This is a genomic window from Micromonospora sp. NPDC049523 (genome assembly GCF_040676775.1).
In the GTDB taxonomy this organism is placed as follows: domain Bacteria; phylum Actinomycetota; class Actinomycetes; order Mycobacteriales; family Micromonosporaceae; genus Micromonospora_G.
This window is the reverse complement of sequence record NZ_JBFAPP010000015.1, coordinates 54807-168947: the sequence shown is the minus strand read 5'-3', so window position 1 is coordinate 168947 and position 114141 is coordinate 54807. Positions and strand designations below refer to the sequence as shown.

The following is a 114141-nucleotide window of genomic DNA, read 5'->3' as shown; positions in this document are numbered from 1 at the left end:
TGGGCAGGCCCGGCCGGCGGGCGGTGAGCTGGTCCGGTTGGTCGACGAGCACGCCCGGCAGGCCCGTCGGGCGCTCGACCGGGTGCCCGACGGGCCCGCCCGGGAGCTGCTGCACCGGCTGGCCGAGGGGTCGGTGGTCCGGCACGGGTGGTACTCCGGGATGATCGGGGAAGACGCCGAGGGGGAGGCGCCTTGAGAGCGGCGAATGCGACAAACAGGGCGAATGGCCAAGTCGGCCGGGTCCGAGGTGAGATATCCGTACCGGATCTGGCACAATGGGTCGCTGGTATCCGGCACGCGTTCGGCGCCCTCTAACCCGGGCGTGTTGCCAGTCCACCGAGTTGTCTCCGGCCCAAACCCCACTGTGCCGGTTGGCGCTCACCCGCCCACCGCCCTTCCGGGCTGGTGAGAATCGCAACAGGAGCGAACAGACTGTGGCCGTAAAGATCCGGCTCCTGCGGATGGGTAAGATCCGCAACCCGCAATACCGCATCGTCGTCGCCGACTCGCGTACCAAGCGGGACGGTCGCGCCATCGAGTTCGTCGGCATCTACCAGCCGAAGGAACACCCGTCGATCATCCAGGTCAAGTCGGAGCGGGTCCAGTACTGGCTGTCCGTCGGCGCGCAGCCGAGCGAGGCTGTCCAGCGTCTGCTGGAGAAGACCGGCGACTGGCAGCAGTTCAAGGGCCTGCCGGCGCCGCCGCCGCTGCTGGTGAAGGACGCGCCGGCCGACCGTCTCGCGATCTACGAGGCCGAGTCGAAGGCCGCGGCCGGGGTTGCCGACGCGCCGGCCGCCAAGCCGGCCAAGAAGGCTGCCAAGGCGGCTGCGCCGACCGAGGCTGCGGACGAGGAGCCGGCGAAGACCGAGGAGCAGACTGGTGCCGCCTCCGGCGAGCAGGCCTGACGTGGCTATCCGGCCAGCACTGGAGCACCTGGTCAAGGGCATTGTCGACCACCCGGACGACGTTCGCGTCCGGCTGGTCGACTCGCGCCGGGGCAAGCGGCTTGAGGTACGGGTGCACCCCGAGGACCTCGGCACGGTGATCGGCCGGTCCGGGCGTACCGCCAAGGCGCTGCGCCAGGTGATCGGCTCGATCGGTGGCCGTGGGGTCCGGGTCGACATCGTCGACTCGTACTGATGCTCCTGATCGTTGGCCGGATCGGGCGGCCGCACGGTGTCCACGGTGAGGTCACCGTGGAGGTGCGGACCGACGAACCCGAGGCACGGTTCGCTGTCGGGTCGGTGTTTCGCGCCGACCCGACGGCACCTGCCAACGCACCCGTCCCCGCCGGCCCGGCACCGGTCACCGACCGGGGCGAGCCGGTACGGGTGCCGGAGTCGCTGACCATCGAGACGGTCCGCTGGCACCAGGGCCGCCCGCTGGTCCTCTTCGAGGGCTTCTACGACCGGGACCTCGCCGAGGTGCTGCGCGGCACCCTGCTCTGGGTGGACAGCGCCGACGTGCCGCCGCCGAGCGACCCGGACGAGTTCAACGACCACCAGTTGGTCGGCCTCGCCGCGGTCAGCCCGTCCGGCGAACCGCTCGGCGAGGTGACCCGGATCGACCACGCGCCCGCCTCCGACCTGCTGGTGTTGCGCCGACCCGAGGGCGGGGTCGCGCTGGTCCCGTTCGTCAAGGCGATCGTGCCCGAGGTGGACCTGGCCGCCGGCCGGGTCGTGGTCGACGCTCCCGCCGGCCTCTTCGACCTCTGACCGGGTCGGTCCTGCGAGCTGCGACCGGTTGGTCCCCCGAGCCTGAGTGTGAGTGGCATGCGCGTCGATGTGGTTTCCATCTTCCCCGAGTATTTCTCGCCCCTGGATCTCTCGCTGATCGGCAAGGCGCGGGCGAGCGGGGTGCTCGAACTGGGCGTACACGACCTGCGCACCTGGACGCACGACGTGCACCGGACCGTCGACGACACACCGTACGGCGGCGGTCCGGGCATGGTCATGCGTCCGGAGCCGTGGGGTGAGGCGCTCGACACCCTGGTCCCGGCCGGTGAAACGCCCCCGCCGCGACTGCTGGTGCCGAGCCCGGCCGGGGTGCCGTTCACCCAGGCGCTCGCCCACGAGCTGGCCGCCGAACCGCACCTGATCTTCGCCTGCGGCCGGTACGAGGGCATCGACCAGCGGGTACTGGCACACGCCGAGACCCGGATGCCGGTCACCGAGGTCTCGCTCGGCGACTACGTGCTCTTCGGCGGCGAGGTGGCGGTGATCGTGATGCTGGAGGCGATCACCCGGTTGCTGCCCGGTGTGCTCGGCAACGCCAACTCGCTCGACGAGGAGTCGCACGCGCACGGGCTGCTGGAGGCGCCGGTCTACACCAAGCCGCCGAGCTGGCGGGAGCAGGACGTACCGGAGATCCTGCGCTCCGGTGACCACGGCCGGATCGCCCGCTGGCGCCGCGACGAGGCCCTGCTGCGTACGGCCCACCGCCGGCCGGACCTGCTGGCCGTACTGCCGGCCGAGCAACTGGACAAACGTGACGTGGCCACCCTGCGTGGAGCCGGATTTCAGGTGCCGCCCGCCGATATGGCAAAGTAGGGGGGTTGCCGTGGTTGCCCGCGCCGCGGGCGGCTACGAGGATCTCCGGTTCCTGCGGAGATCAGTATCACCCAATCCGCGCGCCGACCCCGGTGCGCCGTGAGCCTTACGAGGATGCAGCGATGAACACCCTGGACGCCCTTGACGCCCAGTCGCAGCGGACCGACACCCCAGCCTTCCGCGCCGGTGACACCGTCAAGGTGCACGCCCGAGTCATCGAGGGCAACCGTTCCCGTGTCCAGATCTTCCAGGGCGTGGTCATCCGTCGTCAGGGCGGTGGCCTGCAGGAGACCTTCTCCGTCCGCAAGGTCAGCTTCGGCGTCGGCGTGGAGCGGACCTACCCGATCAACAGCCCGGCGCTCGACCGGATCGAGGTCGTGACCCGCGGTGACGTCCGCCGGGCCAAGCTCTACTACCTCCGTGAGCTTCGCGGCAAGAAGGCGAAGATCAAGGAGAAGCGCGAGAAGCAGTCCAGCTGACCCGGTCCGGCATCGCCCCCGGTCGTGGGGGCGTGCCGTCCTGGCCGGCGGGGACTACGCTGGCCAGCACGGGCAGAAGCGCAACGTCTGACCGCGACGGTTGTCGTGGGGCGGGACGCGTCCGCACTACCGCCCGGGGCCGACTTCGGCTCGACCGGGCGGTAGTGCTGTATCTCGGGACCGGGGAGTTGCGTGGTACGTAGCGTGGATGAACAGGACGACGTCGAGCCCTGGCGCCGACGGGTCCGACGTGCCCGCAAGCAGATGCCGCTCTGGCAGGAACTGCCATTGCTCCTCGTGGTCGCCTTCTGCCTTGCCGTGCTGATCCGCAGTTTCCTGCTCCAGGCGTTCTTCATCCCCTCCGGGTCCATGGAGGACACCCTGTTGATCGGCGATCGGGTGCTGGTCAACAAGGTCGTCTACGACATGCGTGACCCGGTCCGGGGCGAGGTTGTCGTGTTCCGCGGCACCGACCGCTGGGCGCCACAGCAGAGCGACGAGCCCGAGCCGGGTTTCGTCGGCAAGCTGGGACGTACCGTGGGCGACCTGGTCGGGGTCAGCCGCCCCGGCGAGAAGGACTTCATCAAGCGGGTGGTCGGTGTCCCCGGCGACCGGGTGAAGTGCTGCGACGAGCAGGGCCGGGTGACCGTCAACGACGTCCCGCTCGACGAGACCTACGTGTTGCAGGACTCGCCCCTGGACATCCCGCCCGACCCCCGGGAGTGCCGCTCCCGACGGTTCGACGAGGTGGTGGTCCCGGCGGGTCAGCTCTTCGTGATGGGTGACCATCGGCTCGTCTCCCAGGACGCCCGGTGCCAGGGCCCGGTGCCGATCGACAACGTGATCGGCCGGGCCTTCGTGGTCGTCTGGCCGTACGCCCGGTGGGACTCGCTGTCGGTGCCGGAGACGTTCGAGAAGCTGCCGGAGGTCGTCGCCGCGCCGGCCGGAGCGCGGCCCCCGGTCACATCGGACGGCGGTGCCGGGCTTGCGGTCGTGCTGCCGATTCTGGGGCCGTTGTTCGTTTCCGCGAGTTCCCGGCGTCGCCTCCCAGCTCGGCATCGTAGGCTCCACCCGTGATTGACGAGCAGACCGACAAGCCGAAGCCGCGTAATTCCTTCTGGCGGGAACTTCCGATCCTGCTGGGCGTGGCCGTGCTGGTCGCGGTCCTGGTCCGGGCATTCGTGCTGCAGACCTTCTACATCCCCTCACCGTCGATGCAGCACACCCTGGACATCAACGACCGGGTGCTCGTCAACAAGTTGGTCTACGACTTCCGCGAGCCGCACCGGGGCGAGGTCCTGGTGTTCCGGGCGCCGTTCGAGTGGAGCAACAACCCCGACGGCGAGGACTTCATCAAGCGGGTCATCGGCGTCGGCGGCGACCACATCGTCTGCTGCGACCCGCAGGACCGGCTGATGATCAACGGACACTCGCTGGACGAGCCGTACATCTTCAGCGAGAACGGGGTCCGGGACCGGGCCGCCGACGAGGAGTTCGACATCACCGTGCCGGACGGTCGGCTCTGGGTGATGGGCGACCACCGCTCGGCCTCCGGCGACTCGCTGGAGCACTGGGAGCAGTCGAAGGCCGGCAATCCCGACGGGGACATCAACCTGGCCACCATCCCGGTGGACTCGGTGGTCGGGCGGGCCTTCACCGTCTTCTGGCCGCTGGACCGGGCCAAGTGGCTTTCGGTGCCGGACTCGTACGACGGGGTCCCCAATCCGTAACACCCGACCGTACGGTCCCCGATCCGTCGTCTTCCGCCCCGGCCGCCCGTATTCGGGCGGACTGGGCGCGTCTAGGCTGAGCCGGTGACCGTCTTCACCCCTCGTCAGGCAGCCAGGGTGCTGCTGCTCGACGGCGATGACCGGGTGCTGCTGTTCCGGGGCTCGGATCCGGCGCGGCCCGACCACCGTTACTGGTTCACCCCCGGCGGCGGTCTGGACCCCGGTGAGTCCCCGGTCGACGGCGCGGCCCGCGAGCTGGCCGAGGAAACCGGCTTGCGGCTGAACACGGAGCAGGTCGGCGAGCCGGTCTGGCAGGAGGTCACCGAGTTCCCGTTCGGCGGCCGCTGGTATCGGCAGGAGCAGGAATTCTTCCTGGTCCGGGTGCCGGCCGAGCTGGCCTTCGAGGTGGACACGGCCGGGTTCGACCAGATCGAGCGGGACAGCATCGACGAGCACCGGTGGTGGTCGGTCGCCGAGCTCGAAGGCACCGGCGACCGGTTCTACCCGACCGAGCTGCCCGCCCTGCTGCGCCGTCTGCTGGGCGGTGAGCGGTAGTGCTCACCCCGCCGCGCACCGTGGTCCGCCGCGAGGGCGGCCTGTACGCGCTGGAGCGCGCCCTGCAGCGGCGGGGCTTCCTGCATGTCGCGGGAGCGGACGAGGCCGGCCGGGGCGCCTGTGCGGGCCCGCTGGTGGCCGCCGCGGCCGTACTGCCCGAGGGGCGGCGCGGCGAGATCGACGAGCTGGCCGACTCGAAGCTGCTCACCCCGGCCGCCCGCGAGCGGGTCTACCGGGCCGTGGTCGACCAGGCGCTGGCGTACGCCGTGGTGGTCATCCCGGCCGACGAGGTGGACGCGCGCGGCCTGCACGTGTGCAACCTGGCGGCGATGCGCCGGGCGCTGGCGTCGCTGTCCACCCGGCCGGAGTACGTCCTCACCGACGGCTTCGGGGTGGACGGCCTCGGTGTGCCGGGGCTCGCCGTGTGGAAGGGTGACCAGGTCGCGGCCTGTGTCGCCGCCGCGAGTGTGCTGGCCAAGGTCACCCGTGATCGGATCATGGTGGAGCTGGACGGCCGGTATCCCGGATACGGGTTCGCCGAGCACAAGGGTTACATCACGGCGGAGCACACGGCGGCGCTGGAGCGTCACGGCCCGTGCGAGGAGCATCGCTTCTCGTACGTGAACGTGGCGTCGATCTCCGGTCGTGCCGGGCGCCCACCACGGTCCCGGCGGCCGGTGCGGGTGGGTGGGGATGAGTCGAGGAAGCGGACGACCCCGCCAGGGGGTACCGTCGGCGTGGCGTTGGGGGAGCAGCCTCGGCCGCCAGCGTCGGTGGGGGAAGATGTGGCCATGGAAGGCGGAGTGCGATGAGCGCGGAAGATCTCGAGAAGTACGAGACCGAGATGGAACTGCAGCTCTACCGGGAGTACCGCGATATCGTCCGCCAGTTCTCCTACGTGGTCGAGACCGAGCGCCGGTTCTATCTTGCCAATCAGGTCGACCTGCACGTGCGGAACTCGGACGGCGAGGTCTACTTCGAGGTGGAGATGCACGACGCGTGGGTCTGGGACATGTACCGACCTGCGCGCTTCGTGAAGAATGTCCGGGTCATGACGTTCAAGGACGTCAACGTCGAAGAGCTGGAAAAGCCGGAGATCTCCCTTCCAGCGGATTCCGGCTTCGGTAACTAGCTGACCGAGCTGAGCACGGCAGCGAGCTGACGGCGGGGGCCGGTCGCAGGGCGGGCCGACCCCCGAACACCGTCGCTCAGTCGTCGAGGACGGCGACCTCGACCCGCTGCACCAGGTTGTTCGCGAACCCGCCCCGGTTCCACGGCTGCTCCACCGGCTGCGTACGCCCCGACGCGTCGGTCGCCCGAGCGCTCAGCGTGTACCGACCGGGGGTCGCCACCCAGTCGTACCGCCAGCGGAGCCAGGCCCACTGGGTGCTGCCCGTACCGGCCACGGTCGGCTCCAGGGTCGCCGGGGACCAGGTGAGGCCGCCGTCGACGGTCACCTCGACGCTCGTCACCGGGGCGTGACCGGACCAGGCCCGACCGGTCAGCGGGACCGTACCGGGGCGCACCGCCCGCGATCGGGACATGAAGTCGGGGAAGCCGGGCGGCTGGACCAGCGCCCTCGGCTCGATCCGGGTCACCGCGACGCCCGGATCGTCGGCGTGCTGGCGTACCCGGTAGGCGACCGCGTTCTGGTAGCCGTCGAACTCCCGGTCGAGCACCTCGATCCGGTGCAGCCACTTCACATGCGCCATGCCGTACCAGCCCGGCACGACCAGGCGCAGCGGGGAACCGTGCTGCGGCAGCAGCGGGGCACCGTTCATCTCGTACGCCAGCAGCACGTCCTCGCGTCTCGCCTCGGGCACCGGCAGCGAGCGCTGGTAGTCCTGCTCCACCCCGCGCTCCACACCGTGGTCGGCGCCGGTGAAGAGTACGTCGACCGCGTCCGCCGACAGCCCGGCCGCACGCAGCAGCGGCGCCAGCGGGGTGCCGGTCCACTCCGAGGTGCCGACCGCCTCGACCAGCCAGGGCTGGCTCACCGGGCGGGGCTCCAGCAGTGCGCGCCCGTTGCCGGCGCACTCCATCGTGACCCGGTGGGTGACCCGGGGGCGGCGCTTCAGCTCGGCCAGGTCAAGGATCAGAGGCTGGTCCACCAGACCGTCGATGGTGAGCGTGTGGCTCTCAGGGTCGGTGTCCGGGATGTCGTAGTGGGTGAGCAGGTAGTGCAGGCCGACCGGCGTCACGTCGTACCGCAGCGCCTCCAGCGGCAGGCCGTGGTTGCGGGCGGCCAGTTGCAGTTCCTCGGCGCTGATCCCCTCGCCCGGCTCGGCCAGCCGCGACGGGCCGCTCACCTCGTTCACCGTGGTCATCAGTAAACCTCCCCGGTCCGGGGCCCGCGATCAAGGCGGGCGCACCGGACCAAGACTAGGTTCTGTCGGGACTGACTCCGCAGGGGCGGTCATCCGTACGTGTTCCGAGGAAGGGTCAGAGCATCCAGCGGTTGCGCTGGACGAAGGGCAGGCGGGCCCAGATCCGCCCGAGGCCCCAGGTGTGCCCGGCGTACGCGGCAGCGAGGACCACCAGGACCACGGCGTAGATCAGGTGGTAGTCGGTGATCGGGTTGGTCGACCCCGACGGCTCACCACCGCTGGTGAACCTGGCCAGGGGGAACTCCGCCAGCCACATCATGGCCATGATCAGCGCGCCGGAGCCGGCGGCCACCCGCAGGCCGATGCCGGCGATCAGGGCGATGCCGACGGCCGCCATGCCGGCCATGAACAGCGTGTCGGCCCACCAGGTGCCGGCGATCGAGTGGGCGATCGACTGGATCGGACCGACCTCGACGTTGGAGAGGAAGCCCTTGGTGGGCGAGCCGCCGTTGATCCAGGCCCGCTCGCTGGGGGTCGAGTACGCCAGGCCGAAGGTCTTGTCCAGGAACGCCCAGAGGAAGACGAACCCGGTGCTGATCCGGAGCACGGCCAGGGCCCGGGCGGCGGTGGTGGTGAGCATGTGCCCCGGCGAGAGGGCCTGTTCCAGGGCGTGCGCCGGGACCGCCGGAGCCTTGCCGCCGCTGTTGATGGTGGTCATCGTTGCCTCCGCTGTTAGGAGCTCTTTTTGACACCCTCACCATCTCCCGCGCCGGCACCCCACCGCGCGGGCCGGAACACCCCACTGCGGCAGGACCAAAGTCCCGACCTTCGATCGACGCCCCACCACGGTTGGTGTCAGATCCGGTGGCGGTGGACGTACAGGGCGTGCAGGTTGTGCGTGACGAGGAAGGCCGCGACGAAGCCGAGGAACACCGCCGGCAGGAACCCGAGGTGGGGAAGGACCGGTTCGGCGCCGACCAGGGCGATGCCGGTCAGCCACAGCGCCGGTGTGTACGCGGGCGCGAGGAAACCGGCCGTACTGACGCTCCACGCGCTGTGCGGGTGCCGGATCTGGGCTGCCCACGCGGCCGCGTACGCCAGCACCCCGACCAGGTAGAGCACCGCACCAGCCTGCTGGACCGGCCCGGACAGGGAGATCGGCAACAGCAGCGGAACCAGCAACACCGGTATCCGCAGCGCCGTCTCGGCTACCGACAGCCAACGCGGCACCGCGTTCCAGCTCTGTTTCTGGTACTCCCGGGGCAGCCGGTTGCCGAGCAGCGCGTCGAGTAGCAGCAGCGGCACGATCAACAGAAACCCGTTCACGGCGTAACGCATCGACCCGTCTCCAACCCTGCGAACCCGGCGGTCGCACGCGCCCGAGCATCCACCGGCTGATCGCCGCTGGTCAGGGGCGAAGGTCCCGAGCCGGGCGCATCCGACCCCATAGCAGATCAACACGCTCGGCGGGCGTTTTCCACAGCCGGTCCGGCTGTCCACAGGCCCGCCCCGTAGCCGTTGCGTCGCCCGACAGCACCGGGCACGCTGCCGGCCATGAGGACGTATTGCCGCCCCGCCCCGACCCTGTCGGTGCTGCTGCTGGCAGCGACGCTGCTGACGGCTGTACCACCGGTCCGGTCAGCGGCGGCAGCGGTGCCGGCGGTGGAGGCGGTGCCGGCTGTGGAGGCGGTTCCGGCGGTGGAGGCGGTGGAGGCGGTGGAGGCGGTGCTGGTGGGGTCGGCCTGGCAGTGGCCGCTGGCCGGCGTACCCCGGGTGGCCCGGCGGTTCGACCCGCCACCGCTGCCGTGGCAGTCCGGCCACCGCGGAGTCGACCTTGAGGGCGGTGACGGCGTTCCGGTCCGCGCGGCCGGTGCCGGAGTGGTGCTCTTCGCCGGACAGGTCGCCGGCACGCCGCTGCTGAGCCTCGCCCACGCAGACGGGCTGCGGACCACCTACCAGCCGGTCGAACCGGCGGTGCAGACCGGTGACCGGCTCGCCGCCGGGGATCCGCTCGGCACCCTGCTCCCCGGCCACCCCGGCTGTCCCGCGCCGGCCTGCCTGCACTGGGGGCTGCGCCGGGGCGAGCAGTACCTCGACCCGCTCGCCCTGCTAGGCCTCGCCCGCGTGCGGCTGCTGCCGGTGCTCACCCGCCCGCCGCCCGCCGCCCGAATGCTCGCCGGACTCAGCGTGCCGCATCGGCGGCTCGGCGGACTCAGCGGGCGGCGGCGAGCAGACCGGGCAGGGCCTCGGCGAGCCGGTCGTACTCCTCGGCCCGGTTGTAGACCTGGGCGCTGAGCCGCAACCAGCCCCGACCGTTCCACGGCGCGAGGAAAACATCGGTGGCGAGCGTGTCGGCGACCCGCTGCCGCAGCGCGATCGCCTCTGGCAACGTGGTCGCGACACCGTCCGGCAGCGGAAGCAGCCGCATGGACATCGTCGGTCCGCCGGGGTCCGGCAGGTCGGCCGGTCCCAGACCGAGGGCCGCACCCACCACCCGCTGCCCGTACGCGGCCAGCCCGGCGTTGTACGCCCTGACCCGCTCCACACCGAGGCTGCGCAGGGCGAACACACCCACCGGGGCGGCCAACCAGGCGGAGTAGTCCAGCGTCGCCTGGTACTCGACGCTGAGCGGGAACCCGTTCTCCTGCTCCCAGGAGACGACCAGCGGTTCGATCCGTGCCCGCCACCGCGGGGCCACCACGAGTGCGGCGGTGCCGCGCGGCGCGTACGCCCACTTGTGCAGGTTGCCGACCCAGAAGTCGGCCCCGATCTTGTCCACTTCGACCGCCAGCATGCCGGGCACGTGCGCGGCGTCGACCAGCACCGGGATGCCGAGTTCACGGGCCACCGTGACGATCGCGGTGACCGGGAAGAGCCGGGCGGTGGGCGAAGTGATCTGGTCCACGATCAGCAGCTTGGTCCGCCCCGGCCGCAGACCGGACCGGACGATCTCGACGAGTTCCTCGTCCGTGGCGGCCAGCGGCACGGTCAGGGTTCTCGCCACCGCGCCCGTACGCCGGCACTCCCGCTCGACCGACCAGGCGACCGCGCCGTACCCGTGGTCGGTGCTGACCACCTCGTCGCCCGGCTCCAGACCCAGCGACTGCAACACGACCGCGACCCCGGTGGTGGCGTTGCCGACCAGTGCCGTGCCCTCCGGGTCGGCGCCGAGGAAGGTGGCCAGGTAGCGGCGGGCGTGGGCGATCCTGTCGGTCAGCCCACGGGTGTAGAACCGCTGCGGGTTCGATTCGGTCTCGTCGCGCAACCGCTGCTGGGCGCGTTGGACGACGATCGGCACGGTGCCGAAGGAGCCGTGATTGAGGTGGGTGACCGCGGGGTCGAGCGAGAAGAGCAGGCGAGCCCCGGGAATCGGTTCGGGCGGCGTTGACGCTGCGTCGCTCACGTGATCATCCTAATCCCCGCTCCCGGCCCGGTCGCCGTCCAATTGGCGAACCGTGGTCAGGCGCGGGGGTGGGCTTGGCGGTAGGCGGCGCGGAGGCGTTCGGCGGAGACGTGGGTGTAGATCTGGGTGCTGGACAGCGAGGCGTGTCCCAGCATTTCCTGTACGGCGCGCAGGTCGGCGCCGCCTTCGAGCAGGTGGGTGGCGGCGGAGTGACGCAGCCCGTGCGGGCTGGTACGCGGCAGCCCGGCAGCCGTCGCGTAGTTGCCGACCAGCCGACGGGCGATGGTCGGCAGCAGCCGCCCGCCCCGTTGCCCGAGCAGCAGGGCGTCCCCGCTCTCCGGCCCGGCCAGCGCCGGTCGCCCGAGCCGGAGCCAGTCGTCGAGCGCCTGCTGCGCCGGTACGCCGTACGGGACGGAACGTTCCTTGTTGCCCTTGCCGAGCACGCGTACGACCCGTCGGGCGTGGTCGACGTCGCCGAGGTCCAGCCCGCACAGCTCGCTGACGCGTACCCCGGTGCCGTAGAGCAGTTCGAGCACCGCCCGGTCCCGCAGCAGCAGCGGGGACGCCTCGTCACCGGGGGCCAGCACGAGCGTGGTCGCCTGGTCGGCGCGGAGCACGCTCGGCAGCTCCCGGTGCGCCTTGGGGCTGGCCAGCGCTGCACCGACATCGGTGGCGATCCGTCCGGTCCGGTGTGCCCAGCCACTGAACGTACGCGCCGACGCGGCTCGCCGAGCCAGTGTCGTACGGGCGGCGCCGAGCGTACGGACCTTCGCCAGCCAACTCCGCAGCGCGGCGAGGTCCAGGTCGGCGGGGCTGGCGCAGCCGAGCCGGACCGCGTGGTCGAGCAGCGAGACGATGTCCGCGACGTAGGCCCGCACGGTGTGCGTGGACCGGTTCTCCACCCGGGACAGGTGCCGGGCGAAGTCGTCCACCGCGTCGCGCATCGGCTGCGGCAGACGCTCGTGCATCCCTCGGGTACTGCGGGTCTCGCGGCTCATCACCCGTGACCGTCGGCCGTACGCCGACCGGAGTCAAGCCGGCTCGCCGCGAACATCCGGGGTCGCCGCGATCCTTCGGGGTCCAGCCGGGAGCCTCCGGGCTCGCCGCAGACCTACCGGTCGGGCGGGATGGTGGCGGGCCGGATTAGGGTTCCTCCGGTCCGGCCCGCCGGGAAAGCAGATCCGTCAGGCGGTCGGGTTCTGGGCCTGTTCCTTGGCGCCCTGGACCCGGCTGATCAGGTCGTGCACCGGCTTGGTGCCGCTGCCGACCATCACGCCGGTGACGATCGCGTCGACCCAGACCGGCAGCCCGTCCCACTCCGGACCGGCGACCGCGTGCAGCACGTAGAAACCGCCGGCGCTGGAGGCGACTGTGGCCAGCGCGGTCGCGATGCCCCAGGCGACGATGGTCCGGTTACCCCGAGCGCGCTCGACCTGCGCCTTCGCCTGTGCCACCGCGGCAAGGTCGGCGTGGGTCGGGTTGCTGGTCCGGTTGGCCAGCGCCACGATCGTCTGTTCGAGCGCGGCCTCGGTGCGCCGTCCCGGGAACCACCGGGAGAACGGCTCCAACACCCGCTCGACCGCGGCGGCGAAGACGAGCAACGTACCGAAGACGGCGGTGGTGTCCGGCGGCTGGATGATGGCGGCGGCCCCACCACTGGACCAGATCTGCCACGCGCCGTAACCACCGGCACCGATCGTGGCGAACGCCGCGAGCACGGCACCGAACCCGGCCTGCTGGGACGTGGCCGAGGCGGCCTCGGCGGCGGGCGCCTCACCGTTGCCACCGGCCGGCTGACCCGGGTCAGTGGCACCGGTGGCGGCCGATCCGTCGCCGCTGACCGGGGTGGACGTTGCGGTGTTGGCCTGGGCGGCGGCAACGCGTCCGACCGCTGTCACCACCAATTGTCCGGCGTTGTCCAGAACGGACGCGCGTCGTACCAGAGCCATGACAAACCCTCCGTTTGGGCGACTTTGCGCTGAGCCGTGCGGAAGGCTACGCCCCATCGATGTCGCGGATGTCACGGGGAGTGGGGGATGCCGTCGTCGCTATCGGTGTCACGTCCGTCCCGTCTGGACTGTCCGGCGGCGGCGGAGTAGCGGTCGGCGAGCGTACGCAGGTGGTCGCGGAGTTCGGGCGGGTCGAGCACCGTGAAGGCGACGTCGAGGTGGCCGAGGAATCCGGCGAGGTCGTGCAGCAGGTCGGATCCGGTTTCCAGCAGGCAGTTCCGCTCGTCGATCACGGTCAGCAGTCCGGCCTCCGGGGGCATCCGCTCGGCGATGACCTCGGCCGGCACGTGCAGGCGCACGCGGGCCCGGTATTTCCACGCCAGTGAGCGCAGGCCGCGCATGACGTGGTCGGCCGCCCCGCCTTCGGGAGGTTCCCGAGGGGTGAAGCGCGGCCCGTTCGGCAGGCGGGGGCTGATGCGGTCGGCGCGGAACGTACGCCAATCGTGCCGGTCGGTGTCCCAGGCGACGAGGTACCAGCGGCGTCCGGTGTAGACGAGCCGGTGGGGTTCGGCCCGGCGGGTGCTGGTCTGGCCGTCGCGATCGAGGTAGTCGAAGCGCAGCAGCTCCTGGTCGCGTACGGCACCGGCGATGACGGTGAGGGTGTCGACGTCCACCGTCGGCCCGCCGCCGACCGCGGATTCGGTGGCCGAGCGGAGCGCGTCGATCCGGTGGCGCAGCCGGGTGGGCAGAGTCTGTTCGAGTTTGGTCAGGGCCCGCAGCGAGGGGTCCTCGATGCCGGCAACCGTGCCACCCGCGGCGGCGCGCAGCCCGACGGCAACCGCGATGGCCTCGTCGTCGTCGAGTAGCAGCGGCGGCAGCGCGGTACCGGCGCCGAGGCGGTAGCCACCGGTGACGCCGGTCGACGAGTGGACCTGGTAGCCGAGTTGTCGTAGCCGCTCGACGTCGTTGCGGACGGTCCGGGTGGTGACGTCCAACCGGGTCGCCAGATCCGCGCCCGACCAGGTGCGCCGGGTCTGCAACAGGGTCAGCAGGCGCAGCAGCCGGACCGAGGTTTCCAACATTGCCGAAGTCTGCCAGGCATTGAGGAACGGGAGGTTCCGCAAACACCGGTAGCGTCCGGCGTAGCACCACGAAAACGCACTGACCAGCGAGAACGAACAACTTTGGAGGGTTCACCATGAGTGGCAACACGATCCTGCGCGGCATGGCCACCGTCACCTACTTCGCCGACGACCTGGAGGCGGCGACCCGCTGGTACGCCGAGCTGCTCGGCGTCGAGCCGTACTTCGAGTTCCCCGGTCCGGACGGCAAGCCCGGATACCGGGAGTTCCGGATCGGCGACTACCAGCACGAGCTTGGCCTGATCGACGGCCGCTACCGGCCCGGCGGCGCATCGACCGAGCCCGGTGGCGCTGTTCTGTTCTGGCACGTGGACGACGTGACGGCGGCCCTGGAAAAACTGATGTCGATGGGCGCCAAGGAGTACGAGCCCCGCGTCGACCGCCCCTCGGGTTTCATCACCGCGTCGGTGCTCGACCCGTTCGGCAACGTGCTCGGCGTCATGTACAACCCGCACTACCTGGAGATCCTGGCCGCCGCCAAGGCCTGACCAGCGCTCGTTGACATGCCCGACACGAGCAGTAGCATAGATGGAAATCAATCGATGGTGATCTGTCGCCACTCCTCCGGGTGTTCCTTCCGTCCGCACCGTTGACCGGTGCGGCCCCGCTCCGATCCGAGCAGGTACCCCGGTTTCGCCGTCCGACACCGCCGCATGCCGGAGCGCCGTGTCCCCGTCGATTCACCCACCATCGCTCGGAGGACCAGCATGCGCCTACATCGACCTCGATCCCGGCTGTGGTCAGCCGTGACCGTGGCAGTCGTGGTGACCGCCAGTGCACTGGCGGTCACCGTCGCCGCGCCCGCGGTGGCCGCCCCCGGCTGCGGCGTCACGTACACGGTCGGTTCGCAATGGCAGGGCGGCTTCACCGCGACGGTGACCGTCACCAACGTCGGCGACCCGGTCAGCTCCTGGACGTTGACCTGGAGCTACGCCGCCGGCCAGCGGGTCACCCAGGCCTGGAACGCCACCGTGGCGCAATCCGGCACCCAGGTCACCGCCCGCAACGTCAGCTACAACGGGAGCATCGCCACCGGTGCCAGCGTCTCGTTCGGCTTCAACGGGTCCTGGAGCGGCAGCAATCCCGCGCCGACCGGCTTCGCCGTGAACGGCACCACCTGCACCGGCTCGCCGGGTCCCAACCCCACCACCGGCCCGCCGACCCAGCCGCCGACCACACCGCCGACCTCGGGGCCGACCACACCGCCGACCTCGGCACCGCCCGGCAACCCGACCTGGGGCACCGCGCTCCCACCGGCCAGTGCGCCCACCAGCCGGGCGTACACCCTGATCGCCACCGCCAACGACAAGGGATACCAGCCTCGGTCCGGGGAGTGCTCGGTCGAACTCCACGCCCGCTACTGGACGTACGGACCCGACGGCAAGGTCTACCCGACCTGGCACCCGAGCCGGGATCCCAGCGGCTGCAACTTCGGCCACGAACACGGTGACGACCCGCGCAACTCGGACCTGTACAGCACCGCCCGGTGGCCCGCCTTCGGCTACACCAGCGAAGTGATGATGGACGCCATGCCGGAGCACAGCCACCGGCACGAGGACCACGTCGGGCACAAGGTGCTGTCGGTCAACAACGTCAACGTGATCCAGGGCGACAACGGCAGCAGCTTCCTACCGCCGCAGGGCCCCACGATCGCGACCTGCGACGTCCTGCTCAAGTTCCACCAGGGCACCCACTCCCCGGACGCGTTCACCAACAACGTCCACGAACTGCTCCTCAACCAACGCTGCTCGCAGTCGAACGGCCAGGTCACCGAGGCCAGGTACAGCGGATTGATCCCGCTCGGCCGGGCCGGAGGGTTCAGCCCCAGCGAATGTCCGGGCTTCGGCGGCCAGTTCATCAACGTAGGTCCGGCGGTGCCGGCGGACTCACCGTCGGAAACCCGGTCGCTGGGCCGGCTGATCACCGAGCCGGGCTGCGTGCAGGCGATCCGGGAGGGCCGTACGCACTACGACCCGCTCTACCCGAACCCGGTGCCGTTCACCGTGTCCGACATGGACGACTTCTGGTTCTCCGACGTCCAGGTGACCGGTTCCGGGCTGAACTTCCGCCTCGCCCCGCTGTTCTACGTGGTCAACCCGTCGCGCTACTACGACCCTGCCCTGCCGAACCGGCTGGGCCGGATCGTGGACCTGTGCTACACCAACCTCGCGGGCGGTGACTACTGCAACCAGGCCCGCCAGGTCACCCAGCAGACCGGGCAGCAGGTCGCCTGGGACGATCCGCGTTCGCCGTTCAAGGGCACCCTGCGGGAGTTCCGGCCGGGCACCTTCACCGTGCAGAACACCGGCCCGACCACGGTCTACACCGACGCGTACGGACGCAACGCCTCCAGCACGCCGTTCGTCGGCTCGATCCAGCAGTATTTCTCCGGCAACCAGTCAACCCAGCTTTACGTACGCGGTGCCACCAGGGACTACGCCGCCAACTCGGTGCACGCCCCGAACTGACGAACCGCACCGTTGCCGGGCCCGTGGCGGAACTCTCCGTCACGGGCCCGGTCCGGATCAGCGGGCGGTGGTCGGGCGCGAGGACGGGGCGGCGATCGCGTACCCGCCGTCGCGGCGGACGATCAGGTCGAGGTCTTCGAGCAGGGCGAGTTTGCGCAGCGTGTGGCGTACGTCCAGGCCGGCTCGGGCGGCCAGCTCGTCCGGACCGAGGGTGCCCCGGCGGGGGAGTGCCTCCAGGACCAGGGCCGATTCGTCGTCCAGCAGGTCGCGCGGCTGCCGGGGCGCGCGGGCGAGCGGCGCCAGGTCCGCACCGATCCGACCGACCTCTTCGAGTACGTGCGGAAGCCCGGTGACCAGCCGGCTGCGCGGATGCTCGCGGAGCAGTTCGTGCGCGCCCACCGACATCGCCGAGGTCACCGGGCCGGGGACGACCATCGCTGGGCGGTTGATGGCGAGCGCGCGGCGCAACGTCTGGGTGGCGCCACTGCGGGCGGCGGCCTCGACCAGCACCGTACCGGCGGTGGCGGCGGCGATCAGCCGGTTGCGGATCAGGAACCGGTGCCGCAGCGGCTCGGCACCCGGCATCCACTCGCTGATCAGCAGACCGCTCTCCACTATCCGGTCGAACAGCGAACTATTGCCCACCGGATACGGCCGATCCACCCCGCACGCGAGTACGGCCACCGTCAGCCCGCCCGCGTTCAGGGCGCCCCGATGCGCGGCGGCGTCGATGCCGTGCGCCCCACCGGAAACCACCGTCCAACCCCGGTCGGCCAGTCCGTAGCCAAGTTCGGTGGCGACGTAGCCACCGTACGGGCTCGCGGCTCGGGCACCCACCACGGCAACCGCCCGGTCAAGGGTCTCGGCCAGCGGCCACTGTCCGCGTACCCAGATCGCCAGCGGCGGGGCGGTTTCCTGGTCGATCTTGCGTTCGGCGCCGGGCAACGACAGCCGTTCCAGGTCACGTACCTGCGACGGCCAGTCGTCGTCCTCCGGTACGACGACGCGGGCGCCGAGCCGCTCGGTGTGCGCGATCGCGGCGGCGGCCACCTCGCGCGGGTCGCCCGCCGCCAGTCGAGCCGCCACCGCCGTACGCAACCGCCGATCAGGTACGTCACCGGCGAGCAGCCGGTCCAGCGCGTCGACCGGCCCGTACTCGTTCGTCAGCCGGTAGACCGACCAGGTGCCCGGTTCGGCGAGCCAGGTCAGCGCGACCCGGGCCAGCTTGATCTCCGCGAGTTCGTCCAGTGGGTCCGGGGTCGGGCGGATCGGCTCCGCCGACGTGGCCCGGTGCGGGTTGCTCATGATGCCTCCCTGGTACGCAAGTGGGTTGCCTCGTCGACGTCATCGGCGTCCGGCCGGTCCCGGCCGTCGAGGTCGGAAATGGTCCACGCCATCCGGACGATCCGGTCGAAGCCACGGGCGGAAAGAGTTCCCTGGTCCAGGCGCCGACGCAGCCCGTACGTGGTCGCCGCCGGCAGCCGCCAGCGGGCCTGCCGCAGGTACGGACCAGGTACGTCCGCGTTGACCTTCCAGCCGAGCTTCGCCCACCGGGCGGTCGCCACCGCCCGCGCCGCCGCGACCCGAACCGCCACCTCGGCGGACGACTCGTTCGACTCGCCGGTGTCCATCAGTTCGGCCGCCCGCAGCGGGCTCAGCTCCACCTGTACGTCGATCCGGTCCAGCAGTGGGCCGGAGATCCGGGACAGGTACCGGCGACGGGCCAGCGGGGTGCACTCGCAGTGAGTATCGCCGGCCGGCTTCGCGCACGGGCAGGGATTCGATGCGAGTACGAGCTGCACCCTGGCCGGATACTCGGTGCCACCGTTGGCCCGGTTGATCAGTACCCGACCGTGTTCCAACGGTTGCCGCAGCGCGTCAAGCGCCCGCGACTGGAACTCCGCCGCCTCGTCCAGGAACAGAATGCCCCGGTGGGCCAGCGACACGGCTCCGGGACGGGCCAGCCCCGAGCCGCCCCCGACGATCGCGGGCACCGTCGCGGTGTGGTGCGGGGCCTGGAACGGCGGTCGGCGTACGAGTTCTCCGCCCGGCGGCAGGATGCCGGCGATGGAGTGCAGCGCGGTCACCTCCAGGGCGGTGTCATCGTCCAGTTCGGGCAGGATCGACGGGAGTCGTTCGGCGAGCATCGTCTTGCCGGCACCGGGCGGCCCGAGCAGCAACAGGTGGTGTCCACCCGCTGCGGCGACCTCGATCGCCCGCCGACCGAGCCCCTGACCGGCGACTTCGGACAGGTCCGGCCCCTGCACGGGTGGCGCCGCCTGCCGAGGCGGCGGTTCGAGCAGCGCGCTCCCGTCCCGGACGTACGCGACGAGGCGGTGTAGGTTGTCCACCGCGCGTACCCGTACGCCCGGCACGACCGCAGCCTCGGCGGCGTTCCCGACCGGTACGACCACCCGACTGATCCCCGCTCGGGCAGCCGCCGCGACCATCGGCAGTACGCCCCGAATCGGCCGGACGGTCCCGTCCAGCCCCAACTCACCGAGGATGACCACGTCCTCCAGCGGCGCCAGCGGCAGTTCACCGGAGCCGCCGAGCAGGGCCGCCGCGATGGCGAGGTCGAAGCCGGAGCCGTGTTTGGGCAGGGTGGCGGGAAGCAGGTTGACGGTGATCCTGCGGTTGGGCCAGTGCTGCCCGGAGTTGACGATCGCGGCACGTACGCGGTCGCGGGCTTCGTTGAGCGCGGTGTCGGGCAGGCCGGACAGGACCACGGCGGGCAGTCCGGGAGCGAGATCGGCCTCGACCTCGACCAGATGCCCGGTCACCCCAACCAGACCGACACAGAGCACCTTCGCGTAACTCACCGCGACGACCCAAACTCATCAGTGTCGGGCGGGCGTTGGCGGCATTTCGGCGGTCCGGCTGCTGGTGTCGCGCAGGGCGTTGCTGCCAGGTGTACGGATCTCGCTCGTCGTAGGGATGTCATGGCTGAAAGATGACCGATGCCCGCAGGGCAGCGCTGGCGGCTCGGCACCGCTGTGGACAACGTAGGGGCCCTGTGGACAGCCGGACGATCAAGCCTTCGATGTGCTATCGGGTCTTATTCCGGACGGAGGGTAAGTAATGATGACATTGCGATCTTATGGTACGGGCGTAATTAGATCGTGCAGGGTGCGGAAGCGCGGGTGGGCGTTCTGGTGGAGTGCCGACGCTATCGAAGGGTCGACCCGTGTGGCAGTCAGGGGCGGCGACGGGGGCGCCGGGCTCGTGACTGGATCACCAGAGGTGGGCGTCCCTCGCCTGCGCCATGTGTCAGGTATGACGCGTGAGTAGGACATGCATGTCGCATACATGCGACTTCCGTGTCAGAATCGAGCTAGCTTCCGCTCAGATAATGAACAAACCTGCTGGTGTTGCGCTTGCGGAACACCTGGGATCGGAGAGTCCCCCCGCCCCATGGTTGCAGCCCCGAGGCGAGGGAATCTCCCGCTGGTGGCCCCGTCTAACCCTTGGGTTAGGTGGGGCCACTCCAGCTTCCGGACAAGAACGCGTCCATCAGCCGGACGGTTTCCGTGAGGATTCTGATGATCAGGACCCCCAGGTCACCTGCCTTCCGGTAGCGACCGGTCGGCGGATCTTGCTCCGGGCCGGCTGGCCCGGTCGGTTGCGACACCTCGCACCACCTCCTTCCCAACCGTGGGCGAGAAGAAATCTCGACCACGATGGAGAAGTAGGTTGCGCTACCTGTCGATGCACCTAGGACAGATTAGTGGTGCCCCTCTCCGGATCCAGCCTCACCATCAACCGGCCGAGGCGCAGGTGGTGCGTTCAGCACGTCTGCGCACGCTCATGCATGATCAACCGTGGCGAGTTACATACATCAATCCGCTTTAGTCCTAAGTGGCAGATAGCGAATAAAGGTTGAACCTATCCTCCGACGTCGTTGGTGATGCGGAGGCAACCGCAGGTCAACCTCATCGCGTGGACCCAGTTGAGGCGCCATCGTGCCTAGGTGCGAAGGCCGCACCGGAGCAAATCAGCTTGTAGAGATAACCCTCCAGGTATGCCGGGTGCCGGACGAAGCTCCGCTCCATCCCTCGTGTCCCTTCACGAAGGGCGCCACCGCGGGTCGGCGGGCGGTCGCCAGTCCCAAAGTCTCGGCTGCCGTCCCGTTCCGGCCAGTGGTACCCGAATACCCCTGGCCCTCCATATCTCGGGTCGTGGCCGGCGCCTTCGATCGTTCTGACCGTGTACCGTCCGAACTGGCGACTCCCGGGGGCAGAGGCCCGGCGGTTCCGCTGTCCAGTCCTCTACCCGGGGAGTACCGATGCCGCCCGCGCCCATCGTCGACCCGCGATTCCCAGCACGCCTGCTTGAGCTGCGTATCGCTCGCGGTCTGTCCCTGCGTGACCTGGCCAAGCGTGTCTACTTCAGCAAGAGCTACCTGCACGATCTGGAGATCGGCCGAGGTCGGCCGACACCCGAGACTGCCCGACGCCTGGACGACGCGCTTGAAGCCGGCGGGGTGCTCGCCGCGCTGGTTGCCGACGCGCCAGCGGTGACCACGCCGGATGACCAAAAGCGAATCGAGTACGTGATCGACCGGCCATCGCGGTTGGACGCCGCCACCGTCCACCTGCTCGCCGACACATTGGCTGCACAGCGACGCCTTGATGATGCGATGCCCGCGCCGATGATGCTGCCATGGGCCGTGCCGCAGTGGCGCACCGTCCTGGATTTCACCGTGCAGGCTCGCGGTCCCCACGCGTCCGAGATGCATGCTGTCGCTGCCGAGTGGACGCAGTTCGTCGGCTGGCTGCACGCCGAGGCTCGCAACGACGCCGAGGCAACGCGAGTGTTGGTCGAGGCGGCCGACCAGGCCGACGAGATCGACAACGGGCCGCTTGCCGCCCAGGCGGAGAACTTCCGTGGCTATCTGGAACGCCAGCGTGGGAATTCTCGCGGCATCGTGCGGCACTTCCTCGCCGCGTACAACACGCCGGGGGCGACCGCGTTGCAGCGGGTTGGCGACGCGGTGCAGGCCGCGCACGGGTACGCCCTGCTGGGGGATAGGGCTGCGGCTGGACGCCTGCTTGGCGCGGCGAGCGACCTCACCGAGACTGCGTCTGCGGAAGAGCCTCTGGGCGCCGCGTACTGGTTGACGCCGACGTTCTCCCGGATGGGCATCGGGCTGGCGTACCTGGCGCTCGGCAACACGGCCGCCGCAGTGGACAACCTGCGCGCAGGGCTGGACAGCCTGCCGGACGATCAGCGCGACGCCGAGTGGACGACGGAATACCGGCAGGCGTTGGCTAACGCGGGAAGCTGAACGATCATCTGTCCGCAAGCTCAACCGGACAGGTAGCGGACAGGTAACTCCTGGTGACCGTCGTCGTGTGCCGTAACGATGGGAGTGAGCGCGGCCGGTAGCGGTTCCCATTCCTGGATCGTCTTCCGCTATCGGTCGTGCTCCCCGATCGTGTCCGGCCTGACCCCGTGCAGGCTCGGCACCCGGAGGTGCGCTGCCCTGGACGGGTCGTCGCGCCCCTCCGGCCACCTGATGGAGGAATGCGATGCGATGGCTCGAACCCACTGATCCGGAGCCGGCCCCACCGGTACGGCCCGGCCCGGCGACCGAGTACCCCGCGCGGTGCGGTGCGTACCGGCCGGCGGACGCTCCGCCGGTGTCGGAGCCGCCGGTGGCCCGGTCCACGGGGGCCTTGGTCCGGATCCTTTGGAACACCCGGCGCCCCCGGTGGGTGTGGCGGCGGCGATGAACGAACTCCAGCAGTGGTTCTCCAGATTCTCTCGGTCCCTATGGCCTTCACTGCACGGGATCGCCCGCGTGATCGTTGCCCGCCACGAGGCTGGGGAGGAGTGCGGGCTGTGCCCGTGCTACGCGCCCGGCAGGTGCAGCCGGCTCCGGTGGGCGCGGCAGCTCGTGACCGATCCGGAGATGCTGGCCGCCGTGAAACAGGAGGCGGTGACATGACGGTGGACATTGGCCCGGTGCCTCGGGGCACGCTCCTGCGCCTCGGACCCGGCGAGTGGTACGCCAGCGCCGGCCCGGCCACAGCGGAAACCGAGATCCGGGTGGTGGCCGTCGACCCGACCGACCCACGTACCCGTGACAACGAGCAGGAAGTCTGGGTGTCCGCCCACTGGTCGACCTGCACGGATCCGGATCGGCCGGGGCACCTGCCCTGTTTCGGCAACTACGTACGCGTCGCCGCGATCATGCGGGAGGTGGCGCCATGAGCCGGATGGACGAGCCACTGACCGCAGCGGCGATCAGGATGGGAGCAGACCTGACGTTGCGGCAGCACCAGCCCGGCCGGCATCCCTGGCAGCCGGGGACGTGCCGTCAGTGCACCCCCGACGGCTGCCCGCAACTCGCCTGGGCGATCAAAGTCCGGAATCCGGACGCACCCGCACCGGTTGTCGCGGCGACGGATCGCGCCTCGTGACCATTTCCTACGTCAAGGTCACGGTGAACCTGGTCCGGCCCGCCGACGAGGCGCTGACCCGGCTCGCGGCCGAGCAGGGCACCAATCGCACGGTGGCGATGAACCGGGCGCTCCGGGTGGCGGCGGTCCTGCACGACCTGGCCCCGGACGGGCACCTCACGGTTACCCGGCCCGACGGGACCACCGCTGACGTGTACCTGGTGTGAGGCTCCGGGTCGGCGGCAACCGACCCGGACAGGAATACGGGGAGGCCCCGCCCAGGCGGGACCTCCCCGATCCTGCTCGTCGGGTCAGACCCGCTCGGGGGCGTCGAACTGGGCGCTGTACATCTCGACTAGCATGGCGCGGCCCTTGATGCCGGAGATCGCCTCGGCACCGGCGATGCCCTCGATCCAGGGGAGCTGTCCGGCGCCGCCTTCCGGGCCGAGCGGGACCGCGATCATGACCCCGGCCGGCTCGTACGTCGTGATCTCGCCCTCACCGGTGATCAGCGTGCGCAGGTTCGCGGCGACCAGCTCGGCCTGCCGGGTCGCCATGCCCGCCATGTTGGCGTCGGCGTCGGAGATGTCGCCGATGGCGAACACCCGTTCCTGGCCGGTGACCCGGAGCTGGCCGTCGACCCGGACGTACCCCTGCTCGTTGCGGGCTTCGGCGAGCGCGCCGTGCAGGTAGTCGGTTTGCAGGCCGACGCCGAAGCACCGGTACCAGATGTCGGCGGTCAGTTCCTCACCGTCGACCGTGGTGGCCGACACCGGTCCGGCGGTGGCCGGGGCGATGCCGGGCAGTGCGTTCAGCCGGCTGCCGAGCTTGAGTTCGACCCCGAGTTTGTCGAGCTGGGCGCGCAGTTCGTCGCGGAGGGCCTGGTCGAACCGGCCGGGCAGGATGTCCGGGCCGGAGTCGACCAGGGTCACCTGCTTCTCCGGGAAGGACGACTTGATCTCCCCGGCGAGTTCCAGGCCGGACGGCCCGGCGCCGACCAGCAGCACCCGCTGGGCGCCGCGCAACTCCTGGTGCGCGTCGCGGAACTTGGCCTGTGCGGTCGTGCTCTCCGTCTCGTCGCTCTTGGCGGGGAACGGGTAGGACGAGCCGGTGGCCAGGATCAGGTAGTCCGGCTCCAGGCGCTCGCCGGAGGCGAGCGTGACCTGCCGGCCTTCGACCGCGGCTGCCCGGTCGCGCACGAACCGTCCGTGGTGCAGGAGCCGGCTGTACGGGAGGAAGATCCGCTCCACCCACTCCGGCTCGACCAGAGCGCGCCAGGACGCCACGTTATGCAGGAAGGCGTCGGAGGGGTCGACGAGGGTCACGTCGGCGACGTCGTCGAGTGCCTTGGCGACCTTGAATCCGGCGTACCCGCCGCCGAGGACGGCCACGCTCGGACGCGGGCGGGATGTCTCAGTCATTTGCTCGTCGCTCCAGGTTTGATAGTCACTTCTAATACCGGGTGAACCGTCGGCAAGACTAGCCGCTTCGAAAAGCATAGCGCCAGCGGATCTGCTAGCTTTGGTGGCATGACCGGCGCCGTCAACCACGCAGGCGACTGCGACCGCGCAGACGCGGCCCTGGCACGCGCGTTCGGTGTGTTGGGCAAGCGGTGGAGTGCCCTGGTGCTCGGCAGCCTGCGCAACGGGCCGGCTGGGTTCCGCGAGTTGTCCCGAGCGGTCGAGGGTGTCAGCGATTCGGTGCTTTCCGACCGGCTGTCCGAGTTGACCGAGGTCGGCCTCGTCGCCCGTACGGTGGAGCCCGGACCGCCGGTGGCGGTGTCGTACCAGCTCACCCCGGGTGGGCAGGCGCTCGTTCCGGTCCTTACCGAGATCTCCCGCTGGGCCACGAACCACCTGCCCGCCGACAAGAGCTGATCTTTCGGCGCACCTCGCCGGCAAAGCGGTCGACAACAGTCCAGCCGACCTGGTTGGGTGCGCAACCATGACAGTTCAGCCCGCCACGGTGCCGGTGCGGCCCGCCACCCCGGAAGACCTGGTGCACCTGCCGGTGATCCAGGTCGCCGCCGGTGATCTCTTCCGGCACATCGGCATGGCCGACATCGCGGACAACCAGCCACTCGCCCCCGACGTGTTCGCCGCGTACCAGCGGGCGGGGCGGGCGTGGGTGGGCTGCGACGACCACGGTGCCGTGATCGCCTTCGTGGTGGTGGACCTGGTCGACGGCTGTGCCCACGTCGAGCAGGTGAGCGTCCATCCGGACCACACCCGCCGGGGCATCGGCCGGGTGCTGTTGGACCACGTCGCGGACTGGGCAGCCGGTCGGGGGCTCGCGGCGTGCACGCTGACCACGTTCCGGACGGTGCCGTGGAACGCGCCCTACTACGCCCGCTGCGGCTACCGGGAGCTGACCGACGGGGAGATCACGCCGGGCCTGGCCGAGGTGCTGGAGGCGGAACGCGCCTTCGGCCTCGACCTCACCACCCGGGTCTGCATGCGCCGCGAGCTGCCCAACCAGACCTGAGCTGCCAAAATAGGCCTCAGAGCGGGCGGACGTACTCCATCCGGTTGGCGAAGTTGTCGTAACCGGCGCGCTGGAAGCCCCTGAACATCGCGACGTTGCGTACGTCGCAGTCGCCCCGGATCTCGGTCGCGCCGTTCTCGGCCAGGATCGCCGTGCCCCGCGCCACCACCGAGGAGCTGTAGCCCCGGCCCCGGTGCGCGGGAGCCACCCCGACGAATCCGATCACCGGGAACGCGGGGTTGTGCGCGGGCAGGCTGACCACCGCCGGACTGCCGTCGGCGGCGTACCCGATTTCCCACCACTGCGGCTCGTGCCGGAGTTCGGCCGTCTCCTCGAACAGCAGCTCGGCGGCCCGGCGCAGGCCGTGCCGGCGTACGTCCTCGGTCAGCCTGGCGTCGGCGGTGTCGCCGAGCAGGGTTTCCAGCAGGTCGACGAAGGGTTCCCGACCCAGCTCGGCCAGCGACCGGAACCGCAGCCGCCCGTCCTGCGCGGGCAGCTCCCCGCCCGCCACCCAGCGGAAACGTCGCCCGTCGCGGGCCACCGTGAAGCCGGCCCGGCGCAGCAGCTCACCGCGCTGCTCGGGGTGGCGCTGGAACTGCGGTGCCTGAGCGGGGGAGTCGACCACATGCCCCAGTTCGGTGGCGCCGAGCGTCCTGGCCAGGGTCGCCGCCTCCGCGAGCAGGGCCAGCCCGACGGCCGGGTCGGTCTCGTCGTCCCAGGGCGCTTCCAGAAGCACGACATCACCGGGCACCTCGTGGCCCGGCATCCCCCACAGCACCACGCTGCCGACCAGGTGACCGTCCTCCTCCGCCACCAGGCACCACTCCGGTCGGGTGCAGCGCTTCGCGAGCAGGTCGGTCAGGTAGGCGGCGGTGCCGGCGGAACGCTCGGCGTCGTCCGGGTACCGCACGAGCGCGGGGATCTCGTCGGCATGGGCAACACGGATCGTGGTCAAGAAAAGGCCCTTCGGGTACGGCAGCGTGCCGATCATCGCATGGTCGGGGGCAGCCGATGCCGGCCAAGTGTTTTCACTCCGGGCGCGGGCTACGCTCGCTGGGTTGACGGCGGAGATCCGGTAGCCGTCGGGAGGCTGGAGGACGTACGTGAGCACCACGGAGGCCGATCCGGAGTTCACCACCTGCGAGTCCGGACCCGAGGGACTCCAGATCCTGGAACCCCGGCTGGTCCCGCTCGGCGGGCTGCGGGCGCTGAACGTACGCCGGACTTTGCCGCAGCGGGCCAGGTCGCTGATTGGCGCGTGGTGTTTCGTCGACCACTACGGCCCGGACGACGTCACCGAATCCGGGGGGATGTCGGTCAACGGGCACCCGCACACCGGACTGCAGACCGTGAGCTGGCTCTTCGACGGGGAGATCGAACACAAGGACACGGTCGGTTCGGTCCGTACGGTCCGGCCGGGCGAGGTGAACCTGATGACCGCCGGCCGGGGCATCGCCCACTCCGAGTTCTCCACCCCGGACACCACCGTCCTGCGCGGGGCGCAGCTCTGGATCGCCCTGCCCGACCACGAGCGCCACGGCGAGCCACGGTTCGAGCACTACACCCCCGAGCCGATCGACCTCGCCGGGGCCAAGCTGAGCGTTTTCATCGGATCCCTGATGGGCTCGACCTCCCCGGTCCGTACGGCCACCCGCCTGGTCGGGGCGGAGATCCGGATCGAGGCCGGCGCGACGGTGACGATCGAGGTCGACCCGACCTTCGAGCACGGCATCCTGGTCGACGACGGCCGGATCACCGTCGCCGGTGCCGGCGTCGGTCAGTCCGAACTGCTCTTCGTCCAGGCGGGACCGGCCACCCTCACCGTAACCGCCGAGCAGGGACCGGCCAGGATCCTGCTGCTCGGCGGTGAGCCGCTCAACGAGCGGATCATCATGTGGTGGAACTTCATCGGGCGTACGCACGAGGAGGTCGTCGAGTACCGCAACCGCTGGCAGGCACAGGCCTTCGGCGAAGGCGACACCGGCACCGGTGAACTGCCCTACGGAACGTTCCCCTCCGACTGGGAGCAGCTCATTCCCGCGCCGCCGCTGCCGGGCGGCCGGCTGAAGCTCCGCCCCTGAGCCCCGTACCTCTGAGAAGGAGTCGAGACACGCCATGACGAACACCGCCCCCGAACCGACCGTCGAGCTGGACGAGCCCGGACACCGGTACACCATCACCGTCGACGGCACGGTTGCCGGTTTCGCCAAGTTCTTCGACAACGACGGCCAACGGGTCTTCTTCCACACCGAGATCGGCAAGGAGTACGGCGGCCAAGGGCTGGGCAGCCTGCTCGTCACCGGAGCACTCGACCACGTACGCACCGCCGGGCTGCGGATCGTGCCGATCTGCCCGTTCGTGAAGTCGTACCTCGGTCGCCACCACCAGTACGACGACCTGGTCGACCCGGTCACCCCGAACCTGCTCGCCCGGCTCGGTGCGTAGGTGACACCGGGCCGCCGGCTCTACCTCGACAAGCAGTCACCCGCGATCTTCAAGTCGCTCAACGCGACCGCGATCCAGGTACGCGCCCAGGCCACCGAACTCGGCCTGGGCCGTCGCCTGCTCGAACTGGTCAACATCCGGGTCTCGCAGCTCAACGGGTGCGGCTACTGCCTGCAACTGCACACCGCGCGGGCGCTGGCCGAGGGCGAGACCACGCACCGGCTCTCCGTACTGTCCGTGTGGCGGGAGACGGAGCTGTTCGACGCGAAGGAACGGGCCGCGCTGATGCTCGCCGAGGGGGCGACCCTGGTGGCGGGGGAGCGGATCGGCGACACCGACTACGCCTGGATCGAGTCCGTGCTGACCGCCGACGAGATCTCCGTACTGAGCTGGGCGGCGATCACGATCAACGCGTTCAACCGGGTGTCGATCCTCAGCCGGCACCGCGTACCCGTGCAGAGCCCGGCGGTGACCGCGGACGCCGGCTAGGCGTCAGTCGCGGACCGCGCGCAGCACCAGCTCCCGCAGCAGGTCGACCACCTCGGCCGGGGTGAAGTCCATCGCGTTTTCGTGCACGCTGACCTCGAAGCTCGACCTGGTCGGATCCGGCGCGGACCGGATCCGACCGAAGAGTTGGACGCCGTGTTCGGCCAGCATCGCGGCGGCGGCGCGTTCGACTGCCGCGGGACCGGCCGGCAGGTGTACGTGGAACATCGGTGTCTGCGGCGGGTCCGGCCAGGCCAGGGCCAAGCCGTCGGCGTTGATCGCCGCCGCGATCGCGATCGCGTGCTCGCGGTAGGCCGGCATCCGGGGCAGCAGCGTGTCGAGCCCGGCGAGCGCGGCCAGCGCGAGCGGCCAGGCGTCGTGGATCGCACCACCGAGCCGGGTACGCCACACCGCCGCCTCCGCGATCGTCGCCGCGTCACCGGCCAGGATCGCGCCGCGTACGCCCTGGAGCGCCTTGTAGAGCGACACGTACACGGTGTCGAAGAGGTCGGCGATCTCGTCGAACGGTCGGCGGTAGTAGGTCTGCGCCTCCCAGAGCCGGGCCCCGTCCAGGTGCGTCGCCGCCCCACCCGCGCGTGCCGTCTCGACCTGCGCCAATAGGTCGTCCCACTCGGGCAGCAGGCCGCCGATGTCGCGCTGCGGCAACTCCCACAGCACCGCCGCCAGCGGCTCACCGATGGTCTCGATGTCCGCGCCGGTCATCAACCGGTGCCGGTCACCGGCCGGGTGGAAACGCAGCCCGTGCACGACCTGGTAGCCCTGCGCCTCCCAGGCCTCCAGGTGCGTCTGCGGGTGCGCGGCGAACGCGGGTACGTTGCGGCGCTGGGCGTGGATCCGGAGCGCGACCTGCTGCGTCATCGTCCCGGTGGGGAAGAACAGCGCCGCTTCCTTGCCCAGCAGGGTGGCCACCCGCCGTTCGAGTTGTGCCACCGGCCCGTCCGGCCCGGACGGCGGGGTGTCGGCGTCCACCCGTTCCAGCAGGTCACGGAGCACCGCCTGCGGGTTCAGCCGGATCGGCGCGTGCGCGAACAGGGATCGCCGGATCGGCGGGCGGGTATCGGGCGCGGACATGATCCAGAGCATGCCCTTGCTGCCACCCGTTTGCAATAAGGGTTGTCCTTCGTCACCGGGCGTGCGTCGGGGTCGGCGAGCCGGGTCGCGTCGCCCGCAGTGCGGCCAGCAGCCAGGTGAACGCGGGCACCGCCGGTGGTGCCGGGGTAACCCCGTTGACCAGGCTCAACAACTCCCAGTACCGCTCCACGGCGGGATCGGCCACCGTCTCCAGCCAGGTCAGCAGGGCGGCTCGCTCCGGCTCCGGCAGGTCGGTGGGGACGATCCGGGCGAGTACCGCCACGCCTTCGGCCGACCCCGGCGCGATTCCCTCCGCCACCGCCCGCCCCGCGTGCTCGATCACCGCCGGGCGGATGGTGAGACCGAAGTCCAGCCGGTTGTCGTCCCGGCCGGACAACACCATTCGCCGTACGGACCGACGGAAGTCCTCGTCCGCGACCAGGTCCGCCAACTCCACCCAGGCGTCCACCTGCTCGGCGGTCGGGTCGTCGGGCAACTCCGTCGGCAACTCCCGCATCCATCCCGCGACCACCAGACCGTCGGAGTCGTCGACCCCGGCGAAGATCTCGTCGACGAAGTCGTCGATGACCTGCTGGCGCTCCCGTACCGAGAGTCGGGCCAGTTTGTGGATCAATGCCAGCTCCTCGGTTGTACTGCCACGGTTGGCGACGGTGGACAGCACGGCTCGGCGCAGCCGCAGCGTACGGATCTCCGCGTCGAGGGCCCTGACGTGCAGCCGCGCCACCTCGGACAGGGCGTCCTGCCGGGCGAGCACCCGGCGTACGGCTTCCAGGCCCAGACCGAGTTCACGCAGCGTACGGACCAGGTCCAGCCGGGCCACCGCGCTCGCGTCGTACCGGCGGTAACCACCGACCGACCGGTCCACCGGCGGCACCACCCCGACGTCGGACCAGTAGCGGATCGTCCGCACCGCCAGCCCGGTACGCCGCGCCAACTGCCCGATCGTGTACCGCTGCGGGTCGGTGCCGTCGTCCATGGGAGCAGCCTGCACCCTCCACTCACCGGAGACTCAAACTTCGGTTCCGTGGGGGCGGCCGTCCATCGTGGCCCGAACTATGGTTGCTGTTCCGGAACGGGGGAGGAAAACGATGGCTGGAAGTGTGACCGTACGAAGGGCCGGCGCGGACGAGGCGGCGGCGATCGCGACCGTCCTCGGCGAGGCGAGCCTGGACGAGGCCGTGGTCGGTTGGGTGGTACCGGACGAGCGGATACGCCGCGACCGGCTCGGCTCCGGCGCGGAGCAGACCGTCGGGTGGGTGCACGGGGTGCTCGCCACCGGCGAGATCCTGGTCGCCCAGGACGACTCCGGCGGGATCGCAGGGCTGTCCCTCTGGGAGTACACCGACGGTGACGCGGTTGCACCCGGCCCCTCCCCGGAGGAGCTGACCGCCGTCTTCGCCCAGGCATACGGCGAGTACGCGCCCCGGATGGCCCTCGTGCACGAGCTGACCCAGCGCCGTCACCCGCGCGACGAGCCGCACTGGTATCTCCAGTTGATGGTGGTCCTACCGGAGCACCGGGGTCGCGGGCTCGGCGGCGCGATGCTGGCACACCAACTCGCCCGAGCCGATGCCGACCGGGTCGCGGCCTACCTGGAGGCGAGCACACCCCGCAATCGCAAGCTGTACGAGCGGCACGGGTTCCGGGCGCTCGGTGCCCCGATCGTGCTGCCGGACGGCGGCCCCGGCATCCAACCCATGTGGCGACCGGCGGTCACCCCGACCTGAGCCCGGCCAGCCGGGTGTCGCCCACCTGGCAGACGAGTCGCCCACCTGGCAGACGATCAGGCCGGTGTCGGTCGCCTGCCAGAACCCGGTCAGGCCAGGACGTCCGCCTGCCAGACCCAGTTGCGCCGGTCGTAGTTGATCTGGAAGCCGAGCCTGCGCATGTTCTCCAGCGACGCGTTATGGTCACCTTCGGCCGGCCGGCCGGTCTGCGCGGTCAGCCACCGGCAGCCGGCCTCGGCGGCGCCCCGGGCGCGGGCCGCCAGCAGTGCCGACTGGGCGCCCCGACCCCGGTGGGTGGGCAGCGTCGAGGCGCCGGAGATCCCGCCGGCCTCGCCGTGGACGAACAGGTTGGCGGCCGCGACCATCTCGTCGCCGTCCCAGGCCGCGTACGCGCGGAAGTCGGGGTGGGCGACGGTGGCGGCCATCATCTCCGCCAGACCCTCCTCGGGCATGCCGAAGCCGCGCATCAGCACCGAGGCCCACTGCGCCGCCTGGCTGGTGTCGACCTCGGTGATCCGCAACGTCGTCTCGACCGTCGGGAAGTCGGTCACCTCCCGGGTCAGCTGCACCCAGTACGAGCCCGGCGTGATGCCCTGCGCGGCGCAGATCTCGTCCCAGTCGTCCGGCAGCCGGGACGGTGCGATCTGGATGGTCGCCTGCTGGCGGCCCTGTTCCCGGTAGAAGTCGCAGACCTCGGCGATCGTCTTGGCGGTGACCGGCTCGCCGAAGCCGAAGCCGAGCGCCTTGTTCCAGTAGCCGCCGGCCGGGTCGTGTCGCATCGACAACGCGACGCCGCCGCCGATCCGGGTCTGTGCCATCCCGAGGGCGGACCGGACGTCCTCCGGTGCGCCGGACTCGAACTGGAACATCACCTCGGCCTCGGCCAGCTCGGCGAGCGCGGACAGTCGATCATTAACCGACACGGGGAATCCTCCGGGCGTCAAATAGTGGTCGGGCACGCTGAGCAGCGCCTACGCCCGTACGGCAGCCACAACTATGGGCAGGTGGCGGTGGCCGCACCAAGCTGACCCGGCGACCGACTGCTGTGATCTGGACCTCGGTGTGACGGTCGCTACCCGGTTCGGCGTACGGGGTGAGCGCATCTTCGACTCCCGCTGCGCTGGGCCCGCTGAGCCGCAGCCGGGCGACCGCACGTGGCGTGGCGGGGCGTCGCGGCGGCAGAATGATGCCGTGACGAGCGTTCCCGCCCAGCCCGCGGCACCACCCACCGAGGCATCCACCGCCACCGGTGAGGCGTCCACCGAGCCGCTGACCGCCACCGGTGAGGCGTCCACCGAGCCGCTGACCGTGACCGGTGAGGCGTCCACCGAGCCGCTGACCGTGACCGGTGAGGCGTCCACCGGGGTCCCCACGGTGGAGGTCACCACCGGGGTTCCCACGGTGGCGATCTCGACCGAGGGTCCCACCGTGGCGGTCACCACCCGGCCCGGGCCGACGAAGGTTCGGATCGAGACCCCTGGCGCGACCATCGACATCGAGGCACATGAACCGCTCGGTGAGGTGGTGGACACCGCCCTGCGGCTGTTCCACGAGGCCGGTGGCTGGCCTCGGGAGCAGGTCCGGTCCGCCGGCTTCGCCCAGACCGAGCGCCGGGACTTCCCGCCACCGCAGTCCAGTTCGATGCCGTACGCCCCCGGCGCGTACCCGGTGCAGTCACCCTGAACGGCTCGCCCACTCGACCGTTGCCGACCACGGTGGACGGTTGGCCGTCGGCCGTCGGGTGTCAGTTGACCCGTTCGGCGTTCCGGGCCGGTGCGGTGCTTCGATCCCCGGCCGGACCGTCCGCCGGGTTCGGGTCGCGGTCCCGGTCGGCCGTACCACGCTGGTGCGGCACGATCCGGTCCGGCACATGCCCGGCTTCCCGATCGGGTACCGGTGCCGGTGTGGTCGGCGACGGGCGCCGACGGGGTCCGAGCAGGCGCATCATCGGGGTCTCGACGAAGCGGTACAGCAGCCCGGCGAGGACGAGGTTGAGCAGCAGGAAGCCGACGGCGGCGGCCGGTCCCTGCCAACCGGGGAAACCACCCTGGTGGTTCGTCGCCCGCATCACGCTGGTCACCACGAACACGTGCACCAGGTAGTAGGCGAAGGAGACCTCGCCGAGCCAGCGCATCGGCCGGGACCGCCACGGCGACCAGGTTCCGCGTACGTCCGCGTCGGCCGCCGCCGCGATCACCAGGATGTACGCGGCGGCCAGCAGGGTCGTCCACAGCTCGGCGCGGATCCACTGGGTGGCGGCCACCCAGGTCAGCAGGAAGATCACGGTGGCGATCTTGAGGTTGGGGCCGCGCCACCGGCCGCGCACCATCAGCTCGGCCGCCGCCACCCCCATCCAGAACTCCAGCGAACGCACCAGCGGGAACACCTGGGTGAACCACCAGCGGTCCGCCTCCGGCACCAGTAGCTGACCCGGCCAGAGGGAGAGGATCAGCAGCGGCATCGCGACGATCACCGCGACCAGCACCCAGGGCCGCAGACGGCGGATAAGCGGGAGCACCAGGGGCAGGCACAGGTAGAAGAACAGCTCGCAGGAGAGCGACCAGCTCACCGTGTTGACGCTGTAGAACCACCCCGGGGTCGGGTTCCAGGCCTGCACCAGGAAGAGGTTGGTGATCGCGACCTTGAGATTGAACGGGTCCGCCCAGTAGAGCCCGAGCAGCAGCACCGCCGCCCACAGCACCACGTGGTTGGGGAAGATCTTCGCGGCTCGCCGCCGCCAGAACGCCAGCGGGGTGTCACCGGGTCGGGCCGACCAGACCAGCACGAAGCCGCTCAGGATGAAGAAGAACTGGACCCCGGACAGGCCGAGGGTGAACACCTTGCTGACCACGGCGTGGTAGTCGGGCTCGGCGATGACCCGCATCGTCCCGACGTGGAAGCCGAAGACCAGCATCGCGGCGATCCACCGCAACCCGGTCAGTGACGGCAGCTTGCTCAGGGGGCGGCCAGCGGCAGCGGCCGTGGGAGTGCTCGTCATGACGCCCGGCACTCTAACCGGTCGGCCGGTGCACGCCACCAGCCTGGGTCCGCTTCCGTGAGGGATCAGCCACTTCGGCCGGCGATGAGCCGTACATCCCTGATTTCCGTACTCGTCACCGGTTCCGGGTCGGATGTTCCCCGGTCCGCCCTACCGTGCCCAATCATGGTCTTCACTCGATCGGGCCTCACGCCCGCCCGTGCCACCACCCCCGGCCGGGTCGCCGTCGCGCTGCTGGCGCTGGCCGCCTCGGTGGCCACGCTCACCGCCGTCGACACCACCACGCCGGCCGCCGCCGCGCCCGGCAGCGTCGTCGTCTCCGCGAACTTCGACACCGGCGGCCTGCCCGCCGGCTGGCGGGCCGTCGACGGTGACTGGACGGTCAAGAACGGACGGCTGTACGGGGCCGCCGGCAGCGGCTCGAAGAAGATCACCTTTGGTCGGCACCTGAACGATTTCCGGCTCGAGGCGACGGTCCGGTTCGAGTCGGTGGCCGAGGCGACCCGGTGGACCGCGCTCGGGCTCGACGTACCGACCGCCGGTGCCCCGCCGTGGTGGATCGCCACCCTGCGCAGCGGCAGCACCGCCGCGAACGGGCTGGAGTTCGCCCAGCTCACCACGGCGAACACGTGGAACGTGACCAACACAGCCGCGGCGCCATCGGCCGCCGGCACCGGTAGGGACATCAGCATCGCCGCCGAGGTGCACGGCATCAACGCGCGCTGGTTCTTCGCCGGCCGGGAGGTGCTGCGGACCAGCAGTCTGCAGCGTTCGGCCGCTGGCGTACAGGCGCTGATCGTGAACGGCGCCACCGTCTCGTTCGACAACGTCAAGGTCACCGAGCTGGCGCCGAGCCCGTACATCCGGCCGGTCGGTGCGCCGCTGACCGTCATCGCCCACCGGGGCGCCTCCGCCGTGGCGCCGGAGAACACCCTCGTCGCGCAGGACATCGCCCGCAGCAACGGCGCCGACTGGATCGAGAACGACGTCCAGCCGAGCAAGGACGGCGTGCCCTTCGTGATGCACGACAGCACGGTGAACCGCACCACCAACGGCACCGGAGCGATCCGCAGCCTCACCGCCGCCCAGCTCAAGCAACTCGACGCCGGTTCGTGGTTCGGCCCGCAGTTCACCGGCGTACGCCTGCCGACGCTGGCCGAGCAACTGGCCGACCTGCGTACGCGCGGCGGCAAGCTGCTGCTGGAGATCAAGGGTGTCCACACGAAGGCCGAGGTCGCCAGGATCATCGACATCATCCGGGCCGAGCAGATGACCGGTCGGGTCTTCATCCAGAGCTTCGAGACCAGCGCGCTCACCTACAGCTACCAGCTTGCCCCGGAGATCCCGCTCGGTCTGTTGCGCAGCACGCTCGACGCGGACCCGGTGGCGATCGCGCGGCAGTACCACCTGACCGCGTACAACCCGGCGGTGGCGGCGTTGACCGCCCGGCCGGCGGTGATCGCCAACCTGCACACCGCCGGGGTCGCGCTGATGGTCTGGACGGTCGACTCGGCCAACCAGTGGCAGCAGCTCAAGGGCCTCGGGGTGGACGGGATCATCACCAACCGTTCGCCCGAACTCGTCGACTGGAACGCCGCCAACCCCGGCTGACCCACACTCCGCCCCTGCCCCGCTGGTGAGCCGTGCCCCGGTCGGTGTCCTCTGCCGCCGGTTGCCGCAGCTCACCGGCCGGGGCTCAGGCGGCCCGGGGTTCAGAAGGCCCCCTTGAGGTGTTCGACGCGAGCCGCGCCGCGGGCCGGCGCGAACACCGAGACCACGTCGAAGCGGACCTCGGCCGGATGCGCGCCGGACTGTGCCAGCCACTGCGCGGCCAGCCGCCGCAGCCGCCGCGCCTTTGCCGGTACGACCGCCTCGGCGGGTGGACCGAAGGTGGCGCCTCGCCTGGTCTTCACCTCGCAGAACGCCAGTACGGCACCGTCCCAGGCGACGATGTCGATTTCCCCGGCCGGACCGTGCGCCCCGGCGGGCGTACGCCAGTTTCGGTCCACCACCCGCAGACCGTTCGCCACCAGGTGCCGTACGGCACACCGCTCGCCGTACGCGCCGACCGCCTTCCGTTCCAGGGTCATGAAGTCGAGCGTGACCGAGACAGCCGTGCGACGCGGCCGGCGAGGGCGAGCCTGTGGACGACGGAGGCCCCTGTGGACAGCCGGACGATCAAGCCACCGCTGTGCTAAGTGGCCGACTTCCCGCGCTGGTCAGGCGGACGGCGGCGCGTACGCGTACGTCATGGGGTGCCATTCCAACCAGTCGCCGTGCCCGCCGGTGCGCCCCAGCACCTCGACGGTGGCCCGGCCGTCGCGCCAGGCGACCACGGTGAGCAGCGCGGCGGCGAGCACCCCCGGCGGTCCGGCCGTCGCCGGCCGTCGGTCGAGGAAGAGTTCGGCACCGGACACGGAGGCCTCGCTGAGCACCACGGTCAGGTCACGCCGGGCGCCGACCTCGGCCAGGATCACGGCCAGCCGCTGCCGGTCGGCCCGGTCGAGATAGGTCAGCGCCATCGAGGCGAAGACCACCGGCACCACCTCGTCCGGGACCTCCGCGAGCAGCGTGGGCAGCGTCTGCACCATGTCCCCGGCGACCAGCCGCGGTCCGACCAGCGCCACCTCGGCGAGCGCCGCCTCCAACCGGGCCAGCCGTTCGGTCTGCTCCGGCCAGACGCAGGCCCGCAACCAGTCGGTGGCCACCGGGTCGGTGGCGTCGATCGGGGCGAGGTCGATACCGACCCGATCCGCGATCGTCAGCTCGGCGGCGGCCGGCTCGGGCCAGCCGGGACCGTGCAGCCCGACCGTCATGGTCAGCGCCTCCGACACCCCGGCCGGCCCGTACGTCTCGGTGCGGCCGTCCGGGCCGACGTACCGGCAGGCGTACCGGTCGCTGATCAGCAGCAGGCCGGCGCTGGTGCCGAGTTCGACCAGGTGCAGCGGACGATCCTCGGCGTACGCGGCCGCCCGGCCGAAACCCGCCCGCAGCACCGCACCCCGCCGGGCCTCGTTGGTCTGGGTGGTCCGAGTGCCGCAGATCGCCGTCAGCTCGTCCCGGTACGCACCGACCAGGTCGGCGAACGCCACGCCCAGCCCGTCGTCGACGCCACGCCCGCCGCCGAGGGTCGGCAGGTACGCCGCGAGCGGATGCCCCGCCGCGGTCGTCCGGAGCAGGTACTGCACGGCGGCGAAGTAGAGGATCGCCCGCCGCTGGCCCGGATTGGCGGCGCGCAGCGGCCCGGACAGGTCGGGCCGCTCGGCGAGCAGTCCGGACAGGTACTCGTACCGGGGGGAGACACCGCGGAACTCGTGCCGGGCGAAGCGGCGGAACATCTCCGCCAGGGCGAACTCCTCGGTGACCGTCATACCGGGTGATGGTCCGCTGACCTGCCGCCGCGCGCAGCGACCTTCGTCACGTGCAGGTACGCGCCCCGACCGTCGGTGTGCCCAGGCCTCCGCCGGGGAATCTCCGCAACGCGGATAAAAAGCGGCGCGTCGGCCGGAAGTCAGAAGCGGCAACAAGCCGGGCATCAAGGTCATCTAATTGGCGCCGCCTCGGGCGGGTCGTTTACGGTGCCCGATCGTGGACGGACAACGGAACTTCCCCGAGGGTCAGGAGCAGCCGCGCTGGTACGCCGACGACCGCGGATATCCCGAGTCGGACTGGCGGACCAGCACCGACACGCGTTACCCGGCGGACGGCTATCCGGGCACCGAGTCGCGCGCGGGATCGCCCGGGGAGAGCCGGCACGCCACCACCGACCCGCTCGCCGACCGCTATCCGGCCGAGTCCGAGCGTTACCCGAGCCCGGAGTCCGAGCGTTACCCGAGCCCGGAGTCCGAGCGGTTTGCGGCCGGTTCGGACCGCCGCTCCGTCGACCCGGACGCCGACTCCCGCCGCGACCGTGATCGCTACCCGGCTGGTGCGGACCGCTTCACCGCCGATCCCGACCGTTTCGTCGCCGACCTCGACCGCCCGGGCCGGGAGCCGGACCGCTTCGCCGGGGAGCCGGACCGTTTCACCGGGGAGCCGGACCGCTTCACCGGGGGGTCGGACCGGTTCCGCGCCGAGCCGGACCGGTTCCGCAACGAGCCCGACCGGTACGCCGCCGCCGAGCGTTACACGGAGCCGCTCGACCTGGGGCGCGACCCGCTCGAAGCGATCCGGGTACGGCCGGACGTCGTTCCCGTACCCGCGGAACGCGCCGGCCGGGACGCGGGTGAACCGGGCCGGGGCGGCGATGTCCCGCCCGGCCGGGCCGAGACCACAGGGCGGCTGGCCGACCCGGCGGTCGACGGCGGGCGTGGCGTGACCGAACCGGCCCGCGGCGTGACCGAACCGGCCCGCGGCGTGACCGAACCGGCCCGCGGCGTGACCGAACCGGCCCGTGGCGTGACCGAACCGGCCCGGAGCGCGGTCGCCGCGGAACGGCCGCCGCTGTCCGGCTACCCGATCGTCGCCGGTGGCCGGGGCGCGCAGCAGCCCGCCTCGGCGGGACTCGGAGCCGAGGTCCCGCTCGGGCCCGGCGGCTACGACCGGGACGCCGCCGCGGCCGGCCCGTCCCCGCAGGTCGACCCGGCCACCGGGGCACTGCACCTGCCCACCGGCCCGATGATCATGATCCCGGCCCGGCCGGGTGACCTCCCGCCGGGCGCGGAGTTCCCGATCGGCGACCCCGCCGGCCTGTACGGCGAGCCGGCCGACGGCCCGCGTCGGATCGGTACGGGTGGTCCGCCGGCCGGCGACGGCGTGTACCGGACCCGCCGCCCGGTCATCGCCCTGCTCTTTGCCGTACTGGTGGTGGTCTTCGAGGTACCGGCACTCCGGATCCTGGTGGACGGGGCGGTGGGCGGGCCGGTATCGCCCAGCGGTGTCATCTCCGGGGCATTCCTCGCATTCGGCCTCCCGATGTTCGCCACCGGCATGTACGCGCTGTTGACCGGGGGTGCGGCCATCGGTGATCCGGGCAGGGTGTGGCTGCGTCCGCCGACCGCGTACCTCACCGTCGGGTTGGTCCTGTTCGTCGCTGCCGCGCTCGCCGCCGGCTGAGCCGGAACGCACCACTCGTCCCCGGCGTCACCGGTGTCCCCGCGATAGCCCGGCCTGCCGGGCTTGTGCGGAGGCGAGGGGCGCGGGGCGTACACTTGGCAATGGCGACCGCCCTGCGCGGTCGACCTCGCGCGCCCTTTCCACGGTTGCCCGTGGGACGACGGCCCCCTGGTCCCGATCTTGATTGGGCCCACCATGACCGTCGACCAGGCGCCAGGACGCCGGGCCAACCGGCCCGGCGTGACAACCAGGGACATCGAAGGAGCACCCCACCATGGCCGTAGTGACCATGCGTCAGCTGCTGGAAAGTGGTGTCCACTTCGGGCACCAGACCCGCCGCTGGAACCCGAAGATGAAGCGCTTCATCTTCACCGAGCGCAACGGCATCTACATCATCGACCTGCGCCAGACCCTCGAGTACATCGAGACGGCGTACGAGTACGTTCGCCGGACCGTCGCCGAGGGCGGCAGCATCCTGTTCGTCGGCACCAAGAAGCAGGCCCAGGAGGCCATCGCCGAGCAGGCGACCCGGGTCGGCCAGCCGTACGTCAACCACCGCTGGCTCGGTGGCATGCTGACCAACTTCCAGACGGTCTACAAGCGGCTGCAGCGGATGAAGGAGCTGGAGGCGCTGGGTGACCTGTCCGGCACCGCCGCGGGCTACACCAAGAAGGAAACCCTGCAGCTCTCCCGGGAGAAGATCAAGCTCACCCGGACGCTGGGTGGTCTGCGGGACATGACCAAGGTGCCGGCCGCGATCTGGGTCGTCGACACCAAGAAGGAGCACATCGCCGTCGACGAGGCCCGCAAGCTGGGCATCCCGGTGATCGCGGTGCTCGACACCAACTGTGACCCCGACGAGGTCGACTTCCCGATCCCGGGCAACGACGACGCGATCCGTTCCGCCGAGCTGCTCACCCGCGTGATCGCGGCGGCGGTCGGCGACGGCCTGATCGCCCGCTCCGGCAAGCACCGTGGCGGCGACGAGAAGCCGGAGCCGGGTGTGGTGGCCGCCGACGAGCCGCTCGCCGAGTGGGAGCGCGAGCTGATCGAGGACACCGACAAGAAGGCCGACGACTCGGAGCCGAAGGCCGCGGAACCCGTGGCCGCCGCCGCTGAGTGACCCTGCCGCCGGGTCGGCCGGCCGCACACCGCGGCCGGCTGGCCCGAGCGCGTACGTGGACACCACGCGCCCGGATCCGAAGTTATCCCTTTAGCGAATCATCAATCGCAGTCCCAATCACCGAAGAGAGAGTCATGTCAGACTTCACCGCTGCGGATGTCAAGCGGCTCCGCGACCTGACCGGCGCCGGCATGATGGACTCCAAGAAGGCGCTCACCGAGGCTGAGGGCGACTTCGACAAGGCCATCGAGCTGCTGCGCATCAAGGGTGCCAAGGACGTCGGCAAGCGGGCCGGCCGTACCGCCGCGAACGGCCTGGTCGCGCACTCCGGCAAGGCGCTGCTCGAGCTCAACTGCGAGACCGACTTCGTCGCCAAGACCGAGGACTTCATCGCGCTGGCCCAGCAGCTGGTCGAGCACGGCGTGCAGTCCGGCGTGAGTGACGCCGAGGGGCTGCTCGCCTCGACGCTGAACGGCAAGACCGTCGCCGACCTGATCCAGGAGCAGTCGGCCAAGATCGGCGAGAAGCTGGTGCTCAACCGCTTCGCCGTACTCGACGGCACCGTCGCGGTCTACCTGCACCGCAAGGCGCAGGACCTGCCGCCGGCCGTGGGCGTACTGGTCGAGTACACCGGCAAGACCGACGAGGCCGCGGACGCTGACGCGCGCGGCGCGGCGATGCAGATCGCGGCGATGCGGCCGAAGTTCGTCACCCGTGACGAGGTGCCGGCCGAGACGGTCGAGTCGGAGCGGCGCATCGCCGAGCAGACCGCCCGCGAGGAGGGCAAGCCGGAAGCGGCGCTGCCGAAGATCGTCGAGGGTCGGGTGAACGGCTTCTTCAAGGACTACGTCCTGATCGAGCAGCCGTCCGTGACGGACAACAAGAAGACGGTCAAGCAGGTGCTCGCCGAGGCGGGCATCACCGTGACCCGCTTCGTCCGTTTCGAGGTCGGCCAGGCCTGAGCGGATCCCACCGTCGGTCCGGGCCATCGCGGCCCGGGTCGGTGAGGGACTGAGGACAAACCACGAGGAGGCCGCCGGTGTACATGACAGGCACCGCGGCCTCCTCGTCACATAGGGTCGGCAGCGGCAGGTGCGGCGACGGGGCAGCGGACGGGATGTCCGCGGAAGAGAGGCGGGTCGGATGACGCAGGTGGTTAGTGATCGGAGCCTGGCGGCGGACGATCCGACGGCGCCGCCGCCCGGTCGGGCCCGCCGGGTGGTGCTCAAGCTTTCCGGTGAGGTTTTCGGCGGCGGGGCGATCGGGGTCGACCCCGACGTGGTCCAGGCCATCGCCCGGCAGATCGCGACCGTCGTACGCCGTGGCGTGCAGGTTTCCGTGGTGGTCGGCGGCGGGAACTTCTTCCGCGGCGCCGAGCTGCAGAAGCGGGGCATGGACCGCGCGCGGGCCGACTACATGGGCATGCTCGGTACGGTGATGAACTGCCTGGCCCTCCAGGACTTCCTGGAGAAGGAGGGCATCGAGACCCGCGTGCAGAGCGCGATCACGATGGCCCAGGTGGCCGAGCCGTACATCCCGCTACGCGCCATCCGGCACCTGGAGAAGGGCCGCGTGGTCATCTTCGGCGCGGGCGCCGGGATGCCGTACTTCTCGACCGACACTGTCGCCGCCCAGCGGGCGCTGGAGATTCGTGCCGACGTCGTGTTGATGAGCAAGAACGGGGTGGACGGGGTCTACTCCGCGGATCCGCGTACCGACCCGACCGCCAGCAAGTTCGACAAGATCACCTTCTCCGAGGTGCTGCGCCGTGGGCTCCGGGTGGCCGACGCCGCCGCGTTCAGCCTCTGCGAGGAGAACGGCCTGCCGATGCTGGTCTTCGGGGCCGAGGGTGACGACACCATCATCCGCGCCGTCGGCGGCGACCGGATCGGGACCTTGATCACGGCGTAAGCCGGGACCATCGAGCAGAGCACGGCGTAAGCCGGGACCATCGAGCAGAGCAGCGGCGTAAGCCGGGACCATGAGCAGGGCACGGCGTGAGCCGGGACAGCCGGGCATGAGACACGACCTACGACTTAGCAGAGGGAGGCGAGGGAGCAGGTGATCGACGACACTCTCCTCGAGTCCGAGGAAAAGATGGAACGTGCGGTCGAGCACGCCAAGGAGGAGTTCGGTGCCATCCGCACCGGGCGGGCCACTCCGGCCATGTTCTCCAAGATCATTATTGACTACTACGGGACCCCGACGCCACTGACCCAGATGGCGTCCGTCGGCGTGCCCGAGCCCCGGATGGCGATCATCAAGCCTTACGACGCCTCGCAGTTGCAGGCGATGGAGAAGGCGATCCGCGACTCCGACCTCGGCGTCAACCCCGGCAACGAGGGCAACCAGCTCCGCATCCTGCTGCCGCAGATGACCGAGGAGCGTCGCCGGGAAATGATCAAGGTGGCGCGGAACAAGGCAGAGGAAGCCAAGGTGGCGATCCGCAACATCCGCCGCCGCGGCAAGGAGGAGTTCGACCGCATCGTCAAGGACGGCGAGGCGGGTGAAGACGAGGGGCGCCGCGCCGAGAAGGAGCTGGACGACCTCACCCAGAAGTACTCGACGCACGTCGACGAACTGGTCAAGCACAAGGAAGCCGAGCTGCTCGAGGTCTGATGTCCTACCTCGACCCCAACGGCAGCGCCGAGTCACAGGGCCGGCAGCGCCAGGACGGACCTGCCGGCCCGTACTGGCCGGATGCTCCCGAGGAGCCTCGACTTCGGGCGCGGCACACCGGTGCCGCGCCCGAGGCCGTTGCCGACCCGCCGGGTTACGCGCCCGTGTCCGGGTACCGGCATGGTGACGCGCCGGCCCGACGCGACGGCTACGCCGGCCCGCCCGGCCCGTACGCCGGTGCACCCGGCCCGTCGGGTCCGTACGCGGGTGCACCCGGCCCGTACGCGGGAGCACCCGGTCCGTCGGGTCCGTACGCGGGCCCGCCCGGTCCGTACGCCGGCCCGTCCGGTCCGCCGGGTCCGTACCGGCCGGGGGATTCCGGGGCTGGCTATCCGGGCGACGACGACCGCACCGACGCGGGTGCGAACGGGCTGACCGACCCCGTCGGCTGGGCGCCGATCCGCGGCTTCGACCAGCAGAACCAGCAGAACCAGCAGAACCTGATCGCGCCGCCCGGCCACCCGAACCAGCCGGAGGCGGACTACGGCGACCCTCGGCAGCTACGGCCGGAGCAGGTCGACCCCGGCCGGCTGAACCCCGAGTACGTCGAGCACGGCCCCGGCGGGCTGCCCGCAGGTGCGGTGGAATTCGATCCGGAGGAGGCCGAGCCGAGCGGCGCGCGTCCCCGTACCGGTCGACGTCGAGCCGGCCCCGGACGGCCGGCGACCCTACCGGCGAACAGCCGGGCCGGGCGCAACCTGCCGGCCGCGATCGGCGTCGGACTCGGCCTGGGTGCGGCGGTGGTCCTTCCGCTCGTCCTGCTGCCGGTCGCGTTCTTCCCGGTGATCGCGGCCGCGGTCGCCATCGGCATCTGGGAGATGACCCAGGCGGTACGGCGCGGCGGTGCCGAGGCGCCGTTGGTGCCGCTGGTCGTCGGTGGTGTGCTGATGGTCGGGCTCGCCTGGTGGGCCGGCCCGGACGCGCTCAGCCTCGGGCTCCTGGTGACCGTGCTGGCGACCATGGTCTGGCGGCTCGGCGACGGACCTGCGGGCTTCCAGCGGGACATCACCGCAGCCACGCTGATCGCTGTCTACGTGCCGTTCCTGGGCGGCTTCGCCGCGCTGCTCGCCGCCGAACCCACGAACGGACCCCTCCGGGTGGTGGTGACCATCGCCGCGGTGGTGCTCTCCGACACCGGCGGGTACGCCGCCGGGGTGATGTTCGGCAAGCACGCGATGGCCCCCTCGGTGAGTCCGAAGAAGTCCTGGGAGGGGTTCGCCGGCTCGGTGCTGGCGGCGGCCGGCGGCAGCGCCCTGCTGCTCGCCCTCCTCTTCGACGTGAACCCGCTCTGGGGAGCCCTCTTCGGCGTGGCCGTCTCGGGCGCGGCGGTCCTCGGGGACCTGGGCGAATCGATGATCAAGAGGGATCTCGGCGTCAAGGACATGAGCAACCTGCTGCCCGGACACGGCGGTCTGATGGACCGGCTGGACTCGGTGCTGTTTGCCGTACCTGTCGCTTATCTCCTGCTGGCGCTCCTGGTGCCGGTCGGCTGAGATGTTGCCACGTCCGCGACCTCACCGGGTTCACGTACCGGTTCGGACCCCTCGGCCAGGTGCGTGCTTCCCTCGGCGTGGGAGACTGGACAAGCCATGACGAGCCTGCCCATGATCCAGATCAGTCCGGACGCGCCGAGCGCGGCCGGGAAGTCCGCCCGCGCGGCGATGCCTCCGCGCCATCTCGCCGACCTCGCCCTGCCCGACCGGCAGGCGCTGGTCGCGGAGTTGGGCGAGCCCGCGTTCCGTGCCCGCCAGGTCTCCACCCACTACTTCGGCCGGCTGGTACGCGACCCGGCACAGATGACGGATCTGCCGGCCGCCACCCGCGAGCGCATCGCGGAGGCGCTGCTGCCGACCCTGCTGACCCCGGTCCGCGAGCTGGCCTGCGACGACGGTGCGACCCGCAAGGCGCTCTGGCGGCTGCACGACGGCTCCATGGTCGAGAGCGTGCTGATGGGTTATCCCGACCGGATCACCGTCTGCATCTCCAGCCAGGCCGGGTGTGGCATGGCCTGCCCGTTCTGCGCGACCGGCCAGGCCGGCCTGACCCGGAACCTCTCCACCGCCGAGATCGTCGACCAGGCGGTCTACCTCGCCGGGGTGGCCGCGTCCGGTGCGGTCGCCGGCTCGCCGCCGAGGCTGTCGCACGTGGTCTTCATGGGCATGGGCGAACCGCTGGCCAACTACTCCCGGGTCATCGCGGCGGTACGGCGGCTCTGCGCCCCGGCGCCGGAGGGGCTCGGCCTGTCCCAGCGCCACATCACCGTCTCCACCGTCGGTCTCGTACCGGCCATCCGCCGGTTGACGGGCGAGGACCTCTCGGTGACTCTTGCGTTGTCGTTGCACGCGCCCGATGATGATCTGCGCGACGAACTCGTTCCGGTCAACCAGCGGTGGAAGGTCGCCGAGGTGCTGGATGCGGCATGGGACTACGCCGACCGCACGGGGCGTCGGGTTTCTATCGAATACGCAATGATCAAAGATGTGAACGACCAGCCGTGGCGTGCCGACCTGCTTGGCCGGCTGTTGGCCGGCCGGCTGGCACACGTGAATCTCATTCCGCTCAATCCGACGCCGGGCAGCCGCTGGGACGCCAGCCCGAAGCCGGTCGAGCGGGAGTTCGTCCGACGGTTGCGCGAGGCCGGGGTGTCGACCACGGTCCGTGACACCCGCGGGCGGGAGATCGACGGGGCATGTGGGCAGCTGGCCGCGGCCGAGGTGGCCACGTGACTGGGCACCGCGGATGGGCCGGCTGGCGCAGTGGGCTGCGTGATGAGCGATCGAAGCAGGAGACATAGTGGCGAGTCAGGGTCAACGCTTCCGGCGTAAGGCGCTCCGGCGGGGCTACAAGGTCGACGAGGTGGACACGTTCCTGGACCGGGTCGAGTCCACGCTCGCCGGTTCGCCGGTCGGCGCGCCCGTTGCCTCGGCGGAAGTCCACGACGTCGTGTTCCGGGTCCGTTTCGGCGGCTACGACGAGTGGCAGGTCGACCTGCACCTCGACCGGGTCGAGCGCCAGCTCGCCGAGTTGGAGGAGCGTGGCGGCGGTAGCCGGGGCGCGGACCCACGCCTGCCGGCTCGGATGGGCCCGCCCGACCGGATGGGTGCCCCCGATCGGATGGGTCCGCCGGATCGCATGGGCCCGCCCGATCGGATGGGTCCCCCTGACCGCATGGGCCCGCCCGGACAGATGGGTCCGCCGGATCGCATGGGTCCGCCGGACCGGATGGGTCCCCCTGACCGCATGGGCCCGCCCGGTCCGATGGGTCCGCCGGACCGGATGGGTCCGCCCGACCGCATGGGCCCGCCCGGTCCGATGGGTCACCCCGACCGCATGGGCCCGCCGATGCGGGACGACCGTGCGTTGCCTCCGGGTGCGCCGTCGCTGCCGCAACGACCGATGCCCGCCCAGGCAGGTCCGCCACCGGACCCGTACGGACGGTACGACGAGCCGACCGGCGTCTTCGGTGGCGAGGTCCCGCCCCGCGGTGGTTACGACAACCCGCGTGGCCCCGGCGGCCCGCCCCCCGGTGCCCGTGGGCCGGCTGGTCCGCCCGGTCCCGGCTTCGGTCCGTCACCCGACGACCGCTTCGACGGTTTCGAGTCGGGCCGGCACGGCAAAACGGACATGACGGCCGAGATCCGGATGCCCGACCGCGACCTGCGCGGCCGTGGCCCCGGCCCCGGTATGCCGCCCGCGGGCGGTCCCCCGATGGCAGGTCCGCCGATGGGTGGCCCTCCGATGGGTGGCCCGCCGGCCGGCGGCCCTCCGGTCGGTGGCCCGCCGCCGATGCCCGGCGGCCCCGGCGGCGACATGCAGCGGGTCGACAACATCCGTCGCCAGTTCCAGGTCCGCCGCTTCGGCAGCGGCTACGACCCGGACCAGGTCGACCGGTTGTTCGACGGGATCCTGACCAGCATGTCCGGGCGGGGACCGATGCCGGTCAACCCGGCAGAACTCGACCTGATGAAGTTTGGTCTGGTGCCCGGCGGTTACTTCGAAGCCGAGGTCGACGCCGCCCTCAAGGAGGTGCAGGACATCCTGCGCCGACGCTGACCTGCCATGGTCACCCGGTAAAACCGGGTAGAACATGAATTCAGGCCCGTCCCGCTTCCGGGACGGGCCTGAATTCGTACGTTGCCGGGGCGCTGTGCCGATTCCGGCGGCTGCCGTGGATCAGGAACGCAGCCCGTTGCGGCGCAGTACGGTGTCGCCGATCACGATCAGCAGCAGCCCGGCTGCGATGCCGATCAGCCAGATGTCCTCGGTCGCGCCCTCGTGGTTACCGACCAGCATGGCCAGCAGAGCCGCCGCGGAGACGACAGCGCCGATCCGGCCTGCCCTGCGGTGCCCCGGCTTGTGCTGGTCGGGCGACGTTACCGGCTCGCTTCCTGCCACGTTCGGTCCTTCCCCTCACGATCGGATCTCCGGTTCAGTCTGGCACGCCGGCAACCGGCGGCGCCGGAGGGTCTCCACGCTGGCGTGAGGTAGCCAACCTGGCGTCGCGGGTTGGGGCCCGTACTCACTCCGGTAGCGTTTGGGCGTACGACTTGTTCTCTCGGTAGAAGGAGTGCGCGGTGCGAGTGACCGGTACGGGACATGCCAGTATGCGGATCGACACGGGTGCGGGCAGCATTCTGTGCGATCCGTGGGTCAACCCGGCCTACTTCGCCTCGTGGTTTCCATTCCCGGACAATTCACAGCTGGATTGGGAAACCCTCGGCCAGGTCGACTACCTCTACGTCTCGCACCTGCACCGGGACCACTTCGACGCCGCGCACCTGAAGCGGTTCATCTCGAAGAAGGCGACGGTCCTGCTGCCGGCGTACCCGACCTCGGAGCTGGAGGACGAGCTGCGGGACCTGGGTTTCACCAGTTTCCTGCGTACCACCAGCAACGAGGTGGTGGAGCTCGACGGTGGGCTCAAGGTGATGATCCAGGCGCTGACCAGCCCGACCGACGGCCCGATCGGTGACTCGTCACTCTGGGTCGAGTACGACGGCATCCGGTTGCTCAACCAGAACGACGCCCGCCCGACCGACCTGGACATCTTCAGCGAACTGGGCCACGTGCACGCGCAGATGATCCAGTTCTCCGGCGCCATCTGGTACCCGATGGTCTACGAGCTGCCGGCGGCGGCGAAGACGGCGTTCGGCAAGCAGAAGCGCGACCGGCAGATGGACCGTACGATCCGCTACATCGACGACCTGAAGGCGTCCTACGTCTTCCCGATCGCCGGACCGCCGTGTTTCCTCGACGACGACCTGTGGCAGTTCAACGACATCCACGGCGACGAAGGCAACATCTTCCCCGACCAGCAGGTCTTCATCGACCACTACGAGGGGCTCGGTTACGACAACGGGGTCATCCTGCTGCCCGGCACCGTCTCCGAGTTGACCGCCGACACCTGCGAGACCACCCACCCGGTCGCCGACGTCCGCAAGTTCTTCGAGAACAAGGAAGAGCACCTGCGCGAGTACCAGGCCCGGCAGCGGCCGGTGATCGAGGCGGCCAAGGCGACCTGGCGGCACCCGGAGGTCGACGTACTCGGTGAGATGAAGCGCCGGATCGAGCCGTTGCTGGAAGAGTCCGTCTACCTGGCCAAGGGCGTCGGCGGTCCGATCCGGTTCGACCTGGTCGGCTACGACGGCGAGTCGGTCGAGTCGATCGTGGTCGACTTCCCGGGCAAGGAGGTCCGGGCCGCCGCCGACGAGAAGGTCCGCTACCGGTTCCGTACCGAGCGGGCGCTGATCGAGACGCTGCTGCACTCCGGCGAGGTCGACTGGGTCAACTCGCTCTTCCTCTCCTGCCGCTTCTCGGCCGCCAGGATCGGGCAGTACAACGAGTTCGTGTACGCCTTCTTCAAGTGCCTCTCCGAGGAGCGGCTCCAGTACGCCGAAGGCTGGTACGCCGAGCAGCGCCCGGACGCCGAGGACGTCAAGCTCGGCGACTGGGTCGTACAGCGCCGCTGCCCGCACCTGAAGGCGGACCTGACCCGGTTCGGCATCATCGACGGCGACCAGCTCACCTGCCAGCTGCACGGTTGGCGCTTCGACCTGCCCAGCGGCCGCTGCCTCACCAGCGTCGGCCACGAAATCCGCGCCCACCGCGCCACCACCGAAGCCCCCACCCCCACCCCCACCCCCACCCCCACCCCCACCCCACCCCACTCGTAACGCCTCTTGCAGAGAAAGAGTGGTTATCCGCCTGGCGGATAGCCACTCTTTCTCTGCAAGTGCGGCAACCGAGGCGCGCGGCGCGAGCGGAGGCCGCGGCGGGAGTCAGTGGGTGAGGTCGGTGAGGATGCGGTGGGCGGCGTTGTGGCCGGCGGCGCCGATGACGCTGCCCGCGGGGTGGCAGCCGGCGCTGCCGGCGTACAGGCCGTCGATTCCGGTGGCGTACGGCATCCGGTCGGCGAACGCGACCGTGTTGTCGACGTGGTGGATGTGCCCGCCGGTGATGCCGAAGTGGGCCTCGATGCCGGGCGGGGGCAGCGGCACCGCGTCGGCTACCAGGTCGGCGGTGCCGGGTGCGTACCGCTCGCAGATCGCCAGCAGCTTGTCCACGTAGGACGGCATCGCCTCGGCCCAGGTGGTGCCGGCCAGCTCGTACGGGACCGACTGCACGAACAGCGCCGACGAGTGGTGTCCTGCCTCGTCACGCAGCGACGGGTCGACGGTGGTGTGCAGGTACCACTCGATGGTCGGCTCCTCCGGCAGCCGCCCGGCCCGCACGTCGGCCCACATGGCGCGCAGCGCCGCCATCGGCGACTCGCCGGCCGACCCGCCGAGCAGGGAGGCCGAGCCGGGCAGCAGGTGGATGGTCGAGCCGAACGGGCTCGGCGCGTCCGCCGGCAGGCAGGAGAACCGCGGCAGTCCGCTCAGTGCCAGGTTCAGCTTGAGCGTGGTGCCGGTACGTCGTACCGCCGCCATCCGCTCGCCGAGCGGGGCTGGCAGGGCGCCGTCGGGCAGCAGGTCGATCAGCCGGTACGGGTCACAGGCGCCGAGTACCACCTCGGCGTCGATCTCCCGCCCGTCGGCGAGCACCACGCCGGTGGCCGTACCGCCGGTCAGGGTGACCGCGCTGACCGGCGTACCGGCGAAGATCTTGGCCCCGGCGGCGCGGGCGGCGTCGGCGAACGTCCGCGAGACGGTGCCCATGCCGCCCTCGGTGATCATCCAGGTGCCGTCGGCGCCGGGCAGCCGACACATGTTGTGCACCAGGAAGTTGTGCCCGGTGCCGGGGTCGTCCGGACCGGCGTTCAACCCGGAGAGCCCGTCGGTGACCGCGTACATGGAGACCAGCAGTTCGGAGCGGAACTCGAACCGGGCCAGGTAGTCGGCGACCGAGCCGGTGACCAGGTCGACGAAGATGTCCCGCAGCGCCGGCCGGATGTAGCGCTCGGCGGTCTGCGCCACCGGCAGCGGCTCGGCCAGCCAGGCCGGTGCCAGGTCGTCGCGCAGCGCCGCCAACTCGGCCTGCATCGCGTCGTCGGCGGCCACGTCGGCGGGGGAGAAGACCGACGCCATCTGCGCCCGGGTCGCCGCCCGGTCGCCGCCGAAGAGCAGGTACGGCGAGCCGAGGCCGCCCGGTGTCGGCAGGAAGTAGTGCGGGTCGCGGCGCAGCACCGGGATCTTCACGTCCAGCAGCGCGATCAGCTCCGGCGGCATCAGCCCGAGCAGGTACGACCCGGTCGAGTGGCGCAGTCCCGGTACCTTCGCGAACGGCTGTTCGGTGCGGGTGGCGCCACCCAGCGTCGCGGACGCCTCCAGCACCACCACGTCGAGGCCGGCGCGGGCCAGCAGCACGGCGGAAACCAGACCGTTGTGACCGGACCCGATGACCACCACGTCGGCCCGCCGAGGCAGCTCTGTGCTCATCCGGGGAGCCTAGTGCCGATCGGCGCCGTCCGGGAGGGTCCTAGGCTGAACCAGGATCTTGATCGTCACCCGTACCGGTGGCTGGCACCGCCGGGCGGGACGGGACGGGCGACGCGGAGGGATGTCGATGTTCGACTGGTGGGGTGCGGCGGTCGTACGGTTCCGCTGGGCGGTGCTCGGCGGTGGGCTGGCACTGGTGCTGCTCGGCGCGACCTGGGGGACCGGGGTGCTCGGCTCGCTCACCGGCGGCGGCTTCGACGACCCGGCCAGCGAATCCAGCCGTACGCAGCAGCGGATCGTCGCCGAGCTGGGCGAGCAGGGCGCGGACGTGTTGGTGCTCTACTCCTCGGGCAGCACGACGGTGGACCAGCCGGCCGTCCGTGAGCCGGTCACCGCCACCCTGGAGCGGCTCCGACAGCGGCCCGAGGTGGTCAGCGTCACCGACTGGTACGCCACCGGCGCACCGGCGCTGCTCTCCACCGACCGACGGGCCACCTACGCGCTGGTGCAACTGCGGGCCGGCGACGAGGACGGCAAGACCGCGGCCTTCGAACGGCTGCGACCGGACCTGGAGGCCCCCGGCGTACGGACCCAGATCGGCGGCAACGTGCCGTTCCTGGTCACCGCGAACAAGCAGACCACCGACGACATCACCCGGGCCGAGACGCTCTCCCTGCCGGTCCTGCTGGTGCTGCTCATCCTGATCTTCGGTGGGCTGGTCGCGGCGGCCACCCCGCTGCTGATCGGTGGACTGGCAATCCTCGGCGCGTTCGTCGCCGTACGGCTGCTGCACCTGGTGACCGACGTGTCGGTCTTCGCCGTCAACATCATCACCCTGATCGGGCTCGGCATGGCGATCGACTACGCGCTGTTCGTGGTCAGCCGGTTCCGCGAGGAACTCGCCGCCGGGCATGACACCCCGGCCGCGATCGCGCGGGTGATGAACAGCGCGGGCCGTACGGTGCTGGTGTCGGGGTTGACCATCGCGCTGGCCCTGGCCAGCCTGCTGATCTTCCCGCAGGTGTTCCTCCGCTCGATGGGGCTGGGCGGGGTGGCGGCGGTGCTGGTCGCCATGCTCGCCGCGCTGACCGTACTGCCGGCGCTGCTCGCCGTACTCGGGCCCCGGATCAACGCACTGCGGGTGCCGCTGCCCGGTGCCCGCCGACGGGCCGCCCGAGCGGCTGCGGCGGCTGCGACCGCTGCGGCGGCTGGGACGGCTGCGGACGGCGGGACCGGTGGGGATGGGGGCGCCAGGGGCGGGAGCGCGGTCGGCGGTGGCGGTTGGGCACGGTTGGCGCGCAGTGTGATGCGGCGGCCGCTGCCGTACCTGGTCGGGGTGCTGGTGATACTGGCGGTGCTCGCCGCCCCGTTCCTGCGGATCGAGTTCGGCGGGATCGACGAGCGGGTGCTGCCGGCCGACGCGCAGCCACGGGTGGTCACCGAGCGGATCGGCGCCGAGTTCCCCGGCGGCAATCCGAACCCGATCCAGGTGCTGGTGTCGGGCGTGCCGGCGGAGGTGGCCGGAGGCTTCGCCGAGCAGGTCGGCCGGGTCACCGGGGTCACCGGCGTACAGGTGGCGGCGAACCGGGGCGAGCACACCCTGCTCTCGGTGAGGTACCGGGGTGAACCGACCGGGGAGACCGCCCAGGCGGCCGTACGGGAACTGCGCGAACTGCCCGCACCGGCCGGCGCCGAGGTCCTCGTCGGCGGCCGTCCCGCCGCCGACGTCGATCTCCTGCACAGCCTCGGTACGCGGCTGCCCTGGATGGCGCTGATCATGGCGGCGGCCACCCTGGTGCTGCTCTTCCTCGCCTTCGGCTCGGTGGTCCTGCCGATCAAGGCGGTGGTGATGAACCTGGTCTCGATCGGCGCCTCGTTCGGCGTGGTCGTCTGGATCTTCCAGGAGGGGCACCTCGCCGGTCTGCTCGACTTCACCCCGACCGGCTTCATCGAGCCGAGCAACCCGATCCTGATGCTCGCCGTGCTGTTCGGGCTCGCCACCGACTACGAGGTCTTCCTGCTCTCCCGCGTACGGGAGGAGTGGGACCGGACCGGGGACAACACCGCCGCCGTCGCCACCGGGCTGCAGCACACCGGCCGGATCATCACCGCGGCGGCGCTGCTGCTGGTCGTGGTGGTGGCCGGTTTCGCCACCGGGGGCACCACCTTCATCAAGCTGATCGGGGTCGGCATGATCGTGGCGATCGTGGTGGACGCGACCCTGGTCCGGGCCCTGCTGGTGCCGGCGACGATGCGTCTGCTCGGCCGCTGGAACTGGTGGGCGCCCGCGCCGCTGGCCCGCTTCCACCGGCGCTTCGGCATCCGCGAGTCCGGGCCCGCCTGATCCCGGAGGTCCCGGCCGGGCTGGGCGCCCCCGGTCTTTTTGTGATCGCGACCGGGCTGCGGGCTGGTCTAGGATCGCGGGCCATGACGGTGTTCGAGACCGAGCGGCTGATCGTCCGGAACTGGACCGAGGAACCGGGCGACCTGACCCGGATCTTCGAGATCTACTCCCTGCGGGAGGTCACCCGCTGGCTCGGGGCGTCGCCCGACCTCCCGCTCACCGATCCGGGGCGGGCCGCAGGCGTGGTACAGCGCTGGCACGCCCGGCACGCCGATCACGGCGGCCGCTACGGCGCCTGGGCGATCCAGCGCCGGGACACCGCGCAGGTCGTCGGTACGGTGCTGCTCAAGCCGCTGCCCGGTGCCGACGGCTCGACCCCCACCTCGGACATCGAGGTCGGCTGGCACCTGCACCCGGACTCGCACGGGTACGGCTTCGCCACCGAGGCGGCCCGGGGCGCGGTCGAACGGGAGTTCGTCCACGGCACGCCCGAGATCTACGCCGTGGTGTCGCCGGGCAACAACGCCTCGATCGCGGTCACCCAGCGGCTGGGCATGAAGCCGATCGGCCGGCGTACCGACTGGTACGGCGGCGAGGAGTTGGAGACCTTTGTCCTGCCCCATCCCGAGTGAGCCGGGTCCTCCCGCGGGCGATCGGCGGAGCGGATCGGGAGGTCATCGGCGGGGCGTGAGGCTCGGTGTCCGGTAGTCGGCATGGTTCAGGGAGAATGTCCGGGTGAGCGTTCCCCGTGACATCGTGCTGCTCGGCTCGACCGGGTCGATCGGCACCCAGGCCATCGACATCGCTCGGCGAAATCCGGACCGTTTCCGGGTGGTCGCCCTCGGCGCGGGCGGTGGCAACGTGGCGGAACTCGCCGCCCAGGCCCTGGAGTTCGGGGTCGAGGCGGTCGGGGTGGCCAAGGCATCGGCCGCCCAGGACCTGCAACTCGCCTTCTACGCCGAGGCCGCCAAGCGTGGCTACCCGAGCGGCGGCTTCCGCATTCCCAAGATCCTCGCCGGCCCGTCGGCGATGACCGAGTTGGCGCAGTGGCCGGCCGACGTGGTGCTCAACGGGGTGGTCGGCTCGCTCGGCCTGGCACCCACCCTGGCCGCGCTGCGCGCCGGTCGTACGCTCGCGCTGGCCAACAAGGAGTCGCTGGTGGCCGGCGGCGCGATCGTACGCGGCGCGGTGCAGCGCCCCGGCCAGATCGTGCCGGTGGACTCCGAGCACTCGGCGCTGGCCCAGTGCCTGCGCTCGGGCGACCGTGGCGAGGTACGCCGGCTGGTGCTCACCGCCAGCGGTGGACCGTTCCGGGGCCGGCGGCGGGCCGAACTGACCGGGGTCACCCCCGAGCAGGCGCTGGCGCACCCGACCTGGAACATGGGGCCGGTCGTCACGATCAACAGCGCCACGCTGGTGAACAAGGCGCTTGAGGTGATCGAGGCGCACGAGCTGTTCGACGTGCCGTACGCCGACATCGAGGTGATGGTGCACCCGCAGTCGGTGATCCACTCGATGGTCGAGTTCGTCGACGGCTCCACCATCGCCCAGGCCAGCCCGCCGGACATGCGGCTGCCGATCGCGCTGGCCCTGGGCTGGCCGGAGCGGGTGCCCGAGGCCGCCGCCGCGGTCGACTGGACGGCGGCACACACCTGGGAGTTCGCCCCGCTGGACGACGCGGCGTTCCCGGCCGTGCGGCTGGCGAAGCAGGCCGGGCTGACCGGCCGGGGTCGACCGGCCATCTACAACGCCGCCAACGAAGAGTGCGTCGCCGCGTTCGTGGCGGGTCGGCTACCGTTTCTCGGCATCGTCGACACGCTGGAGCGGGTCCTGGAGGCGGCTCCGGAACTCAACGAACCGGGTACCGTCGAGGAGGTGCTCGCGGCGGAGTCCTGGGCACGCGAGCACGCTCAAAAGATCATCGAGATGTCGGTGAAGGGAGCTTGATGCTGTACCTGCTCGGGGTCGTGGTGGTTGCCCTGGGGATTCTCATCTCGGTGAGCTTGCATGAGGCCGGACACATGGTGACGGCCAAGAGCTTCGGGATGAAGGTCACCCGCTACTTCGTGGGCTTCGGCCCCACCGTCTGGTCCTTCCGCCGGGGCGAGACCGAGTACGGACTCAAGGCGATTCCGCTCGGCGGTTTCTGCAAGATCGTCGGGATGACCCCGCAGGACGACGACGTCGACCCGGCCGACGAGCCACGGGCGATGTGGCGGTTCGCGGTGTGGAAGCGGACCATCGTGATGGCCTCCGGTTCCGTCACCCACTTCCTGCTCGCGATCGTGGCTCTCTGGTTCGCGGCGGTCTTCATGGGCCTGCCCAACCCCGACTTCCCGAGCACCGAGGCGCAGGCCCGGCAGCAGCCGGCCGTGATCGCCCTGGCCGACTGTGTCGTGGTGGAGAACGTGCAGCGCGCCTGCACCCCGAGCGACCCGCCGAGCCCGGCCGCGCAGGCCCAGCTCCGTACCGGCGACCGGATCACCGCGGTGAACGGCACCGCCGTCTCCACCTGGGGCGACGTGCTCGACGTGGTCCGGCGTACGCCCGCCGACGCGCCCGCGAAGGTCGACTTCCAGCGGGACGGCGCCACGTCTCAGGCCGAGGTGAAGCTCGCCTCGGTGCAGCGTCCGCCGCTGGGTGACGCCGCCGGCCCGGTCTCCTCGGTCTCCGCGCTCGGCGTCGGGCTCAGCATCACCACCCCCGGCATGATCACCTACAGCCCGATCGACGCCTTCGGCGCGACCGCCGACTACACCGGTGACATGGCGGTCGGCACCGTGCAGGCGTTGCAGCGGATCCCGGAGAAGATCCCGGCCCTCTGGAACGCGATCACCGGTGGCGAGCGGGACGCGGACACCCCGATCAGCGTCGTCGGCGCCAGTCGCCTCGGTGGCGAGGCCGTCGCGAACGACGCCTGGGAAGTGCTCGTCCTGGTGTTCATCTCGCTGAACTTCTTCGTCGGCATCTTCAACCTGCTGCCGCTGCTGCCGCTGGACGGCGGCCACATCGCCATCGCCTGGTTCGAGCGGGTCCGTACCTGGATCTTCGCCCGGCTGGGCCGCCCCGACCCGGGGCGCGTCGACTATCTCAAGCTGATGCCCGTAACGTACGTGGTGATCCTGATCGGTGGGGCGTTCACGCTGCTCACCGTCACCGCGGACGTGGTAAATCCGATCACGCTCTTCTCAAGGTGAGTGCCCAGTGACCGCTGTCAGTCTCGGTATGCCGGCCGTACCTCCGCCGCCGCTCGCACCCCGACGAATCAGTCGCCAGATCATGGTCGGGTCCGTGCCGGTCGGTGGCGGTGCCCCGGTCTCGGTGCAGTCGATGACCACCACCCTGACCTCCGACGTGAACGCGACCCTCCAGCAGATCGCCGAACTGACCGCGTCCGGCTGTCAGATCGTCCGGGTCGCGGTGCCGTCCCAGGACGACGTGGAGGCACTGCCGGCGATCGCGAAGAAGTCGCAGATCCCGGTGATCGCCGACATCCACTTCCAGCCGAAGTACGTCTTCGCCGCGATCGACGCGGGCTGCGCGGCGGTCCGGGTCAACCCGGGCAACATCCGGCAGTTCGACGACAAGGTGGCCGAGATCGCCCGTGCCGCCGAGGCGGCCAAGGTGCCGATCCGGATCGGTGTGAACGCCGGCTCCCTGGACAAGCGCCTGCTCAGCAAGTACGGCAAGGCGACCGCCGAGGCGCTGGTCGAGTCGGCGCTCTGGGAATGTTCGCTGTTCGAGGAGCACGGCTTCCGGGACATCAAGATCTCGGTCAAGCACAACGACCCGGTGGTCATGATCCGCGCGTACCGGCAGTTGGCCGAGCAGTGCGACTATCCGCTGCACCTCGGGGTGACCGAGGCCGGACCGGCGTTCCAGGGCACCATCAAGTCGGCGGTCGCGTTCGGCGCGCTGCTGGCCGAGGGGATCGGCGACACGATCCGGGTCTCGCTGTCGGCGCCGCCGGTCGAGGAGATCAAGGTCGGCAACCAGATCCTGGAGTCGCTGGGCCTGCGCGAGCGCGGTCTGGAGATCGTGTCGTGTCCGTCCTGCGGTCGGGCCCAGGTCGACGTCTACAAGCTGGCCGAGGAGGTCACCGCCGGTCTGGAAGGGCTGCCGGTGCCGCTGCGGGTGGCCGTCATGGGCTGCGTGGTCAACGGACCGGGCGAGGCGCGGGAGGCCGACCTCGGCGTCGCGTCGGGCAACGGCAAGGGCCAGATCTTCGTACGCGGTCAGGTGGTCAAGACGGTGCCGGAGGCGCAGATCGTCGAGACGCTGATCGAAGAGGCGTTGCGGTTGGCGGACGAGATGGGTGCTGAGTTGCCCGAGGAGCTTCGGGACATGATCACCGGGCCTACTGTGACTGTGCACTAGGGGGTTTTCGCGGCGGCGTCCCCACTCTGGGTCGTCAGGCTTGATCCCCGTCGTGGGGACGCCGCCGCGAAAACCTTTGTGTGTATGCGAAAGGGCATCCCCCCGGTTGGGGGATGCCCTTTCTGCTGTGGGTGTGGGGTGGTGCTCACTCGGATTCGGCGAGGATGGCGTAGAGCTTGCGGCGGGTCTCTTCGAGGACCTGGGCGGCGCGTTCGCGCTGGTCGTCGGTGCCGTTGATCATCACCTGGCGAAGGGCGTTCATCGCCTGGAAGCCGGCGTCGCGCATTTCCTGCCAGCTGTTGACGGTGTCGGGAGTGAACTCCTCCCAGGGTGGGGTCTGGGCGGCCTCGGTCGCTTCGGGCTGCCCGGCCTCGGTGAGGCTGAAGCGCTTGCGCCCGCCGCCGGCCTCCGCCGCCGCGGCGACGATCAGGCCCTCGTCTTCGAGTAGTTGCAGGGTGGGGTAGATCGAACCGGGGCTCGGCCGCCACGCACCGCCGGTGCGCTGGTCGAGTTCCTGGATCATCTCGTAGCCGTGCATCGGCCGCTCGGTGAGCAGGGCCAGTACGGCGCCGCGCACGTTCGGCCGGCGTCCCCTGCCGCGTCCCCGTCCCCGGCCGTGACCCGGGTGTCCGTGGCCGCCGGGGGAGAACGGCGGGAAGCCGAAGCCACCGCGCATCCGTGACTCGTCGTGCATTGCCTGGAACCTTCGGTGGAAGCTCATGTAACTCCTCCTGTGAGTATCGCTGATGTGTCGACGATATATCGCCAACGCATCGGCTGCAACCCCTCGGAGGTGAGCCGGGCAATAATGGGGCGACAAACCGTACGGGCGTACGGTTGGGTGGGGTGATGCGACTACTGCCGGAACGACTACTGCCGGAACCCGGAGCGGCCCGGATCCTCGCCGTCTCCACGCTGGTCCAGACGGTCGGACGGGGCATCTGGCTGACCGCGAGCGCGCTCTTCCTGACCCGCTCGGTCGGCCTGAGTGTGGCGCAGGTCGGACTCGGCCTCACCGTGACCGCGCTGGTCAGCCTGGTGGCAAGCGCTCCGATGGGTTACCTGGCCGACCGGTTCGGGCCGCGCGGCATCCAGTTGCTCGGCCTGCTCGCCTCGGCCGGGCTCACCGCGGCCCTGATCGCGGTCCGGTCCTTCCCGCAGTTCCTGCTGGTCGGGGTGGCCACCGCGCTCAGCGACGCCGCGTTCCGGGGTGCGCGAGGCGCCATGATCGCCGGTGCCGTCCCGCCGGACCAGCGCGTACGCACCCGTGCCTACCTGCGAGCCACCACCAACCTCGGCATCTCGCTCGGCACCGTGCTGGCCGGCGTCGGGCTCGCCGCCGACACCCGGACCGCGTACGTCACGCTGATCGCGGTCAACGCGGCCAGCCTTGCCGGTGCGGCACTGGTCCTGATCCCGCTGGCGCCGATCCCGCCGGTGCGGGGGTCCGGTAACGGGCCGCGCCTGATCGCGCTGCGCGACCGTCCGTTCCTGGCCTTCACGGTGCTGGACGGGTTGATGTCGATGCACTTCGGTCTGCTCAACATCGCGCTGCCGCTCTGGATCGCCCAGCACACCCACGCGCCGCGCTGGCTGATCTCGGTGCTGCTGCTGGTGAACACCACGGTGATCGTGCTGTTCCAGGTACGCGCCTCGCGCGGCACCGAGGAGTTGACCGGAGCCGCGCATGCCGCTCGTCGGGCCGGGGTCGCCATCGGGGTCGCCTGCCTGCTCTACGCGGCCAGCGGCGGGGTGCCGACCCCGGTGGCGGTCGCCCTGCTGGTGGCCGGCGCGCTGGTGCACGTGATCGGTGAACTCTGGCACTCGGCCGCCGGTTGGGGTATCTCGTTCGGGTTGGCGCCGGCCCACGCCCAGGGGCAGTACCAGGGTGCGTACGGGATGGGGATGCAACTCGGCGGCATGCTGGCCCCGGTCCTGGTGACCACGCTCGCGATCGGCTGGGGTGCGCCCGGCTGGCTGGTGCTGGCCGTGCTCTTCACGCTGCTCGGCGCGGCCCAGCCCCGGGTCGTCCGCTGGGCCGCCCGACACCGCCCCACCAGCGTCGGAGCGCAGGAAGCGACTCTTGTTGTCGCTTCCGGTGGCGGAAGGGCCACTTCCTGAGGGGCGGGCACGGACGTCGCCCCGCCCGAGCGGTCACTCATCTGGCACGCTGGTGGGTGTGCTGATGGTTCCGGTACGGCAACTCGGCGAGGCCGAGCGGGGCGCGGTCGAACGGCTGCTCGACCTCGAACCGTACGCGGCTGCCCAGGTCGCCGAGCGGATCGCCGCACACGGACTGTCCTGGTGGCGGGCGGACGGTCGGGTCTACGGCTACGGTTCCGGTCGCGAGATCGAGTCGCTGTGCTGGGTCGGCGGCCAGCTCACGCCCGTACGGGCCACCGCGTCCGCGATCAGCGCGTTCGGTGAACTGCTCGCCGCCGAGGACCGGTTCTGCTCGTCGATCGTCGGTCGGGCCGACGAGGTGCTCGGCCTCTGGGAGCAGCTCTCGGCGCACTGGGGCCCGGCCCGTGACGTACGCCCGAACCAGCCGTTGCTGGCGACCGGAGCGCCGCCGCCGATCCCGGCCGACCCCGACGTGCGCCCGGTCCGCCCGGCCGAGGTGGACCTGCTCTTTCCGGCAGCGGTGGCGATGTACACCGAAGAGGTGGGCGTGTCACCGCTGGCCGAGGACGGTGGACGCAGCTACCGCCGCCGGGTCGCCGACCTGGTCCGCGCGCGTCGCGCGTACGCCCGGTTTGTCGACGGCCAGGTGGTCTTCAAGGCCGAACTCGCGGTTGTCACCCGGCGCACCGCGCAGATCCAGGGCGTCTGGGTCGCGCCGGGCTGGCGCGGCCGGGGGATCGCCGCCGCCGCGATGGCCGCGGTCGTGTCCGACGCGCTGACCCGGGTCGCGCCGACGGTGTCGCTCTACGTCAACGACTACAACGTGCCGGCCCGCCGGGTCTACGAGCGTTGCGGCTTCCAGCCGGTCGGTACGTTCGCCACCATCCTGTTCTGAGCCCCGCTTCGCGCCCCGGCCGACGGCCTGTTCCCGGCTGACGGCTGTGGGTTCGTGTCCGGCCGAGGGCGGTCGGTGCGGATCCTCGGCGTCGAGTGCGACCGATGCTGGCAAAGCAGCTCCAAAGACCGCTTAGTTCCGCCAAGCTGACAACCAGGGCAAATGTGAAACCCCTGCGGCGGTACCTACGGCAGCGGGGTCGGCTAGCCAGGAGGTAGACGTGTCAACGAGATTTCGCGCCGCCGTGCGCGTCACCAGCGCGCTGCTCGTGGCCGGGCTCGCGGTTGCCGGCTGTGGGGGAGACGACGACAACGGCGGTGGCAGCGGCACGACCTCCAGCAACGTGAAGGTCGCCGACGGCTTCAAGATCGGCCTGCTGCTGCCGGAATCCAAGACGACGCGGTACGAGACGTTCGACCGGCCGCTGATCCAGGCGCGGCTCGGCGAGCTGTGCCCGAAGTGCGAGGTGCTCTACCAGAACGCCGACCAGGATCCGGCCAAGCAGCAGTCGCAGGCCGAGGCGATGCTGACCCAGGGGATCAAGGTGATGATCCTCGACGCGGTCGACGCCAAGGCGGCCGGCGCGATCGTCAGCAACGCCCAGTCGCAGAAGGTGCCGGTGGTCGCGTACGACCGGCTCGCATCCGGCCCGGTCAGCTTCTACGTCTCGTACGACAACCGGCGCGTCGGCATGGTGCAGGGGCAGGCACTGCTGGACCAGTTGAGCGCGAACGGGCAGAACCCGAAGCGCGGCGACATCGTGATGATCAACGGTTCGCCGACCGACCCGAACGCGGCCGACTTCAAGGCCGGCGCCCACTCCGTGCTGGACGGGAAGGTCAACATCGGCAACGAGTTCGACACCCCGGACTGGTCCCCGGACCGGGCACAGCAGGAGATGGACCAGGCGATCACCGCGATCGGGCGGGACCGGGTGATCGGCGTGTACGCGGCCAACGACGGCATGGCCGGCGGCGCGATCGCCTCGATGAAGGGCGCCGGCTTCGGTACGCCGCTGCCCCCGGTCACCGGCCAGGACGCCGAACTCGCCGGGATCCAGCGGATCGTCTCCGGTGACCAGTTCATGACGGTCTTCAAGTCGATCAAACCCGAGGCGGACATCGCCGGGCAGATGGCGATCGACGCGGCGACCGGTCAGGACTTCACCGCGCAGTCGACCACCATGCGCAACAACGGGACCAAGGACGTCGCGTCGGTGCTGCTGGAGCCGGTCTCGGTGACCAAGGCCAACATCAAGGACACGGTGATCAAGGACGGGTTCTACACCGCCGCGCAGATCTGTGCCGGTGCGTTCGCCGCACCGTGTGCCTCCGCCGGCATCTCCTGATCCTCCGCCGGCAATTCGTGATCTTCCTCGGCAATTTCTGATCTTGCAGTCGACTCCTGGTCTACGGCAGGCGGATCGTGATCTGAAACGGGGTGAGGGTGGTGGCCGACACACCGGTGCTCGCATTGTCGGGCATCTCCAAACGGTTCGGGGCGGTCGAGGCGCTCGCCGACGTCTCGCTGGAGGTCTATCCCGGTGAGGTGGTCGCGCTGGTCGGCGACAACGGCGCGGGCAAGTCGACGTTGATCAAGGTGATCGCCGGGGTCAATCCCGCCGACAGCGGCGAGATCCGCTGGCAGGGACAGCCGGCGCAGATCAGCAAACCGAGCGACGCGACCGGGCTGGGCATCGCCACCGTCTACCAGGACCTCGCCCTCTGCGACAACCTCGACGTGGTCGCCAACCTGTTCCTGGGCCGGGAACTGACCCGGAGCCTGGTGATCGACGAGATCGGGATGGAGCGCCGGGCGCGCGAACTGCTGGTCAGCCTCTCGGTGAAGATCCCCTCCGTACGGCTGCCGGCGGCCGGCCTCTCCGGCGGACAGCGACAGTCGGTGGCCATCGCCCGGTCGCTGCTCGGCGAACCGAAGCTGGTGCTGCTCGACGAGCCCACCGCCGCGCTCGGCGTCGCGCAGACCGCCGAGGTGCTGGACCTGATCGAACGACTCCGGCAACGAGGTCTCGGCGTCCTCCTGATCAGCCACAACCTGGCCGACGTCAAGGCGGTCGCGAACCGGGTGGTGGTACTGCGCCTCGGCCGCAACGCCGGGGTGTTCGACCAGCAGCGGACCAGCCAGGAGGAGATCGTGCAGGCGATCACCGGGGCACTGGACAACGCGGTCACCCGACGCCGGGCCCGCTCGGCCGAGGGCGGTGGCGGCGGCCTGGCCGGTTCGCCCGCCTCCGGCCCCGCGACCGGCCCCGTCACGGGTCCGACCGCCGGTCCCGGCGGCCCGGCCGGAGGCCCGGTCGTCGGCGGCCCGCCCGGTGGTCCCGTCCCCGACGCCCCCGCCAGCGGCCCGGCCGCCGGTGGTGCGGCTTCCGGAGGTACGGCTTCAGGTGGCCCCGCCTCCGGTGGTGCGGCCGGGGGCCCGACGACCGGTGGTGCCCACTCCCCGGACCCGGAGGAGCGGACGTGACACGGCGGGAGGTCTCGGCATGAGTACGGCGACCACGAGCCCGGAGCCGCCCGCCGGTGACGGCCTCCAACACCCGGCCGACCGGGGGACAACCGGTCCGCTCGACGCGCTGCGGCGGCGGTTGCGCGGCGGCGAACTGGGCGCCTGGCCGGTGGTCATCGGGCTGATCGTCATCTGGGCGGTCTTCCAGTCGCTCAACGACGCCTTCCTCAGCCCGCAGAACCTGACCAACCTCGCCCTGCAGATCGCCGCCACCGGCACGATCAGCGTCGGCATCGTGCTGGTCCTGCTGCTCGGCGAGATCGACCTGTCGGTCGGTTCGGTCGCCGGTGTGGCCGCCGCGCTGCTGGCCGTACTGAGTGTGCGCAACAGTTGGGGCGGCGTGGCCGCGATGATCGTCGCGATCATCTTCGGTGTCGCGATCGGCATCTTCCAGGGCAGCATCTTCGCCCGGCTCGGGGTGCCCGCGTTCATCGTCACCCTGGCCGGCAACATCGGTTGGCAGGGCTTGCAGCTCTACCTGCTCAGTCCGGAAGGGACGATCAACCTCCCGTACACCGGGTTCATCGGCGGGCTGACCCACACCAACCTGGACAGCGTCTCCGGCTGGGTGATCGGTGCGGCAGCGGTCGTCGTGTACGCCGCGGCGGTGCTCGTGGACAGCCGGCGCCGGATCGCGGCCGGACTGCCGACGCGGGGCGTACTGCCCTCGCTGTTGCGGGTGGTCGGGCTGGCCGTACTGGTCTTCGCCGCGGTGGGCGTACTCAACGCCTGGCAGGGCGTACCGGTGGCGTTGTTGATCTTCGTGGGTCTGGTGGTCATCGTCGACCTGGTGCTGCGCCGGACCCGCTACGGCCGGAGCATCTTCGCGGTCGGCGGCAACGTCGAAGCCGCCCGCCGGGCCGGCATCAACGTCTCGCTGATCCGGATCTCGGTGTTCGCGCTCGCCTCCGCCTTCGCCGCCTTCGGCGGGGTGCTGACCGCGTCGCGCGGGTTCGCCGCCGGCCAGTCCACCGGGGCCGCCGACACGCTGCTGATCGCCATCGCCGCCGCCGTCATCGGCGGGGTCAGCCTCTTCGGCGGTCGCGGCTCGACCTATGGTGCGCTGCTCGGCGCCCTGGTGCTCGGGTCGATCACCTCGGGCATGTTCCTGCTCCAGCTCAACTCGTCGGTACGTTTCATGATCACCGCTGGCGTGCTGCTCGCCGCCGTCATCCTCGACTCCCTGTCCCGACGCGGTCGCCGTACCACCGGCCGGGGCTGACCTCCCGTCCCTCGACCACCACGGGCGAAGCCGCCGCTCACTCCCAGGCGCGCAGGTACTGGGAGGGCCGCTCGACAGCGGCGCCGAGACGGGCCGCGGCCCGCTGCGGCCAGTACGGGTCACGCAGCAGCTCCCGGCCGAGCAGCACCAGGTCGGCCTGCCCCGTAGCGACGATCTCCTCGGCCTGCTCCGGCTCGGTGATCAGCCCGACCGCGCCGGTGGGCACCCCGGCCTCGCGGCGGATCCTCGCCGCCAGCGGCACCTGGTAACCGGGCCCCACCGGGACCGACGCGGACGGCACCACCCCGCCCGAGGAGCAGTCGACCAGATCCACCCCGGCGGTCGCCAACTCGGTGGCGAGCAGCACGCTGTCCGCCACCGACCAACCGTCCTGCACCCAGTCGGTGGCGGAGATCCGGGCCAGCACCGGTACGTCCGGGCCGACCGCCGCCCGTACCGCACGGGCGACCGCGAGCGGCAGCCGCATCCGGTTGGCCAGGCTGCCGCCGTACTCGTCGGTGCGGTGGTTCGACAGCGGCGAGAGGAACTCGTGCAGCAGGTAGCCGTGCGCGCAGTGCAGCTCGATCGCCTCGAACCCGGCGGCCACGGCCCGGCTGGCGGCGGCCGCGAACGCGTCGACCACGGCTTCGACGCCGTCGGTGTCCAGCGCCGCCGGGATCCGGTACGCCGGAGCGAACGGTTCCGTACCGGGGCCGACCGGCGTCCACCCGCCCTCGGCGTCCGCCACCCCGCCCCGCTGTGCCGCCCAGGGCCGGTAGGTCGACGCCTTGAAACCCGCGTGCGCGAGTTGGACCCCGGGCACTGACCCCTGCTCGGCGACGAACGCGGTGATCGGCCGCCAGGCCTCGACGTGTGCGTCCGACCAGAGCCCGGTGTCCTGCGGGCTGATCCGCCCCTCGGGCAGCACCGCGGTCGCCTCGGTGAGCACCAGCCCGGCCCCGCCGACCGCGCGGGCACCGAGGTGGATCCGGTGCCAGTCGGTGGGCAGACCGTCCGGGCCGGCCGAGTACTGGCACATCGGTGCCATCGCCACCCGGTTGGGCAGGGTCACCGAGCGCAGCCGCAGCGGAGTGAACAGGGCGCTCGGTGAAGCCGCCGGTACGGCATCGGGGTCGACCTCGGGGGCGCTGCGACGGGCGGTCATCGGCGATCCTCTCGGCCGGCGAGGGCGCCGGCACGATCATGCGGCGACCACCGGTCCCGTGGGGCGGGACCGGCCGGTCAGGGTCGGCCGGTCAGCGCCGGCCCGGGTGCCGGACGGCGGAGCCGGCCGGACCCGTGGATGACATATCACCCTGTGCAAAGCCCGCTGTCAATGCACTGGCGATCGCCCAGAGCGCGATGACGAGCAGCAGCGTCCGTTCGACCGCCCCGATCAGCGGTCCCCGGCCGACGGTGAGCATGGCCAGGCCGATCGTCACCGACAGCGGCAGTGCCATCGTGGCGCCGACCAGTCCGAGCCGGCGCAGCACCCGAACACCCGTGCCCGACCAGGCGATCGCCAGCATGGCGAAGACGACGCAGGCGACCGCGAGGATGCTGCCGCTGCCGTGCACCAGGTCGGTCGTGGTGGTCGGCTCGAACGGCGGCAGCGGACAGCCGGCGGTGCAGGGAACCGAGGCGGACAACCCGGTGCCGGCGGCGCCGACGGCGAGCAGGAAGGCAGCCGTACGCAGCGTCGGGGGCAGGGCCGCGGCGAGCAGGAGCAGGCCGACCGCCACCGCGAAGATCCCGACCTGGTACGCGGTCGCGTACCCGCTGGTGCCGACGCCGGCTTCGCTGACGTACCCGGTGATGGGGGAGGTCGGACCGGCGACCACGGCGAGGGTCACGACGACCACTCCGGTCAGCAGGCTGGCGGCGGCGCCGCGAGCGACCAGGGTCCGGCGCATGGGGACAAACTATCTTGCCCGCTCGGGCTCACGATGCCGGTCGGGTCTGCCCGACGTACCTGGTCGCCGCCCCGGACCGGGGAGCGGCGGCCGGCGGGGCGGTACTTGATCTCGACTGGTTATGCTGCCCGGCGTGACAGCGGCATACCTCGTCTCCGGCGTCCGTACCCCGATCGGCCGGTACGCCGGCGCACTGGCCGGCGTACGTCCGGACGACCTCGCGGCGCACGTGATCCGGGAGCTGGTGGCCCGCCACCGGACAGTCGACTGGGCGGCGGTGGACGACGTGGTGCTGGGCTGCGCCAACCAGGCCGGTGAGGACAACCGCAACGTGGCCCGGATGGCGACCCTGCTGGCCGGGTTGCCCGAGGCCGTGCCGGGGACCACCGTGAACCGGTTGTGCGGTTCGGGCCTGGACGCGGTCGGCATCGCCGCCCGCGCCGTCATCGCCGGTGAGGCCGACCTGATGGTGGCCGGCGGGGTGGAGAGCATGAGCCGGGCCCCGTTCGTCATGCCGAAGGCGACCACACCCTTCTCCCGCGCGGCGGAGATCTACGACACCACGCTCGGCTGGCGGTTCGTCAACCCGCTGATGGAACGTGGCTGGGGCACCGACGCCATGCCGGAGACCGCGGAGAACGTGGCCGCCGAGTACGGTGTCGACCGGGCCGCGCAGGACGCGTTCGCGTTCCGCTCCCAGCAGCGGGCGGCCCGCGCACAGGCCAGCGGCCGGCTCGCCGAGGAGATCGTGCCGATCGAGGTACCCGCCGGCCGGCGGGAGACCCGGCTGGTGGACCTCGACGAGCACCCGAGGGAGACCTCGCTGGAACGGCTGGCCGCACTGCCCACGCCGTTCCGCGACGGTGGCACCGTGACCGCCGGCAACTCCTCCGGGGTCAACGACGGCGCCGCCGCGGTGCTCGTCGCCAGCGCCGACGCGGTACGCCGCTACGACCTCACGCCGCTGGCCCGGATCACCGGGTCGGCCGCCGCCGGGGTGCCGCCACGGGTGATGGGCATGGGCCCGGTCCCGGCCACCAGGCGTCTGCTCGACCGCCTCGCCATCGGCATCGGCGACGTCGACCTGGTGGAGCTGAACGAGGCGTTCGCCGCGCAGGCGGTCGCCGTCCTGCGTGAGCTGGGACTGCCGGAGGACGCCGAGCACGTGAATCCGAACGGCGGCGCGATCGCGCTCGGGCACCCGCTCGGCGCCAGCGGTGCCCGGCTGGCGCTGACCGCGGCGCTGGAACTGGGCCACCGTGGGGCGCGGCGCGCGCTGTGCACCATGTGCATCGGGGTCGGCCAGGGCATCGCGCTGATGCTGGAATCCGTCGACTAGGGCGACGGTCCCGGGGTCGTCGTCCCGGCTCCGATCGTCGGGATCGTGACGACCCCGCGGCGGAGCCACGGGGTCGCGGACCGCGCGTATGCTCGATGGCTCACCGAGCCGGTCGACGACCGGCGGTACGAGCTGAGGCGGACGATGCAACGGCCTGACGAACATCGCCGGGAGGCCAACACCTCCACTGTGGACAGCGGGCCGGCGGGCGGCGGTGCCGGGCACCAGATCGCCCCACCCGACCACCTCGGCGGCTAGCCGTGCCGGCCCCCGTTCCACCGGCCGGCGGTGAGGAGTTCAGCCGCGCGGGTGTGCACCGGTACGCACAGCAGTGGGCCGGTGCCGTCGCCCGGCTCGGCTTCGTACCGATGAGTGCGGCGGAGACCGAACGCCTGCTGACCGTGCACAGCGTACGGCTCGCGCAGGCGTTGCTCGCCGAGCCGTTCAGCGCCGAACCGGCGGACGACGTCGGTCGGGCCCTGGTCGGGGCACACCTGACCGCCCCCGCCATGCTCGACTGGTCGGTACGCGCGCTCGGCAACGGCTTCGCCGCCGCGGTGCTCCCCGAACGCCCCGATTCCCCGGGCGTACGGCACCGGGTCACGCAGTTGCAGGGCGGTCTGGCGGCCGGCTTCGCGCGGGCGTTGCGCGAGCTGACGTTCAGCCAGCAGGAGCGGATCAGCCGTTCGGCCTGGCAGGCCCGGGACGAGACCGAACAGGCACTGCGGGACAGCGAGGCGCGGTTCCGGGCCGTCTTCACCGGGGCGGCGCTGGGCATCGGCATCGCCGACACCGGCGGCCGGATCATGGACGTCAACCAGGCGTTCGCTGAGATGCTGGGCTACTCCGTCGCCGAACTGCGCGACACCGACGTGACCTCGCTGTGCCACCCGGAGGACGCGGAGCCGCTGGCCGAGCTCTACCGGGACCTGGTCGAGGGCAAGCGGGAAACCGCCCGGGTGGAGAAGCGCTACTACCGCAAGGACGGCGACGTCGTCCGTACCGACCTGGCGCTCTCCCTGATCCGGCACGACGACGGCCGGCCGAGGTTCATCGTGGCCATGGCCGAGGACATAACCGAACGGTACGAGTTGCAGCAGCGGCTGCGCTTCCAGGCGCTGCACGACCCGCTGACCGGGCTGCCGAACCGTACCCTCTTCTTCGACCGGCTGGCGGCGGTCTTCGCCGACGGCGAACCGGCCGACCGGGTCGGCCTCTGCTTCCTCGACCTCGACGGCTTCAAGGCGATCAACGACAGCCTCGGGCACGACCTCGGTGACCGGCTGCTGGTGGTGGTCGCCCGGCGGCTCGCCGACTCCGTCTCCGGCCGGGGCCACCTGGTGGCCCGGATGGGCGGCGACGAGTTCGTCATCCTGGTCGACGGCAGCGGCGGCCCGCAGGAGGTGATCGACGTGGCGGAGGTGGCGCTGGCCACCGTCGCCCGCCCGGTGCAGGTCGGCGACCAGCAGCTCGAGGTGTCGGCCAGCATCGGCCTGGTCGAGGGCCCGCTCGCCGGGACCCGCCCGGCCGAGCTGATGAAGGCCGCGGACGCCACCCTCTACTGGGCCAAGGCGGACGGGCGCGGACGCTGGGCGGTCTACGACCCCGAGCGCGGTGCCCGGGACAACACCCGCGCGGGCCTCGCCGCGGTGCTGCCGGCGGCGCTCGAGCGGGGCGAGTTCACCGTGGACTACCAGCCGATCGTGGCGCTGGCCGACGGATCGACCCGGGCGGTCGAGGCGCTGGTCCGGTGGCGGCATCCGGAGCTGGGGCTGCTCGGCCCGGACCAGTTCATCGGGCTGGCCGAGGAGACCGGGCTGATCGTCCGGCTCGGCCGCTGGGTGCTGCACCAGGCGTGCGCGTACGGCAGCCGCTGGCGGCGGGAGTTCCCCGACTCCCGGCTCGTGGTCAGCGTCAACCTGGCCGTGCGGCAGGTGAACGACCCCGGTGTGGTCGACATGGTGGCCGACGTGCTCGCCGAGACCGGCTTCCCGGCCGAACTGCTGCAACTGGAGATCACCGAGAGCGCGCTGATGGCCACCTCCGGCGAGCCGGTACGTTCGCTGCGCCGGCTCGCCGCGCTCGGCGTACGGCTGGCCATCGACGACTTCGGCACCGGTTACTCGAACCTGGCGTACCTGCGGCGGTTGCCGTTCCACACGCTGAAGCTCGCCGCCCCGTTCGTCGAGGGGATCCGGACCGGCGACCCGCTCGCCCTGGTCGACGAGCGGATCGTGGACGCGTTGGTCCGGTTGGCGCACGCGCTGGGCCTGTCGGTGACCGCCGAGGCGGTGGAGACCTCCGGGCAGGCCGACCGGCTGCGGGCGCTGACCTGCGACACCGGGCAGGGCCTGTACTTCGGGGCACCGGTCGCGGCGGACGAGATAACCGCACGACTACGCGAATCCGGCTCCGGTAGGGCAGGCTGACCGGGTGGATCTGACGGACACCGATTCCCTGGTCACTGTCCTGGCTGGACTGGCCATCCTGGCCGGCATCATCGGCGTACTCATGCCTGTGCTGCCGGCACTGCCGCTCTGCTGGGGCGGCGTACTGATCTGGGCGATCTTCGCCGACGCTGGCTGGGGCCGGTGGGTGGTGCTCGGCATCGCCACCGCGCTCACCGTGGTCGGCACGATCATCAAGTACGCCTGGCCGGGCCGGAACCTGAAGCGGACCGGGGTGCCGAACAGCACGCTGCTGGCCGGCGGCGTGCTCGGGCTGGTGGGCTTCTTCGTGGTGCCGGTGGTGGGCCTGGTCCTCGGCTTCGTGCTCGGGGTCTGGCTGGCCGAGCGGCTCCGGTTGGGCGAGAACCGGCTGGCCTGGCCGTCGACGAAGGACGCGCTCAAGGCGTTCGGCCTGGCCATGCTGGTCGAGCTGAGCGTCGCCCTCGCCATCGCGCTGACCTGGGTGGTCGGCCTGGCCGTGGTCTGAGCGCCGATCGCCGGTCTGGGCCCTGACACCCGCCGGACGCGAATTGTCGGTTGTCATGGCTCGGTGTGGGTGCGACGGCGCGGGACGGGCGTTGGCACGGCGGGTTGCCGTACGGGTGAGAGAGGTGACCGCGTCCCGCGCCGTCGCGTACGCCGGGCCGTCCGAGGGCCCGGCTCTGGGCCGGTGTGATCCGGCCCGGTCGGAGACCCGTGTCCGGGTCTCCGGGAGATCTGTGGTGCCCGGAGTGGCTCAGCGCGCCAGTCCGGCTCCCGCCGCGGCTGGTGACCCGGCGCACCCGCGGCGCACTCGTCGGTCCTCGCGCATCGGCATGACAACGAGCATGCGGCCGGGCGGGGTGTCGGGGCAATCCGATTATCGAATCCAACTACCGCCGCCGATCCCCTCCTGATCGCGCCCGAATCGCTCCCGCCGTGGTCACCGTGGGTGTCGTGCCCACCACACTGCCCAACTGGCCATGATCAAAGCGTTACGGCGCTGGTCCCATCGGGTACTGGGCGGACACGGTGAGGGAGCGCAAGGCCCTCCACACCGGTGGGAGCAGGAGGCGAGATGAGCGCGGGCCCGGCAGGAGACGACGGCCTACATCGGGCCGGTCCGGTGCACGGGACACGCCAACTCCCCGTCGGTGCCGACCCCGGCACCACCACGTTCGGCACCGACCGTACGGGCGGCGCCGACTGGTACGACGTGATCACGAGCGTCGACGGCCACCTGGTGCTGGTGGTCGGTGACGTACTCGACACCGGTGTGCCGGCGGTGGCGGCGATGGGGCAACTGCGTACCGCACTGCTGGCGGAACTGCTCGCCGGGGTCGCACCCGGGACCGCCCTGACCCAGCTCAACCGGCAGTTCGGCAACGCGCTGCGCGGGTCGTACGCGATAGTGGTTTGCCTCGAGTTCGACCCGCACACCGGCCGGCTCTGCTACGCCAGCGCAGGCCACCCGTCACCGGTCTGCCTCGGCCCCGAGGGCCAGATCGACCTGCTGCACCGGCGACCGCTCGGCCCGCCGATCGGGGCCCGCACCGATGCCCGGTACGACACGATCGAGTCCCGGTTGGCGCCGGGGGCCCGGCTGCTGTTCTACAGCGCGGTCCCCGCGCGGGCACCCACCCGGATCGAACCCCCGGCTGACGTGATCTTCCCGTTCCGCCCGGTGTGGGACTCGCCCCGGCCGGTGGCGGCGATCCCGGTCGAGCCGGCCGAAGAGCAGATAGAGGAGCTGATCCAGGTGCGTTTCGTCCAGGCACCGCGTCGGCCACGGGCGGACGGGGTGGCGATCCTGGCGCTCGCGGAGACCGCCCCGAACCGGTTCGCGCTGCGCCTGCCGGCGGACCCGACCAAGTTGAGTGCCCTACGCCAGCGGCTGCTGGAGTTCCTGACCGACCACCAGGTCGGCGAGGAGGATCTTTTCGATCTTGTCGTCGCGGTCTCCGAGGCGGCGGCGAACGCGATCGAGCACCCGGTGGCGCCGGCCGACCGGACCATCACCGTCGAGGTGACCGTCGCCGACGGCACGGTGGTGGCGACCGTACGGGACAGCGGCCAGTGGCGGGAGGCGCACGATCCGGGGTTCCGGGGCCGGGGGCTGGAGCTGATCAGGGCCCTCGGCGAGCTGCGGGTGAGCCGTACCAGCGAGGGCACCGAGGTGACCTTCTGGCGGCGCTTGTCGTCCTGATCCGGGCCCGACCGGTCCGGCCGGCGGGCGGGCTCGCCGCCGTACGCGGACCCGTCGTGGTGGGAGTCACGGCGCGGTGAGCGCGTGCACCCCCGGCGATAGGCTGAATGCATGAACGTCCGTGCACCACTCACCCCAGGCACGCTGTCCCCGTGGCGGCCGGTGCCGCCCCAGATCGCCCGACCGGAGTACGTCGGCAAGAAGCAGCCCGCCCAGTGGCGCGGGTCGCATGTGCAGACGGCCGAGACGATCGAGAAGATGCGGGTCGCCGGGCGGATCGCCGCGCAAGCCACGCAGCTTGCCGGTGAGCACTGCAAGCCGGGGGTCACCACGGACGAGATCGACCGGGTGGTGCACGAGTTCCTCGTCGACCAGGGTGCGTACCCGTCGACGCTGGGCTACCGGGGCTTCCCCAAGTCGTGCTGCACCAGCCTGAACGAGGTCATCTGCCACGGCATCCCGGACACCACGGTGCTGGAGGACGGCGACATCATCAACGTCGACGTCACCGCGTACGTCGACGGGGTGCACGGCGACACCGATGCCACGTTCTGCGTCGGCGAGGTCGCCGAGCCGAACCGGCTGCTGGTGGAGCGGACCCACGAGGCGATGATGCGGGGCATCCGGGCGGTCGCCCCGGGTCGGCAGATCAACGTGATCGGCCGGGTGATCGAGTCGTACGCCCGCCGTTTCGGATACGGGGTGGTGCGCGACTTCACCGGGCACGGCATCGGCGAGACCTTCCACAGCGGGCTCTACGTGCCGCACTACGACAGCCCCCGACCCACCGACGTGATGGAACCGGGAATGACCTTCACCATCGAGCCGATGATCACCCTCGGCACCCACGAGTACGACATGTGGGCCGACGGTTGGACCGTGGTGACCAAGGACCGGCGGTGGACCGCCCAGTTCGAGCACACGATCGTGGTGACCGAGGACGGTCACGAGATCCTCACCCTGCCATGACCGAAACCCCTGCGGCACTGCGTGAGGACCACCACGCCGACGTCTCCGGTGGCTGGCTGCGCCCCGCCGTCTTCGGCGCGATGGACGGGCTGGTCACCAACATCGCGTTGATCGCCGGCGTCGGCGGGGGCGGCATCGCGCCGCACACCATCGTGCTGACCGGTGTCGCCGGCCTCGTCGCCGGAGCGATCTCGATGGGCCTCGGCGAGTACACCAGCGTCCGCTCGCAGAACGAGCAGTTGGCCGCCGAGGTGGCCAAGGAGCGCCGCGAGTTGGAGCGGCACCCGGAGGCCGAGGCACAGGAGCTGGCCGACGCCTGGGTGCAGCGCGGGCTGCCCCGCCACCTCGCGGAACAGGTCGCCCTGGCCCTGCGGAGCAATCCCGAAGAGGCGCTGCGGGTGCACGTACGCGAGGAACTGGGGGTCGATCCGGACGAGCAGCCGAGCCCGTGGACCGCGGCGATCCTGTCGACGGTCTGCTTCTCCATCGGCGCCCTGGTTCCGCTGCTGACCTACCTGCTCGGCTTCACCAACCTCTGGCTGGCGCTCGGCGTCGGCGCGCTGGGCCTGTTCGTGGCCGGTGCGCTGGTCGCCCGGTTCACCAGCCGACCCTGGTGGATGAGCGGCACCCGGCAACTGCTGCTGGGTGTGGCCGCGGCCGTGGTGACGTACCTGGTGGGCCGGCTGATCGGTATCGGCGGTCCACTCGGCTGAGCCCGGACCGGCCGGGCTCAGGGCCGCGGATCGGGCGGCCCGGCGTTGTCTACGCGGCGGTGGCGGGGCCGTCCGGGGTGAGCCGGAAGATCCGGATGTCCCGTCCGCCGGCCCGCTCCACGTAGGTTTCGTACGCCGGCCATTCGTTGCGCAACAACTGCCACAGCCGTTCCCGTTCCGCGCCCTGCGCCATGGCGGCCCGGACCGGGCGCCGGGCACCGTCGAGGGTGATCGTGGCGGTCGGGTCGGCGAGCAGGTTCAGCGACCAGGCGGGGTGCTGGGTCTGGCCCCAGTTCGAGGCGATCACCACGTACGCGTCGCCGTCGCGTACGAACAGCAGGGGGTTGCTGCGGGGCTGCCCCGAGCGGCGACCGGTGGTCGTGATGATCAGCGACGGGGCGATGCCGAGCGCCACCACCCGTCCCCTGGTCAGGCGACCGATCAGCCGGTCGGCCGGTACGACGAACCGGACCGTCCGGGCGAACCAGCGTCGGTGGCTGAACCGGCGCACGAGCGTACCGAGTGCGGACATCGACACAGTGTGTCGGTTTCCGGGAAAAAGAAAAGCCCGCGTCGGGGTCGGCTACGGCTGTTCGGCGACGGGCTGCTCGGCGGCCGGCTGCGTAGCGGCTCGGCCCAGGGTCTCCAGGCAGTGGTCCAGCCAGCGGATCTCCGCCTCGGTCTGGAAGATCATCGCGTCCAGCACCAGCCGCCCGGACACGTTGTCCGCCCGGGTGTCGCGGATCTTGCGCCGGACGAACTCCTGCAACGCCCGCCTGCTGGCCGCCCGCTGGGTGTCCACCACCGTGTCGATGTCGACGCCCGGTGTGGCCAGCGCCAGCGCCAGCTTGATCGTCAACTCGTCCCGGGGCCGGTCGGTACGGGGCAGCGCCGTGCCGAACCACCCGGCCAGTTCCGCCCGTCCGGCCTCGGTGATCCGGTACGGCCGCTGGCCGGCGTCGTGTTCCGGCAACGATTCGACCAACTCGTCCCGGACGAGGCGGCCGAGGGTGGTGTAGACCTGCCCGATGTTGAGCGGCCAGGTGGCCCCGATCGTCTCCTCGAAGGCGGATCGGAGCTGGTAGCCGTACATCGGCCCGCGTTCGAGCAGGGCGAGCAGGCCGTAGCGGATGGACACGGCTACCGAGTATGTATACCGGGTATCCCGCTGGCAACTCGACGACGCGCCGCTCACGGGTGACCGCCACCCCGGTGTGCTCACCGCCACCCGGCCCGCCGGCTCCGGCCCGGTCCCCGTGCTCCGGTGGCCGCCGATCCCGGGCGGTACGTCAGGTCGGACGACCGGGAAACGCCACCGTGGCGGGGGAGATGCCGGCGGTGCGCCGCCACCGGGTCGCCCGTACGGCACAGTCGGTCAGCGCGTCCAGCGCCCGCCCGCGCTCCACACCGGTGGTGGTGGCGAGCGCCGCCCGCCAGACCGCTCCGGTACGTTCCTCGACCTCGACCGCCAGCCGCAGCGCGGACGCCGGATCGGTCACCGGGTACGGCAGCTCGTAGCTGGCCGCCGCCGCCGGAGCGGTACCCCCACCGGCGGTCAACAGCAGCACCAGCGCGTCCCGCCGGGTCCGGTGAGCGGCCTCGGCGGCCCGTGCGTCGGTGGCCGCGGCCCCGGTGAGTCGCACCCCGATCGGCCCGTACGCGAAAATCGCCGCGTATTCGGCGGCGAGTGCCGCGTCCAGTGGCCCGCTCATCCGTCCACCCCCGCCCGGTCCATCGCTGGCCCGCTCATCCGCTCGCTTCCCGTTCGGTCGATCGCCGGCCCGCCGGCCCGCGCGGCTGCTACCCGGGCCACCGCGGCATCACCCGCTCGACTCACCGCAGCACCTCCAGGTGGGTGGCCCGGGCCGCGGCGATGGTGCCGAGCAGGACCGCCCGGTCGGCCGGCGCCTCGGTGCAGGCCTTGGCCATGGTCTCCCGGCCCTCGGTCTCGGCCGCCCGCAACATCGCCAGGGCGCTCTTCGAGTCGGCGGCCGGCGTCGCCGCGCCCGCCGAGGCGCCGGCCGTGGGGCTGCCGCTGGGCAGGGCGGTGCCGGTCACCCGGGCAAGTTCGGCGGCGTGCGCCCGGTGCGCCTGTGCCACCGGTCCCAGCCGGTCTGCGAGTTCGGGGAAGGCCGCCACGGCGGAGTCGTACCGCGCGGCGAGATCGAGCGTGTTGGTCACCAGGGGAGCGAGCGGGTCGGGCGGCGGCGGCACCTGCTCGTCGCCGAACAGGCCGCAGCCGGTCAGTGACCCCGCTCCGGCGGTCAACGCCACCAGGCCGGCCGCCCGGATCAGGTCGCGCCGGGACCGCCCCCGTACGCGATGGTTCTGGTTGGTCTCCGCGGTCCGCACCGGGCAAGTCAACACCATGCGTCGCGGACCCCGGCCACAAGGCCGGCACCGGGCGTAACGCTCTGCCGGTGCGCCGCCCGGCTCGCCGGTCGGCCCGCGCGTTACGCTCTGCGCAGCCGCCGGGCGCGTCTGGGCCCGGTGGCGAACTGGCATGGCTGCCCGCACGGGCCGCCGACGATTCGGAAAGGGGTGCGGATATGACGCAGCGTGGCCGCGCTACCAGCCGGTCGACGGCTGGACCGCGGGCTGGTGAGCGGCGCTCCGTGGAGCGCCCTCGGGGTGATCTTACGGCTCGTCGGGCCCAACTACGGGCGGTGATCGAGCCGGTGGTGATCGCGCAGGGCTACGACCTGGAGGACATCTCGGTTTCCCGCGCCGGCCGCCGGCACGTGGTCCGGATCATCGTGGACGGCGACGGCGGCATCAACCTCGACGCGGTGGCCGACGTGTCCCGCGCCATCTCGGCCGCGCTCGACCTGGCCGAGGAGACCGGCGGGGACCTGATCGCCGGGGAATACCAGCTCGAGGTCAGTTCGCCGGGCGTGGACCGCCCGCTGACCCTGCCCCGGCACTGGCGGCGTAACGTCGGCCGACTGGTCAAGGTCACCACGAAGGGTGCCGGCCGGTCCGCGCCGGAGCAGCGTACGGCGGATCCGGCCCCCGGCGAGCGGCAGGTCACCGGACGGGTGATCGCCGCCGACGACGAGCGGGTGCGGTTCGACCTGGACGGGACGTCCGGGGAGTGGGCCTACGCGGATCTCGGCCCCGGTCGGGTGCAGGTGGAGTTCAGCCGGCTCGACGAGGTGGCGGACTCCGACCTGGCGGAGATCGACGACGACGAGTCCGACATGCACGACGACGACCTGCCCGATATCGACGACACTGACGACGAAGATGTGGAGGGCGAGGAGAGGTGAACATCGACCTCGCGGCACTGCGCGCCCTGGAGCGCGAGCGGGAGATTCCGTTCGACACGATCCTCGCGGCGATCGAGACCGCGTTGCTGACCGCTTACCGGCATACCGAGGGCTCGGAGACACACGCCCGGGTGGAGATCGACCGTAAGACCGGGGCCGCCCTGGTCTACGCCCAGGAGGTCGACGACGAGGGTGTGGTCGGCCGGGAGTGGGACGACACCCCGCACGACTTCGGCCGGATCGCGGCGATGACCGCCAAGCAGGTGATCCTCCAGCGGCTGCGGGAGGCGACCGACGAGGTGCACTTCGGCGAGTACGTGGGCCGCGAGGGCGATCTGGTCACCGGCGTGGTGCAGGCGCACGAGGGACGGGCCGAGAAGGGCATCGTCAGCGTCGACCTGGGCAAGCTGGAGGCCGTACTGCCCGCGCCCGAGCAGGTGCCGGGGGAGATCTACGGGCACGGCCAGCGGATCCGGTGCGTGGTGGTGCACGTGGCCAAGGGCTTCCGGGGACCGCAGATCACCCTGTCCCGTTCGCATCCCAACCTGGTGAAGAAGCTCTTCGCGCTGGAGGTGCCGGAGATCGCCGACGGCACGGTGGAGATCGCGGCCATCGCACGTGAGGCAGGTCACCGTACGAAGATCGCGGTCCGGTCGGCGGTGCCGGGCGTGAACGCCAAGGGCGCCTGCATCGGGCCGATGGGCCAGCGGGTCCGCGCCGTGATGAGCGAGCTGCACGGCGAGAAGATCGACATCATCGACTGGTCCGACGATCCGGCCAACTTCGTCGGCAACGCGTTGTCGCCGGCCAAGGCGCTGCGGGTCGAGGTGGTCGACCTGGCCACCCGGGCCGCCCGGGTCACCGTGCCGGACTTCCAGCTCTCGCTGGCGATCGGCCGGGAGGGTCAGAACGCCCGGCTGGCGGCCCGGTTGACCGGTTGGCGGATCGATATCCGGCCGGACAACGAGCAGGCGGCAAGCTCCGCGCCGACCGGTGCGCGGGGGTCCGCCGATCACGTGACGGAGCCGGGCGGAGCGATCTCGGCCGGGTAGGGGTAGACTTTCCCAGTGGTACGACGCGTGTGGCCGGTGCGCACCTGTGTGGGTTGTCGGCAACGCGCTTCGGCTGTCGATCTGCTGCGGATTGTCGCGGTCGGCGACGGGGTTGGCTACAATCTCCGACCTGATCCGGCCCGCAGACTGCCGGGTCGGGGGGCGCATCTGCACTTTGACTCGGCTTGCTTCGCGCTGGCACAGCGGCGCCGTGCCTTCGGGCGGGCGCTGCGTATCCCCGGTGTTCCAGATACCGGGGTGCTGGCCGAGCACATTGATGCGTCAACCACTACGTCCGGCCATCCGGCCGGGCGAGGGTCGCAAGCAAGGTAGGACGACCGACATGAGCACACGATGAAGTCCCAGAAATGACCAGGCTTCAAGTGCACGAGTGAGGTTGTTGCGGGTGCTGCCCGCACGACCTCGGAGTGAGGAGTGCAGTGGCAGGCAAGGCCCGCGTTCACGAGCTGGCAAAAGAGCTCGGGGTCGAAAGTAAGACCGTTCTCGCCAAGCTGAAAGAAATGGGCGAGTTCGTCAAGTCCGCGTCGAGCACTGTCGAGGCGCCAGTCGCCCGCCGGTTGCGCGGCGCGTTCGTCGCGTCGTCGAACCCCGCGGCCCCCGCCGCGCCGACGACCCCAGCCCCTCCGGCGGCTCCGTCGGCGACCCCCGGGGCAACCACCCCGGGCGAGCCTCGGGTGTCCGCCAAGCCCATGCCGCCCCGGCGGCCCACGGCGCCTCCGGTCCGGCCGAAGGGCCCGGTTCCGGGTCCGCCGCAGCCGGCCGCAGCCGCGCCGACCGCCAAGCCGGCGAGCGCGCACGACATCGAGGTGGCGGCCGCCGAGGCGCGCGCCTCGGCCCTGAAGGCGGAGCAGGAGGCGGCGGTCAAGGCCGCCCAGGCCGCCCGTCAGCAGCAGCGCGACACCGTACGCCGGGAACCGCCGGCCGACGGTGGCGCACAGACCCGGCCGCGTCCGGGTCCGAACGCCGTTCCGCCGCGTCCGGGCTCACCGGCCGCCCGGCCGGCGAACCCGGGTGCTCCGGCACCGGGTCGGCCCGGCCCCGGCGGTCGTCCGCCGGCACGTAGCGGTGGCAACAACCCGTTCGGTATCACCCCGGGTGGTCAGCGTCCCGCCGCTTCCGGCGGACCCCGGCCCAACCCGGCGTCGATGCCGCCTCGCCCGAGCCCGGCGTCCATGCCGCCTCGGCCGAGCCCGGCCTCGATGCCGACCCAGCGTCCCGGTCGTCCCGCTGGCGGCCCCGGCCGTCCGGGCGGTCCCGGCGGCGGTGCTGGTCGTCCCGGTGGCGGCGGCGGTGCCGGTGGCGGCTTCCGTGGCGGTCCCGGTGGCGGCGGTGGCGGTGGCGGTGGCTTCCGTCCCGGTGGTGGCGGCGGTGCCGGTGGCGGCTTCCGTCCCGGTGGCGGCGGTGGCGCCCCCGGTGGTGGCGGTTACCGCGGTGGTCCCGGTGGCGGTGCGCCGGCCGGTGCGGGCGCCGGTGGCGGTCGTCCGGGTGGCGGCGGTCGTGGCCGTGGCGGCGGCGCCGCGGGTGCCTTCGGGCGTCCGGGTGGCAAGCCGACCCGCGGTCGCAAGTCGAAGAAGCAGCGCAGACAAGAGTTCGACAACCTGTCCGCGCCGACCATGAGCTCGGGTGCCCCCCGAGGTCAGGGCCAGGTCGTACGGCTGTCGCGCGGTGCCTCGCTGTCGGACTTCGCCGACCGGATCAACGCCAACCCCGGTTCGCTGGTCCAGGAGATGTTCAACCTGGGCGAGATGGTCACGGCAACCCAGTCCTGTTCGGACGAGACCCTGCTGCTCCTCGGTGAGCACCTCGGCTTCGACGTGCAGATCGTCAGCCCCGAGGACGAGGACCGCGCCCTGCTGGCGCAGTTCAACATCGACCTCGACGCCGAGGTTGACGTCGCCCGGCTGGTCACCCGCCCGCCGGTGGTGACGGTGATGGGTCACGTCGACCACGGTAAGACCAAGCTGCTGGATGCGATCCGCAAGACCAACATGGTCGCGGGCGAGGCCGGTGGCATCACCCAGCACATCGGTGCCTATCAGGTGTGGGTTCCGCACAACGGCGACGAGCGGGCACTGACCTTCATCGACACCCCGGGCCACGAGGCGTTCACCGCCATGCGTGCCCGTGGTGCCCAGGTCACCGACATCGTGGTGCTGGTGGTCGCGGCCGACGACGGCGTCATGCCGCAGACGATCGAGGCGCTCAACCACGCCAAGGCGGCCGACGTGCCGATCGTGGTCGCGGTGAACAAGGTCGACAAGCCGGAGGCCAACCCGGACAAGGTCCGCCAGCAGCTGACCGAGTACGGCCTGGTCGCCGAGGAGTACGGCGGCGACACCATGTTCGTCAACGTCGCGGCCAAGCCCGGCATCGGCATCGACGAACTGCTCGAGGCGATCCTGCTGACCGCCGACGCGTCGCTGGAGCTGACCGCTCCGATCGACGGGCCGGCGCAGGGTGTCGCGGTCGAGGCGCACCTTGACAAGGGTCGCGGTGCGGTGGCGACGGTGCTGGTCCAGAAGGGCACCCTGCGGGCCGGTGACTCGATCGTCGCCGGTGGGGCGCACGGACGTGTCCGGGCGATGCTGGACGAGAACGGCAACCAGGTCGCCGAGGCCGGACCGGCACGTCCGGTGATGGTGCTCGGTCTGACCGCGGTGCCCAGCGCCGGGGACACGTTCCTGGCCGCCGCCGACGACCGTACGGTGCGGCAGATCGCCGAACAGCGGCAGGCGCGGCGGCGGGCGGCGAGCTTCGCCAACTCCCGTGGTCGGGCCACTCTTGAGACGCTCATGGAGCAGATCAAGGAGGGCGAGAAGACCTCGCTCAACCTCATCCTCAAGGGCGATGTCTCCGGTTCCGTGGAGGCCCTGGAGGACGCGCTGTTCAAGCTGGACATCCCCGAGGAGGTTCAGCTCAAGATCCTCGACCGTGGCGTCGGTGCCATCACGGAAAGCAACGTGATGCTGGCGAGTGCTTCGGCCGAGGCGGCGACGATCATCGGCTTCAACGTACGGGCCTCGAACAAGGTCCGGGAGATCGCCGACCGCGAGGGCGTGGAGATCCGGTACTACACCGTGATCTACCAGGCCATCGAGGAGATCGACGCGGCGCTCAAGGGTCTGCTCAAGCCGGAGTACGAAGAGGTCGAGCTCGGCAGCGCGGAGATCCGCGACGTGTTCCGGTCCTCCAAGATCGGTAACATCTCCGGTTGTATCGTCCGCTCGGGGGTCATCCGGCGTAATGCCAAGGCCCGCCTGCTGCGCGACGGGGCGGTCGTGGCGGACAACCTCACGATCAGCTCGCTCAAGCGGTTCAAGGACGACGCGACCGAGGTGCGCGAGGGCTTCGAGTGCGGTCTCACCCTGGGCAACTACAACAACGTCCAGGTTGGCGACATCATCGAGACCTTCGAGATGCGGGAGAAGACCCGCGCCTGACGAATAGGTCCAACTGATCAAGGGGTTTACGCCCACCCGGGCGTAAACCCCTTGATCATGCGGGGTGTCCGGGCGGTATCGTCCACTCGATGTTTACTGGAACCGCGGTTTTCGACGTATTGCTGCCGGGCGATTCCCGGTCACTGAAAGAAAAGCGATCCTATGTCCGCCCGGTCGTGGCGGCACTGCGCCGGTTCGAGGTCTCGGTCGCCGAGGTGGGCGGCCAGGACCTGCACGGGCGGGCGCAGATCGCGGTCGCCGTGGTGGCCGCCGAGGCGGGTCACGTGGGCGAGGTGCTCGACAACTGTGAGCGGCTGGTCGCCGGTCGGCCGGAGCTCGAACTGTTGTCGGTGCGCAGGAGGTTGCACGGCGAGGACGACTGAGCGGGCCGGTGCGGCCGTACCCGAGGGGACCACCCCGATGGGTGCCGCCGTCGGGTCGCCGCCCGGGAGCGCCTCGCGGTGGCTCGCAGGTAGTGTTCAAAAGTCGGCCGGTGGCCGCCGGTGGTGCACCGCACCACCGGCCCGCGCCGGAGGTAGCGATGCCGTGGAGGTGCGGAAATGACGGACCCGGCCAAGGTACGCCGGCACGCTGAGCGTGTCCGGGAGCTGGTGGCTTCCGTGGTGCGTACGCAGATCAAAGATCCTCGCCTCGGCATGATCACCATCACCGACGCCAGGATCACCGCTGATCTTCGGGAAGCCACGGTCTTCTACACCGTGCTCGGCGACGCCACCGAACAGGCCTCCACCGCCGCCGCGCTGGAGAGCGCCAAGGGCCTGCTGCGCAGCACCGTCGGCAAGGCGCTCGGGCTGCGCCACTCGCCGTCCCTGGCTTTTGTCCTCGACAACGTGCAGGACCAGGTCAAGCACATCGACGACCTGATCGCGGTGGCGCGCAGCGCGGACGAGGAGGTGCAGCGGCGGGCGGCCAACGCCGCGTACGCCGGTGACGCGCAGCCGTACAAGCTCGACGAGGATGAGGACGACGACGAGGACACCGACGCCGACGAGTCGGACGATCCGGCGGTCGACGCCGGTGACCGGCGGTGACCGGCTCGGCCGGCTCGGCGCTCGTACACTCGCCGGCCGACGCCGGTCCCAGCGAGACTGACTGGGCGTCGGCGGTGGCTGCGGTACGCGCCCTCTCGCCCGACGCCCGGGTGCTGCTGATCTGTCACGTCAACCCGGACGGTGACGCGCTGGGCAGCATGCTCGGCTGCGCCCTCGGCCTGCGCCGGATGGGTTTCCGGCAGCTCCAGGCGACCTTCCCCGGTCCGCCCGGCGTCGCCGAGCCGTTCGCCGCGCTGCCCGGTCTCGACCTGCTCGTGCCGGCCACCGATACCTGGACCGACCCGGATCTGGTGCTCTGTTTCGACGCCGCCAGCGTGTCCCGGATCGGCGACCTCGTCGACCGGCTGGACCGGGCCGGCGAGGTGGTGGTGCTCGACCACCACGCCTCGAACACCCGGTTCGGCCGGATCCACCTGGTCGACCCGTACGCGGCGGCCACCTCGGTGGTGGTGGAGGGCCTGCTCGACCGGTTGGACGTACCGCTCGACCGCGAGATCGCCGAGTGCCTCTACGTCGCGCTGACCACCGACACCGGCTCGTTCCGGTTCGCGATGACCACCCCGGCGGTGCACGAGATGGCGGCCCGGCTGCTGGCCACCGGCATCCGGCCGGAGGAGATCTCCCGTCGGGTCTTCGACACCCGGCCGTTCGGTGCCGTCCGGCTCTACGGTGACGTGCTCACCCGGGCCGAACTCGAACCGTCCGCCGCGGCCGGGCACGGGCTGGTCTGGACCTACGCCACCCTGGACGACCTGACTCGACACCAACAGCCGGCGTACGTGCTGGAGGCCCTGATCGACTCGGTGCGCTGCACCGCGGAGGCGGACGTGGCCTGCGTACTCAAGCAGGTGGCCGCGGCCGAGTGGGCGGTGTCGATGCGCAGCAAGGGTGCGCTGGACGTCAGCCGGGTCGCGGTGGCGCTCGGCGGCGGCGGGCACCGGCTGGCCGCGGGTTTCACCGGTCGCGGCGGCCCGGCCGAGGTGATCGGCGCGATCCGGGCCGAGTTGGAACGGGTCCTGGCCGAGCCGGAAGATCGGGGATAGCCCAGGGATTATGCACTTTCGGCACTCCGGCACCGCGGGCACAATCGGAAGATGGAGCAGCCCTCGGAAATAGCCGTCGATGTGCCGCGTCCCTGGGACAAACCCCTTGTTTCGGTCCCCGTACTCGCCTGTCTGTCGCTGGTTGGCGGCCAGCTACCGTCGTTCTCCCTGTCCGCGAACCTCTACACCCTGGGCACCGGGGGAGCGCTGATCTGGCTCGGACTCAGCAACCGGGTGCCCCGCCGCCCACCGCCCGCCCGCCCGGGTCCGGGCACGATCTGGTGGGTGCTGCCGGTTGCCGTCTTCGGGGTGTTCGAGGGGGCGACCTTCGCCCTCGGCTCCGGTGACGACTTCCCGACCTTCTCCCGCCTGGCCGACCCGCTGCTGACCGACGAGCTGACCCGGTCGGCCGTGTACTTCGGCTGGCTGGCGGCCTTCTGGGCGCTGGTACGCCGATGAGCGCGACCCGGATGCTCGCGATCGGCGGCTTCCTGCTGGCCTTTGTCCTGTTCGCCGTCGTCGAGTGGGCGGCCCGGCGGGAGGGCTCACGGATCCCTACTCTCGGTGACGTCTGCGCCCAGGTGATGCGGTACGAGGTGGGCCCGGTCCCGGTGGGCCGAATCGGCCTGTTCGGGTTCTGGTGGTGGCTGGGCTGGCACTTCTTCGCCCGCTGACACCGCAGGTCACAGCACCGTACCGTTCCGTATCGCGGGATTGGTGCACAGAATGTGGACCTGAACGATAGCTTGGTTTGTGATGCGTGCCACGGTGCCACACCCGGTGCCGGGCGCCTCCAGGGTCAACCGACCCGGGCTCACGCTGCCCTGACCGACCCCGTCCGGCGACCCCGGAGGGCGGGCCGGCGGCGATCAGCAGAACCCGTACGCGAACGGCCGCGTCCTTGTGCGGCCGGCGCAACCCTGGAAAGAGGAGCCGTCCCCATGGCCACCAAGAAGACCAAGCCGGAGAACACCGACGAGGCTCGCGAGCAGGCCCGTCGCGCGCTGCAGACGTCGATGGACACCCGCCAGTGACACAACCGGTGCGCGGCTGACGACCGAGACGAACCCGCTCGGCCGTCGGCCGCCTACCCGTTCCGGCACCCGCACCCCTGGGCGCCACATCTGTTTCGGTACCCGCACCCCTGAGGTCCGCGCCTGTTCCGGCCCTCGCACCCTCTGGTGGCCCCCGCCTGTTTCGGTACCCGCACCCCTGAGGTCCGCGCCTGTTCCGGCCCTCGCACCCTCTGATGGCCCTGCCTGTTTCGGTACCCGCACCCCTGAAGGCCGCGCCTATTCCGGCGCTCGCAGCCTCTGATGGCCGCCCGCCGTTCCGGCGTCCGCACTACTGAGTAAGTCCCGGTCGGGCGTTGCACTCCTTACGGGAGCCGTGCCAGGATCAGGCGCGATGAGCACCCCCACCGCCGCCGGCCCGCACCCGCCGCCGATCACCTCGCGCCGGATCGCCCAGCTGGCCGTACCGGCCCTGGTCGTGCTCGCCGCCGAACCGCTGTACGTGCTGGTGGACACCGCCGTGGTGGGACACCTCGGCCGGGTGCCGCTCGCCGCGCTGGCGGTCGCCGGCACGGTGATGACCCTGGTCGTCTGGCTCGGCACCGTCGCCGCGTACGGCACCACCGGCCGCTCGGCCCGTCGCTTCGGCGCCGGTGACCGCGCCGCCGCCGTGGCGGAGGGCGTACAGGCGTCCTGGCTTGCCCTCGCGGCCGGCGTACTCATTCTGCTCGTGGTCCAGATCGCGGCCGGACCACTCGCGCGGACCCTGGCCGGCGACGACCCGGCGGTGGCCGGCGCCGCCGCGGACTGGCTGCGGATCGCTGCCCTCGGCGCGCCAGGCCTGCTGCTCGCCGCGGCCGGCAACGGCTGGCTGCGCGGCGTGCAGGACACCCGCCGCCCGCTGTACTTCGTGCTCGGTCCCAACCTGCTCTCCGCGGCGCTCTGCCCGCTGCTGGTCTACCCGGCCGGACTCGGCCTGGTCGGCAGTGCGGTCGCCAACGCCACCGCACAGACCCTCGGTGGCATCCTCTTCGTCGGCGCGCTGGTCGCCGAGCGGGTGTCGCTGCGCCCCCGTCCGCCGATGATCGTCGGCCAGCTCGTGCTCAGTCGCGACCTGCTGGTACGCGGCGCCGCCTTCCAGGCCAGCTTCCTGTCCGCGACCGCCGTCGCCGCCCGGTTCGGCGCCGCGTCGGTCGCCGCCCACCAGATCGCCCTGCAACTCTGGTTCTTCACCGCGTTGGTGTTGGACGCGTTGGCCATCGCCGCCCAGTCGCTGATCGGCGCGGCGCTCGGCTCCGGCGACGTGGCCGGCGCGCGGGCGCTGGCCCGCCGGCTCGCCCTGGTCGGCGGCGCCTGCGGGATCGTCTTCGCGCTGCTGGTCGCCGCGGGTGCCGGGGTGGTGCCGTCCTGGTTCAGCGCCGACCAGCAGGTACGCGAACAGGCGCTGGTCGCGTGGCCGTGGTTCGTCGGCATGCAACCCATCGCCGGGGTGGTGTTCGCCCTCGACGGGGTGCTGATCGGGGCGGGCGACCTGCGTTACATGCGCGACCTCACCATCGTCGCGGCGGTCGGCGCCTTCCTGCCCGCGATCTGGGCCGCGTACGCCCTCGACCTGGGCCTCGGCGGTATCTGGGCCGGACTCGCGTTGTTCCTGGTGGTACGCCTGGCCGGCCTACTACTCCGGCTACGCAGCGGCGCCTGGGCCGTAGCCGGCGCCACCCGCTGACCCCCACCCCCACCCCGCTCCGGCCCCACCCCGCTCCGGCCCCGCCCCGCTCCGCCCCGCTCCGCCCCGCTCCGCCCCGCTCCGCCCCGCTCCGCCCCGCTCCGCCCCGCTCCCGCCCCGCCCCGCTCCCGCCCCGCTCCGGCCGGCGATCTTGCAGTTGTGGTGCCCAGAATGCGTTGCTTCTGATGGTTTACGCACAGCCACAAGTGCAAGATCGCCGGGCTTCTGGGGTGGGGCGGGGCAGGGGGGGCGGGGTGGGGGTGGGGTGGGGGTGGGGTGGGGGGTGGGGGGTGGGGGTCTGGCAGGCTTGGCGGTTGTGAGCGTCGACGGTCTGATCGTGGTGGACAAACCCAGCGGCATGACGTCGCACGACGTGGTGGCGCGGATCCGTCGCTTCGCCCGGACCCGGAGGGTCGGGCACGGCGGCACCCTGGACCCGATGGCGACCGGGGTGCTGGTGATCGGTGTCGGACGGGCGACCCGGCTGCTGACGTACGTGATCGGTGCGGGCAAGCGGTACACCGCCACGATCCGGCTCGGTCAGTCGACGATCACCGACGACGCCGAGGGCGATGTGGTGACGCAGGCGTCGGCGGGCGGGATCACCGACGAACAGGTCCGCGCCGGCCTGCTCCCGCTGACCGGTGAGATCGACCAGGTGCCGAGCGCGGTGAGTGCGATCAAGATCGACGGGCAGCGGGCGTACAAGCGGGTCCGTGACGGCGAGGCGGTGCAGCTCGCGGCCCGTCGGGTGACGGTCTCGCGGCTCGACCTCCTGGACGTCCGACGTCCGACACCGGAACTGGTGGATCTCGACGTCGACGTGACCTGCTCGTCCGGCACGTACATCCGGGCGATCGCCCGGGACCTCGGTGTGGCACTCGGCGTCGGTGGGCACCTGACCGCGCTGCGGCGTACCGCCGTCGGCGGTTTCGAGCTGACCGAGGCGGTGACCCTGGACGAGTTGGCCGAGCGGGAGCCGCAGGACGTGGTGAACCTGCCGGTCGAGGCGGCGGCCCGGCGGTTCTTCACCTCCCGGCAGGCGGACGCGGCCGAGGCGAAGGTGCTCTCCCACGGTGGTCCGCTGGAACCGGCCGGCATCGACGGCCCGTACGCCGTGTTCGACCCGGCCGGCGGTCTGATCGCTATCGTCAGCGAGCGGGGCGGCCGGGCCCGGGCGGAAATCGTGCTCGCCCCGGCCTGACCAGGGGAAGCGGGCCCCGGCCTGACCAGGAGAAGCGGGACCCGGCCTGACCGGGACGAGCGGGACCCGGCCTGACCGGGACGAGTGGGACCGGCCGGCGGCGCGGGGCGGACAGCGTGCCGGGCGGTGCGGGGTGAACAGCGTGCCGGGCGGTGCGGGGTGAACAGCGTGCCGGGCGGTGCGGGGTGAACAGCGTGCCGGGCGGTGCGGGGTGAACAGCGTGCCGGGTGGTGCGGGGCGGACAGCGTGCCGGGCGGTGCGGGGTGATCGGAGTGCCGGGCGCGGGACGCGGGCGGCCGGGTACGGACTGAAGCGGAGGGGACGCGGGATGCAGCGTTGGCGGGGGTACGACGGGGTGCCGGGCGGCTGGGGTCGGTCGGTGGTGACCATCGGTGTCTTCGACGGGGTGCACCAGGGGCACCAGGCGATCATCGGGTACGCGGCGAAGCGGGCCCGAGAACTCGGCGTGCAGTCGGTGGTGGTGACGTTCGACCCGCACCCGTCCGAGGTGGTCCGGCCGGGTACCCACCCGGCGGTGCTGACCGAGCCGACCCGGCGGGCCGAGCTGATCGAGGAACTCGGTGTCGACGTGCTCTGGGTGGTGCCGTTCACGCCCGAGTTCTCCCGGCTGACCGCCGAGGAGTTCGTGCACAACGTGCTGGTGGAGAACCTGCACGCGGCGCTGGTGGTGGTCGGGGAGAACTTCCGCTTCGGGCACCGGGCCGCCGGTGACGTGGTGCTGCTGGAGCGGCTCGGCCGTACGTTCGGCTTCGCGGTGGAGGGTGCGCCGCTGGTCGCCCGGGACGAGACCGTCTTCTCCTCGACGTACATCCGGGCCTGTGTGGCGGCGGGCGACGTGGCCGCGGCCACGGCGGCGCTCGGCCGGCCGCACCGGCTGGAGGGCGTGGTGGTCCGGGGCGACCAGCGGGGGCGGGAGATCGGCTTCCCGACCGCGAACCTGCTCTGCCACCGCTACGCGGCGGTGCCGGCGGACGGGATCTACGCCGCCCGGCTGGTCCGGCACGGCGGGCGGACCGGCCAGGAGCCCGAGGTACGGCCGGCGGCGGTGTCGATCGGCACCAACCCGACCTTCAACGGCCGGGAGCGTCGGGTCGAGGCGTACGTGCTCGACTTCGCCGGTGATCTCTACGGGGAGCGGCTGGCGATCGACTTCGTCGCGCGGCTGCGCGAGACCCGCCAGTACGACGGTATCGATCCACTGGTCGCGCAGATCAACGAGGACGTGGCGCAGGTCCGTCAGCTGCTGGGTTGAGCGGCGCGGCCGGCCCTTCAGGGGGTTGACGTACCACGGGCTGGTAATGTGACGGGGACGTCGGGTCACCGACGAGGGTCCTCGCGCGCCTGCACGACGCCGCGGGTGCGAGGTATTCACCAGAAACCCACCAGAACAGGGAGAAAATGGCGCTCGATCAGGAAGCCAAGAGCAAGATCCGGCAGGAATACGCGACCGTCGAGGGCGACACCGGTTCGCCGGAGGTCCAGGTCGCGGTCCTCACCAAGCGCATCGCCGACCTCACCGAGCACCTCAAGGTGCACAAGCACGACCACCACAGCCGTCGTGGTCTGCTGCTGCTGGTCGGCCGTCGTCGCCGGCTGCTCAACTACATGCAGAAGAAGGACATCAGCCGCTACCGGACGCTCATCGAGCGCCTCGGCCTGCGGAGGTGACTGAGCGGGGGAGTGGCGCGACGTCGGGTTCGTCCCGGCGACGACCGCTCCCCCGACCCGTCACCGACGAATAACAGGGGCCAGCGCGACCACCCAACGGGAACAGGTCGGCACCGGTCCTCGGTAGTGGCCCCCGGGCGCCCGACACAAGTCGGCACCCCGGGCGCTTCGATCGAAGACCGGCCGTTCGGACAGTTCCCCTGTGCCAACCGGGCGCGCGCCGGAACCCACCGGCGCAGAGGGCGGTCGTGAGCCCCACGACCGAAGGAGTGCAACACACTCATGACCGAGCAGAACAATCTCGGCACCGAGCAGAGCAAGGCCGTGATCGACAACGGTGCGTTCGGCACCCGCGAGATCACCTTCTCCACCGGCCGCCTGGCCCGCCAGGCCGCCGGCTCCGTCATCGCCCAACTCGGCGAGACCGTGGTCCTCTCCACGACCACCGCGGGCAAGCAGCCCAAGGAGCAGTTCGACTTCTTCCCGCTCACCGTCGACGTCGAGGAGCGGATGTACGCCGCGGGCCGGATTCCCGGTTCGTTCTTCCGCCGCGAGGGGCGCCCGAGCGAGGACGCGATCCTCACCTGCCGCCTGATCGACCGGCCGCTGCGCCCGTCCTTCGTCAAGGGCCTGCGCAACGAGGTCCAGGTTGTCGAGACCGTGCTGGCGCTCGACCCGCAGCACCCGTACGACGTGGTCGCGATCAACGCCGCGTCGATGTCCACCAAGCTCTCCGGTCTGCCGTTCTCCGGCCCGATCGGTGCGACCCGGATGGCGCACGTGGACGGCCAGTGGGTGGCTTTCCCGACCCACGAGGAGCTGGCCCGGGCCACCTTCGACATGGTCGTGGCCGGCCGCACGCTGCCGGACGGCGACGTCGCGATCATGATGGTCGAGGCCGAGGCGACGGCGAACACCGTGGCGCTGGTCGCCGGCGGTGCCACCGCTCCGACCGAGGAGATCGTGGCCGGTGGCCTGGAGGCCGCCAAGCCCGCCATCCGTGAGCTGTGCCGGGCGCAGAGCGCGCTGGCCGAGGTCGCGGCGAAGCCGGTGGCCGAGTTCCCGCTCTTCCTGGACTACCAGGACGACACGTTCGAGGCGGTCGCCGCCATCGCCCGCGGCGACGTCGCCGAGGCGCTGCGGATCGCCGGCAAGGCCGAGCGCGAGGAAGCCCTCGACCTGATCAAGGACCGGGTACGCGAGCAGCTCGCGACCGACTTCGAGGGACGCGAGCGCGAGGTCAGTGCCGCCTTCCGGTCGCTGACCAAGTCCGAGATGCGTGCCCGGGTGCTGCGTGACCAGGTCCGGATCGACGGCCGTGGCCCGCGCGACATCCGGCCGCTGACCGCCGAGATCCAGGTGCTCCCGCGGGTGCACGGCTCGGCGCTGTTCGAGCGCGGCGAGACGCAGATTCTCGGCGTCACCACGCTCAACATGCTCCGGATGGAGCAGGCGCTGGACACTCTCTCCCCGGAGAAGTCCAAGCGCTACATGCACAACTACAACTTCCCGCCGTACTCGACCGGTGAGACCGGCCGGGTCGGTGCGCCGAAGCGCCGCGAGATCGGCCACGGGGCGCTTGCCGAGCGGGCCCTCATCCCGGTGCTGCCGGCTCGGGAGGAATTCCCGTACGCCATCCGGCAGGTTTCCGAGGCGCTCGGCTCGAACGGCTCCACCAGCATGGGTTCGGTCTGCGCGTCCACCCTGGCGCTGCTGAGTGCCGGTGTGCCGCTGAAGGCGCCGGTCGCCGGCATCGCGATGGGTCTGATCTCCGACGAGGTCGACGGCAAGACCCAGTACGTGACGCTGACCGACATCCTCGGTGCCGAGGACGCGTTCGGTGACATGGACTTCAAGGTCGCCGGTACGCCGGACTTCGTCACCGCGCTGCAGCTCGACACCAAGCTCGACGGCATCCCGTCGGACGTGCTGGCCGCCGCGCTGCAGCAGGCGCACGAGGCCCGGACCACGATCCTCGGGGTGATGCAGGCGGCGATCGAGGGCCCGGCCACGATGTCGGACTACGCACCTCGGGTGACCACGGTGCGGATCCCGGTCGACAAGATCGGCATGGTGATCGGGCCGAAGGGCCAGACCATCAACGCCATCCAGGACGAGACCGGCGCCGAGATCTCGATCGAGGACGACGGCACGATCTACGTCGGCGCGACCAACGGCCCGTCGGCCGAGGCCGCGGTGGAGCGGATCAACGCGATCGCCAACCCGACGCTGCCGAAGGTCGGGGACAAGTTCCTCGGCACCGTGGTGAAGACCGCCCCGTTCGGCGCCTTCGTCTCGCTGCTGCCCGGCCGCGACGGCCTGCTGCACATCTCCAAGGTCGGCGATGGCAAGCGGGTCGAGCGGGTCGAGGACTTCCTGAACGTCGGCGACCGGGTCGAGGTGTCGATCGCTGACATCGACGCCCGCGGCAAGATCTACCTGGACAAGGTGCGGCCCGAGGGCGAGGCGGCACCGGCCGAGGCGGACGGCGCCGACCGTCCGGCCAGCCGGGGCGGCGACCGTGGCCCGCGCGACCGGGGCGACCGGGACCGGGGCGACCGGGGCCCGAGCCGTGGTGAGGGCGAGGGTGGCGGTGAGGGCGGCGGCGAGCGTCGTCGCCGGGACCGCCGTAGCTGATCCACAGGGTTGACCAAACGGGCCGTGTCCTGTCGATCACGTCGATGGGACACGGCCTGTCCATCTCCACCGAGCTAGGAGTCCTGGTTCCTTGAAGCGGGATACGCAACCACCATTTCTCCTGACTCGGCCGGGACTGGGCCGGACCACGGGTGCGCACCGGGCGCCGGCTCGGGCGGTGACCCGTACGCTCAGCGCCGATCCACTCGGCGGCACCGTACGTCGTACCGTGCTGCCCAGCGGTTTGCGCATCCTGACCGAGGCGATCCCGACCGTACGCAGTGTGTCGTTCGGCGTCTGGGTGTCGGTCGGCTCGCGGGACGAGACCGGCTCCTCCGCCGGTGTCTCGCACTTCCTCGAACACCTGCTGTTCAAGGGCACGAACAAGCGGAACGCGCTGGAGATCTCGGCCGAGATCGAGGCGGTGGGCGGCGAGACGAACGCCTTCACGACGAAGGAATACACCTGCTACTACGCGCGGGTGCTCGACCAGGACCTGCCGCTGGCCATCGACGTGATGTGCGACCTGGTCGCCGACTCGGTGCTCGACCCGGCCGACGTGGAGACCGAGCGCGGGGTGATCCTCGAAGAGATCGCCATGCACGACGACGAGCCCGGCGACGAGGTGCACGACCTGTTCGCCACCGCCATCTACGGCGACCACCCGCTCGGCCGGCTGATCTCGGGTACCGAGGAGACCATCTCCCCGATGACCCGCCGGCAGATCCAGACCTTCTACAAGAAGCGCTACACCGCGCCGAACATCGTGATCTCCGCCGCCGGCAACCTCGACCACGCGACCGTGGTCAAGCTGGTCCGCCAGGCGCTGCGCGGCACCCCGCTGGACACCCCGGCGGCCGAGCCGGCGCCGCCGCGTGCGGCCACCCCGGCGGCGAAGACCAGGGTCGGGCGTACGGCGGTGGAGCACAAGGAGACCGAGCAGGCGCACGTGATCCTCGGCTGCGCCGGCATCGGCCGGGTCGACGACCGGCGGTTCGCGCTCGGGGTACTGAACAACGTGCTCGGCGGGGGCATGTCCAGCCGGCTGTTCCAGGAGATCCGGGAGCAGCGCGGGTTGGCGTACTCGGTCTACTCCTACGCCAGTCAGTACGCCGACAGCGGCGTGTTCGCCGTCTACGCCGGTTGTGCGCCGGGCAAGGTCGAGGAGGTCCTGGGCCTGGTCCGGGCCGAGTTGGCCGAGGTCGCCGCGAACGGCATCAGCGCCAGCGAACTGGCCCGGGGCAAGGGCATGGCGAAGGGCTCGTACGTGCTCGGCCTGGAGGACACCGGTTCCCGGATGAGCCGGCTGGCCAAGGGCGAGATGCTCTTCGGTGACCTGCTCTCGGTCGACCAGCTGCTGGCCCGGGTGGACGCGGTCACGGCCGAGGAGGTCAACGCGCTCGCCGCCGACCTGCTGGCCCGCCCGATGTCGCTCGCGGTGGTGGGCCCGTTCGGCGAGGACGACTTCGCCGCCAACGGCTGACCATGCCGGCCGGTCCGCCGACGGGCGGCCGGGTGGGACGTCTGCGGGCGGCCGGATGGGACGTCTGCGGGCGGTCGGATGGGACGTCTGCAGGTGGTCGGATGGGACGTCTGCGGGCGGTCCCCGAGCGGGGTGGGATAGGTTGTGCCCCGTGAGTGACGGACTTGAAGCACTGGCGGAGACGTCGCCGGATCCGCTGCGGGTCGGGGTGCTCGGCGCCCGGGGCCGGATGGGCATCGAGGTGTGCAAGGCGGTGGACGCCGCCGACGACCTCGATCTGGTCGCCATGGTGGACCAGGGTGACCAGTTGTTCTCCGCCTCGGACGCGGGTGCCGAGGTGGTTGTCGACTTCACCACCCCGGACGTGGTGATGGACAACCTGCACTGGTGCGTCGAGCAGGGCATCAGCGTCGTGGTCGGCACGAGCGGCTTCACCGAGCAGCGTCTCGACCGGGTGCGCGGCTGGCTCTCGCACAAGCCGGGTGTCGGCGTGGTGATCGCCCCCAACTTCGGCATCGGCGCGGTGCTGATGATGCAGTTCGCCGCCCGGGCCGCGCGGTTCTTCGAGTCGGTCGAGGTGATCGAGCAACACCACCCGAACAAGCTCGACGCGCCCAGCGGCACCGCCACCCACACCGCACGGTTGATCGCGCAGGCTCGGGCCGAGGCCGGCCTGGGCGCCGGACCGGATGCCACCAAGGACGAGGTGCCGGGTGCGCGCGGGGCGGAGATCGACGGCGTACGGGTCCACTCGGTCCGCGCCGCCGGCCTGGTCGCGCACCAGGAGGTGCTGTTCGGTACGACCGGCGAGACGCTCACCATCCGGCACGACTCGTACGACCGGGCGTCGTTCATGCCCGGTGTGCTGCTGGCGATCCGTTCGGTGTCGCGCCGGCCCGGTCTCACCCTCGGCCTGGACGCCCTGCTCGACTGAGCACCCCTGGTTGCCCTTGTCCCGCGACTGAACACCCCTGAACAGGACTCGTCCCGGCACCGGTTCAACCGGTGCCGGGACGTTTGTCGTCCGGCGGGTGTTACCGCTCGTCGACGACGGTCAGACCGGCCGGTAGTCCGGTGACGGTGGCGACACCGGACCGGTCCACCGAGACGTCGACCGGGGCGCCGGCCACCCGTAGCCGCTGCGCGCTGACCGCGCCGAGCGGGGCGCCGTGCAGCGGACGGAGGCGTACGGTGCCGCCCGGCACGTCGGGGTAGAGCCCGACGGCCGCCTGGAGCAGCACCACGGCGGCGGCCGCGGACCAGGCCTGCGGCTGGCAGGCCGCCGGGTACGGCGCCGGCCGGCCCAGGGTGGCCCGGTCGTCGCCGCTGAACAGTTCGGGTAGCCGGTAGTCGAACGCCTCGGCGGCGCGCAGCAGCCCCTCGGCGAGTTGCGCGGCCGGTTCGGTGTAGCCCTCCCGGGCCAGCCCGGCGATGACGATCGCGGTGTCGTGCGACCAGACCGAGCCGCAGTGGTACGACAGCGGGCTGAAGCCGCCGTCGGTGGCGGACATGGTGCGCAGCCCGAACCCGCCGGCCAGGCCGGGGCCGGCGAGCGCCTCGGCGACCTGTGCCGACTCGGCCGCCGACAGCAGCCCGGTGCCGAGCAGGTGGCCGATGTTGCTGGTCAGTGCGTCGACCGGGCGCTTGTCCCGGTCCAGTGCCAGGGCCGGGTACGGACCGTCGGGCCCGTCGACCCAGAACTGGTTGCGGAACCGTTCGGCGAGCCGACCGGCGTAGTCGAGCCAGCGTTGCGCGCCGGGCCGGCCGAAGGCGGCGAGCAGGGCCGCGCCCTGGACGGCCGCCTGGTACGCGTAACCCTGCACCTCGGCCAGGGCGATCGGGGCGTGGGCGAGGGAGCCGTCCCGGAACCGGACCGAGTCGAACGAGTCCTTCCAGCCCTGGTTGGCCAGGCCCCGGCCGCTGGTGTCGATGTACTCGACGAAGCCGTCACCGTCGGCGTCGGCGTGGTCGGCGAGCCAGCCCAGCGATGCTTCCAGGGCGGGCAGCAGGTCGGCTACCTCGTTGTCGGCGAGTCCCCAGCGCCAGGCGTCGTGCAGCAGGTTGACCCAGAGCATGGTGGCGTCGACGGTGCCGTAGTAGGCGGCGGGCAGGTGCAGGCCGTTGCCGGCGACGGTGAACTCGTCCCGGCGCAGCTCGTGCATGATCTTGCCGGGTGCCTCGCCGGAGTTGGCGTCGATCTTGGTGCCCTGCCTGCGGGCGAGCACCCGCAGCGTGCTGGCGGCCAGGTCGGTGCCGAGCGGGAGCATCATCCTGGCTGCCCAGAGGCTGTCCCGGCCGAACAGGGTGAGGAACCAGGGCACCCCGGCGCCGAGGAAGACGTCCTGCGGGGCGTCCGCCTCGGCCAGCCGCAGTCCGCGCAGGTCGTCCAGGGACCGGTCGAGCAGGCGGGTGAGGCGCCGGTCGTCGGCTTGTACCTCCGGGCGGGACCAGGCCGGTTCCGCGGGCGGCGCGACGACCACGGCGCGCGGGTCGTCGACCACCAGCCGCCAGCGCAGTACGGCGGAGGTGCGCGGGGCCAAGTCGACCGGCCAGACCAGCCGGGCCGTGCCGTCCCCCGCCACGGCCGTCACCGCGCCGCCCTTGCCGTCGGTGCCGGTGCCGGTGCCGGTGCCGGTGCTGGTGGCCGGGGCGCCTGCACCTGTGCCTGCGCCGATCGTGCCGCCGATGACGACCGGTTCGCCGGTCACCGTGACGGTGATGCCGTCGCCGGCCCAGCTGAGCTGGCCGGGTTCGCCGCTCTTGGCTTCGAGGTCGACGGTCGCGCCGCCGGACTTGACCACCTCGATCGGGGCGAGGTCACAGCCGAGGTCGAGGGTGATCTCGCCGCGGACGGGGGCGTTGGCGGTGGAGAAGACGTGGATCTCCTCGGTCAGCCCGCGCGCTGTCATCCGGCGGATCCGGTCGATCCGTACGGTCGGGTCGGGGGTGTCGTCGCCGAGCCAGCGGGCCAGCGAGACGAACCGGGCGCCGTGTGGCCCGTCGGTGCCGTGGGTGATCGACTCCGGCTCGCGGCCGTCGACCAGGAGTTCGGCGCGGGCCAGCACCCGGGCGTCGGCGTGGAACACGCCCTGTACGCCGGCCGGCCGGATCTGCCCGTCCTGGCCGCTCAGTGTGCTGGTCGGGGCGAGGACGACACCGACAAGATCGTGCAGCAACGGTTGCAGGTAGCGGTTGGTCACGAGGAGCTCCTGAGCGGGGGGCGGGGCGTTGACGAACCCTTGACAACTCGTCTCGGGCGGTGCAACATGCGAAACATTCCAGAAACTTGAACGATCCAATAATGCCTCATCAGAGTTTGAACGTTCAAGACGGGAGGGAGGATTTATGGCACAGAAAGTGACCATCGCGACAGTGGCCCGCCATGCGGGGGTCAGTCGCCAGACCGTCTCGAACGTGATCCACAGCCCGGAGATCGTCCGCGAGGAGACCCGCGAACGGGTCCGGGAAGCCATCTCCCTCCTCGGCTACCGCGCCAGCCAAGCGGCCCGGCAGATGCGTACGGGACGATCCCAGCTGATCGCCGTACGGATCGAGCCGACCCGCGACGGGATCAACGGCTCGGTGCTCGACCGCTTCCTGCACGGGCTCACCGAGGCGGCCGGCGAGGCCGGTTACCGGGTGATGCTCTACACAGCGGAGGACCCGGCCACCGAGATCGCCACCTACGACGACCTGCTCGGTGCGTACGACCTGGACGCGTTCGTGCTCACCGGCACCGACCACGGCGACATCCGTACCGACTGGCTGGCCGAACGGAAGGTGCCCTTCGTCACCTTCGGCCGCTCCTGGGACGCGCCGGAGCGCTACCCCTGGGTCGACGTCGACGGTGCCGCCGGCACTGCCGCAGCCACCGCTCACCTGGTCACTCAGGGTCACCAACGGATAGCCTTCGTTGGCTGGCCGGTTGGTTCCGGGGTGGGTGACAACCGCCGTGCTGGCTGGGCGTCGACCGTCCGGGCGACCGGCGCCGACCCGGCCGAACTCGACCGGGCAACCCCGGATGGCATTACTCAGGGTGAGGCGGTGGCGGATGAACTGCTCGGTTTGCGGAACCCACCGACGGCGGTGGTCTGTGCCAGTGACTCGCTGGCGCTCGGCGCCCTGCAGGCGGTCCGGGCCCGCGGCGTGACCGTGGCGGTCACCGGTTTCGACGACACCCCGGTCGCCCAGGCGATCGGGCTGACCAGCGTCAGCCAGCCGCTGGCCCAGGCGGCGGCGAGCTGCGTGGACCTGCTGGCCGGCGTGCTCGACGGCGGCGGCATCCGGGACGGCCGGACCGGCGACGGCACACCGGCCCAGGTGCTGCTGGCGCCGTCGCTGGTGCTCCGCCAGTCCGGCTGACCGGTGCTCCGCCAGTCCGGCTGAGCTGGCCGGGCGCACGGGCGCTTTCCAACTCCATACCTCGTACTCCACGCACCACCGGTATCCCACCCCCCACCAGGAGATTGACATGGCACGACGTTTCATCCGGCGCTCGGCTGTGGCGGGCATCGCCGTGGCGGCGCTGTTCGGTTCCGCCGCCTGCGGTGGCGGCTTCGACGACGACAACGCCGACAGCGCCCAGAGCAGTGGCCCGGCCAGCATCCAGATCCTGATCGGCTCGTCCGGCGAGGCCGAGACCAAGGCGGTGCAGGACGCGGCGACCGCGTGGGCCACCAGCTCCGGCAACACCGCGACGGTCACCCCGGCGCAGGACCTCACCCAGCAGCTCGGCCAGGCCCTCGCGGGCGGCACCCCGCCGGACGTCTTCTACGTCGACGCCGGGCGCTTCGCCGACTACGCCAGCGTCGGCGCGCTGGAGCCGTACGGGGACAAGCTCGCCGACGGCGGCGACTTCTACGACAGCCTGCGCCAGACGTTCACCTACGACGGCAAGTTCTACTGCGCGCCGAAGGACTTCTCCACCCTCGCGCTGGAGATCAACACCGATCTGTGGGCCAAGGCCGGGCTGACCGACGCGGACATCCCGACCACCTGGGAGCAGCTCACCAGCACCGCCCAGAAGATCAAGGCCAAGGGCATCACCCCGATGGCGATCGGCGACACCCGTGACCGGGTCGGCGCCTTCCTCGCCCAGGCCGGCGGCTGGATCACCAGCCCCGACGGCAAGCAGGCCACCGCCGACAGCCCGGCCAACCTCCAGGCCCTGGAGTACGTCAAGACCCTGCTCGCCGGTGGTCTGGCGCAGTACCCGAAGCAGCTCGACGCCGGCTGGGCCGGTGAGGCCTTCGGCAAGGGCAAGGTCGCGATGACCATCGAGGGCAACTGGATCAAGGGCGGTCTGCAGAACGACTTCCCGGACGTCAAGTACACCGTGCACCCGCTGCCGGCCGGCCCGAAGGGCCAGGGCACGCTCTCCTTCACCAACTGCTGGGGGATCGCGGCCAAGAGCCAGCACAAGGAGCAGGCGATCAAGTTCGTCGAGGCGATGACCAGCGTCGACCAGCAGATGGCCTTCGCCAAGGCGTTCGGTGTGATGCCGTCGCGTGAGTCCGCCCGGGACCAGTACACCCAGGCGTTCCCGGCCGACAAGCCGTTCATCGACGGCGCCGAGTACGCCCAGGGCCCGGTGAACGCTCCGAAGATGGACAGCGTCCTGGTCGACTTCGACGCCCAGCTCTCCGCGCTGGCCAGCACCGACCCGAAGACGATCCTGCAGAACCTGCAGAAGAACACCGCCGCCACCCTCGGCGGCTGACCTTCTGACGGCAGGGCCCCCGGTCTGCGGACCGGGGGCCCACCGCACCGGTCCCTACCCCTCGAAAGTTTCCCCTCGAAAAGAGGAAGCATGGCTTCCGGAGTCCCGGCCGCTCCCCGCCGCCTACGTGGTGGGATCCGCGGCAACGAGCGGATCGCCGGCTGGGTCTTCGTCGCCCCGGTCGTGGTGATCCTCGGCGTTTTCATGCTGCTGCCGATCCTGATGGCGCTCTGGGTGAGCCTCACCTCCTGGAACGGTCAGGGCAGCCCGTTCACCGGCAAGGTCCCGTTCGTCGGGGCGGACAACTACACCCACCTCTTCACCGAGGACGGGCTGGCCCGCCGCGACTTCATGACCTCGATCCGGAACAACATCTACTACGTGGCGATCGTCGTACCGGTGCAGACCGCGATCGCGCTCTTCCTCGCCCTGGTGGTCAACCACCGGATGCTCAAGGGCAAGTCGTTCTTCCGTACGGCGTTCTACTTCCCGTCGGTCACCAGCTCCGTCGCGATCAGCGTGGTCTTCCTGTTCATGTTCGCCAACTCCGGGGCGATCAACGGGCTGCTGGGAATGTTCGGGATCGACGGGCCGCAGTGGTTCGCCGACTCGCGCGGCATCCTGCACCTGTTCTTCGGCCTGTTCGGGGTCGACCAGCCGCCGGCCGCGCTGAGCAGCGGCGGGCCGTTCGGGCTGAGCTGGTGGGACTGGCTGTCCGGGCCGAGTGTGGCGATGACCGCGATCATCGCGCTGGTCATCTGGACCACCTCGGGCACCTTCATGCTGATGTTCCTCGCCGCGTTGCAGAACGTGCCGGTGGCGCTGGAGGAGGCCAGCGTGCTCGACGGTACGACCCGGTGGCAGCGGCTGCGCTACCTGACCCTGCCGATGATCAAGCCGACCCTCTTCCTGGTGCTGACCCTCGGCCTGATCGGGTCCTGGCAGGTCTTCGACCAGATCTACGTGATGAGCCAGGGCAATCCGGCGAAGACCACGCTCACCCCGGCGTACCTGTCCTACCGGACCGCGTTCCGTGACTTCGACTACGGTGCCGGCGCGGCGATCTCGTTCGTCCTGTTCCTGATCATCATCGTGCTGACCCTGGCGCAGCGGCGGCTGATGCGCGACCGGGACACCGGCCGCTCGCACCGCTGGTGGCGCCGGTCCGAGCGGAGGTCGTGAGATGTCCATCGTGACCGAGCCCCCGACCAGGGGAGACGCGCCGGCCGGAGACCCGCCGCCGCCGACGGAACGTACGCCGAGGCCCGTCGCCACCTCCGGCCACCGGCGGGAGCCGCGCAGCCTGGTGACCAGCTTCGTCGGGTACGCCATCCTGATCTTCTTCGCGCTGGTCTTCCTCTACCCGTTCGTGATCCAGATCGCCAGCTCGTTCAAGACCGAGCCGGACGCGGCGGCGAACCCGCTCTCCCCGATACCGAACCCGGTGGACCTGGACAGCTTCCAACGGATCTTCGAGGGGACGAACTTCCCGCTCTGGCTCGGCAACTCGCTGCTGGTCACGGTCGTGGTGACACTCGGCCGGGTGTTCCTGGACTCGCTCGCCGGATACGCCCTGGCCCGGCTGCGCTTCCGCGGCCGGACAGCGATCTTCGCCACCGTGGTGGCGGTGATGGCCGTACCGGGTGTGGTGCTGCTGATCCCGAAGTTCCTGGTCCTCAACCAGCTCGGCATCTACAACACGTACACGGCGCTGATCCTGCCGCTGCTGGTGGACGCCACCGGGGTCTTCATCATGAAGCAGTTCTTCGAGTCGGTGCCGGCCAGCGTCGAGGAGGCGGCCCGGATCGACGGCGCGGGCGTGTTCCGTACGTTCTGGTCGGTGGTGCTGCCGACCGCGAAACCGGCCCTGATCACGCTGACCATCCTGTCGTTCCAGGGCTCCTGGAACGAGTTCCCGCACAGCCTGGTCGCGGTCCAGGACCCGAACCTGTTCACCCTGCCGCGTGGCCTCGCCGACCTGGTCAGCGGCTCGCTCGGCGCGGGTACGCAGTACCCGCTCAAACTCGGCGCCGCGTTGCTGGCCACCATCCCGGTGGCGGTCATCTTCGTGGTGTTCCAGCGCTACTTCGTCCGCGACGCCAACCAGGGCGCCGACAAGGGCTGACGCCCGCCGGGGTCCGAGCCCGACCGGGGCCGGCCCCGTGGCACGGGGAGCCCGCGCACGCTCACGAAGCGTCCGTGGGCTCCTCGGTGCCGGTCGGCGACCCGGCGTCGGTTCCGGCCGGCGCTCCGGCGTCGGTTCCGGTCGACGACTCGGCGTCCAGGGAGACGTGCAGGCGTAGCTGGGGGACCAGCATGTCGTCCACGTCCAGCGCCCGGGTCGCCCCGTCCGGCTCCCAGCCGGTGCTGGCCAGGAACGCCCTGGTCGCCTCGTCACCGTCGAAGGCCCAGGCGATCGCCGTACGGGCGCCGTCCTCGCGCCACAGGTCGACGCTCGCCGCCAGCAGCCGACTGCCGTGCCCACGACGGCCCCAGCGCGGCTCCACCAGCAGGTCGGTCACCCCGATCAGGTCCGGGACCAGCGTTTGCGCGGGTTCGTCCGGGGCAAGTGACTGCTCGTCTGCCGGTCCGGATGCGGCAAAACCCACCAGATAAGATTTCTCCGCCTGTTCGATCGCCACCAGGACGCGGTGCCGGGGCGACGGTGGTGCCTCGATCGCGGCGGACCACCGCTTGCCGAGCCACCCCTCGTCCAACCGGTCGAGCACGTGCTTGGGCAGCAACCGGCGATAGGCGACCCGCCAGGTCGCGAGCTGAATGCGTGCGATCTCGGCGGCGTCGGACGGACGCGCCGGGCGGACGTACCCGAGAGCCATGAACGGTGAGCGTACGGACGCGAGGGAGGCGACGGTGGCGCAGGGTGCCTTCCGGCGAACCCGGTACCAGGTACTCTTCGTGCTCGCCCTGGCCGTACTGGTCGCCGCGTTCCTGTCGGTGGCGGCCGTCGGGCACGGATTCTTCGACCTCAAGGTCTACTCCGGCGCCCTGCACTACTGGGCCCGCGAGGGCGGCGAGATCTACGACTGGCTCAAGCCGAACAGCAAGTACGGCTTCACCTACCCGCCGTTCGCCGCCCTGGTCATGCTGCCGCTGGCGTACCTGCCGTTCACGGTGTCGATGGTGCTGAGCGTCTCCGCCACCGTCGTGGTGAGCGTGCTGCTGCTCTGGTGGCTGGTCGACCCGATCGCCCGCCGGGTGGGCTGGACCCGCTGGTTCGCCCTGGCGGTGGCGGCCCTGCTCGCCGCGGCCTTCGAGCCGATGCGCGAGACGGTCGACTTCGGCCAGGTCAACATGCTGCTGCTGGTGCTCGTCGCGGCCGACCTGCTCTGGCTGGTCCGCCCCGGCTACGCGGCACCGGGGCAGGTCGTACCCGGCAGTTTCCTGCCCGGACGCGTTCCGGCCGGTGGCCGGCGGAACCCGGCCCGCTACAAGCGCTGGGCCGGGGTGGGCATCGGGCTGGCCACCGCGATCAAGCTGACCCCGGGCATCTTCATCGTCTACCTGCTGGTCACCGGGCGGTGGCGGGCGGCGCTCACGGCCAGCGGGACCGCCGCCGTGGCGACCCTGGTCGCCGCCGCGATCGCACCGGACGCCTCACGGGAGTTCTGGACCACCGCGCTCTGGGACACCGACCGGGTCGGTGAGCTGGCCTTCATCTCCAACCAGTCGTTGCAGGGCCTGGTCGCCCGGCTCGACCCGGCGCAGCCGAGCAAGCTCGCCTGGCTGATCCTGGTCGGCGCCGCGGTGGTCATCTGGGCCTGGCGGGTACGGGCCGCGGTGCGCGCCGCTGACGAGGTGACCGGGCTGGCGCTGACCGGGGTGCTGGGTGCGCTGGTCAGCCCGGTGACCTGGGTGCACCACCTGGTGTGGCTGATCCCGGCGCTGGTGCTGCTGGTCGACCACGCGTACGGGGCACCCGCCGGCAGCCGAAGGCGGCGCTGGCTGCTCGCCTTCGCGATCGTCGCGTACGCGGTGCTGTGCAGTCGGCTGGTCTGGACCTGGGAGCACGACTTCACCGGGGTGGACGGCTTCCTCGGCAGCAACGCCTACGTCTGGATCAGCATCGCGCTGCTGGTCGGGCTGCCGCTGCGGGCCCCGTCACGGCTCGCCGAGCCGGGTGGCGTACCGAAGCTCGACCAGGCCGAGCGGCGGCCGTCCCCCGGTCCGGTGTAGCTCGTACGTCGACTGCTCGCCGTCGGTGACCAGTCCGGCACGCTCGTAGAAACGGCGGGCGCGTTCGTTCTCCGCCAGCACCCAGAGCCGGATGTCGCGCCAGCCGCGTTCGGTGAGCCCGGTCAGCCCGGCGATCATCAGCTCCCGGCCGACACCGGTGCCCCAGTGCGCCGGGTCGACGTACATCGTGAGGATCTCGCCGTACGTGTGGTCGAGGTCGTCGCGGTCCTGGTTGTTGCGGTACGGACCGAAGGTGGTGAAGCCGATCACGGTGTCGTCCCGTTCCGCCAGCAGGGTGGTGAACGGGTGCTCCGGGTCGGCGGTGCCGATGTCGCGCCGCCGCTGCGCCCACGCCTGTACGTTCAGCCGGGCCAGCACCTCGTCCGGCATGATGCCCGCGTACCCGGCCTGCCAGGTGCGTACGTGCACGCTCGCGACCGCCTCGGCGTCGGCGGGTTCCTCCGGTCGGATGGTCAGCACGTGTCCGTTCTAACCCCTGCCGGGCGGTGAGTCCAGCCCATCGGGCCGCGCCCCGGCACGGATACCGCGCATGAGTGTCGGGGGGTGCGGTTAGGGTGCGGGGCGATGGGAGTTTCTGAATCTTTGTCGCTGGCCCAGGCCCGGCGGGTGGCGCTGGCCGCCCAGGGTTTCGCCGACCCGCTGCCCACCGCCGTGCCGACCGCGCGGCATCTGCGCCGGGTGCTCGGCCGGGTGGGGCTGCTCCAGATGGACTCGGTCAACGTGTTGCAGCGGGCGCACTACCTGCCGCTCTACAGCCGGCTCGGCCCGTACCCGACCGACCTGGTGGACCGGGCCGCCTACCGGCCGCCACGGGACCTGTTCGAATACTGGGGGCACGAGGCGTCGCTGGTCCCGGTCGACCTGCAACCGCTGCTGCGCTGGCGGATGGCGGCCGCGCGGGACGAGTCGTGGGGCGGGATGCGCCGGATCGCCCAGGAGCAGCCGCAGCTCGTCGCCTGGGTCCGCGACGAGGTGGCCGACCGGGGTCCGCTGACCGCGGCCGAGATCGAGCACGACGCGCCCCGCGAAACCGGCAACTGGGGTTGGAACTGGTCGGAGGTGAAGCGGGCGCTGGAGTTCCTCTTCTGGGCCGGCGAGGTCGCCGCGGCCAGCCGGACGAACTCCTTCGCCCGCCGCTACGACCTGCCCGAACGGGTCCTGCCGGCGGCGGTGCTGGACACACCGACGCCGGAGCCGGCGGACGCGTACCGGCGGTTGGTGGCGATCGCGGCCCGATCCCTGGGGGTGGCCGCCGAGCCGGAGCTGCGCGACTACTTCCGGCTGCCGGTGGCGGCGGCGCGGGCGGCGGTGGCGGAACTGGTCGAGGCGGGGGAGCTGCTGCCGGTGACGGTGCAGGGTTGGCGGCTGCCGGCGTACCTGCACGTCGATGCCCGCCTGCCCCGCTGGATCCGGGCGAACACGCTGGTCAGCCCGTTCGACCCGCTGGTCTGGGAGCGGGCCCGGACCGAGCGGCTGTTCAACTTCAGCTACCGGATCGAGATCTACGTTCCGGCTCCGCAGCGGATCCACGGCTACTACGTGCTGCCGTTCCTGCAGGGGGAGCGGTTCACCGCCCGGGTGGACCTGAAGGCCGACCGGAAGGCTGGCGTACTGCTGGTGCCGGCGGCCTGGTTGGAACCGGGCGCGGACCCGGCCGACACCGCGTTGGCGCTCGCCGCCGAGCTGCGCCGGCTGGCCGGCTGGCTCGGCCTGAGTGCGGTCGCACCGCCCGTCGCGGGCGATCTCGCCGGCCCGCTCACCGCCGCCCTGGTTACCACCACCGGTGTACGGTGAGAGCGGCCGGCGCGACGAGTGGGGTGGCTATGACCAGCACGGGTGGACCGTCGACACCGCCCGATGTGCCGACCGCCGTCGGGCCGCAGTGGACGCCCGATCCCGACGCGCCGCAGCAGTGGTATCCGGTGGCCGCCGAACCGGATCGGATCACCCGGTTCTTCGACCGGATCGCGGCCCGTTCTCCGCGCTGGTTGGCGCCGGTCGCGATCCTGGCCTGCTTCGGCGGCGCGGTCGGCTACACGCTCTACGCCGACCCGACCCGCAGCGCACCCGACGCGGCACCGACCTGCCTGCTGAAGTTGACCACCGGTCTGGACTGTCCCGGCTGCGGCGGCACCCGCGCGTTCTGGTACCTGCTCCACGGTGACCTGCCCGCCGCCGCCCGGCACCACATCCTCTTTGTCTTCGCCGTCCCGTTCCTGCTCTACGTCTACGCCGCCTGGGCCGGCAAGCAGCTCTTCGGCTGGCGGCTGCCGCAGCTCTCGATCGGGCCGGTCACCATCGGCGTTTTCCTCGGCGCCTGGATGGCGTTCTCCGTGCTGCGTAACCTGCCGTGGACACCGTTCACCTGGTTCTACGTCTGACACCGGGAACCCCTTGCGACGCGGCTGTCGCCGCAGCCACTAGAGTCCCAGGAATGCCGGAAATCGTGTCACCGCAGGTCAAGCTCATCGCGTGGACCCAGTTCCAGGCACCCGAAGAGGTGCCCTGGTCGACCGACGCCGACGGTGGCCAGGCGCTCGCCGAGTTCGCCGGACGGGCCTGCTACCAGTCGTGGAAGAAGCCGAACCCGGCCACCGCGACCAACGCCGGTTACCTCGCGCACATCCTCGAGGTCGGCCACCTCTCCGTGCTGGAGCACGGCAGCGTGACGTTCTACTTCACCGGGGTGTCCCGGTCGTTCACGCACGAACTGATCCGGCACCGGCACTTCTCGTACTCGCAGCTCTCGCAGCGTTACGTGCCGGAACGCGACGCCGCCGTGGTGGAGCCGGCCGTCATCGCCGAGGACGCCGAGCTGCACAAACGCTTCGTCGAGGCGACCGAGGCGAGCGTACGGGCGTACAACGAGTTGCTGGAGGGGCTGGAGCAGCGGTTCGCCGACGTGGCGAACCCGACCCTGCGGCGTAAGCAGGCTCGACAGGCGGCCCGCGCGGTGCTGCCGAACGCCACCGAGACCCGGATCGTGGTCAGCGGCAACTACCGGGCCTGGCGGCACTTCGTGTCGATGCGGGCCACCGAGCACGCCGATGTCGAGATCCGTGAGCTGGCCGTGGAGTGCCTGCGCCAGCTTCAGCAGGTCGCGCCGAACGTCTTCGCCGACTTCACCATCAGCACCCTGGCGGACGGCACCGAGGTGGCCACCAGCCCCTACGCCGAACAGTCCTGAGCACTTCCCCGGCGGCCGGGCGGTGGGCGTCCGATAGGTTAGCGGTATGACGCACGACCACCCTGCCGCCGCCGACCGGGCGGTACCCCGTCCCTTCGGGCGACTGCTCACGGCCATGGTCACGCCGTTCACCGCGGACGGCTCGCTGGACCTCGACGGCGCGGCCCGCCTCGCCACCTACCTGGTGGACGAGCAGGCCAACGACGCCCTTGTGATCAGCGGCACCACCGGCGAGTCGCCCACGACCACCGACGCGGAAAAAGAACGCCTGCTCCGCGCGGTGGTGGAGGCGGTCGGTGACCGCGCCCAGGTGGTCGCCGGGGTCGGTACCAACGACACCCGGCACACGATCGAACTGGCCGCCGCGGCGGAGAAGGCCGGCGCGCACGGTCTGCTGGTGGTGACGCCGTACTACAGCAAGCCGCCGCAGGCGGGACTGTTGCGGCACTTCACCGCGGTCGCGGACGCGTCCGGGCTGCCGATCATGCTCTACGACATCCCGCACCGCGCCGGAGTGCCGATCGCCTCCGAGACGCTCGTACGGCTGGCCGAGCACGAGCGGATCGTCGGGGTGAAGGACGCCAAGGGCGACCTGGCCGCCACCTCCTGGGTGACCAGCCGTACCGACCTGGCGTTCTACTCCGGCGAGGACTCCCTGACGCTGCCCGCGCTGGCGGTCGGCGGGGTCGGCCTGGTCGGCACCTCCACCCACTTCACCGGTGCGCTCAGCAAGCAGTTGATCGAGGCGTACGAGCGGGGCGAGCACGACACCGCCCTGCTCCTGCACCGGCGGCTGCTGCCGTTGTTCACCGGAATCTTCCGTACCCAGGGCACGATTCTGGTCAAGGCCGGCCTCGCGGCGTCGGGTCTGCCCGCCGGTCCGGTCCGTCCCCCACTGGTCGACGCGACCGAGGCCGAGGTCGCCCAGTTGCGCGTCGACTGCGCCGACGCAGGTCTGGAGTTGCCGGCATGAGTGGGTCAATCAGTAAGGTCGGCGGCATGGGCAAGCTGAACAGTAGGACGACGGCAGCGACCGATCGCGGCGAGGCGGTGGCATGAGCCAGCCGCAGGCGCGCGAGTTGGAACTTCCCCCACCGCTGCCCGTAGGTGGGCTGCGGGTGATACCGCTCGGCGGACTGGGCGCCATCGGGCGCAACATGACCGTCTTCGAGTACGACGGCAAGCTGCTGGTGGTCGACTGCGGGGTGCTCTTCCCCGACGTCGAACAGCCGGGTGTCGACCTGATCCTGCCCGACTTCGCACCGATCCTCGATCGGCTGGAGGACGTGCAGGCGATCGTGTTGACGCACGGGCACGAGGACCACATCGGCGCGGTGCCGTACCTGCTCGCTCACAAACCGGACATTCCGCTGGTCGGTTCGCAGTTCACCCTCGCGCTGGTCGAGGCGAAACTCGCCGAGCGGCGGATCGAGCCGTACACGCTGACCGTGCGGGAGGGCGGGCGGGAGCGGCTGGGTCCGTTCGAGTGCGAGTTCTTCGCGGTCAACCACTCGATCCCGGACGCGCTCGCGGTGGCCATCCGTACCCCGGCTGGCCTGGTGCTGCACACCGGTGACTTCAAGATGGACCAACTTCCGCTGGACGGGCGGCTGACCGACCTGGCCGGCTTCGCCCGGCTCGGTGCCGAGGGTGTCGACCTGCTCCTCTCCGACTCGACCAACGCGGAGATCCCCGGTTTCGTGACGCCGGAGCGGGAGATCGGCCCGATCCTCGGCTCGATCTTCGGCAAGGCACGCGGCCGGATCATCGTGGCGTCGTTCGCCTCGCATGTGCACCGGGTGCAGCAGGTGCTCGACGCGGCCACCGAATACAACCGCAAGGTGGCCCTGATCGGCCGCTCGATGGTGCGCAACATGGGCATCGCCCGCGACCTCGGGCTGCTCCAGATCCCGCCGGGTCTGGTGGTCGGGCTGGACGAGGCGACCACCCTGCCGCCGAACCAGATCGTGTTCATGTCGACCGGTTCGCAGGGCGAGCCGATGAGCGCCCTCGGTCGGATGGCCACCGGCGACCACCGGCACATCACGGTGGCGGCCGGCGACACGGTCGTGCTGGCCAGTTCGCTGGTGCCGGGCAACGAGACCTCGGTCTACCGGGTGATCAACCGGCTGTCTCGCGCGGGTGCGACCGTCATCCACAAGGACGTCGCGAAGGTGCACGTCTCCGGGCACGCCCCCGCCGGGGAACTGCTCTACCTGCTCAACGTCGTACGGCCGAGCAATCTGCTGCCGGTGCACGGCGAGTGGCGGCACCTGCGGGCGCACGCCCGGCTGGGCGTCGAGTCCGGTGTCGCCCCCGACCGGGTGGTGATCTGCGAGGACGGCGACGTGGTCGACCTCGTCGAGGGCCGGGCCACGCTCGTCGGCCACGTGCAGAGCCGGTACGTCTACGTCGACGGTCTCGCCGTCGGCGACGTGGGTGAGTCGCTGCTCACCGAGCGGCGGATGCTCGGCGACGGCGGTTTCATCGCCGCGACCGTGGTGGTCGACTCGGTGACCGGCAAGGTCGTCGGCGGTCCCACCGTCTCCGCGAAGGGCTTCTCCGACGACCCGGACGCGTTCAACCCGGTGATCCCGCTGATCACCGAGGCGCTGAGCCGGGCCGCCACCGAGGGCATCACCGATCCGCACCAGCTCCAGCAGATCGTCCGCCGTACGGTCGGGCGCTGGGTGAACGACGCGTACCGCCGCCGGCCGATGATCGTGCCGAACGTGGTCGAGGTCTGACCCGACTCGTTTCCGTTTCCGGGGTGGCGTGGCACGGTTGCCGCGTCACCCCGGATCTTCTCCGCCGGCCGCCCGCCGGGCCCGGTTGCCCAGTTCCTCCAGGTAGGCGAAGCTCCGCCGGCTCGTGCACCTCGAACTCGCAGCGAGCATCAGCAGCCGCGACGCCGCACCGCAGACTTTCGCGTACGGCTGGCAGGACTCGCCGCCCTTCAGTCGCTCCCGAACCCAGCCCTTCAGTCGCTCCCGAACCAGCCCGGTACGTCCAGGGGGAACATCTCCGACGGGGTGAGGGTGCGCAGGTCGGACTCGAACGCGCGGAGGCGGTCCGGGCCGAGTGCGACAGCCCAGCGGGCGCGGATCTCGTCGAAGATGCGCGCCGACCGGACGAGCGAGTCGACGCCGCGTTCGGTGAGGCGTACGACCTTGCGGCGGGCGTCGCGCGGGTCGGATTCGCGTACGACGTAACCGAGGCGTTCCAGTCCGTCGAGGGTCTTACCGGCCGCCTGCTTGGAGACGCCGAGCCGGCGGCCGAGTTCGACCGCGGTGGTGCCGTCGGGGCCGATCGCCTGGAAGACGAAGCCGTGCATGGGTCGCAGGTCGGGGTGGCCCTGCCGGGCGAGCTCGGCGTGCAGCTCGTCAATCATGAGCCGAAACCCCTGGAACAGCCGCAGCGCCACCTCGTAACCGGGCATCTCGCCGCGCGCCTCGGCCGGCATTTCACCGCGCGCCTCGGTCCGGTACTCACTTGACACGATCGACAACCTGGTTAACTATTTCGACAACCACGTTGTCTAACCTAGGGGATCCGACGATGCCTGTCATCCGCCACGCCGAGAGCCGCCGTACCGAAACCCCGAACGCGATCATGACCACGCTCGCCTCGCCCACCCAGGGTGGCGCGGGCCAACTCGTCTGGCGGGTCGACATGGGCCCCGGCCAGGCCGGTCCGCTGCACGGAATCGACACCGAGCAGGTCTGGACCGTCCTGACCGGCGCCGCCACCGTCGAACTCGACAACCAGCCGTACGCCGTCGAGCCCGGCGACACGGCTGTCATCCCGGCCGACGTACCGCGCCGGATCACCGCAGCCCCGGACGGCTTCGCCGCCGTCGTGGTGGCACCGGTCGGGATGCGGGCGTACCGGCTCGACGGTGGTGTGGTGGCGCGGGAGTGCGCCGTACCGGACGGGGACAAACTCGTACCGGCCTGGGTGGTCTGATCTTGCGGTGCGGTGGTCAGACCGAGCGCAGGCGTCGGCGTACCGGTGGATCGTCGATCCAACCGATAAAGCGTGCCTCCGCTCGCTCGGCCGTGAGGTCGTCCAGGTCGGCGGTTGCCTTGTCCCGGAAGTGCCGCATGAACGCGGCGAGCCGTTCCCGGTCGTTACGGTAGAGCGACCACATCCGGCGACGGAAAACCTGGCACGGCCACTCCTCGCCGTCGTCCCGACAGCGCCAGTCAGCGCCGGGCCGGTGCGGCGCACCGAACGCGGCGCCCTCGTCGTCGGTCACGTTCCCTCCTGACTCCGGGCTGTTCACACCAGTGCCCCCATCCGGTCGGCGAGCGCGCAAGCAGGGCGGGCGGAGAACCTTTGGTACGCCGGAGAATGGCGGTCATCACGGCGTGCGCGGCCGGACGGGAGCGAATCTCCGCCGGGGCGAGATGTTCCGCCTCGCCCAACATCTCCCCGGCCCGATCGAGTCCCCCGATATGGGCGAGCGCGCGGGCGAGGTCGAGCAGGTGCTGCGCCCGGCGCTCGGGCACCAGCGCGGACAGCCGGCCCCGATCGAGCTGGTCGTGGGCCGCGATCGCCTGCCGGCCCTCGCCCAGCTCGACGGCGGCGGCGGCACGATGCAACTCGACATTGGTCGGGCCGAAACTGGTCCGGTAGTGGTCCGCGTCCACACCCAGCGCGATCGCGGCAACCCGAGCCTCCGCGATCAGTTCGCGGACGCTGATGCTGTCGCGCAGATGTGCTGCCGCCATCGCGCCCTGGAGCAGCAGCGCACCGTAGACCGACAGCCGGTCCGGGCCGGCGTCGTTGACGTCGCCCGGGGCGAGCCGGTGCGCCATCGCCACGTTCGCCTCGAACGCCGCCCGCGCGTGTCCCATAGCGAGCAACGCGTTGGCGACCCTGGTGGTCGACGTACCGGCGAGCAGGTCGTCACCACACCGTACGGACGCCCCGAGGGCGCGATCGGCCGCCAGGTGCGCGAGGTCGTACTCGCCGAGTTTCCGCAGCGTGGAGGAGGCGACCTGGTAGACCTGTGCGAGCAGGCTGGTCGCCTGTTCGGCGGCGTCACCGGTGTGATAATCGGCGGCGGACTGGGCCGCACGAAGCAGAGCGGGCAGCGACTGGGCGAGGACGTCGTACCGGGCGTACTGGAAGCTCGTCCACGCGTGCTCGGTCGCCTGACGTAGCTTGTCCAGGTCGGGCCGGCGCGGCACGCTGAGCTGCGACGCCAGCGCCAACCGCCCCAACGCGTCGCGCAGCGCGCCGATCTCGCAATGATCCGCATACGCACGCGGCGGGCGGGCATCCGGACTGCGGCCGAGCAACATCGAAATGTCGATCTCAAGTGCGTCGGCGACCTCGGAGATGGTGGAAAACCTGTCCAACCGGCGGGCACCCGACTCGACCTTCTCCACCCAACTCTTCGACATTCCGACCCGGTCGGCCAGCACCTGGAGCGTCAGCTTCCGGCGGTTGCGCCAGTACGCCACCCGCCGGCCGATGGGTAATTCCTCCACGTCAGTCGGTGGAATCGGGCCGGGCTCGACCGGACACACCGACCGCGAAGGTTTCCGACGGCCCAAGGTGCGACCGGGCTGGCCACCGTCCACCGTTGCGGGCCCGCTGCCGACTTTCGCGTACGGGTGGCAGATCGGTCGTCATCTCGCGCGGTGCAGGGGTGACCTGCTCGGATGCGCTTGGCTCCTGATCGTCCTCATACATGATGCGGCTCCTCTCCTGAGTGGAAGGGGCCGCCCCGGTGATCGTGGGGGAGACGACGGGGCGGCCCCACAGTTCCGCCCGGGTCATTGCCGTAACTCCGAGCGGTCCCGCTGATGACACTCTGCTGTGGATACCGCTACGTTCGGAACGCAGATCCACCTAACAGGGAGCTGGCGGCACAGGTGTTGCCCATCGAGCCGGGCCGGCTGAGAAATCCGGGAAGGAACGAGGAACACGTGGGAATTTCACCTTCTGAGTACCTGCTGCGCGAACTGCGCCGCCGACGCAAGGCTGCCGGCCTGACGCAGATCGAGCTGGGTAAGAAAACCTTCTGTTCGGACACGGTGATCTCCGGTATCGAGACCGGTACCAAGCCCGTAACCGTGGAGCACCTGGAGTTGGTCGACACGGCGCTGGAGACCGGCGGTTACTTCGTGACGCTCTGGGAGGAGATGGTCAAGGACGATGCCGCACCCGTGTGGTTCCGGGAGTGGATCGAGATTGAGCGCGCGGCGAGGGCACTTCGGTGGTACGAGCCGGCATTCGTGCCGGGCCTGCTTCAGACCGAGGCGTACGCACGGGCGACGCTGACGGGCGAACGGTTGACGGCAGACGCGGCGGATCAGTTGGTCAGGACGCGGATCGATCGGCAGTCGATCCTGCACGGTGATCTTCCGCCGCTCTTCGTCGCAGTTCTTGACGAGTCGATCCTGTACCGATCCGCCTATGGGAACCGACCACTGATGGCCGAGCAATTGCTGCACCTGGAGACCTGCGCAGCGCTGCCCCACGTGCAGATCCACATCATCCCGACAGCCGTCGGAATGCATCCCGGTCTGGCCGGTGCGTTCATCCTGGCTGATCTGGTGGACGGCAGCGCGGCGGCGCACGCGGACAACCAGCTGGCAGCGCGCATCGTTGGCTCGGCGGTGGAAGTTGCTACCCTTGCCGGTAGGTGGGAGCGGCTGCGCGGCATCACACTTCCCGTAGACCAATCACTCGAACTGATCAAGAAGGCAGCGGCATCATGGACGTGACCGGAGCACGGTGGCGTAAGAGCACGCGTAGTAGCAACAACGGTGGCGCCTGTGTGGAGGTTGCCGACAATCTTCCGGGGCGGGTGCTGGTCCGGGACACCAAGGATCGTGACGGCGGCACGCTGAGCTTCAACCCCGACGCATGGCGCGCCTTCGTCAGCCTCGCCAAGCAACACTGACTAACTCCACCATCGCCCTCCGTGCCCAAGTCGGCACGGAGGGCGATGCCATGCCCCCGCCGCACCGCCCTCCCGGTGACCTCGGCCGTTGATCATGAAGTTAGCAACGCGCCAAGAGCCAAATCTTGTCGCTAACTTCATGATCAACGGCCGAGGTGGGGGGCTTTTGCCGCGGATGGGTCGAGGAACTCGACGCGTACGGATGCCAGGCACTGTTCTTTTGCGGCGTGGAAGCGTACGACGTGGGGTTGGCGCTCGTGTGTGTCGAACGCTTGGCGGTCGCGGTAGACCTCGTAGAAGACGCGGGCGAGCGGTTCGTTTTCGATCCGGTGGGTCGCGTAGACGAGGGTGCCCGGCTCGTCGCGCTCGATGAGCGGCAGGGTTTCCGAGGTCAGTCGGTC

At 71.1% G+C, this 114141-nt stretch carries 110 protein-coding genes and 3 pseudogenes (2 of these 113 running past the window's edge); 80 read left to right on the top strand and 33 right to left on the bottom strand.

Going from position 1 to position 114141, the window contains the following annotated elements; translation table 11 throughout:
• The 11 genes from AB0J90_RS23880 to AB0J90_RS23830 form a co-directional block, all read left to right on the top strand.
• Positions 1-196, top strand: the final stretch of a protein-coding gene (locus tag AB0J90_RS23880; protein ID WP_363599222.1) for a geranylgeranyl reductase family protein. It extends 2039 nt beyond the left edge of the window; 196 of the gene's 2235 nt are visible here — the last part of the coding sequence; its start codon lies off the left edge, out of view; its stop codon occupies positions 194-196.
• A gap of 238 nt (positions 197-434) precedes the next feature.
• A complete protein-coding gene (rpsP, locus tag AB0J90_RS23875; RefSeq protein WP_363599220.1) occupies positions 435-905 on the top strand; it encodes a 30S ribosomal protein S16 in 471 nt (156 codons plus the stop codon).
• The gene (locus tag AB0J90_RS23870) at positions 880-1140 is read left to right on the top strand and encodes an RNA-binding protein (protein ID WP_326560423.1); all 261 of its coding nucleotides are present in this window, start codon (positions 880-882) and stop codon (positions 1138-1140) included. The genes rpsP and AB0J90_RS23870 overlap by 26 nt, the downstream gene beginning before the upstream one ends.
• Entirely contained in the window at positions 1140-1715 is a 576-nt protein-coding gene (rimM, locus tag AB0J90_RS23865) for a ribosome maturation factor RimM (RefSeq protein WP_363599218.1), read from the top strand. The genes AB0J90_RS23870 and rimM overlap by 1 nt, the downstream gene beginning before the upstream one ends.
• A 57-nt stretch (positions 1716-1772) precedes the next feature.
• Positions 1773-2549, top strand: coding sequence for a tRNA (guanosine(37)-N1)-methyltransferase TrmD (gene trmD, locus AB0J90_RS23860; RefSeq protein ID WP_363599216.1), 777 nt, complete (start codon positions 1773-1775; stop codon positions 2547-2549).
• Positions 2550-2671: 122 nt separating this feature from the next.
• Positions 2672-3028, top strand: coding sequence for a 50S ribosomal protein L19 (gene rplS / locus AB0J90_RS23855; protein ID WP_326560420.1), 357 nt, complete (start codon positions 2672-2674; stop codon positions 3026-3028).
• A 192-nt stretch (positions 3029-3220) separates the two neighbouring features.
• Positions 3221-4105, top strand: a complete 885-nt coding sequence (gene lepB, locus AB0J90_RS23850; protein ID WP_363599214.1) for a signal peptidase I — start codon at positions 3221-3223, stop codon at positions 4103-4105.
• Positions 4102-4758 (top strand): signal peptidase I, encoded by a 657-nt coding sequence (gene lepB, locus AB0J90_RS23845; RefSeq protein WP_363599212.1) that lies wholly within the window; start codon positions 4102-4104, stop codon positions 4756-4758. The genes lepB (AB0J90_RS23850) and lepB (AB0J90_RS23845) overlap by 4 nt, the downstream gene beginning before the upstream one ends.
• An 84-nt stretch (positions 4759-4842) precedes the next feature.
• Entirely contained in the window at positions 4843-5313 is a 471-nt protein-coding gene (locus AB0J90_RS23840; protein ID WP_363599210.1) for an NUDIX domain-containing protein, read from the top strand.
• Complete coding sequence (locus tag AB0J90_RS23835; protein ID WP_363599208.1) at positions 5313-6125, top strand: ribonuclease HII; 813 nt, start codon at positions 5313-5315, stop codon at positions 6123-6125. Before AB0J90_RS23840 ends, AB0J90_RS23835 begins: the two co-directional genes overlap by 1 nt.
• On the top strand, positions 6122-6445 hold the full coding sequence (locus AB0J90_RS23830) for a DUF2469 domain-containing protein (protein WP_121158970.1): 324 nt from the start codon (positions 6122-6124) through the stop codon (positions 6443-6445). Before AB0J90_RS23835 ends, AB0J90_RS23830 begins: the two co-directional genes overlap by 4 nt.
• A 76-nt stretch (positions 6446-6521) precedes the next feature.
• Here AB0J90_RS23830 and AB0J90_RS23825 read toward each other — a convergent pair whose 3' ends face one another.
• The 3 genes from AB0J90_RS23825 to AB0J90_RS23815 all read right to left on the bottom strand — a co-directional run bounded on the left by AB0J90_RS23825 (position 6522) and on the right by AB0J90_RS23815 (position 8978).
• Positions 6522-7640, bottom strand: coding sequence for a sulfite oxidase (locus AB0J90_RS23825; RefSeq protein WP_363599207.1), 1119 nt, complete (start codon positions 7638-7640; stop codon positions 6522-6524).
• A 115-nt stretch (positions 7641-7755) separates the two neighbouring features.
• Positions 7756-8358 (bottom strand): hypothetical protein, encoded by a 603-nt coding sequence (locus tag AB0J90_RS23820; protein ID WP_363599204.1) that lies wholly within the window; start codon positions 8356-8358, stop codon positions 7756-7758.
• 137 nt (positions 8359-8495) lie between these two features.
• Positions 8496-8978 (bottom strand): hypothetical protein, encoded by a 483-nt coding sequence (locus tag AB0J90_RS23815; RefSeq protein WP_363599202.1) that lies wholly within the window; start codon positions 8976-8978, stop codon positions 8496-8498.
• 405 nt (positions 8979-9383) lie between these two features.
• Here AB0J90_RS23815 and AB0J90_RS23810 point away from each other — a divergent pair.
• Positions 9384-9935: pseudogene (locus AB0J90_RS23810) on the top strand (M23 family metallopeptidase); the annotation flags it as partial.
• Here AB0J90_RS23810 and AB0J90_RS23805 read toward each other — a convergent pair.
• The 4 genes from AB0J90_RS23805 to AB0J90_RS23790 form a co-directional block, all read right to left on the bottom strand.
• Positions 9853-11043: an aminotransferase class V-fold PLP-dependent enzyme gene (locus tag AB0J90_RS23805; RefSeq protein ID WP_363599200.1), complete on the bottom strand. Its 1191-nt coding sequence runs from the start codon at positions 11041-11043 to the stop codon at positions 9853-9855. The pseudogene AB0J90_RS23810 and the gene AB0J90_RS23805 sit on opposite strands and share 83 nt — an antisense overlap.
• Positions 11044-11099: 56 nt before the next feature.
• Positions 11100-12041 carry a tyrosine recombinase XerC gene (locus AB0J90_RS23800; RefSeq protein ID WP_363599198.1) on the bottom strand — a complete coding sequence of 314 codons (942 nt, stop codon included), beginning with the start codon at positions 12039-12041 and terminating at the stop codon, positions 11100-11102.
• 186 nt (positions 12042-12227) lie between these two features.
• Positions 12228-12992 carry a hypothetical protein gene (locus tag AB0J90_RS23795; RefSeq protein ID WP_363599196.1) on the bottom strand — a complete coding sequence of 255 codons (765 nt, stop codon included), beginning with the start codon at positions 12990-12992 and terminating at the stop codon, positions 12228-12230.
• Between the two features lie 71 nt (positions 12993-13063).
• The gene (locus AB0J90_RS23790; RefSeq protein WP_363599194.1) at positions 13064-14074 is read right to left on the bottom strand and encodes a WYL domain-containing protein; all 1011 of its coding nucleotides are present in this window, start codon (positions 14072-14074) and stop codon (positions 13064-13066) included.
• Between the two features lie 116 nt (positions 14075-14190).
• Between AB0J90_RS23790 and AB0J90_RS23785 the strand changes: the two genes are divergently transcribed.
• Both AB0J90_RS23785 and AB0J90_RS23780 read left to right on the top strand, forming a co-directional pair.
• Complete coding sequence (locus tag AB0J90_RS23785; RefSeq protein WP_363599192.1) at positions 14191-14622, top strand: VOC family protein; 432 nt, start codon at positions 14191-14193, stop codon at positions 14620-14622.
• 219 nt (positions 14623-14841) lie between these two features.
• Positions 14842-16602 carry a cellulose-binding domain-containing protein gene (locus tag AB0J90_RS23780; RefSeq protein WP_363599190.1) on the top strand — a complete coding sequence of 587 codons (1761 nt, stop codon included), beginning with the start codon at positions 14842-14844 and terminating at the stop codon, positions 16600-16602.
• Between the two features lie 57 nt (positions 16603-16659).
• Here AB0J90_RS23780 and dprA read toward each other — a convergent pair whose 3' ends face one another.
• Both dprA and AB0J90_RS23770 read right to left on the bottom strand, forming a co-directional pair.
• On the bottom strand, positions 16660-17907 hold the full coding sequence (gene dprA / locus AB0J90_RS23775; protein WP_363599188.1) for a DNA-processing protein DprA: 1248 nt from the start codon (positions 17905-17907) through the stop codon (positions 16660-16662).
• Positions 17904-19424, bottom strand: coding sequence for a YifB family Mg chelatase-like AAA ATPase (locus tag AB0J90_RS23770; protein WP_363599186.1), 1521 nt, complete (start codon positions 19422-19424; stop codon positions 17904-17906). Before AB0J90_RS23770 ends, dprA begins: the two co-directional genes overlap by 4 nt.
• Before the next feature lie 1463 nt (positions 19425-20887).
• On the opposite strand from AB0J90_RS23770, the gene AB0J90_RS23765 reads away from it, so the two are divergent.
• The 4 genes from AB0J90_RS23765 (at position 20888) to AB0J90_RS23750 (ending at position 23233) form a co-directional block, all read left to right on the top strand.
• Positions 20888-21889, top strand: coding sequence for a helix-turn-helix transcriptional regulator (locus AB0J90_RS23765; RefSeq protein WP_363599184.1), 1002 nt, complete (start codon positions 20888-20890; stop codon positions 21887-21889).
• Between the two features lie 659 nt (positions 21890-22548).
• Positions 22549-22818, top strand: a complete 270-nt coding sequence (locus tag AB0J90_RS23760) for a hypothetical protein (protein ID WP_363599182.1) — start codon at positions 22549-22551, stop codon at positions 22816-22818.
• Complete coding sequence (locus tag AB0J90_RS23755) at positions 22815-23027, top strand: hypothetical protein (protein WP_363599180.1); 213 nt, start codon at positions 22815-22817, stop codon at positions 23025-23027. Before AB0J90_RS23760 ends, AB0J90_RS23755 begins: the two co-directional genes overlap by 4 nt.
• Positions 23024-23233 carry a hypothetical protein gene (locus tag AB0J90_RS23750; RefSeq protein WP_363599178.1) on the top strand — a complete coding sequence of 70 codons (210 nt, stop codon included), beginning with the start codon at positions 23024-23026 and terminating at the stop codon, positions 23231-23233. The genes AB0J90_RS23755 and AB0J90_RS23750 overlap by 4 nt, the downstream gene beginning before the upstream one ends.
• A gap of 84 nt (positions 23234-23317) precedes the next feature.
• On the opposite strand, the gene AB0J90_RS23745 is transcribed toward AB0J90_RS23750, so the two are convergent.
• Positions 23318-24427: an FAD-dependent oxidoreductase gene (locus AB0J90_RS23745; protein ID WP_363599176.1), complete on the bottom strand. Its 1110-nt coding sequence runs from the start codon at positions 24425-24427 to the stop codon at positions 23318-23320.
• A gap of 108 nt (positions 24428-24535) precedes the next feature.
• Between AB0J90_RS23745 and AB0J90_RS23740 the strand changes: the two genes are divergently transcribed.
• Entirely contained in the window at positions 24536-24883 is a 348-nt protein-coding gene (locus AB0J90_RS23740) for a helix-turn-helix domain-containing protein (RefSeq protein ID WP_363599174.1), read from the top strand.
• A 67-nt stretch (positions 24884-24950) separates the two neighbouring features.
• Positions 24951-25490, top strand: coding sequence for a GNAT family N-acetyltransferase (locus tag AB0J90_RS23735; RefSeq protein WP_363599172.1), 540 nt, complete (start codon positions 24951-24953; stop codon positions 25488-25490).
• A gap of 16 nt (positions 25491-25506) precedes the next feature.
• Here AB0J90_RS23735 and AB0J90_RS23730 read toward each other — a convergent pair whose 3' ends face one another.
• Positions 25507-26445, bottom strand: coding sequence for a mycothiol acetyltransferase (locus tag AB0J90_RS23730; protein ID WP_363599170.1), 939 nt, complete (start codon positions 26443-26445; stop codon positions 25507-25509).
• A gap of 148 nt (positions 26446-26593) precedes the next feature.
• Between AB0J90_RS23730 and AB0J90_RS23725 the strand changes: the two genes are divergently transcribed.
• From AB0J90_RS23725 to AB0J90_RS23715, 3 genes are read left to right on the top strand one after another with little or no spacing between them, the layout of a single operon-like run.
• Entirely contained in the window at positions 26594-27571 is a 978-nt protein-coding gene (locus tag AB0J90_RS23725) for a pirin family protein (protein ID WP_363599168.1), read from the top strand.
• 34 nt (positions 27572-27605) lie between these two features.
• On the top strand, positions 27606-27935 hold the full coding sequence (locus AB0J90_RS23720; protein WP_363599166.1) for a GNAT family N-acetyltransferase: 330 nt from the start codon (positions 27606-27608) through the stop codon (positions 27933-27935).
• Entirely contained in the window at positions 27936-28424 is a 489-nt protein-coding gene (locus AB0J90_RS23715; RefSeq protein WP_363599164.1) for a carboxymuconolactone decarboxylase family protein, read from the top strand.
• Positions 28425-28427: 3 nt separating this feature from the next.
• On the opposite strand, the gene AB0J90_RS23710 is transcribed toward AB0J90_RS23715, so the two are convergent.
• The gene (locus AB0J90_RS23710) at positions 28428-29513 is read right to left on the bottom strand and encodes a beta-eliminating lyase-related protein (RefSeq protein ID WP_363599162.1); all 1086 of its coding nucleotides are present in this window, start codon (positions 29511-29513) and stop codon (positions 28428-28430) included.
• A gap of 52 nt (positions 29514-29565) precedes the next feature.
• A complete protein-coding gene (locus AB0J90_RS23705; RefSeq protein ID WP_363599160.1) occupies positions 29566-30510 on the bottom strand; it encodes a MerR family transcriptional regulator in 945 nt (314 codons plus the stop codon).
• 112 nt (positions 30511-30622) lie between these two features.
• Between AB0J90_RS23705 and AB0J90_RS23700 the strand changes: the two genes are divergently transcribed.
• Positions 30623-31261 carry a GNAT family N-acetyltransferase gene (locus AB0J90_RS23700; protein WP_363599158.1) on the top strand — a complete coding sequence of 213 codons (639 nt, stop codon included), beginning with the start codon at positions 30623-30625 and terminating at the stop codon, positions 31259-31261.
• A gap of 89 nt (positions 31262-31350) precedes the next feature.
• Here the strand turns inward: AB0J90_RS23700 and AB0J90_RS23695 are convergent, their stop codons facing one another.
• Positions 31351-32184, bottom strand: a complete 834-nt coding sequence (locus AB0J90_RS23695) for a GNAT family N-acetyltransferase (protein ID WP_363599156.1) — start codon at positions 32182-32184, stop codon at positions 31351-31353.
• Between the two features lie 268 nt (positions 32185-32452).
• Between AB0J90_RS23695 and AB0J90_RS23690 the strand changes: the two genes are divergently transcribed.
• Positions 32453-32944 carry a hypothetical protein gene (locus tag AB0J90_RS23690; protein WP_363599154.1) on the top strand — a complete coding sequence of 164 codons (492 nt, stop codon included), beginning with the start codon at positions 32453-32455 and terminating at the stop codon, positions 32942-32944.
• 61 nt (positions 32945-33005) lie between these two features.
• Here the strand turns inward: AB0J90_RS23690 and AB0J90_RS23685 are convergent, their stop codons facing one another.
• Positions 33006-34259 (bottom strand): acyltransferase, encoded by a 1254-nt coding sequence (locus tag AB0J90_RS23685; RefSeq protein ID WP_363599152.1) that lies wholly within the window; start codon positions 34257-34259, stop codon positions 33006-33008.
• Between the two features lie 165 nt (positions 34260-34424).
• Between AB0J90_RS23685 and AB0J90_RS23680 the strand changes: the two genes are divergently transcribed.
• The gene (locus AB0J90_RS23680; protein WP_363599150.1) at positions 34425-35870 is read left to right on the top strand and encodes a glycerophosphodiester phosphodiesterase family protein; all 1446 of its coding nucleotides are present in this window, start codon (positions 34425-34427) and stop codon (positions 35868-35870) included.
• Between the two features lie 101 nt (positions 35871-35971).
• On the opposite strand, the gene AB0J90_RS23675 is transcribed toward AB0J90_RS23680, so the two are convergent.
• Together AB0J90_RS23675 and AB0J90_RS23670 are read right to left on the bottom strand one after the other, a co-directional pair.
• Positions 35972-36349, bottom strand: coding sequence for a YraN family protein (locus AB0J90_RS23675; RefSeq protein WP_363599148.1), 378 nt, complete (start codon positions 36347-36349; stop codon positions 35972-35974).
• A gap of 129 nt (positions 36350-36478) precedes the next feature.
• The gene (locus AB0J90_RS23670) at positions 36479-37630 is read right to left on the bottom strand and encodes a DUF2332 domain-containing protein (protein WP_363599146.1); all 1152 of its coding nucleotides are present in this window, start codon (positions 37628-37630) and stop codon (positions 36479-36481) included.
• Between the two features lie 1225 nt (positions 37631-38855).
• Between AB0J90_RS23670 and AB0J90_RS23665 the strand changes: the two are divergent.
• From AB0J90_RS23665 to AB0J90_RS23630, 8 genes and pseudogenes are all read left to right on the top strand, one after another.
• Positions 38856-39314 (top strand): annotated as a pseudogene (locus AB0J90_RS23665) (hypothetical protein); the annotation flags it as partial.
• Positions 39315-39588: 274 nt separating this feature from the next.
• Positions 39589-40437 carry a 30S ribosomal protein S2 gene (gene rpsB, locus AB0J90_RS23660; RefSeq protein ID WP_326560380.1) on the top strand — a complete coding sequence of 283 codons (849 nt, stop codon included), beginning with the start codon at positions 39589-39591 and terminating at the stop codon, positions 40435-40437.
• Positions 40438-40571: 134 nt separating this feature from the next.
• Entirely contained in the window at positions 40572-41399 is an 828-nt protein-coding gene (gene tsf / locus AB0J90_RS23655) for a translation elongation factor Ts (protein ID WP_363599144.1), read from the top strand.
• Between the two features lie 181 nt (positions 41400-41580).
• Positions 41581-42348 carry a UMP kinase gene (gene pyrH / locus AB0J90_RS23650; protein WP_326560378.1) on the top strand — a complete coding sequence of 256 codons (768 nt, stop codon included), beginning with the start codon at positions 41581-41583 and terminating at the stop codon, positions 42346-42348.
• Between the two features lie 150 nt (positions 42349-42498).
• Entirely contained in the window at positions 42499-43056 is a 558-nt protein-coding gene (gene frr / locus AB0J90_RS23645; protein ID WP_326560377.1) for a ribosome recycling factor, read from the top strand.
• Positions 43056-44609 (top strand): phosphatidate cytidylyltransferase, encoded by a 1554-nt coding sequence (locus AB0J90_RS23640; protein ID WP_363599142.1) that lies wholly within the window; start codon positions 43056-43058, stop codon positions 44607-44609. Before frr ends, AB0J90_RS23640 begins: the two co-directional genes overlap by 1 nt.
• A gap of 96 nt (positions 44610-44705) precedes the next feature.
• Positions 44706-45842, top strand: a complete 1137-nt coding sequence (rlmN, locus tag AB0J90_RS23635) for a 23S rRNA (adenine(2503)-C(2))-methyltransferase RlmN (protein ID WP_363599140.1) — start codon at positions 44706-44708, stop codon at positions 45840-45842.
• Between the two features lie 67 nt (positions 45843-45909).
• Complete coding sequence (locus AB0J90_RS23630; protein WP_363599138.1) at positions 45910-47169, top strand: DivIVA domain-containing protein; 1260 nt, start codon at positions 45910-45912, stop codon at positions 47167-47169.
• A 120-nt stretch (positions 47170-47289) separates the two neighbouring features.
• On the opposite strand, the gene AB0J90_RS23625 is transcribed toward AB0J90_RS23630, so the two are convergent.
• Positions 47290-47511 carry a DUF2631 domain-containing protein gene (locus AB0J90_RS23625; RefSeq protein ID WP_326560373.1) on the bottom strand — a complete coding sequence of 74 codons (222 nt, stop codon included), beginning with the start codon at positions 47509-47511 and terminating at the stop codon, positions 47290-47292.
• 179 nt (positions 47512-47690) lie between these two features.
• On the opposite strand from AB0J90_RS23625, the gene AB0J90_RS23620 reads away from it, so the two are divergent.
• Complete coding sequence (locus AB0J90_RS23620) at positions 47691-49289, top strand: Rieske 2Fe-2S domain-containing protein (protein WP_363599136.1); 1599 nt, start codon at positions 47691-47693, stop codon at positions 49287-49289.
• 105 nt (positions 49290-49394) lie between these two features.
• Here AB0J90_RS23620 and AB0J90_RS23615 read toward each other — a convergent pair whose 3' ends face one another.
• Positions 49395-50993: an NAD(P)/FAD-dependent oxidoreductase gene (locus tag AB0J90_RS23615; protein ID WP_363599134.1), complete on the bottom strand. Its 1599-nt coding sequence runs from the start codon at positions 50991-50993 to the stop codon at positions 49395-49397.
• A gap of 127 nt (positions 50994-51120) precedes the next feature.
• Here AB0J90_RS23615 and AB0J90_RS23610 point away from each other — a divergent pair, with 127 nt between their 5' ends.
• The 5 genes from AB0J90_RS23610 (at position 51121) to ispG (ending at position 57714) form a co-directional block, all read left to right on the top strand.
• Positions 51121-53337 carry an MMPL family transporter gene (locus tag AB0J90_RS23610; RefSeq protein ID WP_363599132.1) on the top strand — a complete coding sequence of 739 codons (2217 nt, stop codon included), beginning with the start codon at positions 51121-51123 and terminating at the stop codon, positions 53335-53337.
• Between the two features lie 83 nt (positions 53338-53420).
• Positions 53421-53969: a GNAT family N-acetyltransferase gene (locus AB0J90_RS23605; protein ID WP_363599130.1), complete on the top strand. Its 549-nt coding sequence runs from the start codon at positions 53421-53423 to the stop codon at positions 53967-53969.
• Positions 53970-54072: 103 nt separating this feature from the next.
• The gene (gene dxr, locus AB0J90_RS23600) at positions 54073-55284 is read left to right on the top strand and encodes a 1-deoxy-D-xylulose-5-phosphate reductoisomerase (protein WP_363599128.1); all 1212 of its coding nucleotides are present in this window, start codon (positions 54073-54075) and stop codon (positions 55282-55284) included.
• Entirely contained in the window at positions 55284-56534 is a 1251-nt protein-coding gene (locus AB0J90_RS23595) for a site-2 protease family protein (protein WP_363599126.1), read from the top strand. The genes dxr and AB0J90_RS23595 overlap by 1 nt, the downstream gene beginning before the upstream one ends.
• A 7-nt stretch (positions 56535-56541) precedes the next feature.
• Positions 56542-57714, top strand: a complete 1173-nt coding sequence (ispG, locus tag AB0J90_RS23590; protein ID WP_363599124.1) for a flavodoxin-dependent (E)-4-hydroxy-3-methylbut-2-enyl-diphosphate synthase — start codon at positions 56542-56544, stop codon at positions 57712-57714.
• Between the two features lie 145 nt (positions 57715-57859).
• Here the strand turns inward: ispG and AB0J90_RS23585 are convergent, their stop codons facing one another.
• Entirely contained in the window at positions 57860-58435 is a 576-nt protein-coding gene (locus AB0J90_RS23585) for a PadR family transcriptional regulator (protein WP_363599122.1), read from the bottom strand.
• Between the two features lie 128 nt (positions 58436-58563).
• On the opposite strand from AB0J90_RS23585, the gene AB0J90_RS23580 reads away from it, so the two are divergent.
• From AB0J90_RS23580 to AB0J90_RS23560, 5 genes are all read left to right on the top strand, one after another.
• Positions 58564-59835, top strand: a complete 1272-nt coding sequence (locus tag AB0J90_RS23580; protein ID WP_363599120.1) for an MFS transporter — start codon at positions 58564-58566, stop codon at positions 59833-59835.
• A 58-nt stretch (positions 59836-59893) separates the two neighbouring features.
• Positions 59894-60733 carry a GNAT family N-acetyltransferase gene (locus tag AB0J90_RS23575; RefSeq protein WP_363599118.1) on the top strand — a complete coding sequence of 280 codons (840 nt, stop codon included), beginning with the start codon at positions 59894-59896 and terminating at the stop codon, positions 60731-60733.
• Between the two features lie 220 nt (positions 60734-60953).
• Positions 60954-62081 (top strand): sugar ABC transporter substrate-binding protein, encoded by a 1128-nt coding sequence (locus AB0J90_RS23570; RefSeq protein WP_363599116.1) that lies wholly within the window; start codon positions 60954-60956, stop codon positions 62079-62081.
• 101 nt (positions 62082-62182) lie between these two features.
• Positions 62183-63220 carry an ATP-binding cassette domain-containing protein gene (locus tag AB0J90_RS23565; RefSeq protein ID WP_363599114.1) on the top strand — a complete coding sequence of 346 codons (1038 nt, stop codon included), beginning with the start codon at positions 62183-62185 and terminating at the stop codon, positions 63218-63220.
• Between the two features lie 19 nt (positions 63221-63239).
• Entirely contained in the window at positions 63240-64484 is a 1245-nt protein-coding gene (locus tag AB0J90_RS23560) for a sugar ABC transporter permease (protein ID WP_363599112.1), read from the top strand.
• Positions 64485-64521: 37 nt separating this feature from the next.
• Here the strand turns inward: AB0J90_RS23560 and AB0J90_RS23555 are convergent, their stop codons facing one another.
• Positions 64522-65649 (bottom strand): NADH:flavin oxidoreductase/NADH oxidase, encoded by a 1128-nt coding sequence (locus tag AB0J90_RS23555; RefSeq protein WP_363599110.1) that lies wholly within the window; start codon positions 65647-65649, stop codon positions 64522-64524.
• Between the two features lie 91 nt (positions 65650-65740).
• Entirely contained in the window at positions 65741-66397 is a 657-nt protein-coding gene (locus AB0J90_RS23550; RefSeq protein WP_363599108.1) for a DUF998 domain-containing protein, read from the bottom strand.
• Between the two features lie 133 nt (positions 66398-66530).
• On the opposite strand from AB0J90_RS23550, the gene pcaF reads away from it, so the two are divergent.
• From pcaF to AB0J90_RS23520, 6 genes are all read left to right on the top strand, one after another.
• Positions 66531-67736 (top strand): 3-oxoadipyl-CoA thiolase, encoded by a 1206-nt coding sequence (gene pcaF, locus AB0J90_RS23545; protein WP_363599106.1) that lies wholly within the window; start codon positions 66531-66533, stop codon positions 67734-67736.
• A 260-nt stretch (positions 67737-67996) separates the two neighbouring features.
• Positions 67997-70165 (top strand): EAL domain-containing protein, encoded by a 2169-nt coding sequence (locus AB0J90_RS23540; protein WP_363599104.1) that lies wholly within the window; start codon positions 67997-67999, stop codon positions 70163-70165.
• A 4-nt stretch (positions 70166-70169) separates the two neighbouring features.
• Complete coding sequence (locus AB0J90_RS23535; RefSeq protein ID WP_363599102.1) at positions 70170-70670, top strand: DUF456 domain-containing protein; 501 nt, start codon at positions 70170-70172, stop codon at positions 70668-70670.
• 570 nt (positions 70671-71240) lie between these two features.
• Entirely contained in the window at positions 71241-72368 is a 1128-nt protein-coding gene (locus AB0J90_RS23530; RefSeq protein ID WP_363599100.1) for a SpoIIE family protein phosphatase, read from the top strand.
• A 111-nt stretch (positions 72369-72479) separates the two neighbouring features.
• Positions 72480-73337, top strand: coding sequence for a type I methionyl aminopeptidase (gene map, locus AB0J90_RS23525; protein WP_363599098.1), 858 nt, complete (start codon positions 72480-72482; stop codon positions 73335-73337).
• The gene (locus AB0J90_RS23520) at positions 73334-74050 is read left to right on the top strand and encodes a VIT1/CCC1 transporter family protein (protein ID WP_363599096.1); all 717 of its coding nucleotides are present in this window, start codon (positions 73334-73336) and stop codon (positions 74048-74050) included. Before map ends, AB0J90_RS23520 begins: the two co-directional genes overlap by 4 nt.
• Positions 74051-74099: 49 nt before the next feature.
• Here the strand turns inward: AB0J90_RS23520 and AB0J90_RS23515 are convergent, their stop codons facing one another.
• The 4 genes from AB0J90_RS23515 to AB0J90_RS23500 form a co-directional block, all read right to left on the bottom strand.
• Positions 74100-74582: a nitroreductase/quinone reductase family protein gene (locus AB0J90_RS23515; protein WP_363599094.1), complete on the bottom strand. Its 483-nt coding sequence runs from the start codon at positions 74580-74582 to the stop codon at positions 74100-74102.
• 51 nt (positions 74583-74633) lie between these two features.
• Positions 74634-75188 carry a PadR family transcriptional regulator gene (locus AB0J90_RS23510; protein ID WP_363599092.1) on the bottom strand — a complete coding sequence of 185 codons (555 nt, stop codon included), beginning with the start codon at positions 75186-75188 and terminating at the stop codon, positions 74634-74636.
• 151 nt (positions 75189-75339) lie between these two features.
• The gene (locus AB0J90_RS23505) at positions 75340-75762 is read right to left on the bottom strand and encodes a ferritin-like domain-containing protein (RefSeq protein WP_363599090.1); all 423 of its coding nucleotides are present in this window, start codon (positions 75760-75762) and stop codon (positions 75340-75342) included.
• Positions 75763-75883: 121 nt separating this feature from the next.
• Positions 75884-76402, bottom strand: coding sequence for a hypothetical protein (locus AB0J90_RS23500; protein ID WP_363599088.1), 519 nt, complete (start codon positions 76400-76402; stop codon positions 75884-75886).
• A gap of 197 nt (positions 76403-76599) precedes the next feature.
• Between AB0J90_RS23500 and rimP the strand changes: the two genes are divergently transcribed.
• From rimP to dapB, 16 genes and pseudogenes are all read left to right on the top strand, one after another.
• Complete coding sequence (gene rimP, locus AB0J90_RS23495) at positions 76600-77319, top strand: ribosome maturation factor RimP (protein ID WP_363599086.1); 720 nt, start codon at positions 76600-76602, stop codon at positions 77317-77319.
• Positions 77316-78371, top strand: coding sequence for a transcription termination factor NusA (nusA, locus tag AB0J90_RS23490; RefSeq protein WP_363599084.1), 1056 nt, complete (start codon positions 77316-77318; stop codon positions 78369-78371). The genes rimP and nusA overlap by 4 nt, the downstream gene beginning before the upstream one ends.
• A gap of 15 nt (positions 78372-78386) precedes the next feature.
• Positions 78387-78718 (top strand): annotated as a pseudogene (locus tag AB0J90_RS23485) (YlxR family protein).
• Between the two features lie 93 nt (positions 78719-78811).
• Positions 78812-81832 (top strand): translation initiation factor IF-2, encoded by a 3021-nt coding sequence (gene infB, locus AB0J90_RS23480; RefSeq protein WP_363599082.1) that lies wholly within the window; start codon positions 78812-78814, stop codon positions 81830-81832.
• Positions 81833-81921: 89 nt separating this feature from the next.
• Entirely contained in the window at positions 81922-82215 is a 294-nt protein-coding gene (locus tag AB0J90_RS23475; RefSeq protein WP_363599080.1) for a DUF503 domain-containing protein, read from the top strand.
• Between the two features lie 177 nt (positions 82216-82392).
• A complete protein-coding gene (gene rbfA / locus AB0J90_RS23470; protein ID WP_363599078.1) occupies positions 82393-82884 on the top strand; it encodes a 30S ribosome-binding factor RbfA in 492 nt (163 codons plus the stop codon).
• Positions 82881-83948, top strand: a complete 1068-nt coding sequence (locus AB0J90_RS23465; RefSeq protein WP_363599076.1) for a bifunctional oligoribonuclease/PAP phosphatase NrnA — start codon at positions 82881-82883, stop codon at positions 83946-83948. The genes rbfA and AB0J90_RS23465 overlap by 4 nt, the downstream gene beginning before the upstream one ends.
• A gap of 51 nt (positions 83949-83999) precedes the next feature.
• A complete protein-coding gene (locus AB0J90_RS23460) occupies positions 84000-84407 on the top strand; it encodes a hypothetical protein (RefSeq protein ID WP_363599074.1) in 408 nt (135 codons plus the stop codon).
• Positions 84404-84622 carry a DUF6186 family protein gene (locus AB0J90_RS23455; protein WP_363599072.1) on the top strand — a complete coding sequence of 73 codons (219 nt, stop codon included), beginning with the start codon at positions 84404-84406 and terminating at the stop codon, positions 84620-84622. Before AB0J90_RS23460 ends, AB0J90_RS23455 begins: the two co-directional genes overlap by 4 nt.
• Before the next feature lie 733 nt (positions 84623-85355).
• A complete protein-coding gene (locus tag AB0J90_RS23450) occupies positions 85356-86687 on the top strand; it encodes an MATE family efflux transporter (protein WP_363599070.1) in 1332 nt (443 codons plus the stop codon).
• 316 nt (positions 86688-87003) lie between these two features.
• A complete protein-coding gene (gene truB, locus AB0J90_RS23445; protein WP_363599068.1) occupies positions 87004-87891 on the top strand; it encodes a tRNA pseudouridine(55) synthase TruB in 888 nt (295 codons plus the stop codon).
• A 328-nt stretch (positions 87892-88219) separates the two neighbouring features.
• Positions 88220-89164, top strand: coding sequence for a bifunctional riboflavin kinase/FAD synthetase (locus tag AB0J90_RS23440; RefSeq protein ID WP_363599066.1), 945 nt, complete (start codon positions 88220-88222; stop codon positions 89162-89164).
• Between the two features lie 146 nt (positions 89165-89310).
• Positions 89311-89580, top strand: a complete 270-nt coding sequence (gene rpsO / locus AB0J90_RS23435; RefSeq protein WP_121159027.1) for a 30S ribosomal protein S15 — start codon at positions 89311-89313, stop codon at positions 89578-89580.
• A 282-nt stretch (positions 89581-89862) separates the two neighbouring features.
• Positions 89863-92217 (top strand): polyribonucleotide nucleotidyltransferase, encoded by a 2355-nt coding sequence (locus AB0J90_RS23430; RefSeq protein ID WP_363599064.1) that lies wholly within the window; start codon positions 89863-89865, stop codon positions 92215-92217.
• 136 nt (positions 92218-92353) lie between these two features.
• Positions 92354-93700, top strand: a complete 1347-nt coding sequence (locus AB0J90_RS23425; protein WP_363599258.1) for a pitrilysin family protein — start codon at positions 92354-92356, stop codon at positions 93698-93700.
• 172 nt (positions 93701-93872) lie between these two features.
• Positions 93873-94634: a 4-hydroxy-tetrahydrodipicolinate reductase gene (gene dapB, locus AB0J90_RS23420; protein WP_363599256.1), complete on the top strand. Its 762-nt coding sequence runs from the start codon at positions 93873-93875 to the stop codon at positions 94632-94634.
• Positions 94635-94734: 100 nt separating this feature from the next.
• Here the strand turns inward: dapB and AB0J90_RS23415 are convergent, their stop codons facing one another.
• Entirely contained in the window at positions 94735-96900 is a 2166-nt protein-coding gene (locus AB0J90_RS23415; RefSeq protein WP_363599063.1) for a glycogen debranching N-terminal domain-containing protein, read from the bottom strand.
• Between the two features lie 145 nt (positions 96901-97045).
• Between AB0J90_RS23415 and AB0J90_RS23410 the strand changes: the two genes are divergently transcribed.
• The 4 genes from AB0J90_RS23410 to AB0J90_RS23395 all read left to right on the top strand — a co-directional run bounded on the left by AB0J90_RS23410 (position 97046) and on the right by AB0J90_RS23395 (position 101544).
• Positions 97046-98062: a substrate-binding domain-containing protein gene (locus tag AB0J90_RS23410; RefSeq protein ID WP_363599061.1), complete on the top strand. Its 1017-nt coding sequence runs from the start codon at positions 97046-97048 to the stop codon at positions 98060-98062.
• Positions 98063-98171: 109 nt separating this feature from the next.
• Entirely contained in the window at positions 98172-99419 is a 1248-nt protein-coding gene (locus AB0J90_RS23405) for an extracellular solute-binding protein (RefSeq protein WP_363599059.1), read from the top strand.
• Positions 99420-99509: 90 nt separating this feature from the next.
• Entirely contained in the window at positions 99510-100601 is a 1092-nt protein-coding gene (locus AB0J90_RS23400) for a sugar ABC transporter permease (RefSeq protein ID WP_363599057.1), read from the top strand.
• Between the two features lies 1 nt (position 100602).
• Complete coding sequence (locus AB0J90_RS23395) at positions 100603-101544, top strand: carbohydrate ABC transporter permease (RefSeq protein ID WP_363599055.1); 942 nt, start codon at positions 100603-100605, stop codon at positions 101542-101544.
• A gap of 61 nt (positions 101545-101605) precedes the next feature.
• Here the strand turns inward: AB0J90_RS23395 and AB0J90_RS23390 are convergent, their stop codons facing one another.
• A complete protein-coding gene (locus AB0J90_RS23390; RefSeq protein ID WP_363599053.1) occupies positions 101606-102256 on the bottom strand; it encodes a GNAT family N-acetyltransferase in 651 nt (216 codons plus the stop codon).
• 34 nt (positions 102257-102290) lie between these two features.
• On the opposite strand from AB0J90_RS23390, the gene AB0J90_RS23385 reads away from it, so the two are divergent.
• The gene (locus AB0J90_RS23385; protein ID WP_363599254.1) at positions 102291-103613 is read left to right on the top strand and encodes a glycosyltransferase 87 family protein; all 1323 of its coding nucleotides are present in this window, start codon (positions 102291-102293) and stop codon (positions 103611-103613) included.
• On the opposite strand, the gene AB0J90_RS23380 is transcribed toward AB0J90_RS23385, so the two are convergent.
• Positions 103539-104093, bottom strand: coding sequence for a GNAT family N-acetyltransferase (locus AB0J90_RS23380; protein WP_363599051.1), 555 nt, complete (start codon positions 104091-104093; stop codon positions 103539-103541). The genes AB0J90_RS23385 and AB0J90_RS23380 overlap by 75 nt on opposite strands.
• Before the next feature lie 105 nt (positions 104094-104198).
• Between AB0J90_RS23380 and AB0J90_RS23375 the strand changes: the two genes are divergently transcribed.
• The 5 genes from AB0J90_RS23375 (at position 104199) to AB0J90_RS23355 (ending at position 109568) form a co-directional block, all read left to right on the top strand.
• Positions 104199-105428 carry a crosslink repair DNA glycosylase YcaQ family protein gene (locus AB0J90_RS23375; protein ID WP_363599049.1) on the top strand — a complete coding sequence of 410 codons (1230 nt, stop codon included), beginning with the start codon at positions 104199-104201 and terminating at the stop codon, positions 105426-105428.
• Positions 105429-105457: 29 nt separating this feature from the next.
• Entirely contained in the window at positions 105458-106015 is a 558-nt protein-coding gene (locus AB0J90_RS23370; protein WP_363599047.1) for a DUF2752 domain-containing protein, read from the top strand.
• A gap of 53 nt (positions 106016-106068) precedes the next feature.
• Positions 106069-106821 carry an FAD-dependent thymidylate synthase gene (thyX, locus tag AB0J90_RS23365; protein WP_363599045.1) on the top strand — a complete coding sequence of 251 codons (753 nt, stop codon included), beginning with the start codon at positions 106069-106071 and terminating at the stop codon, positions 106819-106821.
• Between the two features lie 46 nt (positions 106822-106867).
• Positions 106868-107794: a 4-hydroxy-tetrahydrodipicolinate synthase gene (gene dapA, locus AB0J90_RS23360; protein ID WP_363599043.1), complete on the top strand. Its 927-nt coding sequence runs from the start codon at positions 106868-106870 to the stop codon at positions 107792-107794.
• Between the two features lie 82 nt (positions 107795-107876).
• Entirely contained in the window at positions 107877-109568 is a 1692-nt protein-coding gene (locus tag AB0J90_RS23355; protein WP_363599041.1) for a ribonuclease J, read from the top strand.
• Between the two features lie 233 nt (positions 109569-109801).
• Here the strand turns inward: AB0J90_RS23355 and AB0J90_RS23350 are convergent, their stop codons facing one another.
• Positions 109802-110320: a MarR family transcriptional regulator gene (locus tag AB0J90_RS23350; protein WP_363599039.1), complete on the bottom strand. Its 519-nt coding sequence runs from the start codon at positions 110318-110320 to the stop codon at positions 109802-109804.
• Positions 110321-110379: 59 nt separating this feature from the next.
• Here AB0J90_RS23350 and AB0J90_RS23345 point away from each other — a divergent pair, with 59 nt between their 5' ends.
• On the top strand, positions 110380-110787 hold the full coding sequence (locus tag AB0J90_RS23345; protein WP_363599037.1) for a cupin domain-containing protein: 408 nt from the start codon (positions 110380-110382) through the stop codon (positions 110785-110787).
• Between the two features lie 16 nt (positions 110788-110803).
• On the opposite strand, the gene AB0J90_RS23340 is transcribed toward AB0J90_RS23345, so the two are convergent.
• Complete coding sequence (locus AB0J90_RS23340; RefSeq protein WP_363599035.1) at positions 110804-111079, bottom strand: hypothetical protein; 276 nt, start codon at positions 111077-111079, stop codon at positions 110804-110806.
• Positions 111027-112319, bottom strand: coding sequence for a helix-turn-helix transcriptional regulator (locus AB0J90_RS23335; RefSeq protein ID WP_363599033.1), 1293 nt, complete (start codon positions 112317-112319; stop codon positions 111027-111029). Before AB0J90_RS23335 ends, AB0J90_RS23340 begins: the two co-directional genes overlap by 53 nt.
• 387 nt (positions 112320-112706) lie before the next feature.
• Between AB0J90_RS23335 and AB0J90_RS23330 the strand changes: the two genes are divergently transcribed.
• Both AB0J90_RS23330 and AB0J90_RS23325 read left to right on the top strand, forming a co-directional pair.
• Positions 112707-113561, top strand: coding sequence for a helix-turn-helix transcriptional regulator (locus AB0J90_RS23330; protein ID WP_363599031.1), 855 nt, complete (start codon positions 112707-112709; stop codon positions 113559-113561).
• Positions 113558-113740 (top strand): DUF397 domain-containing protein, encoded by a 183-nt coding sequence (locus AB0J90_RS23325; RefSeq protein ID WP_363599252.1) that lies wholly within the window; start codon positions 113558-113560, stop codon positions 113738-113740. The genes AB0J90_RS23330 and AB0J90_RS23325 overlap by 4 nt, the downstream gene beginning before the upstream one ends.
• A gap of 143 nt (positions 113741-113883) precedes the next feature.
• Here the strand turns inward: AB0J90_RS23325 and AB0J90_RS23320 are convergent, their stop codons facing one another.
• On the bottom strand, positions 113884-114141 hold the 3' portion of the coding sequence (locus tag AB0J90_RS23320) for an antibiotic biosynthesis monooxygenase (protein ID WP_363599029.1). Its footprint extends 57 nt past the window's final position; 258 of the gene's 315 nt are visible here — the last part of the coding sequence; its start codon lies off the right edge, out of view; the stop codon is at positions 113884-113886.

Coding starts and splice junctions, on each gene's coding strand:
- rimM (WP_363599218.1), top strand. CDS start 1,140: ATGCTCCTGATCGTTGGCCGGATCGGGCGGCCGCACGGTGTCCACGGT.
- trmD (WP_363599216.1), top strand. CDS start 1,773: ATGCGCGTCGATGTGGTTTCCATCTTCCCCGAGTATTTCTCGCCCCTG.
- rplS (WP_326560420.1), top strand. CDS start 2,672: ATGAACACCCTGGACGCCCTTGACGCCCAGTCGCAGCGGACCGACACC.
- AB0J90_RS23830 (WP_121158970.1), top strand. CDS start 6,122: ATGAGCGCGGAAGATCTCGAGAAGTACGAGACCGAGATGGAACTGCAG.
- AB0J90_RS23825 (WP_363599207.1), bottom strand. CDS start 7,640: ATGACCACGGTGAACGAGGTGAGCGGCCCGTCGCGGCTGGCCGAGCCG.
- AB0J90_RS23820 (WP_363599204.1), bottom strand. CDS start 8,358: ATGACCACCATCAACAGCGGCGGCAAGGCTCCGGCGGTCCCGGCGCAC.
- AB0J90_RS23815 (WP_363599202.1), bottom strand. CDS start 8,978: ATGCGTTACGCCGTGAACGGGTTTCTGTTGATCGTGCCGCTGCTGCTA.
- AB0J90_RS23800 (WP_363599198.1), bottom strand. CDS start 12,041: ATGAGCCGCGAGACCCGCAGTACCCGAGGGATGCACGAGCGTCTGCCG.
- AB0J90_RS23795 (WP_363599196.1), bottom strand. CDS start 12,992: ATGGCTCTGGTACGACGCGCGTCCGTTCTGGACAACGCCGGACAATTG.
- AB0J90_RS23790 (WP_363599194.1), bottom strand. CDS start 14,074: ATGTTGGAAACCTCGGTCCGGCTGCTGCGCCTGCTGACCCTGTTGCAG.
- AB0J90_RS23785 (WP_363599192.1), top strand. CDS start 14,191: ATGAGTGGCAACACGATCCTGCGCGGCATGGCCACCGTCACCTACTTC.
- AB0J90_RS23780 (WP_363599190.1), top strand. CDS start 14,842: ATGCGCCTACATCGACCTCGATCCCGGCTGTGGTCAGCCGTGACCGTG.
- dprA (WP_363599188.1), bottom strand. CDS start 17,907: ATGAGCAACCCGCACCGGGCCACGTCGGCGGAGCCGATCCGCCCGACC.
- AB0J90_RS23765 (WP_363599184.1), top strand. CDS start 20,888: ATGCCGCCCGCGCCCATCGTCGACCCGCGATTCCCAGCACGCCTGCTT.
- AB0J90_RS23760 (WP_363599182.1), top strand. CDS start 22,549: ATGACGGTGGACATTGGCCCGGTGCCTCGGGGCACGCTCCTGCGCCTC.
- AB0J90_RS23755 (WP_363599180.1), top strand. CDS start 22,815: ATGAGCCGGATGGACGAGCCACTGACCGCAGCGGCGATCAGGATGGGA.
- AB0J90_RS23745 (WP_363599176.1), bottom strand. CDS start 24,427: ATGACTGAGACATCCCGCCCGCGTCCGAGCGTGGCCGTCCTCGGCGGC.
- AB0J90_RS23740 (WP_363599174.1), top strand. CDS start 24,536: ATGACCGGCGCCGTCAACCACGCAGGCGACTGCGACCGCGCAGACGCG.
- AB0J90_RS23735 (WP_363599172.1), top strand. CDS start 24,951: ATGACAGTTCAGCCCGCCACGGTGCCGGTGCGGCCCGCCACCCCGGAA.
- AB0J90_RS23720 (WP_363599166.1), top strand. CDS start 27,606: ATGACGAACACCGCCCCCGAACCGACCGTCGAGCTGGACGAGCCCGGA.
- AB0J90_RS23710 (WP_363599162.1), bottom strand. CDS start 29,513: ATGTCCGCGCCCGATACCCGCCCGCCGATCCGGCGATCCCTGTTCGCG.
- AB0J90_RS23705 (WP_363599160.1), bottom strand. CDS start 30,510: ATGGACGACGGCACCGACCCGCAGCGGTACACGATCGGGCAGTTGGCG.
- AB0J90_RS23700 (WP_363599158.1), top strand. CDS start 30,623: ATGGCTGGAAGTGTGACCGTACGAAGGGCCGGCGCGGACGAGGCGGCG.
- AB0J90_RS23685 (WP_363599152.1), bottom strand. CDS start 34,259: ATGACGAGCACTCCCACGGCCGCTGCCGCTGGCCGCCCCCTGAGCAAG.
- AB0J90_RS23680 (WP_363599150.1), top strand. CDS start 34,425: ATGGTCTTCACTCGATCGGGCCTCACGCCCGCCCGTGCCACCACCCCC.
- AB0J90_RS23675 (WP_363599148.1), bottom strand. CDS start 36,349: ATGACCCTGGAACGGAAGGCGGTCGGCGCGTACGGCGAGCGGTGTGCC.
- AB0J90_RS23670 (WP_363599146.1), bottom strand. CDS start 37,630: ATGACGGTCACCGAGGAGTTCGCCCTGGCGGAGATGTTCCGCCGCTTC.
- rpsB (WP_326560380.1), top strand. CDS start 39,589: ATGGCCGTAGTGACCATGCGTCAGCTGCTGGAAAGTGGTGTCCACTTC.
- tsf (WP_363599144.1), top strand. CDS start 40,572: ATGTCAGACTTCACCGCTGCGGATGTCAAGCGGCTCCGCGACCTGACC.
- pyrH (WP_326560378.1), top strand. CDS start 41,581: ATGACGCAGGTGGTTAGTGATCGGAGCCTGGCGGCGGACGATCCGACG.
- AB0J90_RS23640 (WP_363599142.1), top strand. CDS start 43,056: ATGTCCTACCTCGACCCCAACGGCAGCGCCGAGTCACAGGGCCGGCAG.
- rlmN (WP_363599140.1), top strand. CDS start 44,706: ATGACGAGCCTGCCCATGATCCAGATCAGTCCGGACGCGCCGAGCGCG.
- AB0J90_RS23615 (WP_363599134.1), bottom strand. CDS start 50,993: ATGAGCACAGAGCTGCCTCGGCGGGCCGACGTGGTGGTCATCGGGTCC.
- AB0J90_RS23610 (WP_363599132.1), top strand. CDS start 51,121: ATGTTCGACTGGTGGGGTGCGGCGGTCGTACGGTTCCGCTGGGCGGTG.
- AB0J90_RS23605 (WP_363599130.1), top strand. CDS start 53,421: ATGACGGTGTTCGAGACCGAGCGGCTGATCGTCCGGAACTGGACCGAG.
- AB0J90_RS23595 (WP_363599126.1), top strand. CDS start 55,284: ATGCTGTACCTGCTCGGGGTCGTGGTGGTTGCCCTGGGGATTCTCATC.
- AB0J90_RS23585 (WP_363599122.1), bottom strand. CDS start 58,435: ATGAGCTTCCACCGAAGGTTCCAGGCAATGCACGACGAGTCACGGATG.
- AB0J90_RS23580 (WP_363599120.1), top strand. CDS start 58,564: ATGCGACTACTGCCGGAACGACTACTGCCGGAACCCGGAGCGGCCCGG.
- AB0J90_RS23560 (WP_363599112.1), top strand. CDS start 63,240: ATGAGTACGGCGACCACGAGCCCGGAGCCGCCCGCCGGTGACGGCCTC.
- AB0J90_RS23555 (WP_363599110.1), bottom strand. CDS start 65,649: ATGACCGCCCGTCGCAGCGCCCCCGAGGTCGACCCCGATGCCGTACCG.
- AB0J90_RS23550 (WP_363599108.1), bottom strand. CDS start 66,397: ATGCGCCGGACCCTGGTCGCTCGCGGCGCCGCCGCCAGCCTGCTGACC.
- AB0J90_RS23530 (WP_363599100.1), top strand. CDS start 71,241: ATGAGCGCGGGCCCGGCAGGAGACGACGGCCTACATCGGGCCGGTCCG.
- map (WP_363599098.1), top strand. CDS start 72,480: ATGAACGTCCGTGCACCACTCACCCCAGGCACGCTGTCCCCGTGGCGG.
- AB0J90_RS23520 (WP_363599096.1), top strand. CDS start 73,334: ATGACCGAAACCCCTGCGGCACTGCGTGAGGACCACCACGCCGACGTC.
- AB0J90_RS23515 (WP_363599094.1), bottom strand. CDS start 74,582: ATGTCCGCACTCGGTACGCTCGTGCGCCGGTTCAGCCACCGACGCTGG.
- AB0J90_RS23505 (WP_363599090.1), bottom strand. CDS start 75,762: ATGAGCGGGCCACTGGACGCGGCACTCGCCGCCGAATACGCGGCGATT.
- rimP (WP_363599086.1), top strand. CDS start 76,600: ATGACGCAGCGTGGCCGCGCTACCAGCCGGTCGACGGCTGGACCGCGG.
- AB0J90_RS23475 (WP_363599080.1), top strand. CDS start 81,922: ATGTTTACTGGAACCGCGGTTTTCGACGTATTGCTGCCGGGCGATTCC.
- rbfA (WP_363599078.1), top strand. CDS start 82,393: ATGACGGACCCGGCCAAGGTACGCCGGCACGCTGAGCGTGTCCGGGAG.
- AB0J90_RS23460 (WP_363599074.1), top strand. CDS start 84,000: ATGGAGCAGCCCTCGGAAATAGCCGTCGATGTGCCGCGTCCCTGGGAC.
- AB0J90_RS23455 (WP_363599072.1), top strand. CDS start 84,404: ATGAGCGCGACCCGGATGCTCGCGATCGGCGGCTTCCTGCTGGCCTTT.
- AB0J90_RS23450 (WP_363599070.1), top strand. CDS start 85,356: ATGAGCACCCCCACCGCCGCCGGCCCGCACCCGCCGCCGATCACCTCG.
- AB0J90_RS23440 (WP_363599066.1), top strand. CDS start 88,220: ATGCAGCGTTGGCGGGGGTACGACGGGGTGCCGGGCGGCTGGGGTCGG.
- rpsO (WP_121159027.1), top strand. CDS start 89,311: ATGGCGCTCGATCAGGAAGCCAAGAGCAAGATCCGGCAGGAATACGCG.
- AB0J90_RS23430 (WP_363599064.1), top strand. CDS start 89,863: ATGACCGAGCAGAACAATCTCGGCACCGAGCAGAGCAAGGCCGTGATC.
- AB0J90_RS23410 (WP_363599061.1), top strand. CDS start 97,046: ATGGCACAGAAAGTGACCATCGCGACAGTGGCCCGCCATGCGGGGGTC.
- AB0J90_RS23405 (WP_363599059.1), top strand. CDS start 98,172: ATGGCACGACGTTTCATCCGGCGCTCGGCTGTGGCGGGCATCGCCGTG.
- AB0J90_RS23400 (WP_363599057.1), top strand. CDS start 99,510: ATGGCTTCCGGAGTCCCGGCCGCTCCCCGCCGCCTACGTGGTGGGATC.
- AB0J90_RS23395 (WP_363599055.1), top strand. CDS start 100,603: ATGTCCATCGTGACCGAGCCCCCGACCAGGGGAGACGCGCCGGCCGGA.
- AB0J90_RS23390 (WP_363599053.1), bottom strand. CDS start 102,256: ATGGCTCTCGGGTACGTCCGCCCGGCGCGTCCGTCCGACGCCGCCGAG.
- AB0J90_RS23375 (WP_363599049.1), top strand. CDS start 104,199: ATGGGAGTTTCTGAATCTTTGTCGCTGGCCCAGGCCCGGCGGGTGGCG.
- AB0J90_RS23370 (WP_363599047.1), top strand. CDS start 105,458: ATGACCAGCACGGGTGGACCGTCGACACCGCCCGATGTGCCGACCGCC.
- thyX (WP_363599045.1), top strand. CDS start 106,069: ATGCCGGAAATCGTGTCACCGCAGGTCAAGCTCATCGCGTGGACCCAG.
- dapA (WP_363599043.1), top strand. CDS start 106,868: ATGACGCACGACCACCCTGCCGCCGCCGACCGGGCGGTACCCCGTCCC.
- AB0J90_RS23355 (WP_363599041.1), top strand. CDS start 107,877: ATGAGCCAGCCGCAGGCGCGCGAGTTGGAACTTCCCCCACCGCTGCCC.
- AB0J90_RS23345 (WP_363599037.1), top strand. CDS start 110,380: ATGCCTGTCATCCGCCACGCCGAGAGCCGCCGTACCGAAACCCCGAAC.